General features: G+C 55.9%; 113 protein-coding genes, 3 tRNA genes and 1 pseudogene (1 of these 117 only partly in view). 38 read left to right on the top strand and 79 right to left on the bottom strand.

Going from position 1 to position 113,739, the window contains the following annotated elements; translation table 11 throughout:
- Positions 1-80: 80 nt before the first annotated feature.
- Positions 81-320, top strand: a complete 240-nt coding sequence (locus C3406_RS13690) for a YobH family protein (protein WP_103822359.1) — start codon at positions 81-83, stop codon at positions 318-320.
- A 55-nt stretch (positions 321-375) separates the two neighbouring features.
- Here the strand turns inward: C3406_RS13690 and kdgR are convergent, their stop codons facing one another.
- On the bottom strand, positions 376-1,167 hold the full coding sequence (gene kdgR / locus C3406_RS13685; protein WP_039030796.1) for a DNA-binding transcriptional regulator KdgR: 792 nt from the start codon (positions 1,165-1,167) through the stop codon (positions 376-378).
- A 178-nt stretch (positions 1,168-1,345) separates the two neighbouring features.
- Between kdgR and C3406_RS13680 the strand changes: the two genes are divergently transcribed.
- Positions 1,346-2,719 (top strand): MFS transporter, encoded by a 1,374-nt coding sequence (locus C3406_RS13680; protein ID WP_103822360.1) that lies wholly within the window; start codon positions 1,346-1,348, stop codon positions 2,717-2,719.
- 46 nt (positions 2,720-2,765) lie between these two features.
- On the opposite strand, the gene htpX is transcribed toward C3406_RS13680, so the two are convergent.
- From htpX to C3406_RS13660, 4 genes are all read right to left on the bottom strand, one after another.
- Positions 2,766-3,647, bottom strand: coding sequence for a protease HtpX (htpX, locus tag C3406_RS13675; protein WP_103180037.1), 882 nt, complete (start codon positions 3,645-3,647; stop codon positions 2,766-2,768).
- 195 nt (positions 3,648-3,842) lie between these two features.
- Positions 3,843-5,891 carry a carboxy terminal-processing peptidase gene (prc, locus tag C3406_RS13670; RefSeq protein ID WP_103822361.1) on the bottom strand — a complete coding sequence of 683 codons (2,049 nt, stop codon included), beginning with the start codon at positions 5,889-5,891 and terminating at the stop codon, positions 3,843-3,845.
- A gap of 19 nt (positions 5,892-5,910) precedes the next feature.
- Positions 5,911-6,597 (bottom strand): RNA chaperone ProQ, encoded by a 687-nt coding sequence (gene proQ, locus C3406_RS13665; RefSeq protein WP_103822362.1) that lies wholly within the window; start codon positions 6,595-6,597, stop codon positions 5,911-5,913.
- 97 nt (positions 6,598-6,694) lie between these two features.
- The gene (locus C3406_RS13660; RefSeq protein WP_103822363.1) at positions 6,695-7,192 is read right to left on the bottom strand and encodes a GAF domain-containing protein; all 498 of its coding nucleotides are present in this window, start codon (positions 7,190-7,192) and stop codon (positions 6,695-6,697) included.
- A gap of 131 nt (positions 7,193-7,323) precedes the next feature.
- Between C3406_RS13660 and yebS the strand changes: the two genes are divergently transcribed.
- The 5 genes from yebS (at position 7,324) to C3406_RS13635 (ending at position 13,367) form a co-directional block, all read left to right on the top strand.
- Positions 7,324-8,607, top strand: coding sequence for a membrane integrity lipid transport subunit YebS (gene yebS, locus C3406_RS13655; RefSeq protein ID WP_103822364.1), 1,284 nt, complete (start codon positions 7,324-7,326; stop codon positions 8,605-8,607).
- Positions 8,576-11,209, top strand: a complete 2,634-nt coding sequence (locus C3406_RS13650; protein ID WP_158250554.1) for a PqiB family protein — start codon at positions 8,576-8,578, stop codon at positions 11,207-11,209. The genes yebS and C3406_RS13650 overlap by 32 nt, the downstream gene beginning before the upstream one ends.
- Before the next feature lie 76 nt (positions 11,210-11,285).
- Entirely contained in the window at positions 11,286-12,728 is a 1,443-nt protein-coding gene (gene rsmF / locus C3406_RS13645) for a 16S rRNA (cytosine(1407)-C(5))-methyltransferase RsmF (RefSeq protein ID WP_103822366.1), read from the top strand.
- A gap of 103 nt (positions 12,729-12,831) precedes the next feature.
- Positions 12,832-13,071: a YebV family protein gene (locus C3406_RS13640; RefSeq protein ID WP_103181101.1), complete on the top strand. Its 240-nt coding sequence runs from the start codon at positions 12,832-12,834 to the stop codon at positions 13,069-13,071.
- A gap of 104 nt (positions 13,072-13,175) precedes the next feature.
- Complete coding sequence (locus tag C3406_RS13635; RefSeq protein WP_039030805.1) at positions 13,176-13,367, top strand: YdfD/YebW family protein; 192 nt, start codon at positions 13,176-13,178, stop codon at positions 13,365-13,367.
- On the opposite strand, the gene pphA is transcribed toward C3406_RS13635, so the two are convergent.
- The gene (gene pphA, locus C3406_RS13630; protein ID WP_103822367.1) at positions 13,368-14,012 is read right to left on the bottom strand and encodes a protein-serine/threonine phosphatase; all 645 of its coding nucleotides are present in this window, start codon (positions 14,010-14,012) and stop codon (positions 13,368-13,370) included. It abuts the gene before it with no gap.
- 177 nt (positions 14,013-14,189) lie between these two features.
- Between pphA and C3406_RS13625 the strand changes: the two genes are divergently transcribed.
- Entirely contained in the window at positions 14,190-15,137 is a 948-nt protein-coding gene (locus C3406_RS13625; RefSeq protein WP_233210566.1) for a VirK/YbjX family protein, read from the top strand.
- Between the two features lie 399 nt (positions 15,138-15,536).
- Here C3406_RS13625 and C3406_RS13620 read toward each other — a convergent pair whose 3' ends face one another.
- Genes C3406_RS13620 through yobA form a run of 3 tightly spaced genes read right to left on the bottom strand, consistent with a single transcriptional unit; the run spans position 15,537 to position 17,129 of the window.
- Positions 15,537-15,875: a YebY family protein gene (locus C3406_RS13620; protein ID WP_103822368.1), complete on the bottom strand. Its 339-nt coding sequence runs from the start codon at positions 15,873-15,875 to the stop codon at positions 15,537-15,539.
- A complete protein-coding gene (gene copD / locus C3406_RS13615) occupies positions 15,872-16,762 on the bottom strand; it encodes a copper homeostasis membrane protein CopD (RefSeq protein WP_103822369.1) in 891 nt (296 codons plus the stop codon). Before copD ends, C3406_RS13620 begins: the two co-directional genes overlap by 4 nt.
- A gap of 1 nt (position 16,763) precedes the next feature.
- Positions 16,764-17,129 (bottom strand): CopC domain-containing protein YobA, encoded by a 366-nt coding sequence (gene yobA, locus C3406_RS13610; RefSeq protein ID WP_103822370.1) that lies wholly within the window; start codon positions 17,127-17,129, stop codon positions 16,764-16,766.
- 136 nt (positions 17,130-17,265) lie between these two features.
- Between yobA and C3406_RS13605 the strand changes: the two genes are divergently transcribed.
- The 3 genes from C3406_RS13605 to exoX all read left to right on the top strand — a co-directional run bounded on the left by C3406_RS13605 (position 17,266) and on the right by exoX (position 18,947).
- Entirely contained in the window at positions 17,266-17,496 is a 231-nt protein-coding gene (locus C3406_RS13605; protein WP_103180048.1) for a DNA polymerase III subunit theta, read from the top strand.
- A 107-nt stretch (positions 17,497-17,603) separates the two neighbouring features.
- Entirely contained in the window at positions 17,604-18,260 is a 657-nt protein-coding gene (locus tag C3406_RS13600) for a nitrilase-related carbon-nitrogen hydrolase (RefSeq protein ID WP_103822513.1), read from the top strand.
- Between the two features lie 24 nt (positions 18,261-18,284).
- Complete coding sequence (gene exoX / locus C3406_RS13595; RefSeq protein WP_103822371.1) at positions 18,285-18,947, top strand: exodeoxyribonuclease X; 663 nt, start codon at positions 18,285-18,287, stop codon at positions 18,945-18,947.
- Here exoX and ptrB read toward each other — a convergent pair.
- The 3 genes from ptrB to yebF all read right to left on the bottom strand — a co-directional run bounded on the left by ptrB (position 18,929) and on the right by yebF (position 22,186).
- Positions 18,929-21,010, bottom strand: a complete 2,082-nt coding sequence (ptrB, locus tag C3406_RS13590) for an oligopeptidase B (protein ID WP_103822372.1) — start codon at positions 21,008-21,010, stop codon at positions 18,929-18,931. The two genes, exoX and ptrB, sit on opposite strands and share 19 nt — an antisense overlap.
- Before the next feature lie 90 nt (positions 21,011-21,100).
- On the bottom strand, positions 21,101-21,751 hold the full coding sequence (locus tag C3406_RS13585) for a tellurite resistance TerB family protein (RefSeq protein WP_103822373.1): 651 nt from the start codon (positions 21,749-21,751) through the stop codon (positions 21,101-21,103).
- Positions 21,752-21,838: 87 nt separating this feature from the next.
- Entirely contained in the window at positions 21,839-22,186 is a 348-nt protein-coding gene (gene yebF, locus C3406_RS13580; protein WP_103822374.1) for a protein YebF, read from the bottom strand.
- 148 nt (positions 22,187-22,334) lie between these two features.
- Here yebF and purT point away from each other — a divergent pair, with 148 nt between their 5' ends.
- Positions 22,335-23,513: a formate-dependent phosphoribosylglycinamide formyltransferase gene (purT, locus tag C3406_RS13575; protein ID WP_103822375.1), complete on the top strand. Its 1,179-nt coding sequence runs from the start codon at positions 22,335-22,337 to the stop codon at positions 23,511-23,513.
- Between the two features lie 105 nt (positions 23,514-23,618).
- Here purT and C3406_RS13570 read toward each other — a convergent pair whose 3' ends face one another.
- The 3 genes from C3406_RS13570 to zwf all read right to left on the bottom strand — a co-directional run bounded on the left by C3406_RS13570 (position 23,619) and on the right by zwf (position 27,820).
- Positions 23,619-24,260 (bottom strand): bifunctional 4-hydroxy-2-oxoglutarate aldolase/2-dehydro-3-deoxy-phosphogluconate aldolase, encoded by a 642-nt coding sequence (locus C3406_RS13570; RefSeq protein ID WP_103822376.1) that lies wholly within the window; start codon positions 24,258-24,260, stop codon positions 23,619-23,621.
- A 38-nt stretch (positions 24,261-24,298) separates the two neighbouring features.
- Positions 24,299-26,110, bottom strand: a complete 1,812-nt coding sequence (edd, locus tag C3406_RS13565) for a phosphogluconate dehydratase (RefSeq protein WP_103822377.1) — start codon at positions 26,108-26,110, stop codon at positions 24,299-24,301.
- Between the two features lie 234 nt (positions 26,111-26,344).
- The gene (gene zwf / locus C3406_RS13560; RefSeq protein ID WP_103180055.1) at positions 26,345-27,820 is read right to left on the bottom strand and encodes a glucose-6-phosphate dehydrogenase; all 1,476 of its coding nucleotides are present in this window, start codon (positions 27,818-27,820) and stop codon (positions 26,345-26,347) included.
- A gap of 323 nt (positions 27,821-28,143) precedes the next feature.
- Between zwf and C3406_RS13555 the strand changes: the two genes are divergently transcribed.
- Both C3406_RS13555 and pyk read left to right on the top strand, forming a co-directional pair.
- On the top strand, positions 28,144-29,049 hold the full coding sequence (locus tag C3406_RS13555) for a MurR/RpiR family transcriptional regulator (RefSeq protein ID WP_103822378.1): 906 nt from the start codon (positions 28,144-28,146) through the stop codon (positions 29,047-29,049).
- A gap of 123 nt (positions 29,050-29,172) precedes the next feature.
- Positions 29,173-30,615 carry a pyruvate kinase gene (gene pyk, locus C3406_RS13550; RefSeq protein ID WP_103822379.1) on the top strand — a complete coding sequence of 481 codons (1,443 nt, stop codon included), beginning with the start codon at positions 29,173-29,175 and terminating at the stop codon, positions 30,613-30,615.
- A 111-nt stretch (positions 30,616-30,726) separates the two neighbouring features.
- Here pyk and lpxM read toward each other — a convergent pair whose 3' ends face one another.
- The 3 genes from lpxM to znuA form a co-directional block, all read right to left on the bottom strand.
- The gene (lpxM, locus tag C3406_RS13545) at positions 30,727-31,698 is read right to left on the bottom strand and encodes a lauroyl-Kdo(2)-lipid IV(A) myristoyltransferase (RefSeq protein ID WP_103822380.1); all 972 of its coding nucleotides are present in this window, start codon (positions 31,696-31,698) and stop codon (positions 30,727-30,729) included.
- A 116-nt stretch (positions 31,699-31,814) separates the two neighbouring features.
- Complete coding sequence (gene mepM / locus C3406_RS13540) at positions 31,815-33,137, bottom strand: murein DD-endopeptidase MepM (RefSeq protein WP_103826467.1); 1,323 nt, start codon at positions 33,135-33,137, stop codon at positions 31,815-31,817.
- A 15-nt stretch (positions 33,138-33,152) separates the two neighbouring features.
- Positions 33,153-34,097, bottom strand: coding sequence for a zinc ABC transporter substrate-binding protein ZnuA (gene znuA / locus C3406_RS13535; protein WP_139157123.1), 945 nt, complete (start codon positions 34,095-34,097; stop codon positions 33,153-33,155).
- 77 nt (positions 34,098-34,174) lie between these two features.
- Here znuA and znuC point away from each other — a divergent pair, with 77 nt between their 5' ends.
- Both znuC and znuB read left to right on the top strand, forming a co-directional pair.
- Positions 34,175-34,930 carry a zinc ABC transporter ATP-binding protein ZnuC gene (znuC, locus tag C3406_RS13530; protein ID WP_103822382.1) on the top strand — a complete coding sequence of 252 codons (756 nt, stop codon included), beginning with the start codon at positions 34,175-34,177 and terminating at the stop codon, positions 34,928-34,930.
- Entirely contained in the window at positions 34,927-35,712 is a 786-nt protein-coding gene (znuB, locus tag C3406_RS13525; RefSeq protein ID WP_103822383.1) for a zinc ABC transporter permease subunit ZnuB, read from the top strand. The genes znuC and znuB overlap by 4 nt, the downstream gene beginning before the upstream one ends.
- Positions 35,713-35,802: 90 nt before the next feature.
- Here znuB and ruvB read toward each other — a convergent pair whose 3' ends face one another.
- The 6 genes from ruvB to aspS all read right to left on the bottom strand — a co-directional run bounded on the left by ruvB (position 35,803) and on the right by aspS (position 41,058).
- Positions 35,803-36,813 (bottom strand): Holliday junction branch migration DNA helicase RuvB, encoded by a 1,011-nt coding sequence (gene ruvB / locus C3406_RS13520; protein WP_103180062.1) that lies wholly within the window; start codon positions 36,811-36,813, stop codon positions 35,803-35,805.
- An 8-nt stretch (positions 36,814-36,821) separates the two neighbouring features.
- Complete coding sequence (ruvA, locus tag C3406_RS13515) at positions 36,822-37,433, bottom strand: Holliday junction branch migration protein RuvA (RefSeq protein ID WP_103822384.1); 612 nt, start codon at positions 37,431-37,433, stop codon at positions 36,822-36,824.
- A gap of 83 nt (positions 37,434-37,516) precedes the next feature.
- Entirely contained in the window at positions 37,517-38,038 is a 522-nt protein-coding gene (gene ruvC, locus C3406_RS13510) for a crossover junction endodeoxyribonuclease RuvC (protein ID WP_103180064.1), read from the bottom strand.
- A 34-nt stretch (positions 38,039-38,072) separates the two neighbouring features.
- Positions 38,073-38,813 (bottom strand): YebC/PmpR family DNA-binding transcriptional regulator, encoded by a 741-nt coding sequence (locus C3406_RS13505; RefSeq protein ID WP_103180065.1) that lies wholly within the window; start codon positions 38,811-38,813, stop codon positions 38,073-38,075.
- Positions 38,814-38,840: 27 nt separating this feature from the next.
- Positions 38,841-39,284 carry a dihydroneopterin triphosphate diphosphatase gene (gene nudB, locus C3406_RS13500; RefSeq protein ID WP_103180066.1) on the bottom strand — a complete coding sequence of 148 codons (444 nt, stop codon included), beginning with the start codon at positions 39,282-39,284 and terminating at the stop codon, positions 38,841-38,843.
- 1 nt (position 39,285) lies between these two features.
- Positions 39,286-41,058: an aspartate--tRNA ligase gene (gene aspS / locus C3406_RS13495; RefSeq protein ID WP_103822385.1), complete on the bottom strand. Its 1,773-nt coding sequence runs from the start codon at positions 41,056-41,058 to the stop codon at positions 39,286-39,288.
- Positions 41,059-41,298: 240 nt separating this feature from the next.
- On the opposite strand from aspS, the gene C3406_RS13490 reads away from it, so the two are divergent.
- The 5 genes from C3406_RS13490 to cmoB are packed head-to-tail and all read left to right on the top strand — an operon-like array spanning position 41,299 to position 44,875.
- On the top strand, positions 41,299-41,865 hold the full coding sequence (locus tag C3406_RS13490; protein WP_103822386.1) for a hydrolase: 567 nt from the start codon (positions 41,299-41,301) through the stop codon (positions 41,863-41,865).
- Positions 41,862-42,680 (top strand): DUF72 domain-containing protein, encoded by an 819-nt coding sequence (locus tag C3406_RS13485; RefSeq protein WP_103822387.1) that lies wholly within the window; start codon positions 41,862-41,864, stop codon positions 42,678-42,680. Before C3406_RS13490 ends, C3406_RS13485 begins: the two co-directional genes overlap by 4 nt.
- A 50-nt stretch (positions 42,681-42,730) precedes the next feature.
- Positions 42,731-43,126, top strand: a complete 396-nt coding sequence (locus C3406_RS13480) for an MAPEG family protein (RefSeq protein WP_103180070.1) — start codon at positions 42,731-42,733, stop codon at positions 43,124-43,126.
- A 40-nt stretch (positions 43,127-43,166) separates the two neighbouring features.
- On the top strand, positions 43,167-43,907 hold the full coding sequence (gene cmoA / locus C3406_RS13475; RefSeq protein WP_103822388.1) for a carboxy-S-adenosyl-L-methionine synthase CmoA: 741 nt from the start codon (positions 43,167-43,169) through the stop codon (positions 43,905-43,907).
- Complete coding sequence (gene cmoB / locus C3406_RS13470; RefSeq protein ID WP_103822389.1) at positions 43,904-44,875, top strand: tRNA 5-methoxyuridine(34)/uridine 5-oxyacetic acid(34) synthase CmoB; 972 nt, start codon at positions 43,904-43,906, stop codon at positions 44,873-44,875. Before cmoA ends, cmoB begins: the two co-directional genes overlap by 4 nt.
- A 151-nt stretch (positions 44,876-45,026) precedes the next feature.
- Here cmoB and cutC read toward each other — a convergent pair whose 3' ends face one another.
- Positions 45,027-45,770, bottom strand: a complete 744-nt coding sequence (cutC, locus tag C3406_RS13465; RefSeq protein WP_103822390.1) for a copper homeostasis protein CutC — start codon at positions 45,768-45,770, stop codon at positions 45,027-45,029.
- 84 nt (positions 45,771-45,854) lie between these two features.
- Complete coding sequence (locus C3406_RS13460) at positions 45,855-46,415, bottom strand: VOC family protein (protein WP_103822391.1); 561 nt, start codon at positions 46,413-46,415, stop codon at positions 45,855-45,857.
- Positions 46,416-46,589: 174 nt separating this feature from the next.
- Between C3406_RS13460 and argS the strand changes: the two genes are divergently transcribed.
- Entirely contained in the window at positions 46,590-48,323 is a 1,734-nt protein-coding gene (argS, locus tag C3406_RS13455; RefSeq protein WP_103822392.1) for an arginine--tRNA ligase, read from the top strand.
- Between the two features lie 112 nt (positions 48,324-48,435).
- On the opposite strand, the gene bglB is transcribed toward argS, so the two are convergent.
- The 24 genes and pseudogenes from bglB to flhD form a co-directional block, all read right to left on the bottom strand.
- The gene (bglB, locus tag C3406_RS13450; RefSeq protein WP_103822393.1) at positions 48,436-49,575 is read right to left on the bottom strand and encodes a beta-galactosidase BglB; all 1,140 of its coding nucleotides are present in this window, start codon (positions 49,573-49,575) and stop codon (positions 48,436-48,438) included.
- A 4-nt stretch (positions 49,576-49,579) separates the two neighbouring features.
- Positions 49,580-51,163: an MFS transporter gene (locus tag C3406_RS13445; RefSeq protein ID WP_103822394.1), complete on the bottom strand. Its 1,584-nt coding sequence runs from the start codon at positions 51,161-51,163 to the stop codon at positions 49,580-49,582.
- 259 nt (positions 51,164-51,422) lie between these two features.
- On the bottom strand, positions 51,423-51,935 hold the full coding sequence (locus C3406_RS13440; RefSeq protein ID WP_103822395.1) for a DUF805 domain-containing protein: 513 nt from the start codon (positions 51,933-51,935) through the stop codon (positions 51,423-51,425).
- Between the two features lie 42 nt (positions 51,936-51,977).
- Entirely contained in the window at positions 51,978-52,427 is a 450-nt protein-coding gene (locus C3406_RS13435) for a hypothetical protein (protein ID WP_103822396.1), read from the bottom strand.
- Positions 52,428-52,625: 198 nt separating this feature from the next.
- Positions 52,626-53,018 carry a flagellar protein FlhE gene (gene flhE, locus C3406_RS13430; RefSeq protein ID WP_103822397.1) on the bottom strand — a complete coding sequence of 131 codons (393 nt, stop codon included), beginning with the start codon at positions 53,016-53,018 and terminating at the stop codon, positions 52,626-52,628.
- Positions 53,018-55,096, bottom strand: coding sequence for a flagellar biosynthesis protein FlhA (gene flhA / locus C3406_RS13425; RefSeq protein WP_103822398.1), 2,079 nt, complete (start codon positions 55,094-55,096; stop codon positions 53,018-53,020). Before flhA ends, flhE begins: the two co-directional genes overlap by 1 nt.
- The gene (gene flhB, locus C3406_RS13420; RefSeq protein ID WP_103822515.1) at positions 55,089-56,237 is read right to left on the bottom strand and encodes a flagellar biosynthesis protein FlhB; all 1,149 of its coding nucleotides are present in this window, start codon (positions 56,235-56,237) and stop codon (positions 55,089-55,091) included. The genes flhA and flhB overlap by 8 nt, the downstream gene beginning before the upstream one ends.
- 273 nt (positions 56,238-56,510) lie before the next feature.
- Complete coding sequence (cheZ, locus tag C3406_RS13415; protein ID WP_103822399.1) at positions 56,511-57,155, bottom strand: protein phosphatase CheZ; 645 nt, start codon at positions 57,153-57,155, stop codon at positions 56,511-56,513.
- Between the two features lie 10 nt (positions 57,156-57,165).
- Positions 57,166-57,555: a chemotaxis response regulator CheY gene (gene cheY / locus C3406_RS13410; RefSeq protein ID WP_032611971.1), complete on the bottom strand. Its 390-nt coding sequence runs from the start codon at positions 57,553-57,555 to the stop codon at positions 57,166-57,168.
- Between the two features lie 16 nt (positions 57,556-57,571).
- The gene (locus C3406_RS13405) at positions 57,572-58,621 is read right to left on the bottom strand and encodes a protein-glutamate methylesterase/protein-glutamine glutaminase (protein WP_103822400.1); all 1,050 of its coding nucleotides are present in this window, start codon (positions 58,619-58,621) and stop codon (positions 57,572-57,574) included.
- Positions 58,618-59,484 (bottom strand): protein-glutamate O-methyltransferase CheR, encoded by an 867-nt coding sequence (cheR, locus tag C3406_RS13400; RefSeq protein WP_103822401.1) that lies wholly within the window; start codon positions 59,482-59,484, stop codon positions 58,618-58,620. The genes C3406_RS13405 and cheR overlap by 4 nt, the downstream gene beginning before the upstream one ends.
- Before the next feature lie 19 nt (positions 59,485-59,503).
- Positions 59,504-61,105, bottom strand: coding sequence for a methyl-accepting chemotaxis protein IV (gene tap / locus C3406_RS13395; RefSeq protein ID WP_103822402.1), 1,602 nt, complete (start codon positions 61,103-61,105; stop codon positions 59,504-59,506).
- A 44-nt stretch (positions 61,106-61,149) separates the two neighbouring features.
- Positions 61,150-62,805, bottom strand: a complete 1,656-nt coding sequence (gene tar / locus C3406_RS13390) for a methyl-accepting chemotaxis protein II (RefSeq protein ID WP_103822403.1) — start codon at positions 62,803-62,805, stop codon at positions 61,150-61,152.
- A gap of 83 nt (positions 62,806-62,888) precedes the next feature.
- Positions 62,889-63,851: a Csu type fimbrial protein gene (locus C3406_RS13385; RefSeq protein ID WP_103822404.1), complete on the bottom strand. Its 963-nt coding sequence runs from the start codon at positions 63,849-63,851 to the stop codon at positions 62,889-62,891.
- Entirely contained in the window at positions 63,848-66,229 is a 2,382-nt protein-coding gene (locus tag C3406_RS13380) for a fimbria/pilus outer membrane usher protein (protein ID WP_103822405.1), read from the bottom strand. The genes C3406_RS13385 and C3406_RS13380 overlap by 4 nt, the downstream gene beginning before the upstream one ends.
- A pseudogene (locus C3406_RS13375) lies at positions 66,205-66,959 on the bottom strand (fimbrial biogenesis chaperone). The gene C3406_RS13380 and the pseudogene C3406_RS13375 overlap by 25 nt, the downstream one beginning before the upstream one ends.
- Positions 66,960-66,975: 16 nt before the next feature.
- Positions 66,976-67,479 carry a Csu type fimbrial protein gene (locus C3406_RS13370; protein ID WP_370463897.1) on the bottom strand — a complete coding sequence of 168 codons (504 nt, stop codon included), beginning with the start codon at positions 67,477-67,479 and terminating at the stop codon, positions 66,976-66,978.
- Between the two features lie 56 nt (positions 67,480-67,535).
- A complete protein-coding gene (locus C3406_RS13365) occupies positions 67,536-68,105 on the bottom strand; it encodes a Csu type fimbrial protein (protein WP_103822407.1) in 570 nt (189 codons plus the stop codon).
- A 477-nt stretch (positions 68,106-68,582) separates the two neighbouring features.
- Positions 68,583-69,086: a chemotaxis protein CheW gene (gene cheW / locus C3406_RS13360; protein ID WP_032611989.1), complete on the bottom strand. Its 504-nt coding sequence runs from the start codon at positions 69,084-69,086 to the stop codon at positions 68,583-68,585.
- A gap of 21 nt (positions 69,087-69,107) precedes the next feature.
- Positions 69,108-71,135, bottom strand: a complete 2,028-nt coding sequence (gene cheA / locus C3406_RS13355; protein WP_103822408.1) for a chemotaxis protein CheA — start codon at positions 71,133-71,135, stop codon at positions 69,108-69,110.
- Positions 71,136-71,139: 4 nt separating this feature from the next.
- Positions 71,140-72,069, bottom strand: coding sequence for a flagellar motor protein MotB (gene motB / locus C3406_RS13350; protein WP_103180093.1), 930 nt, complete (start codon positions 72,067-72,069; stop codon positions 71,140-71,142).
- Positions 72,066-72,953: a flagellar motor stator protein MotA gene (gene motA, locus C3406_RS13345; protein WP_103180094.1), complete on the bottom strand. Its 888-nt coding sequence runs from the start codon at positions 72,951-72,953 to the stop codon at positions 72,066-72,068. Before motA ends, motB begins: the two co-directional genes overlap by 4 nt.
- Before the next feature lie 122 nt (positions 72,954-73,075).
- On the bottom strand, positions 73,076-73,654 hold the full coding sequence (gene flhC, locus C3406_RS13340; protein WP_103180095.1) for a flagellar transcriptional regulator FlhC: 579 nt from the start codon (positions 73,652-73,654) through the stop codon (positions 73,076-73,078).
- Between the two features lie 2 nt (positions 73,655-73,656).
- On the bottom strand, positions 73,657-74,007 hold the full coding sequence (gene flhD, locus C3406_RS13335) for a flagellar transcriptional regulator FlhD (protein WP_103180096.1): 351 nt from the start codon (positions 74,005-74,007) through the stop codon (positions 73,657-73,659).
- A gap of 790 nt (positions 74,008-74,797) precedes the next feature.
- Between flhD and uspC the strand changes: the two genes are divergently transcribed.
- Positions 74,798-75,226, top strand: a complete 429-nt coding sequence (uspC, locus tag C3406_RS13330; protein WP_103822409.1) for a universal stress protein UspC — start codon at positions 74,798-74,800, stop codon at positions 75,224-75,226.
- 20 nt (positions 75,227-75,246) lie between these two features.
- Here the strand turns inward: uspC and otsA are convergent, their stop codons facing one another.
- The 6 genes from otsA to C3406_RS13295 form a co-directional block, all read right to left on the bottom strand.
- Positions 75,247-76,671 (bottom strand): alpha,alpha-trehalose-phosphate synthase, encoded by a 1,425-nt coding sequence (gene otsA, locus C3406_RS13325; RefSeq protein WP_103822410.1) that lies wholly within the window; start codon positions 76,669-76,671, stop codon positions 75,247-75,249.
- The gene (otsB, locus tag C3406_RS13320; protein ID WP_103180099.1) at positions 76,646-77,452 is read right to left on the bottom strand and encodes a trehalose-phosphatase; all 807 of its coding nucleotides are present in this window, start codon (positions 77,450-77,452) and stop codon (positions 76,646-76,648) included. The genes otsA and otsB overlap by 26 nt, the downstream gene beginning before the upstream one ends.
- Before the next feature lie 165 nt (positions 77,453-77,617).
- Positions 77,618-78,598 (bottom strand): arabinose ABC transporter permease AraH, encoded by a 981-nt coding sequence (gene araH, locus C3406_RS13315; protein WP_103180100.1) that lies wholly within the window; start codon positions 78,596-78,598, stop codon positions 77,618-77,620.
- A gap of 14 nt (positions 78,599-78,612) precedes the next feature.
- Positions 78,613-80,127 carry an L-arabinose ABC transporter ATP-binding protein AraG gene (araG, locus tag C3406_RS13310; protein WP_103822411.1) on the bottom strand — a complete coding sequence of 505 codons (1,515 nt, stop codon included), beginning with the start codon at positions 80,125-80,127 and terminating at the stop codon, positions 78,613-78,615.
- 68 nt (positions 80,128-80,195) lie between these two features.
- Complete coding sequence (araF, locus tag C3406_RS13305; RefSeq protein WP_103822412.1) at positions 80,196-81,185, bottom strand: arabinose ABC transporter substrate-binding protein AraF; 990 nt, start codon at positions 81,183-81,185, stop codon at positions 80,196-80,198.
- A 315-nt stretch (positions 81,186-81,500) separates the two neighbouring features.
- Complete coding sequence (locus C3406_RS13295) at positions 81,501-82,058, bottom strand: DJ-1 family glyoxalase III (RefSeq protein ID WP_103822413.1); 558 nt, start codon at positions 82,056-82,058, stop codon at positions 81,501-81,503.
- 543 nt (positions 82,059-82,601) lie between these two features.
- Between C3406_RS13295 and C3406_RS13290 the strand changes: the two genes are divergently transcribed.
- A complete protein-coding gene (locus C3406_RS13290) occupies positions 82,602-83,105 on the top strand; it encodes a non-heme ferritin-like protein (RefSeq protein ID WP_103822516.1) in 504 nt (167 codons plus the stop codon).
- Positions 83,106-83,272: 167 nt separating this feature from the next.
- On the opposite strand, the gene C3406_RS13285 is transcribed toward C3406_RS13290, so the two are convergent.
- A complete protein-coding gene (locus C3406_RS13285; protein WP_103822414.1) occupies positions 83,273-83,524 on the bottom strand; it encodes a DUF2766 family protein in 252 nt (83 codons plus the stop codon).
- A 96-nt stretch (positions 83,525-83,620) separates the two neighbouring features.
- Entirely contained in the window at positions 83,621-83,704 is an 84-nt protein-coding gene (gene azuC / locus C3406_RS13280; protein ID WP_098946254.1) for a stress response protein AzuC, read from the bottom strand.
- A gap of 212 nt (positions 83,705-83,916) precedes the next feature.
- Between azuC and C3406_RS13275 the strand changes: the two genes are divergently transcribed.
- Complete coding sequence (locus C3406_RS13275) at positions 83,917-85,338, top strand: MFS transporter (protein ID WP_103822415.1); 1,422 nt, start codon at positions 83,917-83,919, stop codon at positions 85,336-85,338.
- A gap of 41 nt (positions 85,339-85,379) precedes the next feature.
- Here C3406_RS13275 and C3406_RS13270 read toward each other — a convergent pair whose 3' ends face one another.
- Positions 85,380-86,018: an RpiB/LacA/LacB family sugar-phosphate isomerase gene (locus C3406_RS13270; protein WP_103180105.1), complete on the bottom strand. Its 639-nt coding sequence runs from the start codon at positions 86,016-86,018 to the stop codon at positions 85,380-85,382.
- A gap of 292 nt (positions 86,019-86,310) precedes the next feature.
- On the opposite strand from C3406_RS13270, the gene yecR reads away from it, so the two are divergent.
- Positions 86,311-86,652, top strand: coding sequence for a YecR family lipoprotein (gene yecR, locus C3406_RS13265; RefSeq protein ID WP_103180106.1), 342 nt, complete (start codon positions 86,311-86,313; stop codon positions 86,650-86,652).
- A gap of 206 nt (positions 86,653-86,858) precedes the next feature.
- Positions 86,859-87,356 (top strand): non-heme ferritin, encoded by a 498-nt coding sequence (ftnA, locus tag C3406_RS13260; protein ID WP_103822416.1) that lies wholly within the window; start codon positions 86,859-86,861, stop codon positions 87,354-87,356.
- Between the two features lie 33 nt (positions 87,357-87,389).
- On the opposite strand, the gene C3406_RS13255 is transcribed toward ftnA, so the two are convergent.
- A complete protein-coding gene (locus C3406_RS13255) occupies positions 87,390-87,629 on the bottom strand; it encodes a YecH family metal-binding protein (RefSeq protein WP_103822417.1) in 240 nt (79 codons plus the stop codon).
- 67 nt (positions 87,630-87,696) lie between these two features.
- Positions 87,697-88,038 carry a hypothetical protein gene (locus tag C3406_RS13250; RefSeq protein ID WP_103822418.1) on the bottom strand — a complete coding sequence of 114 codons (342 nt, stop codon included), beginning with the start codon at positions 88,036-88,038 and terminating at the stop codon, positions 87,697-87,699.
- Positions 88,039-88,287: 249 nt separating this feature from the next.
- On the opposite strand from C3406_RS13250, the gene tyrP reads away from it, so the two are divergent.
- Entirely contained in the window at positions 88,288-89,499 is a 1,212-nt protein-coding gene (gene tyrP / locus C3406_RS13245; RefSeq protein ID WP_103822419.1) for a tyrosine transporter TyrP, read from the top strand.
- Between the two features lie 82 nt (positions 89,500-89,581).
- On the opposite strand, the gene C3406_RS13240 is transcribed toward tyrP, so the two are convergent.
- Positions 89,582-90,250, bottom strand: a complete 669-nt coding sequence (locus C3406_RS13240) for a YecA/YgfB family protein (RefSeq protein WP_103822420.1) — start codon at positions 90,248-90,250, stop codon at positions 89,582-89,584.
- A gap of 407 nt (positions 90,251-90,657) precedes the next feature.
- Between C3406_RS13240 and C3406_RS13235 the strand changes: the two genes are divergently transcribed.
- The 5 genes from C3406_RS13235 to C3406_RS13215 all read left to right on the top strand — a co-directional run bounded on the left by C3406_RS13235 (position 90,658) and on the right by C3406_RS13215 (position 95,679).
- Positions 90,658-91,779, top strand: a complete 1,122-nt coding sequence (locus tag C3406_RS13235; protein WP_103822421.1) for a branched-chain amino acid ABC transporter substrate-binding protein — start codon at positions 90,658-90,660, stop codon at positions 91,777-91,779.
- Between the two features lie 88 nt (positions 91,780-91,867).
- Positions 91,868-92,782: an ABC transporter permease subunit gene (locus tag C3406_RS13230; protein ID WP_103822422.1), complete on the top strand. Its 915-nt coding sequence runs from the start codon at positions 91,868-91,870 to the stop codon at positions 92,780-92,782.
- A gap of 10 nt (positions 92,783-92,792) precedes the next feature.
- Positions 92,793-94,094, top strand: a complete 1,302-nt coding sequence (gene livM, locus C3406_RS13225) for a high-affinity branched-chain amino acid ABC transporter permease LivM (RefSeq protein ID WP_199182709.1) — start codon at positions 92,793-92,795, stop codon at positions 94,092-94,094.
- The gene (locus C3406_RS13220; RefSeq protein ID WP_103822423.1) at positions 94,091-94,966 is read left to right on the top strand and encodes an ABC transporter ATP-binding protein; all 876 of its coding nucleotides are present in this window, start codon (positions 94,091-94,093) and stop codon (positions 94,964-94,966) included. The genes livM and C3406_RS13220 overlap by 4 nt, the downstream gene beginning before the upstream one ends.
- On the top strand, positions 94,963-95,679 hold the full coding sequence (locus tag C3406_RS13215; protein ID WP_103822424.1) for an ABC transporter ATP-binding protein: 717 nt from the start codon (positions 94,963-94,965) through the stop codon (positions 95,677-95,679). The genes C3406_RS13220 and C3406_RS13215 overlap by 4 nt, the downstream gene beginning before the upstream one ends.
- Positions 95,680-95,717: 38 nt before the next feature.
- Here C3406_RS13215 and C3406_RS13210 read toward each other — a convergent pair whose 3' ends face one another.
- The 4 genes from C3406_RS13210 to C3406_RS13195 all read right to left on the bottom strand — a co-directional run bounded on the left by C3406_RS13210 (position 95,718) and on the right by C3406_RS13195 (position 99,319).
- The gene (locus tag C3406_RS13210) at positions 95,718-97,289 is read right to left on the bottom strand and encodes a phosphoethanolamine transferase family protein (RefSeq protein WP_103822425.1); all 1,572 of its coding nucleotides are present in this window, start codon (positions 97,287-97,289) and stop codon (positions 95,718-95,720) included.
- 272 nt (positions 97,290-97,561) lie between these two features.
- Entirely contained in the window at positions 97,562-97,843 is a 282-nt protein-coding gene (locus C3406_RS13205) for a heavy-metal-associated domain-containing protein (RefSeq protein WP_103822426.1), read from the bottom strand.
- The gene (locus tag C3406_RS13200; RefSeq protein WP_103822427.1) at positions 97,840-98,196 is read right to left on the bottom strand and encodes a mercuric transporter MerT family protein; all 357 of its coding nucleotides are present in this window, start codon (positions 98,194-98,196) and stop codon (positions 97,840-97,842) included. Before C3406_RS13200 ends, C3406_RS13205 begins: the two co-directional genes overlap by 4 nt.
- Positions 98,174-99,319 carry a transglutaminase-like domain-containing protein gene (locus C3406_RS13195; protein ID WP_103822428.1) on the bottom strand — a complete coding sequence of 382 codons (1,146 nt, stop codon included), beginning with the start codon at positions 99,317-99,319 and terminating at the stop codon, positions 98,174-98,176. Before C3406_RS13195 ends, C3406_RS13200 begins: the two co-directional genes overlap by 23 nt.
- A gap of 531 nt (positions 99,320-99,850) precedes the next feature.
- On the opposite strand from C3406_RS13195, the gene C3406_RS13190 reads away from it, so the two are divergent.
- The 4 genes from C3406_RS13190 (at position 99,851) to C3406_RS13175 (ending at position 104,323) form a co-directional block, all read left to right on the top strand.
- Positions 99,851-100,834, top strand: coding sequence for an autoinducer 2 ABC transporter substrate-binding protein (locus tag C3406_RS13190; protein ID WP_103822429.1), 984 nt, complete (start codon positions 99,851-99,853; stop codon positions 100,832-100,834).
- 72 nt (positions 100,835-100,906) lie between these two features.
- Positions 100,907-102,388 (top strand): sugar ABC transporter ATP-binding protein, encoded by a 1,482-nt coding sequence (locus tag C3406_RS13185; protein ID WP_103822430.1) that lies wholly within the window; start codon positions 100,907-100,909, stop codon positions 102,386-102,388.
- The gene (locus tag C3406_RS13180; RefSeq protein WP_103822431.1) at positions 102,381-103,361 is read left to right on the top strand and encodes an ABC transporter permease; all 981 of its coding nucleotides are present in this window, start codon (positions 102,381-102,383) and stop codon (positions 103,359-103,361) included. The genes C3406_RS13185 and C3406_RS13180 overlap by 8 nt, the downstream gene beginning before the upstream one ends.
- Complete coding sequence (locus C3406_RS13175; RefSeq protein ID WP_103822432.1) at positions 103,358-104,323, top strand: ABC transporter permease; 966 nt, start codon at positions 103,358-103,360, stop codon at positions 104,321-104,323. The genes C3406_RS13180 and C3406_RS13175 overlap by 4 nt, the downstream gene beginning before the upstream one ends.
- 6 nt (positions 104,324-104,329) lie before the next feature.
- Here C3406_RS13175 and C3406_RS13170 read toward each other — a convergent pair whose 3' ends face one another.
- The 7 genes from C3406_RS13170 to uvrY form a co-directional block, all read right to left on the bottom strand.
- On the bottom strand, positions 104,330-104,512 hold the full coding sequence (locus C3406_RS13170; protein ID WP_103822433.1) for a hypothetical protein: 183 nt from the start codon (positions 104,510-104,512) through the stop codon (positions 104,330-104,332).
- A 211-nt stretch (positions 104,513-104,723) separates the two neighbouring features.
- Positions 104,724-104,810 (bottom strand) — tRNA-Leu (locus C3406_RS13165).
- A gap of 12 nt (positions 104,811-104,822) precedes the next feature.
- Positions 104,823-104,896: transfer RNA gene (locus tag C3406_RS13160), tRNA-Cys, on the bottom strand.
- A gap of 51 nt (positions 104,897-104,947) precedes the next feature.
- Positions 104,948-105,023, bottom strand: a tRNA-Gly gene (locus C3406_RS13155).
- Between the two features lie 152 nt (positions 105,024-105,175).
- Positions 105,176-105,724, bottom strand: a complete 549-nt coding sequence (pgsA, locus tag C3406_RS13150) for a CDP-diacylglycerol--glycerol-3-phosphate 3-phosphatidyltransferase (protein WP_032612063.1) — start codon at positions 105,722-105,724, stop codon at positions 105,176-105,178.
- 56 nt (positions 105,725-105,780) lie between these two features.
- Positions 105,781-107,613, bottom strand: coding sequence for an excinuclease ABC subunit UvrC (uvrC, locus tag C3406_RS13145; RefSeq protein WP_103822434.1), 1,833 nt, complete (start codon positions 107,611-107,613; stop codon positions 105,781-105,783).
- Complete coding sequence (gene uvrY / locus C3406_RS13140; protein ID WP_103180122.1) at positions 107,610-108,266, bottom strand: UvrY/SirA/GacA family response regulator transcription factor; 657 nt, start codon at positions 108,264-108,266, stop codon at positions 107,610-107,612. The genes uvrC and uvrY overlap by 4 nt, the downstream gene beginning before the upstream one ends.
- 472 nt (positions 108,267-108,738) lie before the next feature.
- On the opposite strand from uvrY, the gene C3406_RS13130 reads away from it, so the two are divergent.
- On the top strand, positions 108,739-108,963 hold the full coding sequence (locus C3406_RS13130) for a DUF2594 family protein (protein WP_103180123.1): 225 nt from the start codon (positions 108,739-108,741) through the stop codon (positions 108,961-108,963).
- 66 nt (positions 108,964-109,029) lie between these two features.
- On the opposite strand, the gene sdiA is transcribed toward C3406_RS13130, so the two are convergent.
- From sdiA to fliZ, 6 genes are all read right to left on the bottom strand, one after another.
- Positions 109,030-109,752, bottom strand: coding sequence for a quorum-sensing transcriptional regulator SdiA (gene sdiA, locus C3406_RS13125; RefSeq protein ID WP_103822435.1), 723 nt, complete (start codon positions 109,750-109,752; stop codon positions 109,030-109,032).
- A gap of 220 nt (positions 109,753-109,972) precedes the next feature.
- Entirely contained in the window at positions 109,973-110,725 is a 753-nt protein-coding gene (gene tcyN / locus C3406_RS13120; RefSeq protein ID WP_103180125.1) for an L-cystine ABC transporter ATP-binding protein TcyN, read from the bottom strand.
- On the bottom strand, positions 110,722-111,390 hold the full coding sequence (gene tcyL / locus C3406_RS13115) for a cystine ABC transporter permease (RefSeq protein WP_103180126.1): 669 nt from the start codon (positions 111,388-111,390) through the stop codon (positions 110,722-110,724). Before tcyL ends, tcyN begins: the two co-directional genes overlap by 4 nt.
- Before the next feature lie 21 nt (positions 111,391-111,411).
- On the bottom strand, positions 111,412-112,398 hold the full coding sequence (gene dcyD / locus C3406_RS13110; RefSeq protein ID WP_103822436.1) for a D-cysteine desulfhydrase: 987 nt from the start codon (positions 112,396-112,398) through the stop codon (positions 111,412-111,414).
- 106 nt (positions 112,399-112,504) lie between these two features.
- A complete protein-coding gene (gene tcyJ, locus C3406_RS13105) occupies positions 112,505-113,305 on the bottom strand; it encodes a cystine ABC transporter substrate-binding protein (protein WP_103822437.1) in 801 nt (266 codons plus the stop codon).
- An 88-nt stretch (positions 113,306-113,393) separates the two neighbouring features.
- Positions 113,394-113,739, bottom strand: the 3' portion of a protein-coding gene (gene fliZ, locus C3406_RS13100) for a flagella biosynthesis regulatory protein FliZ (protein ID WP_103180129.1). Its footprint extends 206 nt past the window's final position; the window shows 346 of its 552 coding nt (coding positions 207-552); its start codon lies off the right edge, out of view — the gene reads right to left on this strand; the stop codon is at positions 113,394-113,396.

Genomic DNA, 113,739 nt, shown 5'->3' with positions numbered 1-113,739 from the left:
GATGCTTTCGGAATCATAGACTTGTTAAAGTAAGTGTATCGATTACGCTAAGCGGCAGTTATTCAAAAAATGAGGTAATGATGCGCTTTTTTATTCGCACATTGATTGTTATAGCACTGGTCTGGACAGGTGTACTGCTCGCGGGTTACGGCGTCTTGATCGGCAGTAAAGAGAATGCAGGCGGGCTCGGGATCCAGTGCAAGTATCTCACCGCCCGCGGCGTCAGCACGGCGCAGTATATTCATTCAGACAGCGGTATTATCGGACTCTCCCGCTGCCCGCTCCTGCGAAAGAGCGAGACAGTGATCGATAACGGCTGATCCAATGCATAAAAAAACGCCGCCATCTGGCCGCGTTTTTTTATGGCGTTTTCAATCAGAACGGATAGTCGTTGTAACCCATCTGTTCAGAAATCTTACGCGCCGCTGTGTGCAGCATTTCAACGTACTCGTGCAGATGCTCTTCAGAGAAACGCAGCGTCGGGAAAGAGATACTCAGGCCGGCAATAACGACACCGAAACGGTCGAATACCGGAACGCCGATGCAGCGCAGGCCCTCTTCCTGCTCCTGGTTATCTTCGCCATAACCCTGCTCACGAACTTTATCCAGCACCTGCAACAGCTCTTCAGTGGTGGTGATGGTACGCTCAGTGCTACGTTTGTACTCCACGTTCTCAAGGATCTGCTTCACTTCATCACGGTCGCGCCATGCCAGCAGAACTTTACCGATAGCGGTACTGTAGAGCGGGTTGCGGCGGCCAATGCGTGAGTACATACGCAGGTTATACATGGAGTCAATTTTATGGATATAGACGATACTGTCTTCATCCAGCGCCCCCAGGTGCACCGTCTCTTTCGTCAGACGGGAGAGTTCGCGCATCTGAATATCCGCGCTACGGATCAGATCGACGTTCTGCAGCGCACGCGCGCCCAGTTCAAATAACTTCAGGGTCAGGGAGTATTTTTCAGACTCGCCTTCCTGTGCAACATAACCCAGTGATTTCATGGTCTGTAAAAAGCGATAAACGGTGCTTTTTGACATCATCACACGCTGGGACAGCTCAGTAATACCGATTTCGCGCTCTTCACCTAGCGCCTGCAGGATGCCGAACACCTTTAACACGGATGAAACAGAATCTGGCTGTTTATCCAAATCCGCGATTGCCATTAATCACCTCAACGCAAGTGTTTTATAAAATTCAGAACCGGTTTTTATTATAAATTCGCTCATGCATTGCTGCAATCAATCCTGCTTTACCTGGTTACAAATCTGCGACATACAGCCGAAATAACAGTGATAATATCGTTACCCTGTTAATAATAACCTCCAATGCTAATTAATTTTCATGACTACACCCCTTAAAGATGGCCTGCCGCTGCCGCAACGCTATGGCGCTATCGCCACCATTATCATCGGTATTTCAATGGCTGTACTGGATGGAGCTATCGCCAACGTCGCCCTGCCAACCATTGCCAGCGACCTGAATGCCTCCCCGGCCAGCTCAATCTGGATCGTTAACGCCTACCAGATAGCCATTGTTATCTCGCTGCTCTCGTTCTCGTTTCTCGGAGATATGTTTGGCTACCGCCGGGTTTATCAGTGCGGACTGGCGGTATTTACGCTGACATCCCTCTTCTGCGCCCTTTCAGATACGCTGCACATGCTGACGCTGGCGCGTATCATGCAGGGGTTCGGCGGGGCGGCGCTGATGAGCGTGAATACTGCGCTGATTCGTCTCATCTACCCACAGCGGCATCTGGGCCGGGGGATGGGGATCAACTCCTTTATTGTTGCTGTGTCGTCTGCGGCGGGCCCGACCATCGCCGCAGCGATCCTCTCGGTCGCGTCCTGGCAGTGGCTATTTTTAATCAACGTTCCACTTGGGATCGTGGCGTTACTGTTCGCCCTGCGCTATTTACCCGCCAACGGACCGAAAAGCAGTATGCCAAAATTCGATCTCCCGAGCGCAGTCATGAACGCCCTCACCTTTGGCCTGCTGATCACCGCCCTGAGCGGCTTCGCTCAGGGACAGTCTCTGACGCTGATTGCGGGCGAGGTCGTGGCGCTGCTGGTGGTAGGCTTCTTCTTCGTGCGTCGCCAGCTGGCACTGCCGGTGCCGTTACTGCCGGTAGATCTGCTGCGTATTCCGCTCTTCTCCCTCTCCATTTGCACCTCCATCTGCTCCTTCTGCGCGCAGATGCTGGCGATGGTCTCTCTGCCCTTCTTCCTGCAGAGCGTGATTGGCCGCTCGGAAGTGGAAACGGGCCTGCTGCTAACCCCCTGGCCGCTGGCAACGATGGTGATGGCGCCGCTGGCGGGCTATCTGATTGAACGGGTGCATGCGGGGTTACTGGGCGCACTGGGGATGGTAATAATGGCGGCGGGTCTCTTTGCCCTCGCCCTGCTGCCTGCGGCACCACACGATCTGGATATTATCTGGCGCATGGTGCTGTGCGGGGCGGGCTTTGGCCTGTTTCAGTCACCGAATAACCATACCATTATTACCTCAGCCCCCCGCCATCGCAGCGGCGGCGCCAGTGGGATGCTGGGCACCGCCCGCCTGCTGGGACAGAGTACCGGCGCGGCGCTGGTGGCGTTGATGTTCAACCTGGCCGGACAAAGCGGCACGCATCTGGCGCTGCTGACCGCCGGCACGCTGGCTATCGTCGCGGCCATCATCAGCGGATTGCGGGTGAGCCAGCCTCGTTCGCAGGCATAAAAAAAGCGCGTCTTCAGACGCGCTTTTTTATTAGCAAACCCAGCCGTTATTTCAGGTATTCACCGTTACGCAGCGCTGCAATACGCTTATCCAGCGGCGGGTGAGACATGAACAGCTCGCTCAGCGATTTTGATTTACCGTTAATGCAGAATGCCATCATGCTTGAGGCTTCCTGCGGTTCATAGCTGGTTTTCAGACGCTGCAGCGCAGCAATCATCTTCTCGCGCCCCACCAGTTTGGCTGAGCCCGCATCCGCGTGGAATTCACGGTGACGGGAGAACCACATGGTGATAATGCTCGCCAGAATACCAAATACCAGTTCCAGCACCATAGAGACCGCGAAGTAGATCAGCGGGTTACCGTTACTCGATTCGCCTTCCTCACGATCGCCCCCCATAAAGCCTGCGGCAATCTGGGCAATAATACGCGAGATAAAGATAACGAAGGTGTTCACTACACCCTGAATCAGGGTCATGGTCACCATATCGCCGTTAGCAATGTGGCTGATCTCGTGGGCGATAACTGCTTCGGCTTCATCACGGCTCATGTTCTGCAACAGGCCGGTACTCACCGCAACCAGAGAGGCGTCGCGACGCGCGCCGGTGGCAAAGGCGTTGATATCCGGCGCGTGATAGATCGCCACCTGCGGCATGGCGATACCCGCCTGACGGGACTGGTTGGCAACGGTGGTCATCAACCACTGCTCCATATCGTTACGCGGTTGCTCAATAACCTCACCGCCAACGGACTTCAGTGCCATCCACTTGGACATCAGCAGTGAGATAAAGGAGCCACCAAAACCAAACAGCAGCGCCATAATTAACAAACCCTGAACGCTGCTCGACTGAATTCCTGTCAGGCTGAGCACCAGCCCGAAGACCACCATGACCGCCAGGTTGGTGAGCAGGAAGAGCGCGATTCGCATCATAATATTCTTTTAACCTCAGTTTAACAAAACGCACTATGCGATTACCCACATCGTATGGGTATTCCGTATATTTTCAAGGATTGCAGCGGCGTAAGTCACCAGAAAGACACAACTTTACACAATAAAAGGAATGCCTGACGGCAGGATGCGGTTAACAAAAAAACAGGCACAATTTCTTGAGCCTGTCAGGGGAGATTATTTAGCCGGAGCGGGATTCCCGGCTGGCTTCTCTTTTTCCAGTTTCGCCAGATCGATAGCGATTTTCACCGTCTCATCAAGATAGGGATCCGGCTCCTGGTAATCCTTCGGCAGGTCGTCCAGCTTTTTGAGGAGTAGCTTGCCTTCACGTTTGAAGCGGTCGTTGATCCGCGCCAGACGTGTTGCATCATCCTCTTCGTTCTCTTTCAGACGCTGCGCGTAATTCAGAGAGACGATATTGCGTTTCGCCTTTAGGGCGTTGAAGCGGGCAATATCTTTGATGATGTACTGGAACTCAGGATCTTTGGCGATGCGATCGTCGTGCTGCTTCAGCAGCGCCGGACCAAACGGAGTCATGTCGCCCGATTTCACGAAGGTGGCAGCGTTCACGCTATCCCACGGCAACGCGTTATCTTCAAATTTCTCACCTGTTTCAGTCTCTTCGGTTCCCGTCGGCATGATGATATCCGGGGTCACCCCTTTACGCTGGGTACTGCCGCCATTCACGCGGTAGAACTTCTGAATGGTGTACTGTACCGAGCCCAGCGCTGGCCATTCCGGACGCAGCATCTGATCGTAAATGCGGTTCAGAGAGCGGTACTGCTGTACCGTGCCCTTACCGAAGGTCGGTTCGCCAACAATCAGCGCGCGGCCATAATCCTGCATGGCGGCAGCAAAGATCTCCGATGCCGAAGCACTGAAGCGATCGACCAGCACCACCAGCGGCCCTTTGTAGTAGACGACGCCATCGGTATCGGCGTCTTCACGCACTTTACCGTTATTGTCGCGAACCTGTACCACCGGACCGGACGGGATAAACAGACCCGAAAGCGAAACCGCCTCGGTCAGGGCGCCGCCGCCGTTGGTACGCAGATCGATAATAACGCTCTTAACGTTCTGTTTTTCCAGCTTCTGCAGTTGCACTTTGACGTCGTCCGTCAGGCCCACATAGAAACCAGGAATATCCAGCACGCCAACCTTATCTTTACCTACGGTTTTCACCGACATTTTCACCGCGCGATCTTCCAGACGGATGCGCTCGCGGGTCAGGGTAACGATACGGGTCTTGGTGCCTTTGCCCGCTGGTAGAATTTCCAGACGGACTTTACTGCCTTTCGGCCCTTTGATCAGGGCAACCACATCATCCAGACGCCAGCCGATGACATCGACCATGCTCTGACCAACCTGACCGACACCCACAATGCGATCGCCTACGCTTATCGCCTTGCTTTTAGCAGCCGGACCGCCGGCAACCATGGAGTTAATGACGGTGTAATCGTCGTCCATCTGCAGCACCGCGCCGATCCCTTCAAGGGAGAGGCTCATCTCGGTGTTAAACTGCTCGGTGTTGCGCGGAGAGAGATAGTTGGTATGCGGATCGATTTCGTGCGCGAAGGCGGTCATCGCCAGCGAGAAAACATCTTCACTGTTGGTCTGCGCCAGGCGACGAATGGCAAATTTGTAGCGGCGGGTCAGCGTTTCGCGGATCTCTTTCTCATCCTTACCGGTGAGTTTGAGGCTCAGCTCGTCGTACTTAACTTTGCTGTCCCACAGCTGATTCAGCTCGGCTTCATCTTTTGGCCACGGCGATTTACTGCGGTCAAGATTAAAGGTGTCGTTACCCGTGAAGTCCATTGGACGTTCAAGCACCTTAAGCGCGTACTGATAGCGCTCAAAACGGCGTTTCTGCGACAGGTTATACAGGTCGTAGAACAGGTCCAGCTTGCCGCTGCGTAACTCATCCCCGATCTGAGTCTGCTTTTTGGCAAATTGTTCGACATCGCTCGCCAGCAGGACGTTATGGCTGTAGTCCAGCAGGTTCAGATAGCGGTCGAAAATTTTTGTCGAAAAAGCCTCGTCGAGATCGAACTGACGATAGTGCGAACGGGTGAAGCGCGACGTGACGCGCTCACTGACCGTCGCGTGCTGAGTCTCTTCCTTCAGAACCGGAATCTGATCGACACGCGTAATCTCGTCCACAGCGAAAGCGTGGCCTGTTATCGCAAACAGGCCAGCCAGCGCGGTGAGCTTAAAAAATGTGTTCATGCCGGGCTTGGCCTCCGTTTTAGAACAACAAGTGTTCTGCGCGTACAATCATTGACAGACCAGAAGTCAGCTGTACACGAACGCCATCTTTGGTGATTTCCTGTACGGTGGCATCCATAGCATTGTTACCCGCTTTTACCTTCAGAGACTGACCGACGCTCAGGGCGTTAATGTCAGAAACCGGAGTGTGGCGCGGCTCTTCACGAGGCGCACGCGGGGCTTTTGCCGCTGGTTGCTCAGCACGAGGCTTACGCTCGGTATTTTCTTTGCGACGTGGTGCCGGACGTGGCTTGCGCTCACGGCGAGGCGCTTCTTCCTGGCCATTGGCCGCGGCAGCTTCGCGTTTTTTCGCCTGCTGTTCAGCACGCTGAGCCTGAACGCGCGCTTTGGCTTCTTCAAGCTGCTTACGCGCATGCTCTACGTGCTGCTCGTCCAGCACGCCGCACGGGTTGCCGTCGAGGTCAACACGCGTTGCGCCCGCTTTGATACCGTAAAGGTAACGCCAGCTCGAAGTATAAAGACGTAAGGCGGAGCGGAGTTGGGTTTTGCTGAGGTTCATCTCACCTTCAACACGCTCTACCAGATCCTGAAAAATACCAATTTTCAGGGGACGAGCTTCGCCCTCGGCACTAAAACATTGAGGAAAACGTTCGGCCAGAAACGCGATAACTTCTTTACTGCTATTCAACTTAGGTTGATTTTCCATGAAATTTCCTGATTACAACGGACGTTGCCGACAAGCCGCAGGCATGAACAGGCGTCATTATAATGACGCCATCCGTAAATGCTACGTTATCCGTTGATTATCCTGCGACGCTCGCAAAGAATTTATGATAATCGGTCGCGGCGAGAACCTGTTCCAGATTCCCTACCAGCTCGCGCAGCCCCTGTTCATCCTCAGGGGTAAAGCGATTAAAGACCGTGCTGTCGATGTCCAGAACACCAATAATCTGATTTTCCACTGTCAGTGGCAGCACGATTTCAGCGTTGCTGGCGCTGTCGCAGGCGATATGCCCGTCGAACGCATGAACGTCCTCCACGCGCTGCACTTGGTTTTGCGCCACCGCCGTACCGCAAACACCGCGCCCAACCGGGATACGGACGCAGGCCAGTTTGCCCTGAAACGGCCCCAGCACCAGCGTGTCGCCTTCCAGCAGATAAAAACCGGCCCAGTTCACATCGGACAGACGCTCAAAAAGTAACGCGCTGGTGTTCGCCAGGGTGGCCAGGAAACTGGTTTCACCTGCCATCAATGCCTGGAAATCGCGGTTTAAATCCGCGTAGAATTCTGTTTTGTTCATTATTCAATCACTTGGTTGTCTTACAAAATTACAGCATAGCCTATTAAAATACGCATTATTTGCGTTCATGCTCAAGATGAATCAATTCATGAGTTAAGATAACTATTAACTATCCCTTTTTAGCGCGACCGATGGCTCTTAAATCACCGAAAATAACGCCGACGAAAAAGATCACTGTGCATGCGGTTGGCGATGCGCTGCCTCGTGCACATTATCAGCGTTGTCCGCAATGCGATACGCTTTTTACGTTGCCAAAGATGAAATCATACCAAAGTGCTTTCTGCCCGCGCTGCAACGCAAAAATCCGCGATGGCCGCGACTGGTCACTGACCCGGCTGGCGGCGATGGCCGTGACCATGATGCTGCTGATGCCCTTCGCCTGGAGCGAGCCCCTGCTTCAGCTGCACCTGCTGGGCGTGCGCATCGACGCGAATCTGTTGCAGGGGATCTGGCAGATGACCCGCCAGGGCGATCCCCTGACGGCCTCCATGGTGCTCTTCTGTACCGTCGGCGCGCCGGTGGTGCTGGTGGCGGCGATAGCCTATCTGTGGTTCGGCAATATTCTGGGGATGAATCTGCGCCCGGTGCTCCTGATGCTGGAGAAGCTCAAGGAGTGGGTGATGCTGGATATCTACCTGGTGGGGATTGTCGTGGCCTCAATCAAAGTGCAGGACTACGCTTATCTGCAGCCGGGCGGCGGCCTGTTCGCCTTTATCGCGCTGGTGATATTGAGTGTTCTGACCCTGATTCACCTCAACGTGGAGCAGCTTTGGGAGCGTTTTTATCCCCAGCGCCCCGCCACCCGCTACGATCCGGCACTGCGGGTCTGCCTGGGTTGTCACTATACCGGCCTGCCCGACGCGCGGGGCCGCTGTCCGCGCTGCCATATTCCCCTGCGCCTGCGGCGGCATAACAGCCTACAGAAATGCTGGGCGGCGCTCATCGCCTCAATGATATTTCTGCTGCCAGCTAACCTGCTGCCGATTTCGGTGATTTATGTCAACGGCGCGCGGCAGGAGGACACCATCATGTCGGGTATCGTCTCGCTGGCCCACAGCAACATCGCCGTGGCGGCGATCGTCTTTATCGCCAGTATTCTGGTGCCCTTTACCAAAGTGGTGGTGATGTTTACTCTGCTCGTGAGCATTCATTTCAAATGTGAGCAGGGGCTGAGAACCCGCATACTGTTGTTGCGTTTCGTGACCTGGATTGGCCGCTGGTCAATGCTGGATCTGTTTGTTATTTCGTTGATGATGTCGCTGATCAATCGCGATCAGCTCCTTGCTTTTACTATGGGACCCGCAGCGTTCTATTTCGGCTCTGCGGTGATTTTGACTATTCTTGCAGTGGAATGGCTGGATAGCCGCTTACTTTGGGATGCACATGAGTCAGGAAACGCCAGCTTCGCCGACTGAAGCGCGAGTTAAAACAAAACGTCGTATTTCGCCATTCTGGTTATTGCCGGTTATCGCACTGATGATCGCCGGTTGGTTAATCTGGACCAGCTACGAGGATCGCGGCAATACCATCACCATTGACTTTCAGAGCGCCGACGGCATCGTTGCAGGCCGAACGCCCGTCCGTTTTCAGGGGGTTGAGGTGGGCACCGTCCAGGATGTTTCCCTGGACAAGAACCTGAATAAAATCGAGGTTCGCGCCAGCATCAAATCTGATATGAAAGATGCCCTGCGCGATGAGACCCAGTTCTGGCTGGTGACGCCCAAAGCCTCGCTGGCGGGCGTCTCCGGACTGGATGCGCTGGTCGGGGGTAACTATATCGGCATGATGCCGGGCAAAGGTGAGCCAAAAGATCACTTTACCGCCCTCGACACGCAGCCGAAATACCGGCTTAACAATGGCGATCTGATGATCCATCTGCATGCGGCGGACCTGGGCTCCTTAAACAGCGGCTCGGTGGTCTATTTCCGTAAGATCCCCGTTGGCCGCGTCTATGACTACGCCATCACCCCCAACAAGCAGGGGGTGGTTATCGATGTGCTGATTGAGCGGCGCTTTACCTCGCTGGTGAAAAAAGGCAGCCGGTTCTGGAATGTCTCCGGCGTGGATGCCGACCTGAGCCTGAGCGGGGCCAAAGTGAAACTCGAGAGCCTGGCGGCGCTGGTGAACGGCGCAATCGCCTTCGATTCCCCGGAAGGCTCTGAGCCCGCTACCCAGGAAGATGATTTCGGCCTGTATAAAGATCTGGCCCACAGCCAGCGCGGCGTGATTGTGAAGCTCACCCTCCCCTCGGCGGATGGCCTGAAGGAGGATTCCACCCCGCTGATGTACCAGGGATTACAGGTCGGGCAGCTCACCAAAATGACGCTCAACCCTGGCGGCCTGGTGACCGGTGAGATGACCGTTGACCCCAGTGTGGTGGATCTGCTGCGCAAAAACACCCGCATAGAATTGCGTACGCCGAAACTCTCCCTCAGCAACCCCAGCGTCAGCAGCTTGCTGACCGGCAGTACGTTTGAGCTCATTCCCGGCGGCGGCGAACCGGTTAACCAGTTTGTCATCGCCCCGGCCGATAAGGCGCTGTTACAAAAGCCGGGTGTTCTGACCGTCAAACTTAGCGCACCGGAAAGCTACGGTATCGATGCTGGCCAGCCGCTGATCCTCCACGGCGTGCAGATTGGACAGGTGCTTGAGCGCAACTTAACCAGCAAAGGCGTCACCTTTGCGGTGGCGATCGATCCGCAGTACCGCGAGCTGGTGCATGGCGACAGTAAATTCGTGGTTAACAGCCGGGTAGACGTGAAAGTCGGGCTCGATGGCGTCGAGTTCCTGGCAGCCAGTGCAAGCGAGTGGATCAGCGGCGGGATCCGTATCCTGCCGGGTGAGAAAGGCGCCATGCGCGACAGCTATCCGCTGTATGCCAACCTCGATAAAGCCCTGGAAAACAGCCTGAGCGATCTGCCGACCACCACCCTGACGCTGGTGGCCGACACCCTGCCGGACGTACAGGCGGGCTCGGTAGTGCTGTATCGTAAATTCGAAGTGGGTGAAGTGATCCTGGTGCGCCCGCGCGCGAATGCCTTTGATATCGAACTGCATATCAAACCGGAATACCGCAAGCTGTTGACCAGCAACAGCGTGTTCTGGGCTGAGGGCGGGGCCAAAGTGCAGCTTAACGGCAGCGGCCTGACGGTGCAGGCTTCCCCGCTCTCCCGCGCCCTGCGTGGGGCCATCAGCTTCGACAACTTGAGCGGGGCCAGCGCCAGCCAGCGTAAAGGCGACAAGCGGATCCTCTACCCGTCTGAGACCGCAGCGCGTGCTGTCGGCAGTCAGATCACCCTGCATGCCTTTGACGCGGGCAAGCTCTCCGAAGGGATGCCGATACGCTATCTGGGGATCGATATCGGGCAGGTCCAGAGCCTGAAGCTGATCACCGCCCGCAATGAAGTGCAGGCTACGGCGGTGCTCTACCCGGAATATGTTGACAACTTCGCCCGCTCCGGGACGCGCTTCTCGGTGATCACCCCGCAGATTTCCGCGGCGGGCGTTGAGCATCTCGATACCATTCTCCAGCCTTATATCAACGTGGAGCCTGGACAGGGCAAATCGCGCCGCGACTTCGAGCTGCAGGAGGCGACCATCACCGATTCACGCTATCTCGATGGCCTAAGCATTGTGGTAGAGGTGCCGGATGCAGCATCCCTTGATATCGGTACGCCGGTGCTGTTCCGGGGAATGGAAGTGGGTACGGTCACCGGCCTGTCGCTGGGGACGCTCTCGGATCGGGTGATGGTGGCCCTGCGTATCAGCGATCGTTACCAGCATCTGGTGCGTAACAACTCCGTCTTCTGGCTGGCCTCCGGCTACTCGCTCGACTTCGGCCTGACCGGCGGGGTGGTGAAAACCGGCACCTTTAATCAGTTTATCCGCGGCGGTATCGCCTTTGCGACGCCGCCGGGCACCCCGCTGGCGCCGAAATCTCAGCCTGGCAAGCACTTCCTGTTGCAGGAGAGCGAACCGAAAGAGTGGCGCACCTGGGGAACGGCCCTGCCACGATAACCCCTACGCTCCGGTGTCAACCCACCGGAGCGTTTGTGGTACACTGCGCGCCTCTTTGACTCCCTGTGGTGCGCTCGTGTCTCAACGTTCCGTCTATCTGCCAGAAGAATTTCTGGCACAAATGCGCCAGGCTCTGCCTGACCCTCTCTCTCTTGATGCGTTTATCGCTGCCTGCCAGCGCCCGCTGCGCCGCAGCCTGCGCGTCAACACCCTGAAAATCAGCGTGGCCGATTTCCTTACGCTTGTCGCCCCCTACGGCTGGCAGCTCACCCCTGTGCCGTGGTGCGAAGAGGGATTCTGGATCGAGCGTGACGACGAAGAGGCGTTGCCGCTGGGCAGTACCGCAGAACATCTGAGCGGGCTCTTTTATATTCAGGAAGCCAGCTCCATGCTGCCGGTTGCTGCGCTGTTTGCCGATGGCAATATGCCCGCCCGGGTGATGGACGTGGCGGCCGCCCCCGGCTCCAAAACCACCCAGATCGCCGCGCGGATGAACAACCAGGGCGCAATCCTCGCCAATGAGTTTTCCGCCAGCCGCGTTAAGGTGCTGCACGCGAACATCAGCCGCTGCGGGATCAGCAACGTGGCGCTCACCCATTTCGATGGCCGCGTGTTTGGCGCCGCCCTGCCGGAAGCCTTTGATGCGATCCTGCTGGACGCCCCTTGCTCCGGCGAAGGGGTGGTGCGAAAAGATCCCGATGCGCTGAAGAACTGGTCCGTTGCCAGCAACCTGGAGATCGCCGCCACCCAGCGCGAGCTTATCGACAGCGCCTTCCACGCCCTGCGTCCGGGCGGCACGCTGGTCTACTCCACCTGCACCCTGAACCGCGACGAAAACGAAGCCGTTTGTCTGTGGTTGAAAGAGCAGTACCCGGATGCTGTTGAATTCCTGCCGCTTAACGACCTGTTCGCCAGTGCCAGGGACTGCGTTACGCCTGAAGGCTTCCTGCACGTCTTCCCGCACATTTACGACTGCGAAGGCTTTTTCGTGGCGCGCCTGCGTAAAAAGGCCGCCGTTGCACCGCTGCCCGCTCCCAAATATAAGGTCGGAAATTTCCCGTTCACGCCCCTTAAAACCCGTGAAGCCCAACAGATTACTGCCGCCGCTAACCAGGCGGGCCTGTTCTGGGACGACAACCTGCGTCTGTGGCAGCGAGATAAAGAGGTGTGGTTATTCCCGACAGAGATTGAGCCGCTGATCGGCAAAGTGCGCTTCTCCCGTCTTGGCCTGCGCCTGGCGGAGACGCACAACAAAGGCTATCGCTGGCAGCATGAAGCGGTGATCGCGCTGGCAGGCCAGCACAACACCTTTGCCTTAACCCAGGCGGAAGCGGAAGAGTGGTATCGCGGACGCGATGTCTGGCCGCAGGAGACCCCGTCCGGGGATGATGCTGTAGTAACCTGGCAGGGTTTCCCGATAGGCATGGCGAAAAAAGTGGGCACACGACTGAAAAACAGCTATCCGCGCGAGCTGGTTCGCGATGGCCGCTTGTTTACCGGTAACGGTGAAGCGCGCTAAAAAAAGCACTTTTTTACTGGCGCTTTTGCTCTTCATTGACCAGGCTGAAAAGTGGGCGACCATACTGGTCGTACCAGAACACAGCGTGATCATGGAGAGCATTATGACGAAAACCAATGTGCGCATTGGCGCATTCGAAATCGATGATGCCGAATTAAGCGGCGATACGCAGGGCGAACGAACGTTAACCATCCCCTGCAAGTCCGATCCCGACCTTTGCATGCAGCTCGATGCATGGGATGCAGACACTAGCGTCCCGGCAATCCTCGATGGCGAACACTCAGTCCTTTACCGTGAGCATTACGATCAAAGTTCCGATGCCTGGATCATGCGCCTTGCCTGATTCAAAGAGAACCCGCCCGCAGGCGGGTTATTTATTCTCATAATCTCCTCTTCCCTGAATCATCCCCTACAATATCAATATGGTAGTAAATGCTGAGGGGCATGATGTACGCACTGGTGTTATTTATCTGTTATCTGGACGCAGGCTGTGAAGATCTGGTGGTGGATGTGTATCGCACCGAACCGCAGTGTGAGGCCTCGATGGACGATCAGCGTATTCGTCACGGCGGCTGTTATCCGGTTGAAGACTTTATCGACGGATTCTGGCGTCCGGCGCAGGAGTATTCCGACCTGTAATCACTGTAGCTGCGCCAGGGTTAACGCGCCGCCAAATACCGCCCCGGTGTCGATATAGTGCAGGTTCTGGCAGTCATAACGCGCTTTGAGCGGCGTGTGCCCGAACCAGAAGTGATCTGCCCCGGCGATCCCCGCCTCGTTGCCGTTCATCAGTTCCCGCAGGCGCTCCCTGTCCCAGAGGATACTCTGCTTGTTGACCGGCTTGTCCCGCACGTAGTGGGACGACGGGTAATTGGCATGAGCAATAACATTCACCCCGTTGGTACAGGCAATTTCGATAATCCACGGCAGGGTTTCACTGCGCCTGAGCAATGCCAACGCCTGCGCCTGCTGTTCACCCTTTAATTGTGCTAACCAATTGCCGCCATTCATCATCCACCGACCAAAATCATTATTCTGCAGCGCGTCCAGCGCCATCTGCTCATGGTTGCCCCGCACGGCATAAAACCACGCTTCATTTAATAACTGCAGGCATTTCACGCTATCCGGTCCGCGATCGATTAAATCGCCGACGCAAATAAGTAAATCCTCATACGGGTTAAAATGCCGCTGCCGAAGATCTGCCATAAGCATTTGATAACAACCGTGAAGATCGCTTACCACCCAGACGTGTCGCCAGTTATGACCATCAAGATTGAGATACATAGCGCCTCCTCATGATCAGTATAGCCCCTGGGATGCTGACAATAAGATGAGCGGTAAAGAGGGGTTCGGAATAACCTCAATCGACATTAAACAAAGCGGAAATAAAGGTTTAGCAACGCTTAAATGATTATCCGATGGCCTTTAAGATAATTGCAGAAATATAAAGAGGTCTTCATCGTGTCAAATACCATCCTGCCTGCTGAGGTGTCTTTAACGCACCGTTCTTCTGTTATCTTCGCACTGGCGAAAGGCGATTTTATGCCCGGCCCGCTGTGGCACAAACGCGACTACCGGCTGAAATTTTTCCTGCGCTCCCTGCTGTTCTGGTCCTCTACCACCCGCATGCTGGAGACCCTCTCCCGTCGCGATGATTTTCCGCTGTTGTTAAAAGCACAAACTACGCTGCCGGTGAAAACCCAGCGTCAGTATCTCACTCGCGGGTTACATGCCGGTGAGCGGGCCAACGCCATCCTGCACCATTACGCCTGGCTTGATGCGCTGCCGGACGCCAGCCTGGCGCGGAGCTTTAGCAGCCCGACTCCGCTTTCGCTGCTGCAGTTCGCCACTAAAGAGGATGCGCACTATACGATCTACGCCAGCAGCGCGATGAAGGCCGAACGCGAGGGCGAAACCACGCTCTGGCTGCGGGCCGGGGATAACACCCTGCTGGCGAGTCTGACCTTCAGCGTCGTTGAGAAAAAGGGCCAAAGTGCGCTGGTGATTGGCGGTCTGCAGGGACCGCGTAAGGACGTAGGGCGGGAGACGATCAAAAATGCCACCCGCGCCTGTTATGGCCTGTTTCCAAAACGTATCCTCCTGGAAGCGATCTTCAATCTGGCGAAGCAGTCGGGTATCAGCGCCATTTATGGTGTGAGCGATGAAGGCCACGTTTTTCGCGCCCTGCGCTATCGCCTGAGTAAAGGTCGTCATCTGCATGCCAGCTATGATGAATTCTGGCAATCGCTGGGCGCTAAGCCGTGCGGCGCATTTCGCTGGGCCCTGCCTGCAGGTATGGAGCGCAAAGCGATCGACAGCATTGCCAGTAAAAAACGCGCGGAATACCGCCGGCGTTTTCAACTGCTTGATGAGATAGAACGCGGCATCAGCGCGCGCTTTTGCCGCTAATATCTGCTTTCATCGGTAACAGTCAAAAATTTAACAAAACCGCTAAAAAGCACTGGACTTCCGCCGGGCGTAGTGTGGTATGGTTTAACGAAGAACAGAGAATGTTGCCCATCTGTTAAAGTCCGCAACGGGAAAAGGCGTTTACTTTCAACAGATAAAAAGAGACCGAATACGATTCCTGTATTCGGTCCAGGGAAATGGCTCTTGGGAGAGAGCCGTGCGCTAAAAGTTGGCATTAATGCAGGCTAAGTCGCCTTGCACTTTAAGAATAGATGACGACGCCAGGTTTTCCAGTCCGCAGCAAAAGTGGCCTGAAAAAAAGCGTGAGTCTGTTCTTAAACATAAAAACCGCAATGCTTCCGAAGAGAAGCCTGCGGTTTTTTTATTGGAAGCGGTAAGCTAGCAGAGCGTATTCGCGCGCTCGATAAACGGCGCCAGGCTCATCTTCTGCCCTGGGTTTGCCGGATCGTCAATCTGAATAACCGAGATGGGCTGGCCGTTGCTTTTACCGCTGTCCACCTGCTGCTGCGCCACGTCGTTCAGGGGATACTGCACCAGGGTGCTGGGGTTAATGGCATAAAGCGCATGGCCCGGACGGCAGGTCAGCATCACCTCTTCACGGTTAAAGGCCCATTTGTCTTTACCCACTTCGAACCGGCTGACGGTGATCACCTGCGGGGCTGCCAGTGCCGCGCCGGAGCAGGCCAGCAATAAGAAAGAAAGTACTGTTTTTTTCATTGTATTCCACCTCGTGAGAAGGGTTCCCAGGTCGCGAACAGGCTGACTGCCGCCAGAACCAGCGCCCCCAGCACAACCTCACTCTGCGTCATCCTGATAAAATAGCGTTGCTCGCGTCCGTCGCCAGAACGAAACCGCGGCACCAGAACATACCGATTCACCAGGGCAATTACCACCATCATTGCCACCAGCGCACATTTCACCAACAGTAATTGCCCCCAGGCCGAGTGCCAGGGCAGTACCCACCCCTGGATCAGCACAATATTTACCATTCCGGTGAGGATCACCCCCGCCACCGCCAGATGTCCGTAGCGCGAGAAGCGCATCATGGTGTGAACGGCGGCTCGCCGCCAGCGTCCATGGGACAGGCGCAGGCAAAACAGCAGCGGCAGCAGGCCCCCCAGCCAGCCCGCGGCACATAAAAGATGCAGGCCATGGTTGCTGCGCTGCGCCAGGCCCGTTATCCCATCCTGCAGCGCCGCATGCCCGGTTCCTGCCAGCAGGAAAAACTGCGCAGCGGTAAAGAACAGCATCAGCGGCATGGTTTTCCCCGGCTGCATCCAGGCGACCCAGAATGTAATCAGGGCCAGGATCATCTGCCATAACCAGATCCGCCCAAACTGGGTCGTGAGCACCGCCTGCCAGATGGATGGGCTAACCACATCTGGCCAGCCGTTACCCATCATGCCGCCCTGTAGCGCCAGCATCATCAGCGCGGCGAGCAGGCTGATGAATGCGACCTTTTTTTGCTGCCCACGAAAGCGACGCGCCATTAGCCGCCGCAGCGCAACGGGCGCCAGCCATGCACCGTACAGGGCATTGCCAAACAGCACCATCAGGGCAGCAAAATGCGCGAAGCGCAGCGTAACGTAGCAGAACGCCAGCATCTTACTTCACGCTGAAACGGTAGCTGCCCTCGGTCTTATGACCATCTACGGAAACCACGTGCCACTTCACCTGATAGGTACCCGACGTCAGCGCAGCGGTCATCGGTACGATCAGCTGGGTCGGATCCTTCTCGTTGCGTTTTACCGCCCCGAGTGCGACGGGCTGCTGTTTATCATTGGTGAGGGTCACGCCGCTAAAACGGGGTTCGATCCCTTCGGAGAAGTTCAAGGTCAACGCCTGAGGCGCCGCGTCTACGGCAGCGTCTGCGGCGGGATATTGATGCTGTAAATGAGCGTGAGCAAAAACAACCGGTGCTGCGAGCGTTGCCAGCAGCAGCGTCAGGGTGCGGGTAACGAGTTTTGTCATCACATATATTCCTTTTTGTTATGCCTGATTACCAGAGGATAACGCTGTATAATGGTCCAGTCGAGGATCATCCTGCCCGGGCTTGTCAACGCGCTGCCGTTTGGGTAACGTTGGCCCGCAAATGAAGGAGACGGTAATGCATATTAATCTCGCCACCCTCCCCCAGGAGGAGATGGACAAAGTGAATGTTGACTTGGCGGCCGCAGGTGTGGCATTCAAAGAGCGCTATAACATGCCGGTGATCGCCGAAGTGGTGGAGCGTGAGCAACCGTCGCACCTGCGTGACTGGTTTCGCGAGCGCCTGATTGCCCATCGACTCAACTCCGTTAATCTCTCTCGCCTGCCGTGGGAACCGAAAGTTAAATAAACTTACCCGCGGTTACAGTTCCTTACACTGTTTATGCCAGGATTAAAGCCCCTGATACATTCATGGGCTTTATGAATCTCTGCGACTCCGTGTATAAGGAAATCACGATGTCCCAATGGAATATTGCCGCCGCACAGTACCGCGCGAGCCATCACTGCGTTGATGAACACATCACGCATCACCTGCGTTTTATCACCGCCGCTGCCCGCCAGCAGTGCAATGTTGTCCTCTTCCCTGAGCTGTCGTTAACCGGCCCGGCCCTGCCCGATGGCCGGCTTCCCGCTCCCCCCGACCACCAGCAGCTGGCTCCGCTTCTGGATGCGGCAAAATCAGCTGACGTCTCGGTGATTGCCGGGATCACGGTGGAAGGGAGAGGCCAGCGCCAGCCCGGACTCGCCTGGTTTTCCCCGAGCCAGCCCAACGCCATTCTTTATCCACATGGCGCAGGCGCCTGTCTGGAGAACAGACATGGCGGCCTGAGCATTGTTGATCCTCACTCCGATCAGCCCAATATTGCGCCTGATGCTGCTCTGTTTACCCGCGGCATGGCGGTGAGTGAAACGGGCTGGTCGGCCACCTTTTCCCAGCTCCAGCGTTTTGCCCACCGCTATGCCATCGCCGTACTGATGGCGAACCGTGACGGCGGGAGCGCGCTCTGGGATGCCCGTGGGCAATTAATCGTCCGCGCCGACCGGGGTGAACTATTATTGACCGGGCGCTTTGTTGAGCAGGGTTGGCAAGGTGAGATCATTCCATTACGCTAGGCCTTTTACGGCCAGGAGAGAGCCATGCTACGTGTCATCGACACCGAAACCTGTGACCTGCAGGGGGGGATTGTGGAAGTGGCATCTGTCGACGTTGTGAACGGGCAGATCGTCAATCCACGCAGCCATCTGGTACGTCCGGATCGCCCCATCAGCCCGCAGGCGATGGCTATCCACCGCATCACCGAGGCGATGGTCGCCGACAAACCCTGGATTGAAGAGGTGATCCCACATTATCACGGTAGCCCTTGGTATGTGGCGCACAACGCCAGCTTCGATCGCCGTGTACTGCCCGAGATGCCCGGGGAGTGGATCTGCACCATGAAGCTGGCGCGGCGCTTATGGCCGGGCATTAAATACAGCAATATGGCGCTCTATAAATCGCGCAAACTGAGCGTCCGGACGCCGGAAGGGCTGCACCACCACCGGGCCCTGTACGACTGCTACATCACCGCCGCGTTGCTAATCGATATCATGAACACCACCGGCTGGACGCCGGACGAGATGGCCGACATCACCGGACGCCCGGCGCTGCTGACCACCTTTACCTTCGGCAAATACCGCGGCAAAGCGGTGGCGGAAGTGGCAGACAAGGATCCGGGCTATCTCCGTTGGCTGTACAATAACCTCGACAGAATGAGCCCGGAGCTGCGTCTGACGCTGAAGCACTATCTGGGCGGATCCTGATCGACCTCTGCCGCCTGGCTGGTTAACGTCTCCTGAGCCAGGCCAACCAGAAATGCATACTCCAGGGCCACCCCTTCGTAGGATTTGAAGCGCCCGGATTTCCCGCCGTGCCCGGCATCCATATCGGTGCAGAGTAGCAGTAAGTTATTGTCGGTCTTCATTTCCCGCAGCTTCGCCACCCACTTCGCGGGCTCCCAGTACTGAACCTGGGAGTCATGTAAACCGGTGGTAACCAGCATGTGAGGATAGGCTTTCTCGCCAACGTTATCGTAGGGGCTGTAGGCTTTCATATAGCGATAGTAGGTCTCATCCTGCGGATTGCCCCACTCTTCATATTCGCCAATGGTCAGCGGGATAGACTCGTCCAGCATGGTGGTCAGGACATCCACAAACGGCACCTGCGCTATCACCCCTTTAAAGAGTCCCGGGCGCTCGTTAATCACGGTGCCCATCAGCATGCCGCCCGCGCTGCCGCCCATGGCAAAGCACTGTTTGCGATCGCCATAGCCCAGCCCCAGCAAACCCTCGCAGACGTCCAGGTAGTCATTAAAGGTGTTTTTCTTTTTCAGGAATTTGCCATCTTCGTACCATTTTTGCCCCAGCTCGCCGCCGCCGCGGATATGGGCGATGGCGAAGACAAACCCGCGGTCGAGCAGGCTCAGGCGGCTGCCGCTGAAATCCGCGTCAATACTGGAGCCATACGAGCCATAGCCGTAGATGAGGATCGGGTTTTTACCTTTGCGAAAATGGTGCTTGTGATAGACCAGCGAGACGGGCACTTCGGTGCCGTCGCGGGCGACAATCCATACGTGCTCGCTGCGATAAAGATCGGCGTTAAACCCTTTCACCTCAGCCTGCTTCAGCACCCGGCGCTGTCCGGTGTCCATGTCCAGTTCAAACAGGGTATCCGGGGTGGTCATGGAAGAGTAGCCGTAACGCAGGCGCGATGTTTCCGGCTCGGGGTTATAACCAATCCAGGTGACATAGGCGGGATCGTCAAAGGCGATACCGATCACTTCGCGGGTTTTACGGTTGATTTGCCGCAAACTGGTGAGCCCGCGCTGGCGCTCTTCAACCACCAGCCAGTCGGTAAAGAGGGTGAAGCCTTCCAGCATCACCTGATCCCGCGGCGGGATCAGCACTTCCCATTTGCGTTCATCACGTACCTTGGTCTTGTAGAGGCCAAAGTTTTTCCCCTCCCGGTTGGAGCGCAAATAGAAGGTGTGCTGGAAGTGATCGAGGCTGTACTCATGATCCTTGCGACGCGGCATAAAGCACAGCGGCTGAGCATCCGGCAGCTCGGCGTCCAGCAGCAGCACTTCGGTAGTGGTGGCGCTGGCGAGAAAGATAATCACATAGTGTTTGGAGGTGGTTTTATGCAGGCTGACGTAAAAGGTCTCGTCTTTCTCCTCATAAACCAGTTCATCACTTCTCGATGAAGTACCGACCGTATGCCGCCAGACCTGATAAGGATGCAGAGTCGTGGCGTGCTTTTTGATGTAGTAGATGGTTTCAGAGTCGTTGGCCCAGATAAAGTCGGGGGAAACGTTATCGAGCATCTCCGGGTACCAGTTCCCGCTCTCCAGATTGCGGAAACGCAAACCATACTGCCGTCGGGAGAGGTAATCTTCGGCCAGCGCCATGATGGCGTTATCCGGCGATACTGCCATGCCGCCCAGGGTATAAAACTCGCTGTGCGCCGCACGCTGGTTGGCATCCAGCAGGGTCTCCCACTCTTCCCACTCGGCGCAAAGTACCGACTGGCGCTGGTAGATGGCATATTCGTTACCGGGCTCATAAACGTGCCGGTAACGATAGCCATTTCGACTCCAGGGGGCCGAGACGTCACGCTGCGGGACGCGCTCAACCATTTCGCTGAGCAGACGATCCTGCAGCGCCTGCTGCGTCGCCATGACCCTTCGGCCATAGTCGTTCTCCTCGTGGAGGTAGTCCAGCACCTCCGGCTTTGAGCGGGTATCGTCGCGCAACCAGTAATAGTTGTCGATACGCGTGTCACCGTGCATGGTGAGAGCGTGCGGTATGCGTTGGGCTTTAGGTGGCATGGCGTTATGATTCTTCTACGTTTAACACCCTATAAGGTTGGCAAAACATGCGCACGATGCAAGCGAAACGGCTCGGCGAGGCGTAAAAAACTAGCCGTGGAGCGCTTGTTTTTGCTGGCGAATATCCTGCTCGATCCCTTCCCGTACGTCTGCCGGGATTTTCAGCGCATCGCCCAGCGCATTAAGATAGCTGCGCTCCATAAAGTGATCGATGTCGATTGCCGCACAGCTCAGGAAGTACAGTTCGAGGGCCTCCTCTTCATTCTGGATCCCCTTGGCCAGACGCGCAGGATCGAGCGGTTCCTCAATGGCACGTGCCACCAGCGCCCTTCCCTGCTCTTCCACACCCGCTTCGCGCAACTGCTGTTCGATGGCAGCCCGCTCTTTATCGTCAATGTGGCCATCACTCTTTGCGGCAAAGACCAGCGCCAGGATCAGCCTTTCGCTGCGCTCGTCCAGCGGCGACGCCTGCTGACCAAACTGCGGCTCGCCCTGATGCGCGCTGCGAATTCTCTCTTTGTACTTGTTCCACAGCACAGTACCGGCAACGGCGCCGCCCCCGGCAAGCAGCGCGCCGGTGCCATATTTGCTCAGTAATTTACGCGAGGATTTATTCGCTACCAGTAATCCGGCCAGGCCGCCAAGCGCCCCCGGCGTCAGCAGTTTGCTCAGGCCTTCGCCAGATGACGACGACCCTTTCTGCCCAAGCAGAGACTGTAATTGATTCAGCCAGTTTGACATGTTTACCCTCACTAAACGGTGGATGAATTTCACAGCGTAAGCGAGGGGATGTCAGGAAATGTCTATGGCGACAAAAGAAGCGAAAATTCACCTCTTCGACGACTGATACTGCGCGCTACCCGCTTTACAGTCGATCTTCACCTGATAATGGATATCGGTGTTTTTACCTCGTACTGTCAGCGGTACCGTCCAGCGATCATTCTCGCCTTTCACCTGCTTAGGGTTGATCCAGGCTACCGGATCGGCCTGTCCCAGAGTTTTTTGATCGTCCGCCCAGCGTACGATGCGGTTTTGCAGATAATCACGCTTCACGCTGGCGGCAATACCTTCGGCATTCTGCCCTTCGCAGGTGGGAAATTTCACGGTTTTCTCCTCTGCGGCCTGGGCGGTCAGGCTGGCGGCCAGCAGTGCTATTGCTACCCCTGTTTTGTTCATCATGCTCTCCTGTTTTGGTTCAACAAAAGCATGGTCGAAAAACGCCGCGATGCAAATAACCCTCCGTCAGCCCAACAGATTTTCGCAACAGAAGACAGACGCAAACGTTTTCGTTTATACTGCGCGCAACTTTTTCAGGGGAATCATTATGACTCGTTTAGGAACTGCGCTGCGTCCGGCAGCAACGCGTGTGATGCTGCTGGGCTCAGGTGAGCTGGGTAAAGAGGTGGCCATTGAGTGCCAGCGTTTAGGTATCGAAGTGATCGCCGTCGATCGCTACGCCGATGCGCCAGCCATGCACGTTGCCCACCGCTCGCACGTGATCAATATGCTCGACGGTGACGCCCTGCGCGCCCTGATCAATGAAGAAAAACCGCACTTCGTGGTGCCGGAAATTGAAGCCATCGCCACCGATATCCTGCTGGCGCTGGAAGCCGAAGGCCAGCGCGTGGTGCCCTGCGCCCGCGCCGCGAAGCTAACCATGAACCGGGAAGGCATTCGTCGTCTGGCGGCGGAAGAGCTCTCCCTGCCCACCTCACGCTATCGTTTCGCCGACAGCAAAGATGATTTTTTGCAGGCCGTGGCTGAAATTGGCTACCCGTGCATCATTAAACCGGTGATGAGCTCCTCCGGTAAAGGACAGAGCTTTGTGCGCAGCGCCGAACAGCTGGACACGGCCTGGGATTACGCCCAGCAGGGTGGCCGCGCAGGCGCCGGGCGAGTGATCGTTGAGGGTGTGGTGCAGTTTGACTTTGAGATCACCCTGCTGACCGTCAGCGCCGTGGATGGGGTCCATTTCTGCGAGCCGATTGGTCATCGCCAGGAGGATGGCGACTACCGTGAATCCTGGCAGCCGCAGCAAATGAGCCCGCTGGCCCGGGCGCGCGCCGAAGAGATCTCCCGTAAAGTGGTGCTGGCGCTGGGCGGCCATGGGCTGTTTGGCGTGGAGCTGTTCGTTTGCGGCGACGAGGTCATCTTCAGCGAGGTCTCCCCTCGCCCACACGACACCGGTATGGTGACCTTAATTTCGCAGGATCTCTCCGAGTTTGCCCTGCACGTTCGCGCCTTCCTCGGCCTGCCGGTTGGCGGTGTGCGCCAGTACGGCCCGGCAGCCTCGGCGGTGATCCTGCCGCAGCTGACCAGCCAGAACGTCACCTTTGATAATGTCGATGCCGTGGTAGGCGCTGGCCTGCAGCTGCGTCTGTTTGGTAAGCCAGAGATTGACGGCTCGCGTCGCTTAGGTGTGGCGCTGGCGACAGGCGACAGCGTGGAAGAGGCCGTTGAGCGGGCGAAAAACGCGGCCGCCAGCGTGCAGGTAGCAGAATAAAAAAAACGGGCCGATTGGCCCGTTTTTGTATGGCATTTGACGTTTATCGTAGGCCGGGTAAGGCGAAGCTGCCACCCGGCAAAAAACGCGCACAATACCTAAATCTTACTGCTGCGCGCCTTCTACCGCTTCGCGCGCCAGCTTAGTGATGCGATCCCAGTCGCCCGCTTCCATGGCATCCGCCGGCACCAGCCAGGAGCCGCCGATGCACAGCACGCTTTTCAGCGCCAGGTAGTCACGGTAGTTCGCCGGAGAGATACCGCCAGTTGGGCAGAAACGGACGTTCGCGAACGGACCTGCGATAGCCTGCAGCGCTTTGGTGCCGCCGTTCGCTTCCGCCGGGAAGAATTTGAACTCTTTCAGACCGTAGTCCATACCCAGCATCAGTTCAGACACGGTGCTGATGCCCGGGATCAGAGGAATGGAGCCTTCGGTTGCGGCTTTCAGCAGAGGCTCGGTCAGGCCCGGGCTGATGGCGAACTGCGCACCGGCTTCGGTAACCTCAGCCAGCTGCTGCGGGTTCAGTACAGTACCCGCACCGATGATCGCTTCCGGCACTTCTTTAGCGATGGCGCGAATAGCATCCATTGCACAGGCAGTACGCAGCGTGACTTCCAGTACGCGTACACCGCCCGCAACCAGCGCTTTCGCCATCGGGACTGCGTGTTCCAGCTTATTAATCACGATAACCGGCACTACCGGGCCAGTTTTCAGGATTGCTTCTGCACTTGTATTCCAGTTTTTCATCAGAGTTTTCTCTCGCCAGATCGATAATTCTTGTCGTCTTAAAACGTAATACAGGTCGCGCCCTGTTCTGCACCCGAGAGGTTCTCGCGTAACGCGCTGAACATTTCGCGTCCCGTTCCCACGCGCGATGCGCTCAGGTCAGGAATATGCGGCTTACGTGCGGCCAGGACCGCCTCATCCACCAGTAAGGTCAACTCGCCTGTCTGACCATTAACGCGGATGATGTCGCCATCGTACACTTTCGCCAGCAGTCCACCGTCGTAGGCTTCCGGGGTGACGTGGATGGCGGAAGGCACTTTACCCGATGCACCGGAGAGGCGTCCATCGGTAACTAATGCAATTTTGAAACAGCGGTCCAATAATACACCAAGTGGCGGCATTAGTTTATGTAATTCTGGCATTCCGTTCGCTTTTGGTCCCTGATGACGGACAACAACGACGCAATCTTTGTCCAGCAGACCGGCTTCAAATGCCGGCAGAACATCATGCTGGCTTTCGAAAACCACTGCCGGGGCTTCAATGATCTGGTTTTCCACCGGCACCGCGGAGGTTTTCATCACCGCACGGCCCAGGTTGCCGGTCAGCACCTTGGTGCCGCCGTGGTGGGAGAAAGGCTTGTCGAAGGTGGCGATCACGCTGTCATCCAGCGAGGCCTGGGCCCCTTCACGCCAGTCCAGCTCGCCCTCGTTCAGCCACGGCTCCAGGGTGTAACGCTGCAGGCCGAAACCGGCCACGGTGTTGACATCTTCATGCAGCAGGCCGCCCTTCAGCAGCTCGCGCATCAGCACCGGTACACCGCCCGCCGCCTGGAAGTGGTTGATATCGGCCGGACCATTCGGGTAAAGACGGGTCAACAGCGGAACCACTTCAGACAGATCGGAGAAATCATCCCAGTTAATCTGGATCCCGGCGGCACGCGCCATCGCCACCATATGCATGGTGTGGTTAGTGGAACCGCCCGTCGCCAGCAGGGCCACGATACCGTTCACTACCACTTTTTCATCCACCATTTTACCGAGCGGCATCCACTCGTTGCCGTTACCGGTCAGGCGGGTCACCTGACGGGCAGCGGCCGCGGTCAGCGCTTCACGCAGCGGGGCATCCGGATGGACAAACGACGAGCCCGGCAGCTGCATCCCCATAAATTCCACCACCATCTGGTTAGTGTTGGCGGTGCCGTAGAAGGTACAGGTACCCGGTGCATGGTAAGAGGCAGCCTCGGATTCCAGCAGCGCCATGCGGTCAACTTTGCCTTCGGCGTAAAGCTGACGAATACGCACCTTCTCTTTATTGGCGAGGCCACTGGCCATTGGGCCTGACGGCACAAACAGCGCAGGCAGATGACCAAACGACAGTGCCGCCATGGTCAGGCCCGGGACAATCTTGTCGCACACGCCGAGGTAGAGCGCGCCGTCAAACATGTTATGCGACAGACCGACCGCCGTGGACATGGCGATCACTTCGCGGCTCAGCAGCGACAGCTCCATGCCATCCTGCCCCTGGGTCACGCCATCGCACATGGCGGGCACCCCGCCCGCCACCTGGCCTACCGCATTGGCCTGGTGCAGCGCCTTGCGGATGATATCCGGGTAGGTCTCATAAGGCTGGTGCGCCGAGAGCATGTCGTTATAGGAGGTGATGATCGCGATATTGTTACGCAGCATACTTTTCAGCGAGGCTTTATCTTCTGGCTTACAGGCGGCAAAACCGTGCGCCAGGTTGCCGCAAGCCAGCTGCGATCGATGGACCGTGTCGGTCTTCGCCTGCTGGATGCGCGCGAGGTAGGCAGAACGGGTCTGTTTCGAACGCTCAATAATGCGCTGTGTTACCCGTAACAAAGTCGAATTCATAGAAGCTCCTGTCATTTATCTGTCCGCGCTCTGGAATTAACAAAGTGTTTAGCAGGCGATAACATCGCTGAAACGCTTGATTGCCGGAGCCCTGGGGCAAAATCGCTGCTGGCAGTGTAATAAAAAAAGCCCCGGGTGGAAATCCACCCGGGGCTTAAATGATTAAATATTGCACGCTGGCCTGAGCCAGATCATGTTACCGGTAAAATACCCCGTAGGGATTAGCGGTCAGCCTTACTCAAACTCGTTCCAGGAACGGCCATCGCGGGTGATCATCGCCACCGAGGCAACCGGTCCCCAGGTGCCCGCCTGATACGGTTTCGGTGCATCCTGATCCGCTGCCCACGCTTCGGTGATGGAGTCGACCCACTTCCACGCCTCTTCCACTTCGTCACGACGGACGAACAGCGCCTGGATACCGCGCATGGTTTCCAGCAGCAGACGTTCGTACGCATCCGCCAGATGGGTCTGGTTGAAGGTTTCGGAGTAGCTCAGATCCAGTTTGGTGGTCTGCAGGTTGTGTTTGTGGTCCAGGCCCGGCACTTTGTTCAGCACCTGAATGTCCACCCCCTCGTCCGGCTGCAGACGGATGGTCAGTTTGTTCTGCGGCAGCTCCTGCCAGGACTCTTTGAACAGGTTCAGCTCTGGATTTTTGAAATAGACAACCACTTCAGAACATTTAGCGGGCAGACGTTTACCGGTACGCAGGTAGAACGGAACCCCCGCCCAGCGCCAGTCATCAATATCCACGCGGATCGCCACAAACGTCTCGGTGTTGCTGGATTTGTTCGCGCCCTCTTCTTCCAGGTAGCCTGGCACTTTTTTGCCCTGCGCAAACCCGGCGGTGTACTGGCCGCGTACCGTCTTCTCACGCACGTTGGAGCGGTCGATACGGCGCAGTGATTTCAATACTTTCACTTTCGCGTCGCGGATGCTGTCCGCGGTGAGATCCGACGGCGGAGACATGGCGATCATGCAGAGCACCTGCAGCAGGTGGTTCTGGATCATGTCGCGCATCTGCCCGGCCTGGTCGAAGTAGCCCCAGCGCCCTTCAATGCCGACCTCTTCTGCCACGGTGATCTCAACGTGATCGATGGTGCGGTTGTCCCAGTTATTCACAAACAGGGAGTTCGCAAAGCGCAGCGCCAGCAGGTTCAGCACCGTCTCTTTACCCAGATAGTGGTCGATACGGTAAACCTGGCACTCTTCAAAGTATTCGCCGACCTGGTCGTTGATTTCGCGGGAGGTAGCAAGGGAGGTGCCCAGCGGTTTTTCCATCACCACGCGCGCAGGTTTGGCGTTAAGGTTCGCTTCACCCAGCCCTTTGCAGATGGCGCCGAAGGTGCTTGGCGGCATGGCAAAGTAGTTAATGGTGACGCGATTTTTTTGATCGAGCATTGCGCTCAGATTGGCAAATGCCGACGTGTCGTTAACGTCGAGGTTGCAGAAATCGAGACGTCCGCTCAGCTTGTCCCACAAACTTTCATCGATTTTCTCTTTCATGAAAGTTTCCAGGGCTTCGCGCACGACTTTGGTATACGCGTCTTTATCCCAGTCCGCACGGCCCACGCCCAGGATGCGGGTCTCCGGGTGGATTTGACCCGCTTTTTCCAGTTGATACAGGGAAGGCAGCAATTTACGGCGTGCAAGATCGCCTTTCGCGCCGAAAATGACCAGGTCACATGCCTGGGCTGTTTGCGTTACCGCCATGTCATTCTCCTCAGTTAGATATCCTGGTGCTTTTGCCAGAATATCGTTGTAATTTTATTACAATGCACTCTACTGCTTTTACGTCATTCCCGAAACCATTTGCGCTTATCCTCCCGTGCGATACGGCGATATTTCGCCCGGAGCGCGCAGCAGCGAAGGTAATGGCGATGAAACTGGTGAAACTTTGCTCAGTCAGGCCGTTGCTAAAATCCGACAGCGATCAAGTAATGAAAAAAAACAACAACATTTTTTCCATGGTTTGTCCTTTTCGGACTATCACAGGCGTATATTCTTGCTAATTCGAATCGCGATTTCACCCATTTATGAAATCGCTTCCACCGATGAGCGCTGTGTTAATAATGAACATGCTGGAAAAAATCCAGTTTCAACTGGAACACCTTAGCAAATCCGAGCGAAAAGTGGCTGAAGTAATTCTCGCCGCGCCCGCTCAGGCCATTCATTCCAGCATTGCCGCCCTGGCACAGGAGTCCGGGGTCAGTGAACCGACCGTCAACCGGTTCTGCCGCAGCATGGAGACGCGTGGATTTCCCGATTTTAAACTGCATCTGGCGCAAAGTCTGGCGAACGGTACGCCCTATGTGAACCGCAATGTCGATGAAGACGACAGCGTGGAAGCCTATACGGGCAAAATTTTCGAGTCGGCCATGGCGACGCTGGATCAGGTTCGCCAGTCGCTGGATATGACCTCGGTTAACCGCGCTGTCGATCTGCTGACCCAGGCGAAGAAAATTGCCTTCTTTGGCCTCGGTTCCTCCGCCGCTGTCGCTCACGATGCGATGAATAAATTTTTTCGCTTTAACGTCCCGGTTATCTATTCCGACGACATCGTGCTGCAACGCATGAGCTGTATGAACTGTAACGAAGATGACGTGGTGGTGCTGATATCGCATACTGGCCGCACCAAAAGTCTGGTCGAACTGGCCCAGCTGGCGCGTGAAAACGATGCCATGGTCATCGCCCTCACCTCCACCGGGACGCCGCTGGCGCGTGAAGCGACGCTGGCGATCACGCTCGACGTGCCGGAAGACACCGATATCTACATGCCGATGGTGTCCCGTCTGGCGCAGCTCACCGTCATTGATGTCCTGGCGACCGGTTTTACCCTGCGCCGCGGGGCGAAATTCAGAGATAACTTGAAGCGTGTCAAAGAAGCGCTCAAGGAATCGCGTTTTGATAAAGAATTGTTCATCAAGGGTGAAATTCCCTGATTTCAATTACAAAGTTGTTACTTTTTTCGGCATTCGGTAAGTTTGCTGTTGCTATTAAAGACGGACAACGTGCCGAATCATCGTTCACGCAACACCAGGTTGTTTTAGACAACGGAGTATTACATGTCCAGAAGGCTTCGCAGAACCAAGATCGTTACCACCTTAGGCCCGGCTACTGACCGCGATAATAACCTTGAGAAAATTATCGTCGCAGGCGCCAACGTAGTGCGTATGAACTTCTCTCACGGTACGCCAGAAGATCATAAATTACGTGCAGACAAGGTCCGTGAGATCGCGGCAAAACTGGGACGTCATGTCGCTATCCTCGGTGATCTGCAGGGTCCAAAAATCCGTGTCTCCACCTTCAAAGAAGGCAAAGTTTTCCTCAATATCGGGGATAAGTTCCTGCTGGATGCCAATCTGAGCAAAGGCGAAGGCGATAAAGAGAAAGTGGGCATCGACTACAAAGGCCTGCCTGCTGACGTGGTACCGGGCGACATCCTGCTGCTCGACGATGGTCGCGTTCAGCTGAAGGTGCTCGACGTTCAGGGCATGAAGGTCTTCACCGAAGTGACCGTTGGCGGCCCGCTCTCCAACAACAAAGGCATCAACAAGCTGGGCGGCGGTCTCTCTGCTGAAGCCCTGACCGAAAAAGACAAAGCCGACATCATCACCGCCGCGGATATCGGCGTGGATTATCTGGCCGTCTCCTTCCCGCGCTGTGGCGAAGATCTGAACTATGCCCGCCGTCTGGCGCGCGAGGCAGGCTGCGATGCCAAAATCGTGGCGAAAGTAGAACGTGCTGAAGCGGTCTGCAGCCAGGATGCGATGGACGATATCATCCTGGCGTCTGATGTGGTGATGGTTGCCCGCGGTGACCTGGGCGTTGAGATTGGCGACCCGGAACTGGTCGGGATCCAGAAAGCGCTGATCCGCCGTGCGCGTCAGCTTAACCGCTCCGTGATCACTGCAACCCAGATGATGGAGTCGATGATCACCAACCCGATGCCGACCCGTGCGGAAGTGATGGACGTGGCGAACGCCGTCCTCGACGGCACCGATGCGGTGATGCTCTCTGCGGAAACCGCTGCCGGTCAGTATCCGGCGGAGACCGTGGCCGCAATGGCGCGCGTCTGCCTGGGTGCAGAGAAGATCCCAAGCATCAACGTCTCCAAACACCGTCTGGACATTCAGTTCGACAACGTGGAAGAGGCGATTGCGATGTCCGCTATGTACGCGGCGAACCACCTGAAGGGCGTGACGGCGATCATCACCATGACCGAATCGGGCCGTACCGCGCTGATGACCTCCCGTATCAGCTCCGGTCTGCCGATCTTCGCCATGTCCCGCCATGAGCGCACACTGAACCTGACCGCGCTCTATCGCGGCGTAACGCCGGTGTTCTTCGACAGCAATAACGACGGTGTGGCCGCGGCAAATGACGCCGTGAACCTGCTGCGCGATAAAGGCTATCTCGTCTCCGGGGATATCGTTATCGTCACCCAGGGCGATGTGATGAGCACCATCGGCTCGACCAACACCACCCGCGTGATGACCGTCGAATAATCCGACGGTTTCGCCCGGTGGCGCTGCGCTTACCCGGCCTACAGGTCCGTAGGCCCGTGCAAGCGCAGCGCCGCCGGGCAATAAAAAAATCCCCCGTTTCCGGGGGATTTTTTATTTCTTCGGATAGAGTTCTTTGCGCTTGTACGGCTCTTTCTCGCCCGGCTTGCGCGTCTTCAGCAGCTTCAGGATCCAGGTGTACTGCTCCGCGTGGGGTCCCACCAGAATCTCCACCTCTTCGTTCATCCGGCGCGCAATAGTGTTGTCGTCCGCCGTCAGCAGGTCATCCATCGGCGGGCGGACTTCAATCGTCAGTCGATGGGTTTTGCCGTCATAAATGGGGAAGAGCGGAATCACCCGTGCCCGGCATACTTTCATCAAGCGGCCAATGGCGGGTAACGTCGCTTTATAGGTTGCAAAGAAATCAACAAACTCGCTGTGTTCCGCACCGTGATCCTGATCCGGGAGATAGTATCCCCAGTAACCCTGACGTACGGACTGAATAAACGGCTTAATCCCGTCGTTACGGGCATGCAGGCGTCCGCCGAAGCGACGACGCACGGTGTTCCAGACATAATCAAAGACCTTATTTCCCTGATTGTGGAACATGGCCGCCATTTTTTGCCCCTGCGAGGCCATCAACATCGCCGGAATATCCACGCCCCAGCCGTGCGGCACCAGGAAGATCACCTTTTCATCGTTGCGACGCATCTCTTCGATGATCTCCAGCCCTTTCCAGTCGACCCGGCTGGTCATTTTTTCCGGCCCGCGTAAAGCCAGCTCAGCCATCATCGCCATCGCCTGCGGCGCGGTCGTGAACATCTCATCAATGATGGCTTCGCGTTCTGCCTCGCTCTTCTCCGGGAGGCAGTAAAAAAGGTTTATCTGGGCGCGACGGCGGGCGCTTTTGCCCAGTTTGCCCGCCAGGCGCCCCACCTTGCCGAGCAGCGGATCGCGCACGGAGGGAGGCAGCATCGCAATACCTGCAAAGGCATAGACACCCAGCCAGGCGCCCCAGAAGCGCGGATGACGAAACGATTTCTCAAATTCAGGAATGTATTCACTATTGTTCTTTTTGGTTTCCATGCTTTTTCCAGGGCGGGTGATGCTTTAAAGAATGATGAGATAGTTTAGCGAGGCCATGTGCAACGCACAAAAGAAAAAGCCGGTGCAGGAGTGCACCGGCTTTTATCGCTGCTGAATTAATTCAGGGTCAGCTGCGGAATAACTTCTTTGACCTGTGCCAGATAATCGCTGCGGTCTTTACCGGTCAGCCCTTCGGTGCGCGGCAGCTTCGCCGTTAACGGGTTGACCGCCTGCTGGTTAATCCACACTTCATAGTGCAGATGCGGGCCGGTAGAACGCCCGGTATTGCCCGACAGCGCAATACGGTCGCCACGTTTCACTTTCTGGCCCGGCTTCACCAGCAGCTTACGCAGGTGCATATAGCGCGTGGTGTAGGTGCGCCCGTGACGTATGGCGACATAATAGCCCGCCGCGCCACTGCGTTTTGCCATGACCACTTCGCCGTCACCGACTGCCAGAACAGGCGTACCCTGCGGCATGGCGAAATCCACCCCACGGTGCGGCGCAACACGGCCAGTGACCGGGTTCAGACGACGCGGGTTAAAGTTCGAAGAGACACGGAACTGTTTCGAGGTCGGGAAGCGTAAAAAGCCTTTCGCCAGACCCGTACCGTTACGATCGTAGAATTTACCGTCTTCGGCGCGGATGGCGTAATAGTCTTTACCATCCGTGCGTAGACGGACGCCCAGCAGCTGGCTCTGTTCGCGCTTGCCGTCCAGCATTTCGCGGGACATCAGCACCGAAAACGAATCGCCTTTTTTCAGCTTACGGAAGTCCATCTGCCACTGCATGGCTTTGATCACCGAGCTGATTTCACCGCTGGTCAGCCCCGCATCACGGGCGCTGGCAACAAAACTACCGCCGCTTAAGGTGCCCTTGATGGCGCTGTTGATCCAGTCACCCTGCTGCATTTCGCTGCTCATCTTGAAACCGTTTTCAGTACGATCGTAAGTGCGGGTTTCACGACGGGAGACTTCCCAGGTCAGGCGCTGCAAGTCACCGTTATCGGTGAGGGTCCAGGAGAGCTGTTGACCGATTTTCAGGTTTCGCAGATCTTTATCAGACGCAGCAAGCTGGCTGATTTCACCCATTTCAATGCCGTACTGGTTCAGAACGCTGCTTAATGTATCGCCCGTTGACACGACATATTCGTGTACGCCCACTTCGGCTTCGGTCTTTTCATCAAGCTCATCCTGCGGAATAGCTTCTTCTTCCTGCGGGGCCTGGTCGATAGGTTCACTGGCTTCCGGCAGCAGGGAGCGAATTTCACTCTTTTCCAGCTCAATGGTTCTGATAACTGGCGCGGAATTTGGGTGGTAAATATAGGGCCGCCAGACGGCGACCGCTAAGGTGAGAACTGTAAGCGACCCCAGCATGACGCGGTGGGGCCGGGGCAGATTGTTAAATGCCAGGGCGACAGAGCGGGCTATCTGTTGCACGTAATCACTTCCTCGTTAATCTCCTTTCAGGCAGCTCGCATACTGGTTCGCCAGTTGGCTGAGGAACTGCGAATAGCTCGCTTTGCTCAACTGGATAGAGGTTCCCAATGGATCAAGGGTGCCCATACGTACGGACGTTCCCCTTGCCACGGCTTCAACGACCGCTGGCCTGAACTGTGGCTCAGCAAAAACGCAGGTCGCTTTTTGCTCAACCAACTGTGTTCTGATTTCATGTAAACGCTGCGCACCAGGTTGAATTTCTGGATTCACGGTGAAGTGGCCAAGCGGCGTAAGACCGTAGTGTTTTTCGTAGTAGCCATAGGCATCATGAAAAACGAAATATCCCTTACCTTTCAATGGTGCGAGCTCGGTACCCACCTGCTTATCGGTTGCGGCAAGTTGTGCCTCAAAATCCTTCAGGTTGGCGTCTAGTTTGGCTCGACTTTGCGGCATAAGTTCCACTAATTTTTCATGGATTGCAACCGCTGACAGCCGCGCTATTTCTGGTGAAAGCCAAAGGTGCATGTTGTAGTCACCGTGATGGTGATGCTCATCACCTTTTTCCTCTGCACCATGGCCATGATCGTGGTCGTGATCGTCATCATCCGCCCCTTTCATGAGAAGCGGTTTCACACCTGCAAGGCCAGAGATGTTAACCTGTTTAGCGTCAGGCAGCTGACTCGCTGACTTTTGCATGAAGGCTTCCATCTCCGGGCCAATCCATACTACTAAGTCCGCGTTTTGTAAACGTTTTACGTCCGAAGGGCGCAGAGAATAGTCATGCTCTGACGCACCATCAGGTAATAAAACCTGGGTTTCTGTGACGCCATCTGCAATAGCTGAAGCGATAAAACCGAGCGGTTTAAGCGAAGCGACAACGGCGGCGTTAACATCTTGTACTGCGGTACCCCAAAGGGCGGCGGATAATCCAGCGAAAAGAAGCGTATTTTTCTGTAACATAATGCGACTAATCATCGTAATGAACATGTGGAATGTGATATTATAACATTCGATGACTTCTGCAAGCATAAATTGATATGACGACTTTGGTTTCTCTCGAAAATATTTCGGTTTCATTTGGTCAGCGCCGCGTCCTCTCTGACGTTTCGCTGGATCTGAAGCCAGGCAAAATTCTGACATTGCTCGGCCCTAACGGCGCGGGTAAATCAACGCTGGTGCGGGTTGTACTCGGTCTGGTAGCACCCGATGCAGGCCTGATCAAGCGTGACCGGCAGCTACGTATTGGCTATGTCCCTCAGAAACTGCATCTGGACGCCACGCTGCCGCTGACGGTCAGCCGTTTCCTGCGTCTGCGTCCCGATACGCGTAAAGAGGATATTCTTCCGGCGCTCAAGCGGGTGCAGGCCGGGCATCTTATCGACGCGCCCCTGCAAAAGCTCTCCGGTGGCGAAACCCAGCGTGTGCTGCTGGCCCGCGCCCTGCTGAATAAGCCGCAGCTGCTGGTGCTCGACGAGCCGACTCAGGGTGTGGATGTCAACGGCCAGGTTGCCCTGTATGACCTCATCGATCAGCTGCGTAAAGAGCTGGACTGCGCCGTCCTGATGGTGTCGCACGACCTGCATCTGGTCATGGCGAAAACGGACGAAGTGCTCTGTCTGAACCATCACATCTGCTGCTCCGGCACGCCGGAAGTGGTCTCCATGCATCCGGAGTTTATCTCGATGTTTGGTCCTCGCGGTGCCGAACAGCTGGGCATTTATCGCCACCATCACAACCACCGCCATGATTTGCAGGGACGCATTGTCCTTCGCCGGGGAAACGGTAACTCATGATTGAACTCTTACTGCCCGGCTGGCTGGCCGGGATGATGCTCGCCTGCGCGGCGGGTCCACTGGGCTCGTTTGTTGTCTGGCGCCGGATGTCCTACTTTGGCGATACGCTGGCGCACGCTTCCCTGCTGGGGGTGGCGTTTGGTTTGCTGCTGGATGTGAATCCTTTCTACGCGGTGATTGTGGTTACGCTGCTGCTGGCCGCCGGCCTGGTCTGGCTGGAGAAGCGCCCGCATCTGGCGGTGGATACGCTGCTTGGGATCATGGCCCACAGCGCCCTGTCGCTGGGTCTGGTGGTAGTCAGCCTGATGTCCAATATTCGCGTGGATCTGATGGCCTATCTGTTTGGCGATCTGCTGGCGGTGACGCCTGATGACTTGATCGCCATTGCCATCGGGGTGGTGATTGTCCTCGCAATCCTGCTGTGGCAGTGGCGTAACCTGCTGGCGATGACCATCAGCCCGGATTTAGCCTTTGTTGATGGCGTGAAGCTGCAGCGCGTGAAACTGCTGCTGATGCTGGTCACTGCCCTGACCATTGGCGTGGCGATGAAGTTTGTCGGGGCGCTGATCATCACCTCACTGCTGATTATCCCAGCCGCCACCGCCCGTCGTTTTGCCCGTACCCCGGAGCAGATGGCCGGTGTGGCCGTGGGGGTGGGGATGATTGCCGTGACCGGCGGGCTGACCTTCTCGGCGTTTTACGACACCCCTGCCGGACCGTCGGTGGTGCTGTGCGCGGCGATGCTGTTTATCTTCAGCATGATGAAGAAACCGGCCAGCTGAGGTTATTAATTGCCCGGTGGCGCTACGCTTACCGGGCCTACAGGGCAGGCTGGATAAGGCGCAACCACCATCCGGCAATTTCCGCCGAGGTTACGGCATCTCCGGCGGCGTTATGCCAAAGTGATCCCAGGCCCGCACCGTCGCCATGCGCCCGCGCGGCGTACGCTGCAAAAAGCCCTGCTGGATCAGATAGGGTTCCAGCACATCTTCAATCGTCTCACGCTCTTCGCCAATGGCCGCCGCCAGGTTATCCAGTCCGACCGGCCCGCCAAAGAATTTATCCAGCACCGCCAGCAGCAGCTTGCGGTCCATATAGTCAAATCCTTCGGCATCGACGTTCAGCATATCCAGCGCCTGGGCGGCGATCTCATGCGAAATAGTGCCGTCGTGCTTCACCTCGGCAAAATCACGCACCCTGCGCAGCAGCCGGTTGGCAATACGTGGCGTCCCGCGGGAACGCTTCGCCACTTCAAAGGCCCCCTCTTCGCTCATATCCAACCCCATAAAGCGCGCGCTGCGGCTGACGATATGCTGGAGATCGGGCACCTGATAAAACTCAAGACGCTGCACAATGCCGAAACGATCGCGCAGCGGTGAGGTTAACGACCCCGCGCGGGTGGTGGCGCCAATCAGCGTGAAAGGCGGCAGATCAATTTTAATCGAACGCGCTGCCGGACCTTCGCCAATCATGATATCCAGCTGGTAATCTTCCATCGCCGGATAGAGCACCTCTTCCACCACCGGTGACAGGCGGTGGATCTCATCGATAAACAGCACGTCGTGGGGTTCAAGGTTGGTCAGCATCGCCGCCAGATCCCCTGCCTTTTCCAGCACCGGGCCGGAGGTGGTGCGCAGGTTCACGCCCATCTCATTGGCGACGATATTTGCGAGGGTCGTTTTCCCGAGCCCCGGCGGGCCGAAAATCAACAGGTGATCGAGGGCATCGCCACGAAGTTTCGCCGCCTGGATAAAGATCTCCATCTGCGAACGCACCTGCGGCTGGCCAATATACTCATCAAGCAGTTTCGGGCGGATCGCCCTGTCCACCAGATCTTCTGTCTGAACACTGCCTGCCGAGACCAGACGGTCTGCTTCAATCATCCTTTACCTCACAATGCGGCGCGCAGCGCTTCACGAATCAGGGTTTCACTGGTGGCGTCCGGTTTAGCAATCTTGCTGACCATCCGGCTCGCTTCCTGAGGTTTATAGCCCAGCGCCACCAGCGCGGCAACCGCTTCCTGTTCTGCATCGTCTGTTGCCGGGCCAGCCGGTGAGGTCAGCACCAGGTCGGCGGCAGGGGTAAACAGATCGCCATGCAGACCTTTAAAGCGATCTTTCATCTCGACAATCAGGCGCTCGGCCGTTTTCTTACCGATGCCAGGGAGCTTAACCAGGGCAGCGGGATCTTCACGCTCTACGGCGTTAACAAACTGCGGAGCCGACATCCCGGAGAGGATCGCCAGCGCCAGTTTTGGCCCCACGCCGTTGGTTTTAATCAGCTCTTTAAACAGGGTGCGTTCCTGCTTGTTGTTAAAGCCATACAGCAGCTGGGCATCTTCACGCACCACAAAGTGGGTAAAGACAATCGCTTCCTTGCCCGCGTCCGGCAATTCATAGAAACAGGTCATTGGCATATGGACTTCGTAGCCCACGCCTCCGGTCTCAAGCAGCACTATCGGGGGTTGTTTTTCTAGAATGATGCCTCTGAGTCTGCCTATCACGTGACGCTCCTGCGTTAAGGGCTAAAAGTTACCGCTGCCATAATAAAAAAAGGCTGGATAAACATCCAGCCTGATTTTTACATTTAGCGCAATCGACCGCGCGCCAGATTGAGCCGCGATTCGCTCATCTGCACCGCATTCTGGCTGATGTGGCAATGGGTAATGGCGATCGCCAGGGCATCGGCAGCATCCGCCTGCGGATTAGCGGGCAGTTTAAGCAGGGTACGCACCATGTGCTGCACCTGGCTTTTTTCCGCACTGCCAATTCCCACCACGGTCTGCTTAACCTGCCGTGCGGCGTATTCAAACACCGGCAGATCCTGATTCACCGCCGCGACAATCGCCACGCCGCGCGCCTGGCCAAGCTTCAGCGCCGAGTCGGCGTTTTTCGCCATAAATACCTGTTCAATGGCGAAATAGTCCGGCTGGAACTGGGTGATGATCTCCGTCACGCCCGCATAGATCAGCTTCAGGCGCGACGGCAGATCGTCCACTTTGGTACGGATACACCCACTGCCCAGGTAGGTCAACTGTCGCCCGACCTGACGGATAACGCCATAACCGGTGATGCGTGAGCCCGGGTCAATACCGAGAATAATTGCCATCACGCCGCTCCGGTTATTGGTTTACGTTGGGCCATTACAGCGTAGCCGCAACCTCGTCGGAGATTTCACCGTTGTGGTAGACTTCCTGCACATCGTCGCAATCTTCGAGCATATCGATCAGACGCAGCAGTTTTGGTGCGGTTTCCGCATCCATGTCCGCTTTGGTGGACGGGATCATGGAGACTTCAGCCGCGTCGGCTTTCAGGCCCGCCGCTTCCAGTGCATCACGCACCGCGCCCATCTCTTCCCATGCGGTATAGACGTCAATCGCGCCGTCGTCATAGGTCACCACATCTTCAGCACCGGCTTCCAGCGCCGCTTCCATGATCACATCTTCGTCGCCTTTCTCGAAGGAGATGACGCCTTTTTTGCTGAACAGGTAGGCAACGGAACCGTCGGTACCCAGGTTGCCACCGGTTTTGCTGAAGGCATGACGCACTTCCGCCACGGTACGGTTACGGTTGTCGGACAGACATTCAACCATGACCGCTGTACCGCCAGGACCGTAACCTTCATAAATGATGGTTTCCATGTTCGCGTCTTCATCGCCGCCTACGCCACGGGCGATAGCACGGTTCAGGGTGTCGCGGGTCATGTTGTTGCTCAGCGCTTTATCGATCGCTGCGCGCAGACGCGGGTTGGAACCGGCATCGCCGCCACCCAGACGGGCTGCGGTGACCAGCTCGCGAATGATTTTGGTAAAGATCTTACCGCGTTTGGCATCCTGTGCCGCTTTGCGGTGTTTGGTGTTGGCCCACTTACTATGACCTGCCATAAAAATATCCTCAAAGAGCGCGCCCTTTCAGGCGGCGTTAATTACAAATTCTTCAATCGCCTGCCGGTTGCTCCACGACTTGGTTAACGCCGCAGCTTCGGTCGCATTAACCCAGCGGTAGGTCAAATGTTCGGTGAACACGATCTCCCGTTCGTGGGGAAGCGCAAGGCAGAACCAGGATTCTGTATTGCGTTCAGTCCCCGGCGCATAGCGATGACGTAAATGACTAAAAATTTCAAACTCCACCGTGCGCTGACAGTCCTTCAGGGTCAGTTGCTCGCGAGCAACGTCAATGGTGACCTCTTCCTTTACTTCGCGCGCGGCGGCCTGCAACGCGGTTTCTCCCTCCTCCAGGCTGCCGGTTACCGACTGCCAGAAAGCGGGATCGTCGCGTCGCTGCAACATGAGCACCCGCTTCGTGTCTTCTGCATAAATGATCACTAACACGGAAACGGGAAGCTTATATGCCATATCAGTTTTTCTCTTCCTTTTTCACCACTTCGATACCCAGCTCGCTCAGGGCGGTTGGGTTAGCAAAGCTTGGCGCTTCGGTCATCAGACACGCCGCGGCGGTGGTTTTCGGGAAGGCGATAACATCACGAATGTTGTCGGTACCGGTCAGCAGCATGGTCAGGCGATCCAGACCAAAGGCCAGGCCCGCGTGCGGCGGAGTACCGTACTTCAGCGCGTCCAGCAGGAAGCCAAACTTCTCGCGCTGCTCTTGTTCGTTAATGCCCAGAATACCAAACACGGTCTGCTGCATTTCACCGCTGTAGATACGCACGGAACCGCCACCCACTTCGTAGCCGTTGATGACCATATCGTAGGCATTCGCCACAGCCTCTTCCGGCGCCGCTTTCAGCTCTGCCGCGCTCATATCTTTCGGCGAGGTGAACGGGTGATGCATAGCGGTCAGGCCGCCTTCGCCGTCGTCTTCAAACATTGGGAAGTCGATAACCCACAGCGGCGCCCATTTAGCTTCGTCGGTCAGGTTCAGATCTTTACCCAACTTCAGACGCAGTGCGCCCATTGAATCGGCAACCACTTTCTTGTTGTCTGCCCCGAAGAAGATCATGTCGCCGTCCTGGGCTTCGGTGCGCGCCAGGATGGATTCGACAATCTCAGCATTCAGGAATTTCGCCACCGGGCTGGTGATGCCTTCGATGCCTTTCGCGCGCTCGGTGACTTTGATGTAAGCCAGGCCTTTCGCGCCATAAATCTTGATGAAGTTACCGTAGTCGTCGATCTGCTTACGGCTCAGGCTCGCACCGCCCGGTACGCGCAGGGCAGCCACGCGGCCTTTCGGATCGTTAGCCGGGCCGGAGAAGACCGCAAACTCAACGCCTTTCACCAGGTCGGCAACATCTACCAGCTCCATTGGGTTACGCAGGTCGGGCTTGTCAGAGCCGTAGCGGCGCTCGGCTTCGGCGAAGGTCATGATCGGGAAGTCGCCCAGATCCACGCCCTTCACGTCCAGCCACAGGCTGCGCACCAGCGCTTCCATCACTTCACGCACCTGCTCGGCAGTCATGAAGGAGGTCTCGACGTCGATCTGGGTAAATTCTGGCTGACGGTCAGCGCGCAGGTCTTCGTCACGGAAGCATTTGACGATCTGATAGTAGCGGTCGAAACCGGACATCATCAGCAGCTGTTTGAACAGCTGAGGAGACTGTGGCAGCGCGTAGAATTTGCCCTTATGGACGCGGGATGGCACGAGGTAGTCGCGCGCGCCTTCCGGGGTCGCTTTGGTCAGCATCGGGGTTTCGATATCGAGGAAACCGTGATCGTCCATAAAGCGGCGCACCAGGCTGGTGATTTTCGCGCGGGTTTTCAGGCGTTCGGCCATTTCCGGGCGACGCAGATCGAGGTAGCGATATTTCAGACGCGCTTCTTCGGTATTGACGTGGTTGAAATCCAGCGGCAGCGATTCTGAACGGTTGATGATGGTCAGATCGGTCGCCAGCACTTCGATTTCGCCGGTCGCCATGTCGCTGTTGATGTTTTTCTCGTCACGCGCACGCACGGTACCGGTCACCTGGATGCAGAACTCGTTACGCAGTTCAGCTGCCAGCTTTAACGCATCGGCGCGGTCTGGATCGAAAAACACCTGCACGATGCCTTCACGGTCGCGCATATCGATAAAGATAAGGCTGCCAAGATCACGACGACGGTTGACCCAACCACACAAGGTCACCTGCTGTCCGACGTGGGACTGACGCAGCTGCCCGCAATATTCTGTACGCATGAGATATCCCTTAACTTAGCCGCAGGCTACTATGTCGCAGCTTTTTGTATGTCAAACTGGATGAAAAAAGGCGGCTATTATACTGGAAATTCCGCCAGACGATAAGAGAGAAGCGCGCCATGCGCGCGTTTGCTGCTCGCATCTTGCATATTCTCACAAAATTTAACAAAAATATCAGACCTGGAACAGGCTGGCTCAGCGTAAGGTATTAGCATGGCTCACTATTTAACAGGAAAAACCATGTTCACACTCGACGCTGCCCGTACCGCCCTTGTGGTGATTGATTTACAGGAAGGGATCCTGCCCTTTGCCGGTGGCCCGCATACCGCTCAGGATGTGGTCAGCCGCAGTGCACGTCTGGCGGAAAAATGCCGCACCAGCGGCTCGCCGGTGGTGATGGTCCGCGTGGGCTGGTCCGCTGATTTCGCCGAGGCGCTGAAGCAGCCGGTAGATGCACAAGCCCCTGCCCATGCTCTGCCGGAAAACTGGTGGGACTACCCGCTGTCACTGGGTAAGCAAGAGAGCGATATCGAAGTGACCAAGCGCCAGTGGGGCGCGTTTTACGGCACCGATCTTGAGTTACAGCTGCGTCGTCGCGGCATCGATACGATCATTCTGTGTGGGATCTCCACCAATATTGGCGTCGAATCCACCGCCCGCAACGCCTGGGAGCTGGGCTTTAACCTGGTGATCGCCGAAGATGCCTGCAGCGCAGCCTCGGCCGAGCAGCACCTCGGCAGTATGACGAATATCTTCCCGCGTATTGGCCGGGTACGCAGCACCGAAGAGATAATCAACGCACTATGATCTATCTGGGGTTACCCCAATGGTCGCACCCGAAATGGGTGCGGCTGGGCATAACGGGTCTTGAAGAGTACGCCCGCCACTTTAATTGTGTGGAGGGTAACACCACGCTCTATGCCCTGCCTAAACCTGAAGTGGTGGCGCGCTGGCGAGAGCAGACCAGCGACGACTTTCGTTTCTGCTTTAAATTCCCGGCCACCATCTCCCATCAGGCTGCGCTGCGTAACTGTGACGATTTAACCGCAGAATTTTTTACCCGCCTGTCGCCGCTGGCCAACCGCATCGGCCAGTACTGGGTGCAGCTCCCCGCCACCTTTGGCCCACGCGATCTGCCCGCGCTATGGCAGTTTCTTGATGCCCTGCCCCGGGAGTTCACTTATGGCGTTGAGGTTCGTCATCCTGAGTTCTTCATGAAAGGCGAGGCGGAGAAAGCGCTTAACCGCGGTCTGCATGAGCGCGGCGTCAATCGCACCATTCTCGACAGCCGCCCGGTTCACGCCGCCGTGCCGCACAACGAGGCCATCATCGATGCCCAGCGTAAAAAACCGAAGGTACCGGTTCATGCGGTGATGACCGCCAGCAATCCAATGGTGCGTTTTATCGGCAGCGACAACATGCCGCAAAACCAGGCGCTGTTTGCTGTCTGGTTACAGACCCTGGCGAAGTGGGAACAGACCGCCACGCCGTATCTTTTTTTGCATACCCCTGATATCGCCCAGGCGCCGCAACTGGTCGATGCTCTCTGGCACGCCTTGCAGGCCGTGGCGCCGTCCATTGGCGACGCTCCCACGATCCCGCAACAATCTTCTCTTTTCTGAGCTCACCCCCTATCATAGAAGTGCCATCTGCCAAAAAACAGGGAGTTTGTATGGTTTGCGCGCTGTATGCGGTACTGGGTGCGTTACTGTTAATCAAGTTTTCGTTCGATATTGCGCGCCTGCGGATGTTGTACCGCGTCTCTTATGGCGACGGAGGTTTCTCTGAGTTGCAAACCGCAATCCGCATTCATGGCAATGCGGTGGAGTATCTCCCGGCGGCACTGATCTTGCTGTTATTTATGGAAATGAATGGCGCGGAGACCTGGATGGTGCACGTCTGCGGCCTGCTGCTGATCCTTGGACGCCTGATGCACTACTATGGTCTCCATCAGCGCCTGTTCCGCTGGCGCCGCTCCGGCATGAGCGCGACCTGGTGTTCGCTTGTGCTAATGGTGCTGGCTAATCTGTGGTATATGCCCTGGGAGTTGGTTTTCTCCCTGCATTAGCGCACAATACGCCCCTTTATTTATCCCGGATTTTTACGTTATGTCAGATCGCGACACGCTTTTTTCTGCGCCTATCGCCAGTCTGGGCGACTGGACCTTTGATGAACGGGTGGCTGAAGTCTTCCCGGATATGATCCAGCGCTCGGTCCCCGGCTACTCTAATATCATCTCCATGATCGGCATGCTGGCGGAACGTTTTGTTCAGCCGGACACGCAGGTCTACGATCTGGGATGTTCGCTGGGCGCAGCCACGCTGTCGGTTCGTCGTAATATTAAGCACGACGGTTGCAAGATTATCGCTGTGGACAACTCACCGGCCATGGTCGAACGCTGCCGCCGCCATATTGACGCCTGGAAAGCCCCGACCCCGGTAGAAGTGGTCGAAGGCGATATTCGCCATATCGAGATTAAAAACGCCTCGATGGTGGTGCTGAATTTTACCCTGCAATTCCTGGTGCCCGAAGACCGTCAGCTGTTGCTGGACAAAATTTATCAGGGGCTGAACCCTGGCGGCGCTCTGGTGCTTTCGGAAAAATTCAGTTTCGAAGATGCCACCGTCGGCGAACTGCTGTTCAACATGCACCACGATTTCAAACGTGCCAACGGCTACAGCGAGCTGGAGATCAGCCAGAAGCGCAGCATGCTGGAAAATGTGATGCTGACCGATTCGGTTGAGACCCACAAAGCCCGACTGCACAAAGCCGGATTCGCGCACAGCGAGCTGTGGTTCCAGTGCTTCAACTTTGGCTCACTGGTGGCGCTGAAAGGCGGTAACGCATGATTGATTTCGGTAACTTTTATCAGCTGATTGCCAAAAACCACCTCTCCCACTGGCTGGAAACCCTGCCCGCGCAGATCGCCGCCTGGCAGCGTGAATCCCTGCACGGCCAGTTTAAGCAGTGGAAAAATGCGGTGGAATTTCTGCCGGAAATGACGCCCTATAAGCTCGACCTGCTGCACAGCGTTACCGCCGAGAGCGAACAACCGCTGAGCGAAGGCCAGATGCTGCGTCTCGAAAACCTGATGCGCAACCTGATGCCGTGGCGCAAAGGGCCGTTTTCTCTCTACGGCATGCAGATCGACACCGAATGGCGTTCAGACTGGAAGTGGGAGCGCGTGCTGCCGCACCTCTCTGATTTAACCGGACGCACCATTCTGGATGTCGGCTGCGGCAGCGGCTATCACATGTGGCGTATGATTGGCGCAGGCGCCCATCTGGCGGTAGGCATCGACCCGACCCAGCTGTTCCTCTGCCAGTTCGAAGCGGTGCGCAAACTGCTGGGCAACGACCAGCGCGCGCACCTGCTGCCGCTGGGGATTGAGCAACTCCCGGCGCTGGCGGCGTTCGACACCGTCTTCTCGATGGGCGTGCTCTACCATCGCCGCTCTCCGCTGGAACACCTCTGGCAGCTGAAAGATCAGCTGGTCAACGGCGGTGAGCTGGTGCTGGAGACGCTGGTGGTGGAAGGGGATGAGAACACCGTGCTGGTGCCAGGGGATCGCTATGCCCAGATGCGTAACGTCTACTTTATTCCGTCGGCGCTGGCGCTGAAAAACTGGCTGGCGAAGTGCGGTTTTGTCGATATCCGCATCGCGGATGTCTGCCCTACCACTACCGACGAACAGCGCCGTACCGAGTGGATGACCACCGAATCTCTGGCCGAGTTCCTCGATCCGAATGACAGCAGCAAAACGATTGAAGGTTATCCAGCCCCGGTCCGCGCGGTGTTGATTGCCACTAAGCCGTGATTTTTGCCGGGTGGCGGCTTCGCCTTACCCGGCCTACAAAAACGGTGCCGTGTCGCCGGAAAATGCATAAAAAAAGACCCCTGTTGAAATTGCAGGGGCCTGGTACAAACAAGCATCATATTGGGCGACATGATGCGCGGTAAAAACTGTTTTAGCGACAATACCTTTCAATTATCGCCTTCATCTCTGCAACCGACTCTCCCTCGACGCCGTAGCGGGAATATTCATCCGCGTCGGCATCCGTCGACATCGACAAGCCGGTGTTGCGATAGCGCATGGGTGACGGCAACCACTTGCCTGCCGAGCTGTGCAACTCTTCCACCCCTGCCTGTAAAAACGTCTCCAGATTGGCGGCACGAACGCCAGCACCCGCCATTATTATTGGAACACCTGATTGCGCTTTTAGTTCCTTAATTAATGAAATACCTTTTTCTGCGGAGGCGTGTTGACCCGAAGTCAACACACGCGCAACCCCCAGTTCCGCGAGGTTTTCAAAGGCTTGCCGTGGATTTACGCACATATCGAAGGCGCGATGAAAAGTTATCGCCATCCCCTCTGCGGCGGCCATAATCTGGCGCATGCGCGGCATATCGATATGGCCGTCCTCATCGAGCAGACCGGTCACCAGCCCCGGAAAACCCAGCTCCTTGACGAGGGCGATATCCTCCAGCATGGCGTTAAATTCGCCGCTGCTGTAGCAAAAGTCCCCGCCGCGGGGGCGAATAATCGGGTGAACCGGAATGCTCACCGCCTGACGCACCGATTTCAGCACCCCATAAGAGGGGGTCAGCCCGCCCTCTTTCGGGGCGGCACAGAGTTCGATGCGATCGGCGCCATGCCCCTGCGCGGTCACGGCGCACTCCATGCTGTAACAACAGATCTCCAGCAATGCCACGAAGCCTCCTTATAGCCTGTTGGGTTTTGCATCATGCCATGCCGCCTTCCCCGCGACACAGCGTCACCTCACAACTCTTTCGCTTTATTGTTCACTGGCGTCAATCTCTTCGATTGTCCAGGGGTGAAACTTCACCGTCACGCTGCCGTCGGTAACCGCCAGGGTCGGGTTTGGCAGGCGCTCGCGCTCCCCTTTTGGCGAGCTGGTTTTCACAAAAATGCCCGGCTGACTTAAGCCCTCATCAGAGAGCAGCGCCAGGGCGCGGGCATTCAGGGTTTCCGGGTCGCCGGGCAGGACAATCTCGATATGCTCCCAGCCTTCGTGGGGGTAGCGTTTTTCACCCGGCCACGGCAGTTCAACCACCGTAAAGCGCCAGTGGGCGACGCAGACGGGTTCATGCAGCTTAAAGAGACAGATAGGACGACCATTGATGATGTTTTCCGAGAGCAGTTCGCCGCACTGCTCAAACCCGCGCCGCCAGCGCTCCGCAGTGGCATTCTGATGGCAGCGCAGGGAGATGTGGTCCGCCGCGAGCGGAGCGATATCCAGACCCAGGCGGGCGGAAAGCGCCGCAAAGGCGTTAGTGAAACGCGGTAAATCGGCTGCAATGTCCTGCAGGTCGTCAATAGATTGCCAGTTCGCCATCATCAGTACTCTTATCGTCATGCAAAAGCGTTAATTTACTCTGTTGCTGGCCTGCGACCAACCGCTGTTTTGAGCCAGTGCTGACGGCAACGGGCAATTGCAGTATACTCCCGGCCTAAATTCGTTAACGGGCGCGGCAACGTGATGCGCGCGTCAAAAATGTAAGGTATCCCGGTGAATATTCAGGCTCTTCTCTCAGAAAAAGTCAGTCAGGCACTGATTGCTGCAGGCGCACCTGCAGACTGTGAACCGCAGGTTCGTCAGTCCGCGAAAGTACAGTTTGGCGACTATCAGGCCAATGGCGTGATGGCCGTAGCGAAAAAACTGGGCATGGCGCCACGACAACTCGCAGAGCAGGTTCTGTCCCATCTGGATCTCAGCGGTATTGCCAGCAAAACCGAAATCGCCGGACCGGGCTTTATCAACATTTTCCTCGATCCTGCCTTCCTGGCGCAGAACGTCGATGCCGCGTTGCAGTCCGATCGTCTGGGTGTGGCGCAGCCGCAGCCTCAGACCATCGTCGTTGACTACTCTGCCCCGAACGTGGCGAAAGAGATGCACGTCGGCCATCTGCGCTCCACCATCATCGGTGATGCCGCGGTGCGCACCCTGGAGTTCCTCGGCCACAACGTGATCCGCGCGAACCACGTCGGCGACTGGGGCACCCAGTTCGGGATGCTGATCGCCTGGCTGGAAAAGCAGCAGCAGGAAAATGCCGGTGAAATGGCCCTGGCAGACCTCGAAGGCTTCTACCGCGATGCGAAAAAGCACTACGACGAAGATGAAGCCTTTGCCGAGCGCGCCCGTAGCTACGTAGTGAAACTGCAGGGCGGCGATGCCTATTTCCTTGAGATGTGGCGCAAGCTGGTGGACATCACCATGTCCCAGAACCAGATCACCTATGACCGCCTGAACGTCACCCTGACCCGTAAGGACGTGATGGGTGAAAGCCTCTATAACCCAATGCTGGCCGGTATCGTGGCCGATCTGAAGGCCAAAGGCCTGGCGGTCGAAAGCGAAGGCGCGACGGTGGTGTTCCTTGATGAGTACAAAAACAAGGAAGGCGAACCGATGGGCGTCATCATCCAGAAAAAGGATGGCGGCTTCCTCTACACCACCACCGATATCGCCTGCGCGAAATACCGCTATGAAACCCTGCATGCTGATCGCGTCCTCTATTACATCGACTCCCGTCAGCACCAGCACCTGATGCAGGCGTGGACCATCGTGCGTAAAGCGGGCTATGTACCGGATTCCGTGCCGCTGGAGCACCACATGTTCGGCATGATGCTGGGTAAAGATGGCAAGCCGTTTAAAACCCGTGCGGGCGGTACCGTGAAGCTGGCGGATCTGCTGGACGAGGCGCTGGAGCGTGCCCGTCGTCTGGTAGCGGAGAAAAACCCGGATATGCCTGCCGATGAGCTGGAAAAACTGGCCAACGCTGTCGGTATCGGTGCGGTGAAATACGCGGATCTCTCCAAGAACCGGACCACCGACTACGTTTTCGACTGGGATAACATGCTGGCGTTCGAAGGTAACACCGCACCGTACATGCAGTATGCCTATACCCGCGTATTGTCCGTGTTCCGTAAGGCTGAGATCGACGAAAGCATGCTGGCAAAGGCTCAGGTGACCATCAGCGAAGATCGCGAAGCGCAGCTGGCGGCGCGCCTGCTGCAGTTTGAAGAGACGCTCTCCGTGGTCGCCCGCGACGGCACCCCGCACGTGATGTGTGCCTACCTGTACGATCTGGCGGGCCTGTTCTCCGGTTTCTACGAGCACTGCCCTATCCTCTCTGCCGAGAGCGAAGCGGTACGCAACAGCCGCCTGAAGCTGGCGCAGCTGACGGCGAAGACCCTGAAGCTGGGTCTGGATACCCTGGGTATCGAAACCGTAGAACGTATGTAACATCGGTGCCCGGTTAATGCCTGATGGCGCTTCGCTTATCAGGCCTACAAAAACCGGTTATCGAAATAACAAAAAACCCGGTGCAAGCCGGGTTTTTTGTTTGTAACAGTGGTCAAAAATACTTGCGCAGATACTCCGTCAGACAGAGGATTGCCATCGCCTGACCATACGGCATTGAGGTCAACGGGATCTGGCGATAGAACGCCAGATCGCTGCCCATGCCGGTACCGAACGAGGTTTGCAGCAGTTCACCTTCCGGGGAGATGTTCTTCACGATCCCGCGAATGGCTCTCTCCGCCACCTCCGCATATTCGGCCCCCACATAGCGCTTGCGTACCGCCTTCAGGATCCCGTAGCTGAACCCGGCGGTGGCCGAGGCCTCCAGATAGGAGTTGGGATCGTCCAGCAACGTATGCCACAGGCCGCTCTCATCCTGACACTTCGCCAGGGCGGCAATCTGCGCGTTCAGCACTTGCACCAGATAGCGGCGCACGGCGTTGTTCTCCGGCAGATCCACCAGCTCAAGGAAATCCGGAATAACGATCGTCAGCCAGCTGTTGCCGCGCGCCCAGCGGGCGTTGGCAAAGTTGTGGTGGCCGTCGTAGTTCCAGCCGTGGAACCAGAGCCCGGTCTCCCGATCCATCAGATTCTGCACGTGCAGCAGGAACTGATAGACCGCCTCCTCCACATATTCGGGTTTATTGAGCAGTTTACCAATCTTCGCCAGCGGCAGGACGGTCATCATCAGGGTGTCGTCCCACATCTGCTGGTGGTTCTCCTCCGCCAGGGTGATGTGCTGCATACCGCCGTGCTCGGTGCGCGGCATCTCGTTCATCGCCCACTCCGCCCAGCTCTCCAGCCATGGCAACCAGGCCGGGTTGCGCGTCTCTTCATAGCGATATGCAAGGGTCAAAAACGGCGACATGGTGTTGACGTTTTTGGTGGTGGCCCCTTCGGCAAAGCGATCGGCAAACCAGCTGTCGATGATATCGCGCATCGCTTCATCCCCGGTCTGGCAGTAATACTGCCAGATACCGTAGAGACCGACCCCGTGAGTCCACTCCCAGCCCGCCCAGCCTTTGGTGTCGATTACCCGCCCGTCGTCCAGCCGCAGTAAAAACTCGCCGGTTTTATCGTGAATGTTCACCAGGTTATGCGTCACGTTTTGGATCAGCGTTTTCAGTTCATCTCTGGCGATAAAACGCTCTGGCTGACGCAGTAACGGGCTATGTTTGACAGGCCAAACCTTCATAATCTTAACCTCTGTTGTATGTCGAATTCAGTGGAGCACGTTCTTTCAGGGACGGTGCAGCGGGTTTATTGCGGTTCAGATAGCCGATGTTGTTGTTTCCCCACAGGCAGTCGTACGGCATACCGGCCAGCATCTCAACCGTGGCGCGGGCCTGCGGCGTGGCAGCCTCCGGCATCGCGCGGCCAGACTCACGCATTTTGACCGTCTCTTCACGCAGCGTACTGTGCGTCTGTAAATTCAGCTTAAAGCGCAATGACACCAGGAAGCCGCAGGTCAGCACCAGGATAGTGCCCACGCTCAGGATCATCAGAATGGTGTGGCTTACCCCTTCCGGCTGCACCTTCTGGCCGCTGACAAAGCCAGACATCTGCATCACAATCCCTACCAGCATGATGGCTCCCGCCTGGGACGCTTTACGGGTCAGCGTCATGATCCCGGCGAAGATCCCCTCGCGGCGCTGGCCGGTGATGACTTCATCTACGTCAGCGATATAGGTGTAGGTGTTCCACGGCACATAGTTGATCCCACCGCGGCCCAGACCCGCCAGAGCAGAGACCAGCAGCAACAGCGCGTAGATATCGCTCATACCGGCGTAATACAAACCGGCATAGGAGAGCGACGCCAGACCGAAAAGCACCACCACCATGCGGTACGACGGCGCCGGTCCAAAACGGATGCAGAGCGGAATCATGGCGATAACGGCCAGGAACTGGAAGATAGCCATGGTGCCCAGCAGATTCGAGGCCATAGAGGCTTCCTGCATCAGCACAAAGACCACGTAGTAGGTAAAGACGGCGTTGAACACATCCTGGGCGATGTAGCCCCCAAGGTACATCCCCAGGTGCTGGCGGAAGATTTTGATCCGCAGGGTAGAGCTCAGCTCAACGAACAGACGGTTCAGGCTCTGGCCGAGTGTCAGTTTTTTCTTCTCCTCTTCGGCGCGCAGCGCAGCTTCGCTCCACTCTTCACGCGGACGCTCCCAGGTGAAGAACCAGACGAAGGTCAGCATCAGGGCGCAGAGCACCGAGAAGACCAGGCTGGCATAGAAGAAGGAGATGGCGTTGTCTTTACCGAAGTGGGTTAACAGAATACCCGGCAGGAACGAGGCCAGAATCGCTGACATCTGGGCCATGGAGATACGCGCGCCGGAGAACTTGGTTTTCTGTTTGAAATCGTCGGTCATCTCCGGCACCAGCGTTTCGTACGGGACCAGGATCATGGTGTAGACGATATCGAAGATCAGATAGGTCAGCAGGTAGTACCAGAAGCCCATATCGCCGACCCACATCAGCGAGTAGCTGAAGACGCAGGGAATGCCGAGCAGAATAAAGAACTTGCGGCGGCCAAAGCGTTTGCCAAGCCAGGTGGTGCCAAAGTTATCGGTCAGGAAGCCCATCAGCGGACTGACGACGGCATCCAGAACCCTTGCCGCCGCAAAGATGAAGGTGGCCTCAATCGGCGTGAGGCCACAGAAGGTAGTGTAGAAATACAATAGCCAGGCAGCTGTCAGCGCTGTGGTCCCTGCCCCGAGAAAATCACCCGATCCGTAAGCAAGATAGTTCGCGAGTCCAATTTTACGTGTTTTCATTACCGTCGACCCTGTAAGTTTTAGATGACTCCCGGTTAACGCGACGCTAACGGGAGTGACTAGACGGTTACAGTAAGAGTATCGCTTACGGGATACCTTTCTGTTTCTGCCACCGCCAGGCGGCAACTGGCAAAAATGCAAAGAGAATTACTACGCGTGTCACTGTTTTATAAAACAGCGTTTCTTTTGCTTCAAAAGGAGGGGTCAGTTTTGCGAGCCAGTCATCAGAATGGCCTGATAACTGGCGAAAAAGCGATCACTAAACGGTCTGTTCAGACGATTGTGTCGGTAAGCAGCAAAGCCAGAGAATAGAGATAGCCGCTAATACATTTAGCGTAATAGTGATGAACGCTGTCACCTGCTCTGCAGAGTGATTATCTACCGGGATAAGCATAACCTGATGAATACCCGTCAGAATGAGCGGCAGGATCAGCAGAATGAAGAGTAGCGCCCCGCCAAACCACCACCCCGATTTTCCTGCATCGTGCATTCGGCGGACACCCAGCGAGACGACTGGTACGAGTAAGATTACCGGGGTAAGCGCCCTGAGCGGAAGCCAGACAAACCAGGCCCACACCAGTATCATTCCCCCGCGACCGGTACGATCGGCAATCAATACTATGAGAAAGAAATAACTCAGTGCGGCAACAAAGAGAATAATCGCTACATTAATGACGATAAATAACCAAAACTCTCTTCTTGTCGCTCGCCCCTTATAGACGAACGCCTTTTTCCAGCCGTCGAAATAACAATCCTTAATACTTTTATGCATACCTTCATCCTTTTAAAACACTATCCCTGAGTGATTAAAGCATTACTTATTTAATTTTCCTGAGATGATTATCGAACAGACCTTTAGCGACTCTGAAACCAGCAATAAAAATAGCGCCACCGCGACGTTCCCCGGATTAATCCATTTCATAATCCAGGGTAAAAAGGTGAGAGACGGCACAACCACCAGCAGGCGCAAGGGGGTCTGCGCAGCGACCAGGTAGCCGACCTTATTCCATGCGGTAAGGAGAAACAGAGCAGAAAACACAATGGACAGGGTTGTTATCATTGACAAAACAAAGAGAATAAGGAGCCAGTAGCTGCCACCCTGTTCTGAATAAAGCGCGCTAAAATTGATAATATCATCAACGAAAGGAATACGCCCCTGGGTACTACTCTTCCAGACATAGGTGGCCAGATATAAAACATCCATAACCCCCCAAAACAGGCATACTTGCCGAAAGCTCAATTTCATACCTGCTCCCTTTTGCATTATTGCGTTCCATCATTGATATGTATATCACATTATCTCAGCGCGTAGAGTATATTCTCCGGTTATTGACTTCCAGAGATATTCTCTTAATGAAAAGAGCGAGGGAAAAATTAACAGGGCAAGAACAGCAGGAAAAATAACGAAGCCTGCTGAACGACACCTCCATTCCGTTCGGACGAACGGAATGGAGTCAGAGGGTTAGCGGTAGTTCACAATCACTTCGTTACGCTGGACCTTCAGGGCCGGGATAAGGCGACCGCCGCCAGGGACTTCCCAGATAAAGCGCAGCGGCTCGACGGCGGGCACGTTGTTGAACGCATGGGTCGTGCCGCTGGCCCCGTCCAGTTCGGTACAGCGCGTCTGGGAACAGAGCCGCACCCGCAGCCCGGCAGGGGTCGGGCCGTTGAGTTCATAGCGCCAGGCCACCAGAGTCATCAGGCCCGATACCGGCTGCTGCGCCGACAGCGGGCGTGACGAAGCCGCCACGCCACGGTGGGTAAGGGTCAGGCCGATACTGCTGGCCTGCCATGCCCCCTCCCCTGCGGCCTGCGCCATCAGCGGCAGGGCCAGTAACCAGAGTAATTTACGCATTATTGGCCTCCGATGGTGGCGGTCATGCGGATATGTCGGTTGTCCGACAGCTCCATATTCGACAGCACGACCAGCTGCGACAGGCTGCGGCGCAGGAAGCGCGAGAGCAGCGGACGCAGGGCATGATTCACCAGCAGCACCGGCGGTGCTCCCAGCATCTCCTGACGCTGCAACGCCTCCTGGGTTTGCGCCAGCAGACGATCCGCCAGCCCCGGCTCCAGCCCGCCGCCGCCCTGCAACGCCTGCAGCAGCAGACGCTCAAGCGGCGTGTCGAGTCCAATGACCTGCACCTCGCCGGTACCCGGGAACCACTGCTGGGTGATGGCGCGGCCTAACGCCACGCGCACCACCGCCGTCAGCTCGTGCGGATCGTTCTGCAGCGGCGCATGCTCGGCCAGGGTTTCCAGAATGGTGCGCATATCGCGGATCGGCACCTTCTCGTCGAGCAGGTTCTGCAGCACCTTGTGCAGCGTGGTCAGGGTCAGGACACCCGGCACCAGATCTTCGGTGAGCTTCGGCATCTCCTGAGTGACACGATCCAGCAGCTGCTGCGCCTCCTGGCGGCCGAACAGCTCTGCGGAGAACTGACCAATCAGGTGGTTAAGGTGAGTTGCCACGACGGTACTGGCTTCCACCACGGTATAGCCCTGGATCTGCGCCTGCTCTTTGAGGGCACTTTCGATCCAGATAGCGGCCAGGCCAAAGGCCGGGTCGATGGTTTGTTCACCCGGCAGCGTACCCGCCGCGGTGCCAGGGTTAATGGCCAGCCAGCGCCCCGGATAGGCGTCTCCGCTGCCGATCTCCACCCCTTTCATCAGAATGCGATAGCGCGCAGGAGGCAGATCCATGTTGTCGCGGATATGCACCACCGGCGGCAGGAAGCCCATGTCCTGGGCGAATTTTTTACGAATACTGCGGATACGTCCCAGCAGTTCGCCATCCTGCTGGAAATCGACCATCGGGATCAGGCGGTAGCCGACTTCCATGCCCAGCGAATCTTCCAGCTGGACGTCGTTCCAGGTGGCTTCCACTGCCTGGGTGTTTTCCGGCATTTTAACGGGTGCAGGTTCAGCCTTCGGTTTAGATTCACGCCCGCGCAGCCACCAGGCCAGCCCCAGCAGCGCGCCGGTAAACAGCAGGAAGACGAAGTTCGGCATGCCCGGCACCAGGCCCAGCAGCCCCAGTACCGCAGCAGAGAGCATCAGCACGTTCGGGTTGTTGAACAGCTGCCCGACCATCTGCTCGCCGACATCCTGATCGGTGGCGACGCGGGTTACGATCACGCCGGCTGCGGTGGAGATCACCAGCGCCGGGATCTGGGCGACCAGGCCGTCACCGATGGTCAGCAACGTATAACTTTCTGCCGCATGGCCCATGTCCATCCCGTGTTGCAGTACCCCAACCAGCAGGCCGCCGACCACGTTGATGACCATGATCAGAATACCGGCGATGGCATCGCCGCGAACGAACTTACTCGCACCGTCCATCGAGCCGTAGAAGTCCGCTTCCTGGGTCACTTCGGCACGGCGTTTTTTTGCTTCATCTTCGCCAATCAGACCGGCATTAAGATCGGCGTCAATCGCCATCTGTTTACCCGGCATCCCGTCCAGGACGAAACGCGCGCCCACTTCTGCGATACGCCCCGCACCTTTGGTGATAACCATGAAGTTGATGATCACGAGGATGATAAACACCACGATCCCGATGGCGAAGTTACCGCCGACCAGGAAGTGGCCAAAGGCCTCAACCACCTTACCTGCCGCCGCGCCGCCGGTATGTCCTTCCATCAGAATGATACGGGTGGAGGCCACGTTCAGCGCCAGACGCAGCAGCGTAGTGAAGAGCAGGATGGTCGGAAACGCGGCGAACTCCAGGGTGCGCTGGGTGAACATCGCCACCAGCAGCACCATAATGGAGAGCGCAATATTGAATGTGAAAAGCAGGTCGAGGATGAATGCCGGCAACGGCAACACCATCATCGACAGGATTAGCAGGATGAGGATCGGCCCGGCAAGGATCTGCCATTGAGTCGATTTCAGGTTGCCGGGGAGGCGCAACATTGCCACCAGATTAGCCATCAGAGTCCTTCTCGTTCATAAAATCCAGCGCGGCAGGCACCGGGAGATTCTCAGGTTTAACAGGCCGTTGACCACCGGCCAGACGCCAGCGCTTCAATTGCCATACCCACGCCAGCACTTCCGCCACAGCGGCATAGAGCTGGCCCGGGATCTGCTGTCCTATTTCCGCATGCCGGTAGAGCGCACGCGCCAGTGGCGGCGCTTCCAGCATCGGGATACGGTTTTCATTACCAATTTCACGGATACGCAGCGCGATAAGCCCCGCCCCTTTTGCCACCACTTTAGGCGCGCTCATTTTGTCTTCGTCATATTGCAGCGCAACGGAGTAGTGGGTTGGGTTGGTGACAATCACATCCGCTCTCGGTACATCTTCCATCATCCGGCGACGTGCGGCGGCACGCTGCATCTGGCGGATACGCCCTTTAACGTGCGGGTCACCTTCCATCTGCTTATGTTCATCCCGGATGTCCTGGCGGGACATGCGCAGTTTTTTAATGTGGCTGTAGATCTGGAAGAAGACGTCAAATCCAACCATCGGGATAATCGAGAGCACCACCAGCAGCGAACAGAGCCCCACCAGATTGAGCGCGTTGCGCATGGCGGTAAATGGCGACTCGCTGATCAGGCGCATCATCTCCGGCCAGTTATGCCAGATAAAAAATCCCGCCACGCTGCCCATCAGCGTCGCTTTCATCAACGCCTTCAGCAGTTCGGCGGCGGTCTGCGCGGAGAACATTCTCGCGATGCCGGGCAAGGGGTTCAGCTTGGAGAATTTAAACTGCAGCGATTTCCCGCTGAACACCAGCCCGCCCAGCATCACCGGCGATACGATAGCCACCAGCACCACGCCGGTGATTAACGGCAGCAGCGCGACCATCGCGCTTTTGATCAGCAGGATAATCTGGCTGAGGATCAGGTTAGGGTCGTTGACCATGCTGTGATCGAAGCGCAACCCGGCCGAGAGCATACCAGCCAGTCTGCGGGCAAGGGACTCCCCGCCTATCCAGATAATGCACACGCCAACCAATAAAATCAGCAGCGAGGTGAGTTCTCGGGATCGGGGTATTTGCCCGTCCTCACGCGCTTTTTCAAGTCGGTGGGGTGTGGGGGCTTCTGTTTTGTCGTCGCTGTCTTCTGCCACGGCAAGCATCTCGCAGGTAGAGGTCTGGACGATATGATGCCAAAGCCGCGCCTGACCAATGCGTTAATTAGGGGCGTGAAAAGGGCTGATTTAGGGCTTTCGGTTGCGACAGGGAAAACGAGGGAAAAAAACGCCACCTTTACAAGTGGCGTTTTTGCCTGGCGGCGCTTCGCTTGCACAGGCCTACCGGGACCGCACAATATGATGATATTGCAGGTTTTGTAGGCCGGGTAAGCGCAGCGCCACCCGGCAATGCCAGCAAAACGCAGGTTATCAGAACCCTAAGCTGTCCAGCAGGTCGTCCACCTGATCCTGGCTTGCCACGACACCGGCTTTGGTGGTGTCGAGCTGGGGGCCATTCAGCAGGCTTTCGTTTTCGCGTTGTGGACGTGCGGAAGGTTCCGGCATGTTCTCCAGCAGCACCATTAACAACTGACGCTCAATCTCCTGGATCACATCCATCATGCGCTTGATCACCTGACCAGTAAGGTCCTGGAAATCCTGCGCCATCATGATGTCCAGCAGCTGGGCGTTAGTGAAGCTGGTATGGTCCGGTACCGCTTTCAGGTAGTGACGAGTATCGGTCACCAGTTCGCGGGCGTCGGAGAGTTCGATCGGATTTTCGAACCAGTCGTCCCAGCGTTTGGTCAGCGCTTTTGCGCCCTTTTCCATCTCGTCCTGATGCGGCTGCGACGCTTCAACACTGTTCAGCGCACGCTCTGCCGCCTGGGCAGTCATCTGTACAACATAATCCAGACGGTCGCGGGCATCGGGAATCGCTTCCGCCGCTTCCGCAATCGCCTGATCCAGGCCCAGCTCACGCAGGCTGTCGCGCAACATACGCGTCAGGCTGCCGATGCGGGCAATTATGTCGCCGGGTGAATGCTCATCCGTGGGTTTAATCGAAGGCTGCATCATCTCCCGTACCTCACATGCCGAGTTTCTCGAAGATCTTACCGAGTTTTTCTTCCAGGGTTGCCGCGGTGAATGGCTTCACCACATATCCGCTTGCGCCAGCCTGTGCCGCAGCAATGATGTTCTCTTTCTTCGCTTCAGCCGTCACCATCAACACAGGCATAGAGGCCATCGCAGCATTCGCACGAATGGTTTTCAGCAGTTCCAGACCATCCATGTTCGGCATGTTCCAGTCAGAAATAACAAAACCAAAGCCGCCGGCATTCAGTTTGTTCAGCGCATCAACGCCGTCTTCTGCTTCTTCTACGTTATTAAAACCCAGCTCTTTCAGCAGGTTGCGCACGATGCGACGCATGGTGGAAAAGTCATCCACAACCAAAAACTTGAGCTCTTTGTCCGCCATAAAACTACACTCCTCGTTAAATACGTATTGCCTGTCCGGCACTGATTTTCGCCAGCATCTGCTGACTAACCTGACTAAGATCGACCACTTCGCTGACGCCACCCATATTGATGGCCTCGCGCGGCATGCCGAACACCACACAACTTGCTTCATTCTGCGCGATGGTCCAGGCGCCAGCCTGGTGCATCGCCAGCATTCCGGCGGCGCCATCGTTGCCCATCCCCGTCAGGATCACCCCAACGGCGTTGCGCCCCGCGTGTTTCGCCACCGAATGAAACAGCACATCCACCGACGGACGGTGCCGGTTAACCGGCGGCCCGTCATGAATTTTGATTTGATAGTTAGCGCCGCTGCGCGCCAGCTCCATATGCTTGTCGCCCGGGGCGATATAGGCATGCCCCGGCAGAACGCGTTCGCCATCTTCCGCCTCTTTCACGCTGATCTGACACAGCTTGTTCAGACGCTCCGCAAACGAGCGGGTAAAGCCTGGCGGCATATGCTGAGTGATCAGAATACCGGGGCTTGAGAGCGGCAATGGCTGGAGTACATGACGAATTGCCTCTGTTCCGCCGGTAGAGGCGCCGATAACCAGCAGCTTTTCCGAGCTCAGCAGCGGACCGGCTTTCAGGGTAGTCGGGGCCGCCAGCGGCTTATGCGTGGCAACCCGCGCCCTGGCCGCGGTACGAATTTTTTCCGCGATCATCTCGCTATACGACAGCATCCCCTCGCGAATGCCGAGCTGCGGTTTGGTGACGAAATCCACCGCCCCCAGCTCCAGCGCCCGCAGGGTGATTTCGGACCCTTTGCCAGTCAGTGAAGAGACCATCACCACCGGCATCGGCCGCAGACGCATTAACTTCTCGAGGAAATCGATGCCGTCCATGCGCGGCATTTCGACATCCAGGGTCAGCACGTCCGGGTTATATTTTTTGATTAAATCCCGGGCGACCAACGGATCGGGCGCCGTCGCCACCATCTCCATGTCGCTGTGGCTGTTGATAATCTCGGTCATGATCTGGCGCATTAACGCCGAATCATCAACTGACAAAACCCTGATTTTACTCATGCTTTATCCTTACTGAGCGCATATACCGTCTGGCCACGCAGGCTAAACTCGCGCACAAGATTGCTGAAGTTCTCCGAGTGCCCGGCAAACAGTAAACCGTCAGGTTTGAGCAACGGAACAAAGCGGCGCAGGATCTCCTGCTGCGTCGTTTTGTCGAAATAGATCATCACGTTACGACAGAAAATGGCGTCAAAAGGCCCCGCCACGTTGTACTGCTTCTCCAGCAGGTTGACCATGGAGAACTCCACCGCATTTGCCAGTTCGCTACGCACCCGCACCAGCCCTTCGTGCGGACCGGTGCCGCGCATGAAGTAGCGCTGAAGCTGCTGGGGTGACAGCGTTTTTAGCTCCTCCTGGCGATAGATCCCACTCTGCGCTTTTTGCAGCACCTCGGTATCTATATCGCTGGCGATCACCTTCCAGCGGCCCGGGGCGGTACCCAGCGTGTCGGCCAGGGTGATGGCGAGCGAGTAAGGCTCTTCCCCGGTCGACGCCGCCGCGCTCCAGACGCGATACTCACCGCTGCGGCGGCAGGCATGCTCCGCCAGCACCGGGAAGTGGTGTGCTTCCCGGAAAAAGGCGGTCAGGTTGGTGGTCAGGGAGTTGATAAACGCCTGCCATTCCGCGCTGTTTGGGTTGGCTTCCAGCATCCCCAGATAGCGACCAAAATCATCCAGTCCGAGCGTGCGCAGGCGACGCACAAGGCGGTTGTAGACCATGTCCCGCTTGTGATCGGCCAGCACTATCCCCGCGCGCTGGTAGATTAACTGACATATCCGACGGAAATGCGCATCGGACAGCGCAAGGCGCTGTGTCATCTGTAACAATAATGACGATTGCCCTGAGGGCAGTGGTGATGTCATAGCGCCTTCTTAATCACATTCAGGTTCCGACTGGTACGGTCTGCGACCGCCCGACTTCTGTTACTGCTTCAACACGTTCATTGACATTAAATACAGCCACCAGCGAGGTAAGGTGATCCGCCTGGCCCGCTAACTGATCGGTGGCTGCCGCCGCTTCTTCTACCAGCGCGGCGTTCTGCTGAGTCACCTGATCCATCTGACTTACCGCCTGCGCTACCTGCTCAATACCGCGGCGCTGTTCATCGGATGCGGAGGCGATTTCGCCCATAATGTCGTTAACCCGGGTGACCGAGCTGACGATCTCGGTCATGGTTTTCGCCGCCGTATCCACCAGCTCCGAACCCTGCTGAACGCGGGACACCGACTCTTCAATCAGCACCTTAATCTCTTTCGCCGCGTTGGCGCTGCGGCTCGCCAGGTTACGCACCTCGCCGGCCACCACCGCAAAGCCACGACCCTGCTCGCCCGCGCGGGCGGCTTCGACCGCGGCGTTCAGCGCCAGGATATTGGTCTGGAACGCGATGCCGTCGATCACGCTGATGATGTCGCCAATTTTCTGCGAACTGGCGGCGATCTCATTCATGGTGTTCGCCACGTGGGACGCCTGTTCGCCCCCCTTCTTCGCCGTCTGCGCCGCGCTCTTCGCCAGACCAGAAGCCTGGCGGGCGTTGTCGGCGTTCTGCCCGACGGTGGCGGTCAACTGCTCCATGCTGGCGGCCGTTTGCGCCAGCGATGCCGCCTGCTGCTCGGTACGCGAAGAGAGATCGTTATTGCCCTCGGCAATTTCGGCGATCCCGGTATGCATGGCGTAGCTGCCCTGACGCACCTCGGATACCGTCTCACGCAGCGAGCCCTGCATCGCCTTCAGGCTGGCGAAAATGGCCGAAATTTCATTTTTGCCGTATACCGCCACCGGCCGCGCCAGATCGCCTTTGGCAATGCTGTCGAAATGGCTGCTGATAATCGCCAGCGGCTGGACAATCATCTTGCGCGACCAGAACAGCGCGGCGCTGGTCAGTACCACCGCCAGCACAATCATGGTGGCGAAAATCACGCCGGACATGTGGTAGCTGTTGCGGCTGTCATTCCCCGCCGCCTGCACAAAGTTGTTGATCTCCTGCTGCCAGGCGTCGGTGCTGGCGTCAAATGCCGCCTGCGATTCCTGCACCGGCGCGGTCAGAAAATCTGACAGCTGGTTGTTCTCAAGCCACGTCGCCTGGTGCTCCAGATCGCCATACCACTGGCTGAACGCACCCTGCATCGCTTTTTTCAGCTCTGCATCCTTCGCGCTAATCGCCGCCTGGCCGCTAAAGGCTTTGAGCAGGCCATCCGCCTGCTTCAGGCTACCGCGCGCGGTCACCATCAGCGCCTTGATGTCATCGGGCGGATAGCTCAGGGCGGTTAAGGTGCCCGCTTTATTCAGCGCCGTGCTGGCCTGCAACAAGACTGCCCGGCTCTGGGTAAGCAGTTCACGCTGCTGATTACTGCCCTGCATCTCCTGTAAATTTTGATAACCATCGCGAAAAGCCCAAAATGACAAGCCATTACTGCCAACCTGCAACACCCCACAGAGAATCAAAATCAAAAACAGGGTGGTCGAGATACGAATACGATTTAACATCCACGCTCCCATTTAGCGGCCAGCAGCCGCGATTTAACGTACAATCAAAATGTTTCCCAGTTCTCATCTTTCCCGGTTGCCACTGCGCGTACATATGCCGGTGCGTTAACCGGCGAGGCCGGTTGCGGGCTGACGCGCGATGAAACCGTGCTTGCAGGTCCAGAGTTAAGACGAAACGCCGAGACGGCCATCTTCAGACGGCTCGCCTGCTCTTCCAGTTGCGCCGCAGCAGCTGCGGACTCCTGAACCAGCGAGGCGTTTTGTTGTGTGACGCGATCCATTTCCGATACCGCCAGGGCCACCTGGTCGATACCACGGCTCTGCTCATCGGAAGCGGAGGCGATTTCCCCCATAATGTCCGTGACGCGGGTAACGGCATTCACGATGTCATTCATGGTTTCGCCCGCGCTCTCCACCAGCACCGAGCCGGTGTCGACGCGTGCGACAGAGTCTTCAATCAGGGCTTTAATCTCTTTGGCCGCGTTGGCGCTGCGGCTGGCGAGGTTACGCACTTCACCGGCGACCACCGCAAAGCCACGCCCCTGCTCACCGGCACGCGCCGCTTCCACCGCGGCGTTCAGCGCCAGGATATTGGTCTGGAAGGCGATACCGTCGATGACGCTGATAATGTCGGCGATCTTCTTCGAGCTTCCGGCGATGTCGTGCATGGTTTTCACCACGCCATCCACCACCTTGCCGCCGCGCTGGGCGGTTTCCGAGGCGCTGTTCGCCAGCTGTGAGGCCTGGCGGGCGTTGTCGGCATTCTGCTTCACGGTGGCGGTGAGCTGCTCCATGCTTGCCGCGGTCTCTTCCAGCGCCGACGCCTGTTGCTCGGTGCGGGAGGAGAGGTCGTTGTTACCCAGCGCGATTTCGCTGGTGCCGGTGTAGATGGCCTCCGAGCCCTGACGCACGTTCGCCACCGTCTCGCTCAGGGAGCGCTGCATGTGGTCAACGCTGATGGCCAGCTGGGTGATTTCGCTGCGCCCGGTGATGGTCAGGGACTGGGTCAGATCGCCGCTGGCAATGTGACGGATATGGTCGATGACACGGTTTAACGGGTTAAGCAGGGTATGGCGAATGCCGTACCAGACCCCCACCAGCACGATCGCCAGGGCGAGCGCCAGGATCCCCATCTGCCATTTGGCGAAGGTGTAATCCTTCACGCTGGCATTAAACGCCGCCTGGTTACGCGCGTCGGATGCGGTAACGTAATCCCGCAGAGCGGTCCCCAGCGCGTTCTGTTTTGACTGGGTTGCCTGGGCGAAATAGGCCTCCATGTTGCCGTTATCAAGGAACTGGATCAGTTCAGTGAGCGCCGCAGCATAGTCCCGGTATGTCTCATTGATGGTCTGGCTCACCAGCTCCATCGACGGCTGTGGAGGAATGGCGCTGTAAGCCTTGAAGTGTTTATCCGCTTCCGCAAGCGTAGTGCGGGCGCTGTTCATCAGTTCCGTTTGTGGCTTAGCGGGATCGGTCACCATACGTGCGGAGGCGCGGCTCAGGTTGATGCGCGTTTGCAACAGATAATCCCAGGTGGAGGTGATTTCACTTTGTTGAACCCGGAATTCGTTCGAAACCGCAAAACTGTCCTGGTTGGCTTTAATGGAAGAGAAAAACAGACTACCGGAGACGAGCTGCAACAGAGCGAAGACAGCCAGCACCAACATCAGCATTGTCACAACGCGCATACGGTTCAACATACAACACCTTCTCATTGTTTTGTTCTCGGTGTTATCGGCACAACTGAGAGGAACTTTACATTTGCGAAAGGGAAAAGCGCGGTTCAGAACGCGACGTCTACCACGAGGGTATCGCTGTAGTTACCGGCGGGGGGCGTGGTCTGGTTAGGGAGGATGCGGGCGGTGTAGTTGTAGGTGCGCAGCAGGCCGTCGGTACTTACCTGAGATGATGATCCGCTCGACCAGCGCTCGGTGCCGCTGACGCCCCAGCGGTTGGCGGTGGCCTCTTTATAGATCTCATAGCTCATGCGGTTGTTGCCGCTGGCCATGCGCCGGACATTGTTCAGGGCGTTGAGGCCGTTATTGATGCCGATGGTATAGGCGCTGCCCTTGGTGCAGGTGACGGCGATGGACTGAGAGATGGTGGGGAAATTCTGTACCAGCGGCGCGCTGTTAAAGTTGATGTTCGGAGTGGTCATGGCGCTGCAGTCATTGGTGACATTCATATTGAGGGTGATGCTGGTCACCGCCGTACCGGTCTGGGGGGTCAGGCAGAGGCCCACAGCCCCCACCTGGCAGACGTTGTAATTAACGCTGAAGTTAAGCGTCACCTGATAGGGCCCGGCGCTGACGTTCTGCCCGGCAACGGTGCGGAAATAGAGCGGAATATTGTACTGCCTGGAACCCAGCAGCCCCAGCAGCGTGCTACCGCTCCAGGTATAGGAGCGGGCGATCTGCACTTCACTGGTGCCGGTGCAGCCCGACGCACCGCACAGTCGGGTAGGAATAACATCGGTGATGGTGGCGTTATCGGTGCGTTTCAGGGTGGCGCGGCTGGCGGCGCTGACGGTGGCGCCGGTGTAGTTGAGGGTGATGGAGTCGTTGGTCAACAGGTTAAGCACCGCATCGCAATTCACCACCAGGGTGCCGGTGGTCTGTACCTCGTTGTTGCCGCTCAGGGCGAAGGAGGTCACGCTGCCAAAGCTGGCGTTGACGGTACTGACGGTACAGGCCCCCCAGCCGGTACCGGAGACCAACAGCAGCAGTAACAGCAGCAGGCGCCTCATGGTGCCAGCCTGCAGGTCAACGGGCCGTAAGTTTGCAGCTTATGGTCCGGATTAGGGGCAAGAGTCAGGGTCACATGGCAATATTTGCCCTCCGGAGTGCGTACCTCCAGCGGGTTAACGTCGTTCAGGTTTTCCAGCCAGGCGATGCCGTCATAGCCCACGGTGGCCGGGGCGCGGGAGGCGCGTCGCACCTGGCTGCCGAGCGGAATATCCTGACCTTCGCCGTCGTGCAGGATCACGCTGGCCACCCGCTCCTCCTCCATCGGGAAGTCCACCAGGTAGCCGCTGTTGCGGCGCAGCGCCACCCGCCGCTCGGTCTCTTTTAGCCGGGTATCGGCGGGCAGGTTCAGGGTGTTGATGCTGTAGCTCGCCGGATAGTAGGCGGAGACGCCGCTCACCAGCAGGTAGCCGTTTTGGTTGGTTTTCCCCACCGGCTGGTTTTCGTAGCTCACCGGCACGTCGGGCTTGCCATCGGTGCTGATGACCACGAAGGCGTCGTTGATCTTATTGGCGGCAAAGAGTTCGCCGTCCATCAGCACCAGCGAGCCCAGCGCCTCGCCCCACCAGGTCATTATGTCGCGCTCGCCGTAGGTGCCGCCCTGCACTTCAATATTGCTGTTACGCCAACCCAGCGAGGCCTGCTGGTAGCTGCGGGAGCGGGACTGGTTCGCCAGGGCCATGTTCCAGCTAAAGCCGCCGTCGGTGGGCATGGCGTGGTTGTAGTTGATGCGCTGAGTGCTGCCCGCGTCCGGGGTGTTTTCCAGGGTGACGGCGGCGCTGTCGCGTTCGCCGAGCGGAATTTGCAGCGACAGGGCGACCGTCCAGTCGCCCCGCTGCTGGTCCCGGCTGGCGGCAAGGTAGATACTGCTGCTGCGCCACAGGTTGCGGCTCCAGGAGAGGTTAAGCAGCTCGGTTTTATCGCTGTCGAAACTCTCCACCCCAATCCAGGCGGCGCCGATATTGCCATAATCGCCTAAATTAAGGCTCAGGGAGTACTGGTCCGTATTGCGGCTAAGGCTGGCGATGGGCTGGTTGAATTCGTCGTATACCGTCGGCTGGTCGTAGAGGGCCAGGTTGCCAAAACCGCGATCCCGACGGCTGTGCTGGGTAGCGATGCTGAATTCGCTGGTGCTGTACTGGTAGCCCCAGTTCACCTGCCCGCCCTCTTCACCGCGCATCCGGCTGCGGGTATACGCGGTATTGACCACGCCGAAACGCCCTATTTTTACCACCGTGCCCGCACCGCCCAGCGCCAGCTCTTCGGCCCCTTCCCCATGTCCTTCGAGGGTCAGCCAGTCGGTCAGCCCGTAGCGGTAAGAGCCGCTCCCCGCCGCCGGGCCGTAATCAAAACTTTCAATACCGTAGTTGCGGCGCAGGCTACCGAGGGTCACCGCTCCGTCGCTCAGCCCTGCCTTCAGCAGTTCGCTGGTGACGTAAAACGGCAGCGTGGTGCTCACCTGGCGACCCAGCGCATCGGTGGTGACCAGGACCGCATCTCCCGCGCCGTTGATATAGGGCAGATTGGTGAGGGTGAACGGTCCCGGCTGCAGGCGGGTGGAGCCGGCGCGATAGCCGTTGACGAACAGATCGACCGAGGTGGGCACCGCCGCCTCGCCGGAAAATTCCGGCAGCGGCCAGGTGACCAGATCCGGGCGGAGCGAAAAGTCCCGGCCATAGCTGATGCCCCCCATACGCACGCTGCTGCTCCAGCTGACGGCATCGCTGATGACATCCCCGGCAGTCCAGGTGGTGGCATTATCCTCATTGGTGACCAGCAGCGTGGTGTCGTAACGCACGTATCCCTCCTGCATGCTGCCGCCGGAGAGGTTTTTGCGCACAAAACCGGTGGAGGATAAAGACCCCCGCTCGTCAAAATAGCGGAACTCATGCCAGAGCGAGGCCTGCCCGCCCGCATGATCGGTCTTGCTGGTATAGAAGTCATAGTTGAGCAGCGCCCCTCTGCCGTAGTGGGGGGTGCTCTGGGTCAGCTCGCCGCCAAAGGGGGTGACCCGGGCGGAGATCCACTCCCGGGGCACGCTCAACAGCAGGCGCTGCCCGGCGCTGTCATACTCGCTGCGCACGCCGGCGAGGGTCGTCAGATTGACCTCCCCCGGCGGGACATTTTCCGGCGGCAGGCCTGCGCGCAGCAGGTCAGCGCTGGAGACCAGATAATCGCCGTTGCGCCGGGTGACGGGCACCACCAGCCCGGTATCGTAGTGGTTGACGATCAGCGCCAGCTGAAAGACCGCTTCGTCGTTCAGGGACTGAGGCGCGGGCGGCGGCGGTAGTGCATCGTCGCCGGTATTGGCCCAGCCTGCCGTGGAGACGCAAAGCAGGATCATCATCGTGGGTTTCAGTTGACGGGAGCCGACTGCCATTCGGTATCCCTGGCATTAATTTGCGCACTCATCTGGCCCGGCTGGGTGATGCCTGAGGGGAGAGGCCAGCTGCGTTCGCTGCCCGGCAAAACATACCCCAGCAGACCGTCCGCCATGCTCCTTTTCTGCCCGCCCTGGGTCAGGGAGACCTGACTGAGCCGAACATGCACATCACCCCGGTTACGTACCTGCAACGCGGGCTGGCCGTTTTCGCGGATAACCCGCCAGCTCAGGTTGCGCGGCTCGGCAAAGGCATGATGTTCCCCCTCTTTAATGGTTTCGATCCCCTGCCCGTAAACAAACAGCGGAATGGAGTAGCGCATCTGCAGCTTAAGGCCGATCTGCGGCGTGGTGGTGTCCTGAGGCGGGGAATTTCGTCGACGATAATGCGGTAGGCCTGTTCAACCCCCAGCGGCACCCCGCCCTGTTTAATCAGGCGAATAAGCTGCTTGCTGCCTTTGGCAATAGTGACAATCGGCGGGCTGGCGACCACCTCCTGCTGGGCGGTGTAGCGCTCAAGGCCGCCCTCCTGGCGCCAGCGCACAATGCGCACCTGCATGGTGGTGGCGCTGTTGCCCTGGTTTTGCACCCACAGCTCGGTCGCGTTGGTATCGGCCGACAGCCAGGGATCGATGGGCCAGAGTAGAATGGATGCCGCGCCCTGGGCGGCGTGCGCCGTTATCCCCAGCGCCACCAGCAGCGCCAGCGGGCCGCTTGCAAATGCCTTCATGGTCGTTCTCCCTGTATCACCAGGACAAGGTCACGGTGAGTTGATCTGAATAGTTCCCGGCCGGGCTAAAGCCCGTCAGAAGCGCCACGCCAAACAGCGGCAGGGCGATGTTATTGCTATTGGTATAGGTTACGGGTATGGCCTGGTTAACGCCGATTTCGCTGTTTGCCCCCAGCGAACTGCTGCTGTAGAGCCGGTAGGCGACCCGCTGGGTGCCACCGGCGCGCTGCATATTGCGCACCGAGGCGTAATTCTGCCCGCCGTCGATACTCATGCTCAGCGCCACCCCCGGCGTGCAGGCGATACTTAGCGAACCATTAGGCACAAAGCTGGTGCTGACCTGGCCGCTCTGCACCCCGCTGTAGCTGCCAAAATTGAGCGCCCCCAGGACCCCGCCGGTGCCGGAGGTCACCGAGCAGCCCGGAGTTATGGTGGCATTCACCTGAAACGACTGGCTGGTCACCGCCCGGGCGCCGGTCGTCGTCAATATCAGGGCGACCAGGCCAAAAACGGCGTGCAGCCTCCCCTCACTCCGCGGCAGGAGTGATACAGTCACGCGCTTCATCAATCGCGCGGCTAGTAAGTGACGCTGACGTTTATGGTGTCGGTGTAGGTGCCGGGTACCACGGTGACGCTGTTGCCGCCGCCGGTGATACGGCCATAGAGCGTGTAGCTATTAACCCCGCCTGCGGTAGAGGCCACCGGGATCGGCGCGTTATTGGCGATCACGTTGTTAAAGCTGCTGTCGCTGAACAGGCTGTATGCCACACCCTGAGCGGTATTTGCGGTGTTGACCAGATAGCGCGCCGGCGTGCCGGGCGTACCCACAACCGTTCCCGGCGCGGTGGAGTTGGTATTGCCGGTAATGGCGACCGTGTAGCTGTCGGTGGTGCACTGGATGGTAAAGGTATTGCCCCCATTGGCCCCGGTGAGCTGGGTGGTGAGCGTCGAGAAGGTTGCCGGATGGGTACCGAAATCCAGCGTACCGAAGTTAATGCCGTTCTGGTTTGGCGAGCCGTTGATCAGGCAACCGTTGGTCAAGGTCAGGGTTGCGCCAATGGTCCCGCTGCTGGTTACCGCCTGTGCCGGAACTGTCGCCATCGCCAGAGCCGATCCCGCCAATAACACCAAAAGTTTTCTGTTCATTTTCCATCCTCCAGAAAATGTCGCCGTCGTTATCCTCTATTTTTGATAACGCTCAAATTGTTAGCACCCATTACTATTGTTAATAGGTGGTTAAAATTAATTTAGATTAAGGCACCGCGAACAACCACTTTAGCCAGACGGCTAAGACAAATGGCGTATTGACACAAATTATCTTTAAATAACAAGCGTATAAATTTTTAAAACACCTGAACATTGAGGCCAGGCGGGATAAAAAATAGGAATAATGTGACACAGATCACAATATATCCTCTTGTTTTAATTGGCAATTTTAATGGCGGTTAAATAACAGTTAAGCCAGAGAAACTATTCCCTGAATTTTGGTTATGAATATATTCACAACTTGAATAAATAACAGGAAGAAAATATGAACTGGTCGGCGCATAGCGGGAGAAATAAATAAGGGGACCAGCATGGTCCCCTTGAAGTGTTGTCCTGGCCGCCGCAGCGGTGATGGCCTCAGGCTACGTGACTTGCCGCCACATCCAGCAGCGCCATCTCATCACTGTTCAGCAGCTTCTCGATATTCACCAGAATCAGCATACGGTCACCGAGCGCCCCCAGACCAGTCAGGTATTCGGTGGACAGCGTAACCGCGAATTCCGGCGCCGGGCGGATCTGCTCGGCGGTCAGGGAGAGGACATCGGAAACCCCATCAACCACAATCCCGACCACGCGCTGGCCCAGATTGAGCACGATCACGACCGTGTTGTCATCATACTCGACGTCGCCCTGGCTGAACTTCACGCGCAGGTCGACGATCGGCACGATAACGCCACGCAGGTTGGTCACGCCTTTGATGAAATCTGGCGTGTTGGCGATGCGGGTCACCTGATCATAGCCACGGATCTCCTGCACCTTCAGAATATCGATACCGTATTCTTCGTCACCTAAGGTGAAAACCAGGAATTCCTGCCCTGATGGCTCGCCGGCCAGCTTAGTTACATTACTCATACCGGTCATTTTTTTACCTTCTTAACTGAATCAGGCGGCTGTGTGCGCCATACGTTGTTCACGATTTAATCCCTGAAGCGCCGAAACATCGACGATCAGCGCCACACTGCCATCGCCGAGGATGGTGGCGGCTGAAATGCCAGGTACTTTGCGGTAGTTGCTCTCGAGGTTCTTCACCACCACCTGATGCTGACCAATCAGCTGATCGACCAGCAGGGCGTAACGGCGGCCTGCGCTTTGCAGAATGACCACAATCCCCTGCGTCGCTTCGGTTTTGGCGCCGTCCACGTCGAACACTTTCCACAGTTCCACCAGCGGCAGGTATTCGCCACGCACTTCCAGCACGCGCTCACCGCCTGCCAGCGGGTGCAGATCTTCTTCACGCGGCTGCAGCGATTCCATCACCGCGTTCAGCGGCAGGATGAACACTTCGTCCGCCACTTTGACCGACATGCCGTCGAGGATCGCCAGCGTCAGCGGCAGCAGAATGCGGATAGTGGTGCCTGAGCCCTGCTTCGACTTAATCTCAACGTGGCCGCCCATCTCCTGGATGTTACGTTTCACCACGTCCATACCCACGCCGCGCCCGGAGACGTCTGTGACCTGCTCCGCGGTAGAGAAGCCTGGGGCGAAGATCAGCATGCCCACCTCTTCGTCGGTCATGTTTTCGCTGACCGCCATCCCCTGCGACATCGCTTTCGCCAGGATACGTTCGCGATTCAGGCCTGCGCCGTCATCGGTCACTTCGATGCAGATGTTCCCGCCCTGGTGTTCCGCAGACAAAATCAGGTTACCGACCGGGGATTTCCCTGCGGCAACACGGTTTTCCGGCAGCTCGATCCCGTGGTCAAGGCTGTTACGCACCAGGTGCGTTAACGGGTCGATAATGCGCTCAATCAGGCTCTTATCCAGCTCGGTGGAGCTGCCCATCAGCGTCAGTTCGATTTGCTTATTGAGCTTGCCCGCCAGGTCGCGCACCAGACGCGGGAAGCGGCTGAAGACATACTCCATCGGCATCATACGGATGGACATCACCGATTCCTGCAGATCGCGGGCGTTACGTTGTAACTGGCCCATGCTGGTGATGAGATCGCCGTGGTTGACCGGGTCCAGCTCGTTGGAGCGCTGGGCCAGCATCGACTGGGTGATCACCAGTTCGCCCACCAGGTTGATCAGCTGATCCACTTTTTCCACAGCGACACGAATACTGGTCGATTCGCTGGAGCGGGCAGCCGGTTTTTCACGCTCGCCGCGGTTTGGCGCAGCGGATTCGCCCGGAACGGCTTTCAGCGCTGGCGCGGCAGGGGCCACGGCCGGTACCGCAGGTACAGCCGCGACTTCAGCCACTTCCGCCGTTTCTGCAGCCGGTGCATCGGTCACGGTCTCAAAGTCGATCTGCTCGGGTTCAATGACAAAACAGAGCACGGCGATGACGTCATCTTTGCTGATGCCGCCGTCGAGGTTAGCTGCCAGCGTGTCCTTGCCCTTCACCACGTTGCTCAGGGTAGCGAGATTGCTCAGCTCTTCTTCCAGAAGATTAACTTCGCTCTCTTTCAGGCCGGACAGCACCACGCGCAGACGGTCGTCAGCGGCAGGCGCGGCCGCCGGGGCGGGCTCAACAACGCTCAGTTTTGCCGGGCTGACGGCAACGGCTGCCGTCTCGCCTTTGGCTTCCAGCGCTAACTGACGCAGCGCGTTGCAGATATATTCAAAGCTGGCAGCGTCCGGCTCTTGCGAGCTTTTGTAGGCATCGAGCTGTTCCTGCATAATGTCTTTCGTTTCCAAAAACAGGTTAATAATATCGGTATTGAGCTGCATCTCACCGCGTCGGGCCTCATCAAGCAGGTTCTCCATCAGATGGGTGGTTTCCTGCAAAATGGTAAAGCCAAACGTACCGGCGCCTCCTTTAATGGAGTGAGCTGCGCGAAATATGGCGTTGAGCTGCTCTGAATCCGGCGCCTCGGGCACCAGATCCAGCAGGTGTTGCTCCATATCCGCCAACAACTCGTCGGCTTCATCAAAAAACGTCTGGTAAAAATCGCTAATATCCATGCTCACGCTATCACCTCGGATTGGCTGGTGGCGATGTTGGAACGGCAGCCGAAGGCGCAGGGCCTGGCTGTTTTAAATCATCCAGTGACTCATTCTGACTTTCGGCGTTTTCGTGCAGGATGGCCTGCTCTGCCTGTTTGTTGAGCACTAAGAGACTAATACGGCGGTTGATGGCGTCGTCCGGGCCGCGGTCGGTCACGCGCATGGTGGCGGCCATGCCGACGACGCGCAGCACTTTGCCATCGTCCAGCCCGCCGATCACCAGCTCACGACGGGATGCGTTTGCACGATCCGCCGAGAGCTCCCAGTTGCTGTACCCTTTTTCGCCACCGGCGTAAGGGAAGTCATCGGTGTGACCGGAAAGACTGATTCGGTTAGGAATCCCGTTCAGCACTGGCGCAATGGCGCGCAGGATATCGCGCATATAGGGCTCCACATCGGCGCTGCCGGTTTTAAACATGGGACGGTTCTGGCTGTCGATAATTTGAATGCGCAGCCCCTCCTGAACGAGATCGATCTTCAGGTGCGGACGCAGGGCGCGCAGCTTCGGATCCGCTTCGATCAGCTGGTCCAGATCGCCGCGCAGTTTTTTCAGGCGGCTTTGCTCCATGCGTCTTTTCAGCTCATCGATGTTCGGCTCGCGCTTCACCTCACCCTGCTTTTGCGTGTAGTCATCTCCACCGCCCGGGATCGGACTGTCGCTGTTGGAGATGCGCGGCCCCCCCGACACCGCCGTCGCCAGCGGGGTACGGAAATACTCTGCGATCTGAATCAGCTCTTTCGGGCTGGAGATAGAGATCAGCCACATCACCAGGAAAAACGCCATCATCGCGGTCATGAAATCGGCGTAGGCGATTTTCCACGAGCCACCATGATGGCCTCCATGCCCTTTATGCTTGCGCTTTTTGACTATGACGATGGGATGGGACTGGTTTTTCATGCGTCCTCAGTGCTCGTCTGCTGGTTTGGGTTCTTCACAGCGCGTACGTGCTCTTCAAGCTCAATAAACGACGGACGCTCGCTGGAGTACAGGGTTTTACGGCCAAATTCTACCGCGATCGGCGGGGCATAACCGTTAAGATTCGAGAGCAGCGTGATTTTGACGCACTGCATCATTTTGGTGGTTTCAGCGCTCTTCTGACGCAATACAGTCGCCAGCGGAGAGATAAATCCGTACGCCAGCAGGATGCCGAGGAAGGTCCCCACCATGGCGTGCGCGATCAAGGCGCCCAGTTCAGCCGCCGGACGATCCGCCGAGGCCAGGGCGTGAACGACCCCCATAACTGCCGCAACGATACCAAACGCAGGCAGGGAGTCCCCCACCATCGCCAGGCTGTTGGCCGGGACTTCAGCTTCGCTTTCATGCGTTTCGATCTCTTCGTCCATCAACGCTTCGATTTCGAAGGTGTTCATGTTGCCGCTGATGATGAGACGCAGATAGTCGACGATGAACTCAAGCATCATTTTATCGGCGATAATGCGCGGGTAGCTGGCAAAGATCTCGCTCTCTTTCGGATTCTCAATATCACGCTCCAGGGAGAACATTCCCTGTTGACGCGACTTGGCCATCAGGCGATAGAGCAGCGCCAGAAGGTCCATATACATACTTTTGGTGTATTTCGAACGACGGAACAGTAACGGCAACGCTTTTAACGTTCCCTTGATCGCCTTGCCGTTGTTGCCAACGATAAACGCCCCCACCCCTGCACCACCGATAATAATCAGTTCGGCCGGTTGATAGAGTGCCCCAAGGTGCCCGCCGGTCATCATGTAACCGCCGAAAACTGTACCGAGAACTACCAGGTAACCTAATACGATAAGCACGACATCATCCTTCCGCTAGTGACTGTAGCCAGGATGCGCAGGTCGGGGTTTATCCTTCTGCGGGGCAAAAAAAAGCAGCGGTAATCTCTTACCGCTGCTGGATCCTTGCCCACACGTTCGGGTTAAACAGCCTGTTCGATCTGTTCATCCAGCAGTTGTGGATTACTATCGGCAGCATCCCGGGAAAGTTTACGTCTTTTTACCGCACGAGACGGTGGTTGGCACAAACTGCAGGCGAAGCTGCCTGCGGGCTGATGTGCATGGGTGATAAAGTTGCCGCTACAGCAGTTGCAGCGGGAGAGTTCCAGCAATCCGCTCTCAACAAAACGCACCAATGTCCATGCGCGGGTCAGGGCCAGCAAAGGGCCTTCTTCAGGCTGCGGGCACTGCTCGAGGTAAAGTTTGTACGCTTTAATGACCGCATCAACGCCGCTGCATAAGCCGGTCTTGAGCAGGTACTGCCAGGCATTACAGAACATGGAAGCATGAATATTCTGCTCCCAGGTCATAAACCAGTCGGTAGAGAATGGCAGCATCCCTTTTGGTGGTGGGCTGCCACGTAATTCTTTGTACAGTTTGATAAGACGACCACGGCTCAGCTGGGTTTCGCTTTCAAGCATTTGCAAACGAGCACCTAGCGTAATCAGTTCCATGGCCAGTTGAATATCACGCGCTTCCTGAACAATGCTCTTCTCACTCATTTTTAAGCCCTTTTCTTACGGGCTACGTCATCAGGCTGGCTGATTTCGTTAAGCAAACGGGTAGAAAGCAGAATGCCGGTGTGAACCTGTTGCAGGTCATCCACGCGGGATTCCTGAGTCAGTTGCGTGACGGTCTGGTGATTATCAAAGCGGAACTGGCAAACCAGTTGGTTTGTTTCGGCCAGTTTCACCATCTGCGGCAACGTTAAACCGCCAAGCGTGGTGGCCATTTCTTCCTGAATGCCCAGACGGAACATTGCGGAGGCTTTATCCTGGCTAATCAAACGTTGTGCAAGCAATAAATATGACAGGTTGATGTCATAAATGTGTTTTAGCAATTCGGATGTGTTCATTTATCCCTTCCCGAATAACACTTTAATTTCTTGTGCGGTCGACCCGCACCCCGTGATGTCGCCGGGAAAACCCCGGTAAAAAAAAGAAAAGGCTAAAACGCATAGTTGAATTAAGTTTTGTATCGATGAATCACGTTAAGAAAAACAAATTTTGTCTCTTACACATTTATCGCTTCTTACAATTAACTAAGACTTTTCCTAATTCGCGGCAACTTTACCCGTCCACTGTAGGACATACAATGCGGCCTCGCCTGAAATTTAAAATAAATGTGATCTACGTCACATAATTTAGGTGAATGCGAACCAAAAACCCATCAGCGTCACTACTAATTTGTCTGTTTTTTAAACAAATAAGGCAAAGATATATTCTGTATCGCCGAATATTCATGCAGAAGTATGAAGAAACCAGGCACGTTACTTGCCTGGGGTTGACAAGTAACAAATTTGCAAAACAGCCTCCCATGTCTAAGATAGAAACAATATGGTAAGGAATTGAAATTAAAGGATTAATACTAGGGTCAAAACGTAAGTATTTTATTACGTTTATGGCTGAATGGGTGTTGCGAAGAGGTAAATCCCCTTGTTTTTGCAGGGAATATATTTGTATGATTTACGTTAAGATAGCGGCTTTACCCCCCTTATGAGGGTTTAGCGCTATTCATTACATAAGAATATTTAATGAATAATTATGATAAGTATCACATGAATGTCACCTTCACCCCTTGCGAAGGCCAAAAAATCGCGCTAAAGCTGAGGAATAGCTAATGTACAGATACGTCCGGAGGGTACCATGAGTTACTCCCATATCCTTGTTTCTGTTTCAGTTTCCCCCGAAAGCCATCAACTGGTCGCCAAAGCGGTCGCTATCGCCCGACCGACTCAGGCACGCATCACTCTGGTCACCCTTTCCGCCGATCCTGAAATGTACAATCAACTGGCCGCACCGATGCTGGAAGATATTCGTGGCGTTCTTCAGGAGGAAACCCAGCAATTTCTGGATGATCTCATTGCGCGTGCAGAATATCCCATTGCACAAACGCTTTGTGCAACGGGAGAATTAAGCGAGAGGATACTTGATATATGTCACAAACAACGTGTTGACCTGGTGATATGCGGAAATCATAACCACAGCTTTTTTTCACGTGCTGCTTGTTCCGCAAAAACAATCGTTAACAACAGTAAAGTGGATGTGCTGTTAATTCCACTCAGGGCAGTGTAATGCCCTGAGTGGAATATTTATCAGGCAAGTTTAGGGAACGTTGCGACCTTTTTTTGCAGATTGCTCTCCACGCTGCGGGGAGTAATCTGCTTCAAATCCTCAGTGAAGCGCGCCTGCCAGCGGTCAATATCATTTTCGCGGATCACTTTCATCATATCGGCATGGCGTGAAATACGCTCCGTGAGGGGCATATTCAGCGCACGGTGCAGAGCATTGGCAACATCGTCCCGATCGTACGGGTTAACGATCAGCGCCGAGGTGAGCTCGTTAGCGGCACCGGCAAACTGCGACAGCACCAGCACGCCCGGGTCGGCCGGATCCTGCGCGGCGACATACTCCTTCGCCACCAGGTTCATCCCGTCACGCAGCGGCGTGACCAGGCCGACATCGGCATAGCGGAACACCTTCATCAGGATTTTGCGCTCAAAATGCTGGTTGAGATAGAACAGCGGCGTCCAGCCCAACTGGCCGTAGCGGCCGTTAATGCGACCGGCTTCGTTCTCAAGCTGATGTCGGATGTCCTGATAGGCCTGCACCTCGCCGCGCGAGGTCGGTGCGATTTGGGTATAGCGGATCTTACCGTGGTGCTCAGGATAATTCTCCAGCAGAGTCTCATAGGCCTGAAAACGCTCCGGCAGCCCTTTGGAGTAATCGAGACGCTCAACAGAGAAGATGTTTTTTACGTGCTTCAGCTCTTCTTTCAGCTGCGCCAGCTTAGGCGGCAGCGGCCCGGAAGCCTGCTCGATAATCTCGTCCGGCTCAATACCAATCGGATAGACCTCAGTGCGGAAGCGCTTGCCCCAGGCGGAGTGCGTGTCATCGTCATGTGCCGTCAGGCGCGTTTTGCTGGCCACGCTGTCGAGGAAGGCCAGGCGGTCATTTTCGGTCTGGAAGCCCAGCAGATCGTAATCGCAGAGCTGTTCAAGCAGCTCGTCGCTCGGCGGCAGCGCGTTGAAGATCTCCGGGGTCGGGAACGGGATATGCAGGAAGAAGCCAATCCGGTTGTTGACGCCGCGCTTGCGCAGCTCGCTGGCAAACGGCAGCAGATGATAATCGTGTATCCATAGCACGTCGTCTTGCTGGACTAACGGCAGCAGCTTATCGGCCAGTAGGCTATTGACCCGCGTGTACCCTTCCCAGGCCTCGCGCTTAAACTTTACCAGGTCGAGGCGATAGTGGAAGGCTGGCCACAGTACGGCATTGGAGAACTGGCTGTAATACTCATCGTAATTCTGTTCACTGAGATTAAACGAGGCCCAGGTGATATTCCCGCGCGTCACCTTTTTTAGCGGTTTGTCCTCATTACCAATCTCTCCACTCCAGCCAAACCAGAGCCCCCCCGTACTTTTTAACGCCCCCAGCACCCCAACTGCCAGGCCACCTGCGCTGGCTTTTTTATCATCCGGGGGAGCGATGCGATTAGAAACTACGATCAAGCGACCCATAAGGTTTTCTCCTGTTAATTTGCGCTATTTCTTGTTCTTGTTGATGGTTAGCGGCTTTTATTACCCATTGCCAGACATCAGGTACCGTAGCCAGCCGCCAGCTGGCTTTGGTCTCACCTGCGCCGACTTTCACTGATACCCCTTTGAGCTGATTCACCACTTCAAAGCCATGCTCATCGGTGAGGTCATCACCAAAGAAAACCGGCGTTCTGCCGAGGAAAGGCGCTTCATGCATAAAGGCTGAGATAGCCTCGCCTTTATGGATCCCTCTCGGTTTGATTTCAACTACACATTTACCTGGCTGGAGTGACAGCTGCGGATTGTCGTGCACGATCTGTTCCGCCAGGGCGAAAATATTCTTCTCATATTCCTGAGCCTGACGGTAGTGGATTGCAAATGCCATCCCTTTGGCTTCAAGTTCGGTGCCAGGCAGATATAAAAGCGCCGTTGTAAGCTGCGCATGCAGCGTCTGGATCAGATCCGGGGGAAGGGAAACGGATTGCGAATGACCATGGATGTCGCGGCGCTCCGCCCCGTGTACACCGGCAAGCGGGAAACGGTAGGGTCTGGCGAGCTGGTCCAGCTCGGCCATTGAACGCCCTGATATCAATGCCAGTGCCCCCTCATTCAGCTGTGCCAGCTGATTCAGTGCCTGTAATACTTCTGCGGGAACAACTACCTCATCGGGGTGTGGCTTGATGGTAGCAAGGGTCCCGTCGAGGTCGAAAAAGTACGCAAAGTTTTCTGATAGTAAAGGCGGTGAAGTTAACGTATCGGCCACCCTGATCCTCCTTACAGTTGGCGAGATGAAAAACGGCAAACATCTCAGTAGCCATGTAAGTATAGACAGTGTGACGGGGCTCGCCATTTGACATCCCCCTTCCCGCTGCGGCTGGGAAGGGGGGCTACACTTAAAAGTTAAGCCGGGAGGGGGTGGAAAAAAGGGTTAAACGGTACGCTTTGCTTTTTGCTTGTAACGGTCGAAAATCACCGCCGCAAGCAGGATCAGGCCACGTACCACATACTGCGAGAACGGGGAGATGTTCAGCAGATTCATGGCGTTCTCAACCGTCCCGAGAATCAGGATCCCGGCCACCACATATGAGATTTTTCCGATGCCGCCCTTCAGCGATACGCCACCTAAAACGCAGGCTGAGATGACGATCAGCTCATAGCCGATAGAGGTCATTGGCTGGCCGCTGGTCATACGTGAAGCCAGAATAATCCCCGCCGCCGCCGACACCAGACCGGAAAGCACGAAGATGATGATCTTGGTCCGTACTACCGGGACACCCGCCAGACGCGCCGCCTCTTCATTACCACCAATCGCCAGAGTATTACGGCCAAAGGTGGTTCTGTTGAGCAGGAAACCAAAAATGATCAGGCAGCCGACGGTCAGCCAGATAGGGGCTGGCAGACCGAGCCAGTTGGCGTAGCCGAGGGTGAAGAAGCGCTCATCTTCAATCCCCACCGCTTTACCGTCAGAGATGATGTAGGCCAGCCCACGCACAATCTGCATGGTGGCGAGCGTGGTGATCAGGGCGTTGATTTTCAGGCGCGCAATCACGAAGCCGTTTACCAGCCCGCTGAGCACCCCGAGCAGCAGCCCGGCCGCCACCCCAATCCACAGGCTTTCGGTCATGTTGATAACGACGGCGGTGGTTACCCCCGCGCAGGCGATAACCGAGGCGACCGACAGGTCGAAGTCGCCGGATGCCAGACAGAACAGCATCCCGCAGGCCACCATGCCCGACATGGAGATGGCGAGACCCAGCCCTTTCATGTTAATGAAGGTGGCGAAGTTAGGCACAAAGATGGCGCAGCCGAGGAACAGTACGGCAAACACGACCAGCATGCCGTATTGATCCCAGATCCGCCCAAAGCTGAAGGCCGATTTCGGCGCTCCGGATGTAGTGACAGAGGACATCTTATTCTCCTTACTCAGGCGACAGCCTGACTGACTTTAGGCATGGCGAGGCTTAACGCCTGCTGTTCATTCGCCTGTTCATGTAGCAATTCACCGGCAATGGCCCCTTCACGCATCACCACGATACGGTCGGCCACGCCCAGTACTTCCGGCAGATCGCTGGAGGCGAAGAGCACCGCCACGCCACGTTTTGCCAGGGCATAAATGACGTTATAGATTTCGTGCTTGGCGCCCACGTCGATACCGCGTGTCGGTTCATCCAGCAGGATCACCTTCATCTCTTCCGACAGCCAGCGGCCCAGAATGGCCTTTTGCTGGTTGCCACCGGAGAGATTCATAATCAGCTGTTCCGCGCCCGGGGTTTTGATGTTGAGCGATCGAATGTGGTGATCGGCGTTGCTGACCTCCCACGTGTCGTTAATCAGGCATCCGGCACGAATGGTTTTCCGGCGGGCCGAGATATTGATGTTGTCCCGCACCGAGTGCACCGGGATGATCCCTTCGGCTTTACGATCTTCCGGGCAGAGCATCATCCCTGCGCGAATGGCATGGGCCGGTTTCTGAATGTCGACAGGCTGGCCGTCGATAAACACCTGGCCGCCCGTAATGCGGGTGCCGCCAAACAGTCCTTTCATCAACTCGCTGCGCCCTGCCCCTACCAGCCCGAACAGGCCAACGATTTCACCGCTGCGCACCGTCAGGCTTACCGGGGTGCGTACGCCGGGGGCTTTTACCTCTTCGAGGCGCAGCAGCTCGCCACCATACTGGCGCGGTTCCCAGTGATAGATATCACCCAGTTCGCGCCCTACCATCGCCTGTACCAGCAGGTCGTGGTTGACCTGCTGCATGTCGCTGAAGGTGCGAACATAGCGACCATCTTTAAACACGGTAATAGCGTCGCTGAGGGCGAAGATCTCCTCCATACGGTGCGATACGTACAGAATGATGCGCCCCTCTTTGCGCAGCTCGCGGATCACCCGGAACAGGTTCTCGATTTCACGCGCCGACAGCGAGCTGGTGGGTTCGTCAAAGGCGATAATTTTGGCATTGCGCGCCAGCGCCTTGGCAATTTCCACCATCTGCCACTGGCCGATGGAGAGATACTTGAGCGGGGTCTGGGGATCAATATCCAGCCCAAGGTGCTTCAGTTGCAGACCGGCCTCATAGTTGAGCAGCGAACGGTTCACAAAACCGCCCTTATGCGGAAGCTGCCCAAGATAGATGTTCTCCGCCACGGTCATCTCCGGCACCAGATGCAGTTCCTGGTAGATGATGGCGACACCGGCATTCAGCGCGGCGGTGGTGTCCGCGAAGGCGACCTCTTTGCCCTGGATGGCGAGGGTGCCTGTCGTGGGGGTGTAGTTACCGCTGAGGATCTTCAACAGCGTGGATTTTCCGGCGCCGTTCTCACCCATCAGGGCATGAACCTGACCCGCATAGCAGTCAAAGCTGATGTCGGTCAGCGCGTTGACACCGGGAAAGGTTTTGCCGATGCCGCGAAAAGAGAGATACGGTTCAGACTGTTGCATAACGTCTCCGAGGATCGAGTAGTGAACGTCTGGCCCCCCGATGCTACGGGGGGCGCAATCACAGTGAATTACTTACCGCCCAGTCCCTTTTTCTCCAGCTCTGCTTTGAAGTTGTCACGGGTGATCAGCACCACGTCGGTAACTTCAGTGAATTTCGCTGGCTCGGCACCTTTGGTGACCCAGTTGTAGAGCATTTCGCTGGATTTATAGCCATGTACGTCCGGGCTTGGCAGCAGAGAGCCGTAGAAGCCGGTGGCCTGCGCTTTAGAGAGCTCGCTCACCGCATCAACGCCGTTGATGCCGATGCCGATAACATCTGCCGCTTTGAAGCCCTGGCCTTCGGTGGCGCGCACGCCGCCCAGTACGGTGTTGTCGTTCATCCCCACTACCAGCCAGTGTTTCACTTCAGGGTGTTGCACCAGCATGGAGTTGGCCGCATCGAAAGCGCCCGGGATGTCGTTGGATTTGGTTGGCACTTTGTAGATCTGTTTTTCCGGGAAGCCGGCCGCTTTCAGGGCTTCCATCGAGCCGGTGGTACGACGGCGTGCGGTATCCAGTTCATCGGCGGTGATCGCCATAACCGCGGTGTCCTTCACGTCCCAGCCGCGTTTTTGCATCTCTTTATAGAGCTCCTGGCCCTGACGCTCGCCGATTTTGGTCGCCGCCATCATCACCAGCGGCACGGTATCCATCGGCTTGCCTTTGGCATTCACGAACTGGTCGTCCACGGCGATAACTTTCATGTCGTAGCCACGCGCTTTCGCCACGATAGCCGAGCCCAGTTTGGGATCCGGAGTACAGATGACAAACCCTTTCGCGCCGCTGGCTGCCAGACTGTCAATAGCGTTCAGCGTTTTTTCACCATCCGGCACAGCAATTTTAATGACTTCAAAACCCAAATCTTTCCCGGCTTTATCGGCAAATTTCCACTCTGTCTGGAACCATGGCTCTTCCGGTTGCTTCACCAGGAAACCGAGCTTCAGGTTCTCCGCCATAGCGGATTGTGACATAACGGCAGCCAGACCGATGGCCGCCAGCGCTTTAGTAAATTTGTGCATGGTTAACTCCAGCTTTAGCGTTTTAATTTGTAGGGGAATAACAACTAAAATGTTTTTAATCGGACTTAAAACAAGGCATTAGCGCCAGGCGTGTATTAAGCGCATTTGCTTGAGATAGTTTTAGCGGGAAATTAATCATCCATAAGAGAGCGCCATCACACCGCAGAATTACAGTAATTGCGTACATAGATTCAGCGGAAAAAGACATAAATATGCAGGTATTTGTCTGACAAATGGAAAGGGGTAAAGCAGATTAGTCCATAAGATTAGCTAAGAAATCCTTGTGATCCGGGCGCGCTGGCGCCCGGCATCGTATTACCAGGGATAATAGATATGCTCGGCGTGATCGCGTACCGGCGCTTCATCACCCAGCAGACGTGCTGAGAGCGTCAGCGCAAAGTCAAAGGCATGGCCCAGCCCCTTGCCGCTGATGAGGTTGCCATCTTCCACCACTGGCGCATCGACATATTCGCCGTCCTGAATTTCCTGCCAGAGCTCTCCCGAGCAGACATAGCGACGCCCTTTTAACAGGCCATTGCCGCCCAGCACGCGCGCCGCAGCCGAACAGATTGGGGCGATAAATTTCCCCGCGTCGTCATGCGCGGCGACAAAACGCACCACATCAGCACTGGCCGCCAGATTCACGCTGCCCTGCGGGCCGCCGGGTAAAACGACCGCGTCGTAGTAACTGTCGATTTTTTCGCTGAGGGTGCTGTCCGCCACCATCGGGATATTATGGTAGCTCACCACCGCGCGCGACTCGGCGCAGGCCAGGGTTTCTACCTCAATGTGGAGACGGCGTAAGATATCGATAGTGATAATCGCTTCCGCCTCTTCAAATCCGGGTGCCAGCAGCACCGCTACTTTTGCCATAATGAACTCCGCTAGTGAAACATAAAACAATGTTTCATTTTCACCGTGTACAGGGCGGAAAACTTCCAGCGGGATCACATATCGCACTATTTTCAGCAAAAATGATCTGGCGCAATTTTCACCAACTGTAAAAATCTATTAAAAACCAGAATTTTCTGTATTCTACCTGGCAGGAATAATTATCATTTTTTTGCTAAGCGCCTATTTCACCGCGACGGAGAAAGACATGAAGTAATTTCATTTTTCGAGCAGTATTAAATTTATACAATTTTATATATTACAATGATTTACTGAAGAAAATCCTCACCCTTTTCTTCTCGAAATTCTTCATTTTTTTTAATTCCTGATGGCGGGTAAGGTTTAGTAAGAATATATTTATAAGGATTTTCTTATAAAGGATTCGCTGTTATTATGAATTCTACCTGATGCCTGAAATGAATTTGGGATCACATACAGGGAAAACAGAATGCTTTTATTCTGTAGTGAACTATCGTTAATGATGATTATTTTTTTGGTTACATAAACGAAGAAAAGGGAATGGATATGGCTGTCTCGGATATGATCACCAGGCTCAACACGCAGATGAACCTTGAGTTTCATGCGTCAAATCTCTCTTTGCACCTCAGCGAGTGGTGTTCAGAACATCAGCTAACCGGTTCCGCGACCTTCCTGCGCCTCCAGGCGCAGAACAACGTCACGCAAATGATGCGCGTTTTCGATTTTTTAAAAGCATCAGGCGCGATGCCGGTTCTGAAACCCGTGGATATGACTGACGAAGAGTGCAATTGCCTGGAAGCGGTTTTCCAGCGCACACTGGAAGAGTATGAGCAGCGCTGTCAGACGCTGAATCAATTAACGGATGAAGCGCGGAAAATGAAAGATATTTCTACGCTCAACTTCCTGCATGATATTGAAAAAGAACAGCAGCAGGATGGGGTATTACTCAAAACCATCCTTGATGAAGTTCGCCAGGCGCGTCGCACCGGCATGGGTCTCGAACAGACCGATCGCCAGTTGCTTAACGTCGTCAGCCGTCAGCACCACTGATTCTGCGCGTTAACTAAATTACCCGGCCTGTGCCGGGTAATTTTTTGCAAAAGCGTCACCAACCTACTGGTGCAGACCTTCACGTAATTCTTGTTCCGGGCGACCCAGGGTCGCCCGTTCACATTATTCTCACAAAACCGTTTGTAAATTCAAAACACCGGTTTATTTTAGTGAGACTCGCCCTGCGGCGTGAACTTCAGCTCGATCAGCGCAATGGCTTTCTGTACGGCGCGCAGCGTAACAGGGTCGGCCGACGCAGGATTGCTGGCGAAATCGATGTTTTTCAGTTGACTGGACATTTTCTCGCGGACTTCTGCGGGCGCAATGATTTCAATCACATCAAGAATTTGTTTGATGACCAGCTGGCATGCAACGACGTCAGAGATCATTTCCTGATCGGCACTCAGGTTTTGAGACATAGGCTTCTCCTGTTTGAAAGGCCGTCATAGTAGCAAAACGTCAGCCCTGATGCGGCGTACAGGCACAAAAAAACCTGCCGGAGCAGGTTTTTCTTATCAGAACATCGCGCCTGGCGGTACGTCCTTAAAGGTCTTGCAGTAGGATTCGAACATGCTTTTCAGGATCTTGCGCAATTTCATCGGTATGCTCCGGCTAAGTGTTATGCAGGTGTTATTGTTGATGCGGCTATAATATGACCTCCATCACAAAAATCAATGGTTTTGTGATATTCATCACGGCAGTTTATTTAAAACAAAACGATGTTCCGTTTAAAAACGAATATAATTCAGAGTATTAACGCACAACGTGTTCCAGTAAATTTTTAAAAAAATTTTTAAGTGGCAGAGAAAAAATGACCGAAAATCACTCCGGCAAAGCGGCCAGCGGGATCTCTCCCGCCGCGCTGCTGGTAGCCGGCGCGTTCTTTATGGAGTTTCTTGACGGCACGGTGATCGCCACGGCGTTACCCGATATGGCGAAAAGCTTTGGCGTGCAGGCGGTCGATCTTAATCTCGGGATCAGCGCCTACCTCATTACCCTGGCGGTGCTTATTCCGGCCAGCGGCTGGATCGCCGATCGCTTTGGCGCGCGTAAGGTGTTCACCCTAGCCCTGGCAATCTTCACTCTCGCCTCGGTGCTGTGCGGTCTCGCCACCAGCGTGGATCAGTTCATCGCCATGCGCATATTGCAGGGAATGGGCGGTGCATTAATGGTGCCGGTAGGCCGCCTTGCCGTATTGCGCACCACGCCTAAGCACCTGTTGATTACCGCCATCGCCACCCTCACCTGGCCCGCGCTGGTGGCACCCATCATCGGCCCGCCGCTGGGAGGCTTTATTACCAGCTATGCCAACTGGCGCTGGATCTTCTTTATTAACGTGCCGTTAGGGCTGATAGCTATCGTGCTGGCGCTGCGCATTATTCCCGATATCTATGAAGAGGCCCGTCGCCCATTCGATACGCCGGGCTTTATCGCCACCTCAGTGGCGATGGTGAGTCTGGTCTATGCCATGGAGATGATGGGGGCGCAGGAGATGAATACAGGCATGACCCTTGCACTGCTGGCAACAGGAATAGTGACCATGATTTATGCCCTGCGCCATTTCCGGCGCGCCGAGTGGCCGATGATCCGCCTCGACGCCTTGCAGGTACCCACCTTTCGGGTGACGATGTACGGCGGGTCGCTGTTTCGCGCCTCCATCAGCGCCGTGCCGTTTTTGCTGCCGCTGCTCTTTCAGGTAGGATTCGGCATGGATGCGTTCCACTCCGGTTTGCTGGTGCTGGCCGTCTTTGTCGGCAACCTGACCATCAAACCGGCAACCACGCCGCTGATTCGCGGACTGGGGTTTAAGAAGCTACTTCTAATCAACGGCGCGCTGAACGTGCTGGCTCTGCTGGCCTGCGCTTTCCTGACCCCACAAACCCCGGTGTGGCTCATTATGCTGATCCTTTATCTGGGCGGCGTGTTCCGTTCCATTCAGTTTACCGCCATCAGTACCCTTGCTTTTGCGGATGTGCCTTCGCCGCAGATGAGCTATGCCAACACCCTATTTTCCACCGCCACCCAGCTGGCAGTGGGGCTGGGGATCACCCTCGGCGCCATCGGGATCCGCATCGGCGAAGTGTGTAGCGAATGGCTGGGGATGGCGTCGCTACCGGGCATCAGCTTCCGGCTGGCGTTTGTAGCCATTGCGCTGGTCTGTCTGCTGGGGATGGTCGATACCCTGCGGCTGGTAAAAGATGCCGGCAGTGCGGTATCCAGAAAACAGGCATAAAAAAAGCCAGCGCAAGCTGGCTTTTTATCAGTGTTAGCAACTTAGCCGATAATACCGCGGACAAAGGCTTCGATCTCTTTATCCTGGCAGTTCTCGAAGAAGCATTGCTGGAAACGCTGACCGGTAACCGCAGTTTTAACCAGCTCCGGATCGATGGCGCGCAGGGTGTCGAGATAGTTCTCTTTCACCACAGCCGCTTTCACCTGGTTCAGGATGCCCGCGTTGCGAACCTGAGGCTCTTTACGCTCTGGCGGATAACCTTCGCCTTTACGGCCAGTGAAGGCTTTTTCAAAGATAAAGCGCACGTTCAGCTCTGCGCCCCAGCCGAAGCCTTTGGCAAATGGCAGGGCGAGTGCGTTACCGTTGTTGATCTGTGCAAACAGGAAGGCGTCAGCAGGATCGATGCAGTAGCCACACACCACGCCCGGGTGGATGTTCAGGGACATCAGCGCACCCTGGCCGGTACCGCAACCGGTCACCACGAAATCAACCGCTTTAGAGTTCAGCAGAATGCTCGCCATGATCCCCAGGTGAATATAGGTCAGGTGGTGATCGTTTTCGTCGCTCATCCCAACGTTATAAACCGGGAAACCTTTCTCTTCAGCAACGGCGTTCAATTCCTTGAGGATGATGGCGTTTTTTTGCGCCTGGCTGTTTTCCATCATCAGTGCAATTTTCATACTTCGTCTCCTGAATGCGATGCGGGGCACCCCGCTGTGAATAGCTTACCTGACTCACCTTACTACTAAGCAAACGCACTTTCAAATTAAGTGAAAAATAGTTTCAAAAAACAAAGATGCGCTCACAATTTTGATGAAGAGGGATGTGAACACCGGTTCGCAAAAGGATGGCTTATGATTGAGGAGCCGGATGGTCGTAGCGAAGAGAAAAGAGAGAACAGGTGGTTATTCCTGGCATTGCGCTTTACGTCTGGCGTTAGTATAGGTTATTTCAACGCATTCAGAGTGTTCTATGAAGAGATTATGCACGGTCGGTCTGGTGCTGTTACTGGCAGGTTGCGGCATCACCCGCAAGGCTGAAGTGAGCAGTGTCGATGTCACCTCGGGGGTCGTCAGGCTTGATTATGGTCAGCCACTATTCCAGACCTCTTATGATGATGCCTATGTAACAAGTGGCACTGCCACCCGCGAATGTCAGGCCATGGGATACAGCACGGCCCAGGCCTACGGTCAGCCGATCGAAACCTGTAGCGTGATCAGCGGCTCGCTGTGTCTGAACAAAACCGTCACTATCCAGTATCAGTGCCACGGTTACGCCCCCGCCCCTGCCGTTACGACCTCGGCTTATTACTAATTTCGTTGCCAGCGCTTCTGCTGGCAATAATATTCTAAACACGAAACAGAACAATTATCATTAATATATTTAAGCTGCACGCAATGCGTTTTATTCCCATTCGTATTATGATCGCTTAAATATTTATTTTACTTTTTGCAAATAAATAAATAACAAATTATAGTGACGCTCACGTTGACCAGTTAATAATAAAACGGAGCCACACCATGCTTAAAAGTGAAATGATCGACAAGCTCAATGAGCAAATGAATCTGGAGCTTTACTCCTCCCTGCTCTATCAACAGATGAGTGCCTGGTGCAGCTATCACAGTTTTGAAGGCGCGGCGGCATTTATGCGTCGTCACGCGCAGGAAGAGATGACGCACATGCAGCGTCTCTTTGATTATCTTACGGATACCGGCAGCCTGCCGCGCATCAACCCGGTGGCATCGCCGTTTGCAGAATATGCCTCATTAGATGAACTGTTCCGCGCTACCTACGAGCATGAACAGCTAATCACGCAAAAAATTAATGAACTGGTACACGCAGCAATGACCAGCCAGGATTATCCCACCTTTAATTTCCTGCAGTGGTATGTGGCAGAACAGCATGAAGAAGAGAAGCTGTTTAAATCGGTTCTCGATAAACTTTCACTGGCCGGAAAATCGGGTGAAGGTTTGTACTTTATTGATAAAGAGCTGTCGACGCTCGATGCCCAAAATTAATATTTATGCGGCGCCATCAGGCGCCGCAAATTTTTAATGGCGGCAGATTTTACTTTCATGAGTTGAAAAACCCGACGCCTGCGGAATGAATTTACCGCGCGCCGCCAGAAATGCCACCAGCTCCGCCGCCGTCATATCCGCAGCTGAACAGGTGTGAAAACGCGCCTCGTCACCAAAACGCGCCGTAATCGCAGCAATCAGACTCTCTTCGCTGTATTGCTCACCGGACTCGATCATCATCGTCAGCACTTCGTGCCCATGAATGGATGCCATAAACCCTCCAGAACAAAAGGCGCAGCCTAACCCTTTCCTCCCCGCAACGTTTTGCGCTGGCGCAGGTTTACATGCAACCCGCACAGCTGGTGCAGCGCCAGTCCTGTTTATTGACCGCCTGATAAAACTGGCGATAGCTGGCCGTCTCCAGCGGAATGCCGTGGTCGAAAAAGAGATCGGTCAACCATTCGACGTTTTCAATAATCCACTCATCTTCCTGCAACCCCTGGGCAAAGGTCTCATCTTCGGGATCGATGATCGAATAGATGGCCCAGGTCCCCATATCCTTTTCCTGCCTCGCCTCCGGTAAGGTTAGCGCCTGGCCCTGCCAGCTGATTATCCAGTGCCCGTGACACAATAAATTGCCTGAACGACTCCATTTCGCACAGAAGGGGTTACTGACCGCCATCGCCGTCTCACTTTTTTTGAATATTTATAAGAAACGTTTACGTTACGCCTGATTATCGAGCGAAAACATTGCTCTTATGAAGTAGGCAAACCTCCTCATTTTTACGGGCATATGACCAGAGCGAGGTTTGAGTTAAATAGCGTAAAGATTACATTACATCAGTTGTAACGCCGGTTTGACGAGCCCGTCCTTTTCCCTTACTCTGCGCCGCAGATTTTGTCGTTGTGCCGTAGGGTTTTAGAGGAAAACGTGAAGAACAGAACGCTGGGTAGTATTTTTATCGTCGCCGGAACGACGATTGGCGCCGGGATGCTGGCGATGCCGCTGGCGGCGGCAGGTGTCGGGTTTGGCGTTACGCTGGTGTTACTGGGCGTGCTGTGGGCACTGATGTGTTACACCGCCCTGTTGCTGCTCGAAGTGTATCAACACGTTCCTGCCGATACCGGGCTGGGATCGCTGGCCGGGCGTTATCTGGGGCGATTCGGCCAGTGGATCACCGGCTTTAGCATGATGTTCCTGATGTATGCCCTGACGGCAGCCTACATCAGCGGCGCGGGTGAGTTGATCGCCTCCAGCATCAATGACGGGTTCAACGCTGATTTCTCCCCCGCCACCGGGGTGCTCTTATTTACCCTGATTGGCGGAGGCGTGGTCTGTGTGGGCACGTCGCTGGTCGATCTGTTCAACCGCCTCCTGTTCTCGGCAAAAATAGTCTTCCTGGTGGTGATGCTGGCCCTGCTGGCCCCGCATATTCATAAGGTCAACTTACTGACGCTGCCGCTGGAGAAAGGGCTGGCTCTGTCGGCTATCCCGGTCATTTTTACCTCGTTTGGTTTCCACGGCAGCGTGCCGAGCATTGTCAGCTATATGAATGGCAACGTGCGCAAGCTGCGCTGGATCTTTATCACCGGTAGCGCTATTCCGCTGGTGGCATACATCTTCTGGCAGCTGGTGACCCTCGGCAGTATCAACTCGTCGAGCTTCATGGGGATGCTGGCAAACCATAGTGGGCTGAACGGGCTGTTGCAGGCCGTACGCGAAGTGGTTGCCTCGCCGCACGTTGAGCTGGCGGTGCATCTGTTTGCCGATCTCGCCCTGGCGACCTCGTTCCTGGGGGTGGCGCTGGGCCTGTTCGACTACCTCGCCGACCTGTTCCAGCGCAGCCGCACGGTCAGCGGACGTATTCAGACCGGGGCAATCACCTTTCTGCCGCCGCTGGCCTTCGCGCTATTCTACCCACGGGGTTTTGTGATGGCGCTGGGTTACGCAGGCGTGGCGCTAGCGGTGCTGGCGCTGCTGCTGCCCTCGCTGCTGGTCTGGCAAAGCCGTAAGCACCATCCTGAAGGGAACTACCGGGTACCAGGCGGTAAGCCTGCGCTCTGTCTGGTCTTTGCCTGCGGGATCGCGATAGTCCTGGTGCAGTTCGGGATTACGGCGGGGTTGCTGCCAGAGGTGGGATAACGTGCAATGATGCCGGGTGGCGCTGCGCTTACCCGGCCTACGGATATTAAGGCCCGCGCAAGCGAAGCGCCGCCGGGCGCTGTTAATGCAGACAGCAGTTCTTGAATTTCTTGCCGCTGCCGCACGGACAGGGATCGTTGCGCCCCACTTTGGTGCCGTTGATCACCGGTTGCTGAGTAACCGGCGCTTGCGGGTTGGCAATCCAGTAGTTATACAGACGCAGCGCTGCCGGACGAATGCCCTCGATGCTCTGCTGGAACGCCTCTTCACTAAAGGAATCCAGGCGCTCAAAGTTCTCTTCGGAACCGTGCAGGGCAATTAAATCCAGATCGGCACGCAGCGACTCCGGCAGGGATGACCAGTCGGTCAGCGCCACGCCGCGCATATAGCCGAAGCACCACTCTTCCACCACGGTATAGGTTTGACCGTCGACATCGTTCATGCCGAACATCGGTTCAAACTGATCCGGGTAGTCGCTCAGGCGTTCGGCGATATCGTTCATGTGCTTGAAGCAGAGATCGATGAAGCGGTTCATCTCACGCTCGTTCTTCCAGCGCGGAATGTTCTTTTCGCCGCCCCACACCGCCACCAGCCAACGATCTGGTTCCACTACCACGGGGCCGGACAGCACCGCGGTCAGCATACCGTCGAGTTCTGAAACATCCATAACGGACTCGTCATCATGACCGTAGGTCATTAAGGTCTCTTCCAGCCACTCCATTTCGGTTTCGTTTAACGGGCCTTCGGTCATGGGTAGATCTCCTGCAGAATAGAATGGCGTGCTGGGTAACACAGAAACGGTTCTCTTCCCTGTTGATCCGCGGTCTTTGCTGGTGCAAAAACGCTTAAATCGTGACCGTTGCACAACTTATGTGCTTTGTTGTTAATGAGATGTGATCCCCGCTGTAATTTCACTTCGTGGTGCCGGGCGGCGTAAAACGGCGCTCTATACTGAAAATTGTCGAAACAAGGCCCTACGCTGCCCGTTCTGGCAACCATTTTGCTTAATGTTGTTCTGTCGAGGAAATGCGTCAGACACCCTCGCCTGTTTCTGCAGTTTGTCGTCCGTTTAGTGCAATGCATTTTTGGATTGGGTACGCCTTCAGGCGTTCGACTACACACGGTTGTGCAAAAATCACTCAGAAAAGGTAGATCATAATGTCGCTGAAATTCATCAGAAGTCCTCTTTCTCTTGTTCTGGCAGGCTGCCTGGTCACGGCGTTTTCCGTCCAGGCTGATATCGTGATTGGTGTGGCGGGTCCCTTTACCGGGCCGAACGCCACGTACGGGGATCAGTACTGGCACGGCGCAACGCAGGCTGCGGAAGATATCAACGCCGCGGGCGGCATTAATGGTGAAAAGATCAAACTGGTGCAGGGCGATGACGCCTGCGAACCGAAGCAGGCTGTGTCGGTGGCTAACCGGCTGGTGGATCAGGATAAAGTCAAAGCCGTGGTCGGCCACTTCTGCTCCTCCTCCACCATGCCAGCCTCAGAGGTCTATAACGACGCCGGCGTGCTGGCCATCACCCCCGGCTCTACTAACCCGCAGATCACCGAGCGCGGCATGAGCGACATGTTCCGCATGTGCGGGCGCGATGATCAGCAGGGCCAGATCGCCAGCGATTTCATTATCGACAAGCTGAAAGCCAAACGGGTGGCGATTATTCACGACAAGGACACCTACGGACAGGGTCTGGCGGATGCTACCAAAGCGGCGCTGGCAAAACGTGGCGTGCAGAACGTGATGTATGAAGGGCTGTCCCGCGGCGAGAAAGACTTTAACGCGCTGGTGACCAAAATCGGCGCCCAGAAGCCAGACGTGGTCTTCTTTGGCGGCTGCCATCCGGAAGCGGGCCCGCTGGTGCGTCAGATGCGTGAGCAGGGCGTGCAGGCGAAATTCTTCTCCGGGGACTGCATCGTCAACGAAGAGATGGTCACCGCTGCCGGGGGTGCGCAGTACACCAACGGCATCTACATGACCTTCGGCAAAGACCCGCGCCTGATCCCGGAAGGCAAAGCGGTGATCGACAAATTCCGCGCCAGTAAATTCGAGCCGGAAGGCTATACCCTCTACGCCTACGCCTCTGTGCAGGCCATTGCTGCGGCATTTAAAGCTGCGGGCGGTGCCGATCCAGCCAAAGCCAGCGAATGGCTGAAAGCCAATTCGGTGGATACCGTAATGGGCAAAAAATCCTGGGACAGCAAAGGCGACCTGAAAGTCTCCGACTACGTGGTGTACGAGTGGGACGACAAGGGCAAATATCAGGAAGTGCAGTAACCGCTCAACGTCGGTATGGCGACATACCGACGCACTATAACCATCGGGCCGCAGCGCAACCTGCGGCCTGTAACACAAGCGCGCGATAATGGAAACTTTCTTTCTGCAGCAGCTAATCAATGGCTTAACGCTGGGGTCGGTCTACGGATTGATCGCCATCGGCTATACCATGGTCTACGGCATTATTGGCATGATTAACTTCGCCCACGGCGAAGTCTATATGATCTCCGCCTATCTCTGCGCCATCGGCCTGGCGCTCCTCTCCTTCTTCGGGCTGGAATCTTTTCCGCTGCTGATCCTCGGCACGCTGGTCTTCACCATCGTGGTAACCGGCGTCTATGGCTGGACCATCGAACGCATCGCCTATAAACCGCTGCGTAACTCTACGCGCCTGGCCCCGCTGATCTCCGCCATCGGCATGTCGTTGATCCTGCAAAATTACGCTCAGCTCAGCCAGGGCCCACGCCAGCAAGGGGTGCCCACCATGCTCGATGGTGTGCTTCGCTTTCACATTGGCGAAGGTTTTGTGCAGATCACCTACACCAAAGTCTTCATTCTGATCGCCTCGTTCACCGGGATGCTGGTGCTGACCTGGATCATCAGCCACACCCGTTTAGGGCGGATGTGTCGCGCCGTGCAGCAGGATCGCAAGATGGCGTCGATTCTCGGCATTAATACCGACCGGATTATCTCCCTGGTGTTTGTGATTGGCGCGGCGATGGCAGGGCTGGCGGGCGTGCTGATCACCATGAACTACGGCACCTTTGATTTTTACGCCGGGTTTATTATCGGGATTAAAGCCTTTACCGCCGCCGTGCTCGGGGGGATCGGCTCCCTGCCCGGCGCCATGTTAGGGGGGTTAATCCTCGGCATCGCCGAGGCGCAGTTCTCCGGCATGGTCAACACCGATTATAAAGATGTCTTCTCCTTTGGGTTGCTGGTGGTGATCCTTATTTTCCGTCCTCAGGGACTGCTTGGCCGCCCCGTCGTGGCCAAAGTGTGAGAGAAACAACATGACGTCACAGATCGTTTCACAGCCCGTTGCTCACGACGGCTTTTCACTCAAACGCTGCCTCCTCGACGCCATTTTTGCGGGCATGGTCGCGCTGATTATTTTCGGTCCGGTGGCGGGTGTGGTGCTGGATGGCTACAGCTTTAACTTCGAAGGGCGGCGCCTGGCGTGGATCATCGCCACGGTAATGACAGGACGTTTCTTACTTAGCACCTTTTTAATGACCGCGCCGGGCAGGCGTCTCTCCGCGCGTTTCGAGAGCGACAGCGCCGGGGTTTACGTCCGCCCGCCGGAGTACAAAAGCCGGATGCGCTGGATCCTGCCGCTGATAATCGCTCTGGCGGTCTGTTTTCCTTTCGTCGCCACCAAATACGTGCTGACGGTGGCAATCCTCGGCCTGATCTACGTTCTGCTCGGCCTCGGGCTAAATATCGTGGTCGGGCTCGCGGGGCTGCTGGATCTTGGCTACGTCGCCTTTTACGCTATCGGTGCCTACGGGCTGGCGCTGGGCTATCAGTATCTGGGGCTCGGCTTCTGGACCATGCTACCCCTGGCGGCACTCATGGCCGCTGCCGCAGGCGCCCTGCTCGGCTTCCCGGTGCTGCGGATGCACGGCGACTATCTGGCGATTGTGACCCTCGGCTTCGGGGAGATCATCCGTCTGGTGCTGAACAACTGGCTGACCTTTACCGGCGGGCCGAACGGCGTCTCCGCCCCGCCCCCCACTTTTTTCGGGCTGGAGTTTGGTCGGCGGGCGAAAGATGGCGGCGTCCCGTTCCACGAGTTTTTTAACCTGACCTTTAACCCCAATCTGAAGTTCATCTTCATCTACGCCGTGCTGCTACTGGTGGTGCTAGTGGTGCTCTACATCAAGCATCGCCTGACGCGAATGCCCATTGGCCGCGCCTGGGAAGCGCTGCGCGAAGACGAAATTGCCTGCCGCTCCATGGGCCTCAACCATGTGCTGGTCAAGCTGTCAGCCTTTACCCTTGGGGCGTCGACCGCGGGGATCGCCGGGGTATTCTTCGCCACCTATCAGGGGTTCGTTAACCCCACCTCGTTCACCTTCTTTGAGTCGGCCCTGATCCTCGCCATCGTGGTGTTGGGCGGAATGGGCTCCACCGTCGGGGTGGTGCTGGCGGCCTTCGTGCTCACCGTGACACCGGAGCTGTTGCGCACCTTTGCGGAGTACCGGGTGCTGCTCTTTGGCGTGTTAATGGTGGTAATGATGATCTGGCGGCCACGCGGCCTTATCCGTATCAACCGCAGCGGCTTCGCGGTGCGAAAAGGAGTGGCGCCATGAACGGGACTATCCTGAGCGTGGAGCATCTGATGATGCATTTTGGCGGCATTAAGGCGCTAAACGACGTCAATCTGGAGGTGCAGCGCGGCTCTATCACCGCCCTGATCGGGCCAAACGGCGCGGGGAAAACTACGGTCTTCAACTGTCTGACCGGGTTTTATAAAGCCTCCGGCGGCAATATTCTGTTCAATACCCGCAGCAAAACCACCAACGTGATCCAGGTCCTCGGGCAGAAATTCCAGCCGGGAGACTGGATCAACCCGGCGCAGTTCGGCCAGCGTCTCTACTACAAGATGTTTGGCGGCACCCATCTGGTCAACCGGGCCGGGCTGGCGCGTACCTTCCAGAATATCCGCCTGTTCCGCGAGATGTCGGTGGTGGAGAACCTGCTGGTGGCCCAGCATATGCAGGTGAACCGCAACCTGCTGGCCGGGGTGCTGAATACCCCCGCCTATCGCCGGGCGGAGAGCGACGCCCTGGATCGGGCCTTCTACTGGCTGGAGGTGGTGGATCTGGTGGACTGCGCCAACCGGCTGGCGGGCGAGATCTCCTACGGCCAGCAGCGGCGACTCGAAATTGCCCGCGCCATGTGTACCGGCCCGGAGATGATCTGTCTTGATGAACCGGCCGCCGGGCTGAACCCGGTGGAGACCCACACGTTGAGTAACATCATCCGCTTCCTGCGCGATCGCCATGACATCACCGTCCTGCTGATCGAGCACGATATGGGCATGGTGATGGAGATTTCCGATCACATCATCGTCCTCGACCACGGAGATGTGATCGCCCAGGGTAAACCCGAACAGATCCAGCACGATGAAAAAGTCATTGCCGCCTATCTGGGCACCGATGAGAGCGAGGTCAGTGTATGAGTGAGGCGATGCTGGAGTTTCGTCAGGTGGATGTCTATTACGGGGTGATCCAGGCGCTAAAGCAGGTTTCGTTGCAGGTGAATCCCGGCGAAACCGTAGCGCTGATCGGCGCTAACGGGGCGGGAAAATCGACCCTGCTGATGTCGATTTTCGGCCAGCCCCGGGTGCGCGACGGGCAAATTCTGTTTTGCGGCGAAGATATTAGCCATAAATCGACCCACTATGTCGCTTCGGGCGGCATCGCCCAGGCCCCGGAAGGACGGCGCATTTTCCCGGATATGACGGTAGAAGAGAACCTGCTGATGGGGACCATCCCCATTGGCAACCAGCATGCGGCCGAGGATCTGCAGAGCATGTTTGACCTCTTTCCGCGCCTGAAAGAGCGGCGAAAACAGCGGGCAATGACCATGTCCGGCGGCGAACAACAGATGCTGGCCATCGCCCGGGCCCTGATGAGTCGGCCAAAACTGCTGTTGCTCGATGAGCCGAGCCTGGGTTTAGCGCCGATAGTGGTGAAGCAGATCTTCCAGACCCTGCGGGAGCTGGCCCGCAACGGGATGACCATTTTTCTGGTGGAGCAGAACGCGCACCATGCGCTGAAGCTCTCCGACCGGGGCTATGTAATGGTCAACGGCCAGATCCGCCTGAGCGGCAGCGGCGAAGAGCTGCTCGGCAATCAGGAGGTCAGAAAGGCTTATCTGGGCGGTGTCTGAGCGGAAGCCCGCCAGTCAGGTCTCCCTGACTGGCGTTATCAATGAAGATCGTCAGGCAGCTGCGCGTAATTCACTTTCTGCTGCTTAAAGTTGGTCACCGTGGGAGAGCCCACATCCTGCTCCGAGACAAAGGCGTATTTCGGGCTTAACTCTTTCGCCTCGATCCCGGTCCAGACGGAGAAGAAATCGAGAAAATCATTGGCAGAGCGGCGGGCTTTAATCAGGCGATGCTCTTTGTCGTCGCTCGACATGATCATAAAGGGCACCTGATAGTTTTGCTGGAAGGCATCACCATGCCCCATATACTGCCCCCCGGTCAGACGGGATTTATAGGTCAGACCGTGATCGGAGAAATAGACCATCGAGAAGCTGTCGCCGCTATTTTGTAGCTGCTGATAAAGCTGTTTTAACAGGTTGTCGGTCTGGGTGATGCTGTAGATGTAGCAGGAGGTCTCTTTCGACTGCACAAATTCACCATATTTTCCCTGGGTGCGCTCGCAGGCCTGGGGATGTGAGCCCATTAAATGCAGGACGATCAGCTGCGTTTGGCTGTGGCGGGTAGAAAGCACCTGCTGCGTCATCTGTAATAAGGTTTCATCCCGGGGATTATTTTCATCTTCATAATAGCCTTTGCGTAAAAACTGCACGTTATTGGCACGCTTCGCAATACTGGCGACAGCGGTATCGTTTTCACCAATTTGTCCCTGATTGGAGAACCACCAGGTCTGGAATCCGGCGCGGTTTGCCAGCGTGACGAAGTTATTTTGGTACTCCGGATTTCCCCCGCTCACCCGGGTCATGGAGAGGCCCAGCGAGGTTTGGGTGGAGGCACTGGAGGAGACATAATCCGTGAACAACGTGCCCTTCACCGTGCTGGCAAAGGGGGTGTTATTCCACTGCCCGCCAAAAGCACCTAAGGCATCCCGACGCGCACTTTCACCGATCACCACCACGTAATTGTGGTAGCGAGGTTTCACCGCCAGCACGGTCCAGTCGTCCTTCAGTTTAGCCAGCTCCAGCATGTGTGCTTTTTCCTGCACCACTTCGTGGTTGTTGATCACCACATCTTTTACGAAGCGGAACACCGGATAGCCCACATCCAGCAGGGTGAAGTTTCCCCAGTGGACCAGGTTTTTCATCGGCGTCATAAAGAAACAGGCGACGCTGAAGGCCAGACAGATCATATCGATACGGCGCCAGGGCTGTTTAGGCGTAATTTTACGCCGGAGCGCCACCCCGCCCAGCGCCAGAATGATCAATGAGACCAGATAGCTGTGCCACGGGAATATTGTCAGGATCTCGACGGACTCACTGAAGTTGGTGGAGTGCAGCGCCAACAGAGTATTAAAGTTCGGTGCGCCATAGGCCTGCTCAAACGGGAAGTAGATGGCCGCCAGCAGGCTACACAGGGCAATAAACCCTTTCTGCACGCGAGGCGCGATCCGCCACAGGACAAAAAGCACACAGCTAAATGCCACTGAATAGAGCAGGCTGAATGAATATCCAAACGAATAATTAATCAGTACGGATTGCAGAAAATAAAAAGCGGCCCACGGATTAAGGGTAACATCGCGCATCCAGAGGGTATATTTACTCGCGGTTATATTCATATTGACCGTAATCCACAATAAGCTGCAGCGACGGAATAACCCATCGTCATAAAAAGCGATATAAGGATAAAAATGGAGCAATTGATAGAGAAACTTATTCTAAGATAGAGCGCGCGGGCAGGAAGGTCAACGTTTTGTAACGTAATATTTATGAAACTGAAGTAATATCATCATAATTTATCAATATTTGTGTGATAGGGCGCCTTTCCTGGTATTTCAGAAAGGCGCCAGTACGACAATAATAATTAAGCCATAATGCGTAATTATTATATTTACGGTTTTTCAATACGGTTCACGGTTGCCGTATATCCCGTTTTCGCCACCGCCTGTAATAATGTCTCCGTCGGGAAACCTTCCGGGACGATGACGTCGGTTTGGCGCGTCTTCAACGACGCTTTCGCTTTCACCACCCCTTCCGTTTCACGCAGGGCCTGGTTAACCGAAATGACGCACAGCGAACAGGTCATGCCCTGCACATCCAGCACCACTTTTTCATTCGCGGCCTGGGCAAACAGCGGAAGCAGCAGACAGGCGCTTATTAACAGTCGTTTCATTCCATCACCTCATAAATCCAGGCTACCACCGTGGGGTAGAACAGCACCAGCAGCAGTACCGGCAGCGAGAGCCAGAACAGTAAACGCATCTGCCCCAGGGTGAAACGCCCGGTACACCACAGCCTTTTTGAAAAATAGAGCCGCCAGAACACCCGCAGCATCAGCCCGAGGGAGAGCGCAATCATCGGCAGGCGCAGAAACTCAAACTGGCTGAGCCCGGCAAACCCCGCCGCTGAGATTCCAAAAAGCAGGTAGAGCAGCGGTCCGACGCAGCAGAGCCCGGCGGTAACGGCAGCCGCGGCTGCCGTCAGCAGGGTAAGGCCTGCCCCCTTAGCGTTGTTCAGTTGAGACATAGTGGTAAGTGAACACCTTTGGATCGTAAAAATTGATCGGATCGCCGTCCACCTCGGCATAGGGGTAGCCAAAGTTATTTACCGCCCCCTGCTCCGTCGCCGGGTACAGCTCGAAATCGCGCCCGTAGTTGAAGCCCACCCAGTTCATCTCCCAGTTGCCAAACAGGTAAGCATTCACCGCCTGCACATCGGGATCCTGATGGGCTTTTTTCTCCGCCAGACGCATTTTGGTGACGTCCGCCGGGTCGCACGGCAGCCAGCCATAACCGGCCAGATAAAACTCCGCCCGGCAGTGCTGCCCGCCGCTGACGTCCGCCACCCCCGCGCTGTCGGCCTTGCCGAAGGCGCTGGCGGAGTAGCGCTCCAGTTTGTTGGCACGGCCCAGGCGGATGCCGAACAGTTCCCGCGCCGGGATGCCGCTGGCGCGCGCCAGGGCAACAAATACCGAGCTGATGTCGGTGCATTTGCCGCTGAGCTTGCCGCTTTGCAGAATGGTCGTCACATCGCCGGTGCCGCAGCCGATCACGTCGTTATCGCGCTCCATATGGCTGCTGACCCATTCGTAGAGCAGGCGCGCTTTCTTCAGTGGATCGGTTTCGCCGCCGGTAATTTTTTGCGCCGTTTCGCGTACCAGGCCATCAACCGGTGTGTGCGTTGTTGGCAGCAGGTATGGCTTCACCGCCAACGGATAAACAATCTGCTCCGGTGCCTGCCAGTTTTTCAGCGCGTCATGTTTCAGCGGCTCCCAGTCCGCCGTTTCGATCTCAAGATCGAGCTGAAGCAGCAGATCGCCTTCACTTTTTGGCCAGGTTGCGAACAGGGTTTTCGCGCCATAGGTGTTGTTGGTGGTGACATAGGCCTGCTGATAGTTGCCGGTAAACGCCATGCCGGTCATCTGCTGAAAGGCAGTATCCACCGGGAGCGGGATCCACAGCTTAACGACGCCGCTGGAGCCCTGCGGCGGCGTCAGTTTATAGGTTTGCGACAAGACAAAGCGGCGGCGCATCACCGGTGCGGCAAGCGGACCGTTGTTTTGCACTACCGTCTTGCTGGCAACGGCCGGGCCCACCAGGCCTGCGGCAGAAAGAAGAACGCTATTTTTAAGAAATTGTCGACGCTGCATGGCTATCTGTCCCTTGAAAATGAGTCTGGCGACGGCAAAACGGGCCGACAGCACAGAGGATCATCACAGCAGACAGGCGCTGGCGCGAAGCGATGGGATTTATTCATCAATAACAGACCTGTTAACTGTGAATGATAGAAATTTTGGAGACGGTATTAGGCGCTTTTCAGCGTCGGTTGTACAGGCTTGAGGTCAAAAAAAGCGGCAGTTTCCCTTAAACGCGCCATACCGTTGCTTCAGCCCGGCGGATGGCGCAGGAAGCCTGATAAGTGACGGAAATCCCAAAACAGAGTATTGGCATAATAGTCCATGCGATAAGCCAGTAGTTCCATAACATTATAAATATGAAAACCCTACTGTTAATTCTTTAATCCAGCGGAGCTAACTCGCTATTTCCCCTGACTTTATCCGGGATAAAGTCTGCGAGGGAAGGATTATTATCACCTAATATTAAAAATGAACACGGGTAGGTCAAACAGCGAAACAACGTTATCACTATCATTTATTTTCACCACCATTCAGAGGTATGAGATGAGTAAAATGTGCTTAACAAAATTACTGTCGGCTGGTTTGCTCGGATTGATGGTATTTTCCACTTCCGCAATGGCGAAAGAAATTGAAGTGGTAAATATTTCAAAAATAGATGGCATGCCCTGGTTTAATCGTATGGGGGAAGGTGTCACCAAAGCCGGCAGTGACCTCGGTATTAAAGCCTCTCAGGTAGGCCCTTCCAGCACCGATGCCCCGCAGCAGGTGAAAATTATTGAGGACTTAATCGCGAAAAAAGTATCGGCGATCGGGATTGTCCCCAACGATGCCGATGTGCTCGAGCCGGTATTTAAAAAGGCGCGGGATGCTGGCATCGTGGTATTAACCAACGAATCCCCGGGGCAACCGAGCGCCAATTGGGACGTTGAAATTATTGATAACGAAAAATTTGCCGCCGATAACGTCGAAGAGATGGCCAAAGCCATGGGCGGTAAAGGAGGCTATGTTATTTATGTCGGCAGCCTGACCGTGCCGCAACATAACCTGTGGGCGGATTTGTTCGTCAAATATCAGAAAGAGCACTACCCGGATATGCATGAAGTCACCAGCCGTATGCCGGTGGCCGAGAATATCGACGATGCCCGCCGGACCACCATCGACCTGATGAAAGCTCACCCCGACCTGAAAGGGATTGTCTCCTTTGGCTCTCAGGGACCAATCGGCGCGGGCCGCGCGGTGAAAGAGAAACGGGCGAAAGGCAAAGTGTTTGTTTACGGCATGATGATCCCCTCTCAGGCCGCTTCCCTGATTAAGAGCGGTGATATCGCCATGGGCATCACCTACGACCCGGCCTCTGCGGGTTACGCCATTACCGCCGTGGCCGACAAGGTTCTGAAGGGAGAAGAGATTACCCAGGGTCTTGAGATCCCTAACCTCGGTAAAGCGGATGTGGATACTGAAAAACGCATCATCAAATTCCACAAAGTCCTGCGCGTGACGAAAGAAAATATCGACAGCCTGTATTAATCCGTTGGTTCTGCACGCCCTGCTGCGATGGTCGCAATAAGGGCGTGCTGTGTGAGCCCCTGAGAGGTAATAATGGAGCCGTTTATTTCACTGGGTCATATCAGCAAAACGTTCTACGGTGTGAAAGCGCTGGATAACATCGACCTGACGCTATTTCCCGGGGAGGTCCATTGTCTGGCCGGGCAGAACGGCTGCGGCAAATCGACGCTGATTAAAATTATTTCTGGCGTCTATAAACCCGATCCCGGCTTTCAGATCGTCATTGACGGCAAGCCCCGCTCCCACCTCTCCCCCATCGACTCGGTGAAAGCCGGGATACAGGTTATTTATCAGGATCTCTCTCTGTTCCCGAACCTCACCGTGGCGGAAAACATCGCTATCCACCAGCATCACCATAACCTGCTGGTGAATAAGGGTGAGATCCATCGCATCGCCGCGCGCACCGTGAAAAGTATTGAGGCGGAGCTGGATCTGGATGCCAATGTGGAGTCTCTGCCCATTGCCCAGCGCCAGATTGTGGCGATCTGCCGGGCGCTGGCCCAGGAAGCCAGGCTGATTATTATGGATGAGCCCACCGCCTCCCTCACCATGCAGGAGGTAAAAGGACTGCTGCGGGTGATTGGCGATTTAAAGAAAAGGAATATTTGCGTCGTGTTTGTCAGCCACCGTCTGGATGAAGTGCTCTCTATTTCCGACCGTATCAGCGTACTCAAAAATGGCGCCCTGGTTGGCACCTGGCCTGCCAGCGACATCAATAATAAAAAACTCGCTTTTCTGATGACCGGTAAAGAGTTTTCGTATGCGCTATTACCGCCGGTAGAAAAACTTGGCGACGTAGCGCTGAGCGTTAAGAACCTCACTAAACATCATCAATACACGAACATCTCATTTCAGGTGCATCAGGGTGAGATCCTCGCCATTACCGGATTACTCGGTGCGGGCAGAACAGAGCTTTGCCTGAGCCTGTTTGGGCTCACGCAGCCTGACTCCGGGGAGATAGTGCTGGCAGGCAAAGCGGTGCGCTTCGCAAGCAACCGGGATGCGATCAATGCCGGGATTGGCTATGTCTCCGAAGACCGGATGAGCACCGGCCTGGTGATGGAACAGTCCATCAACGACAACATTATCTCTACCGTGCTTCGACGGCTTAAAACGCCTTTTAAATTGTTAGACAGAACCAAAGCGGACCGCGTCGTCGCCGATTTAGTCGAGCAACTGAGCATTAAAATTGGCAGCGTCAACCTGCCGGTCAATACCCTCTCCGGGGGCAATGCCCAGCGTGTGGCGATAGCCAAATGGCTGGCGATCAATCCCAGGGTGCTGATCCTCGACTCCCCCACCGTCGGGGTGGACATTGCCAATAAAGCGGGGATCTATCAAATCATCTCCGCCCTGTCGCGCCAGGGGATCGCGGTGCTGATGATCACCGATGAGATCGATGAAGCCTACTTCAATAGCCATCGTATTCTAGTCATGCGCAAGGGTGAGATCGTCGCGGAACTCCTCCCGGAAAAGACCTCGGAAGCCGCGCTGGCGGAGGTGGTTAATGGTTAATAAATTCGGGATCAAAACCCACGAGCTGTTTTTAAGCCTGACCATACTGGTGATTGGCGGCTACCTGTCGTTTGCCAGCAGCGACTTTCTGACGCTCGGCAATATCTACGATCTGATCAATAACTACGCCATGCTCACTATTCTGGCTTGCGGCTTGTTTATTGTGCTGATTTCCGGCGGGATCGATATCTCCTTTCCAGCCATGACCATCATTTCACAGTACGTGATGGTGACGCTGATTCAGGGTACCAGCGGAAACTTTGCCCTCGCGTTTGCGCTGGCCGGGGGGCTGGGATTGCTGCTCGGGTTGATCAACGCCACGCTGGTCAACCGTCTTAACGTGCCCTCCATCATTATCACCATCTCAACCCTGAATATTTTTTACGGCCTGCTGCTCTACCTGACCAAAGGCGTCTGGCTCTACAGCTATCCTGAGTGGTTTGAAGAGGGAGTGATGCTGTTCAAATTCACCGCCGCAGATGGCTACGACTATGGCTTAAGCCTGCCGATCATCACCCTGCTGGCAGTGGTGGCGTTAACCGGCTTCATCATGAATAAAACCAGCGTCGGGCGGATGATTTATGCCATGGGCGGCAACCGGGAGGCGGCCTCCCGCATGGGATTTGGCATCTTTAAAATGCAGCTGTTTGTCTATGGCTACATGGGGCTGATGTCCGGCGTGGCTGGCGTGGTGCAATCCGCGACCGTCTTAACCGTCGCGCCCGACTCTCTGCTGGGCTACGAACTGACGGTACTCGCTGCCGTGGTGTTAGGCGGAACCAGTATCGTCGGCGGGCGCGGCACCTTACTCGGCACCCTGTTAGGGGTGATTTTACTCGCCGTGCTGCAGAACGGTCTTAACCTGTTAGGGATCTCCTCGTACTGGCATACGGTCGTTACCGGGGTGGTGATTGTCACCAGTATCAGCATGACGGCATGGAGTCAGCGTAAAGGTCAGGGAGTCATAGTATGAGCGCCAATAAAACCCAGGATCGCGTCGAGATTTACCTGAGCGTGTTAATCGCGGTGGTGGTGATCGCGTTCAGCTTCCTGATACCCTCGGTGTTCTGGTCAGCCGCTAACTTCCAGTCCATTGCCTCGCAAATGCCGATCCTCGGCGTGCTGGCCCTCGCGATGGCGGTGACGATCCTCACCGGGGGGATCAACCTGTCCATCATCGCCACCATGAACGCCTGCGGTCTGGTGATGGCCTGGGTCGCTACCCATTATCCTCCAACCTTCAGCAGCATGCTGCTGGTGATTGCCGCCGGGTTAGTCATGGCCCTGGCGATCGGTTCGGTGATTGGATTTTTGGTCGCCGTGGTGCGGGTCTCGCCGATTTTAGCCACCCTTGGGATCATGACCCTGTTGAAAGGCATTAATATCCTTATCTCCAAAGGTTCGGCGATTTCTAACTTCCCGGACTATATTCTGGTGATTAACAGCACCAATATCCTCGGCATTCCGCTGCCGCTGCTGGTCTTTCTGGCGGTGGTGGTCGTATTGTGGGTGATCCTCGAAAAATCCGCTTTCGGGCGCACCCTCTACCTGATCGGCTCTAACGAGCAGGCGACCCACTACTCTGGGATAAATACCCGTAAAACGCTTATCTGGGTCTATGTGCTCTCCTCAGTACTGTGCGTGATTGCCGCCCTGCTGATGATGTCGAAACTCAATTCAGCCAAGGCCTCTTACGGTGAATCTTATCTGCTGGTGTCGATTCTGGCGGCTGTGCTGGGCGGGGTAAATCCGGACGGAGGCTTCGGTAAAGTCTTTGGCATGGTGATGGCGCTGATCCTGCTCCAGATGCTGGAGAGCGGCCTCAATATTCTGGGCGTGAGCAGCTACATCACCATGGCCCTGTGGGGCGGCTTGCTGTTAGCGTTTATCTTCCTGAAGGGGGCGCAGATCTCGCGTCTGTTTGGTAAACCCTGATCGCCGCTAATTCTGCTCGCTGCGCCGGTTGGTGTGATCGCCACTGCGCTGTTGGTCCGGATCATCATCCTGCTTACCATGGCGGATGGGATGGCCCTGGCTGTCATAGATGATATCGTCATCGCCCGCAGCCCAGGCGCATGATGCAGCGAAGGTCACTAACGCGGTAATCAAGGTCAGTTTGTTCATTTTGAACCCCTCGCGAAGTTGTCGTTATTAGCGAGTACTACCTTTTTACAGAATAGTTATCCGTAACGCGAAGCTGGTCGTAAAGAAAGGTGATTAATTCCGGTGAATACGAGGAAAGTTTGAGAGGGCGATGAAATTTGAAGCACAAAAAAACCACCTTTCGGTGGTTTCACGACACTGCTTATTGCTTTGATTATTCTTGTCTTTCCCATGGTAGCCGGAGTGGGACTTGAACCCACACAGCGCGAACGCCGAGGGATTTTAAATCCCTTGTGTCTACCGATTCCACCATCCGGCCTCGGGAAGAAAGTGGAGGCGCGTTCCGGAGTCGAACCGGACTAGACGGATTTGCAATCCGCTACATAACCGCTTTGCTAACGCGCCTTAAATCTTTTGTCTTACGACTGACACCCGCTATTGCGCATGTCTTAAATTTGGAGCGGGAAACGAGACTCGAACTCGCGACCCCGACCTTGGCAAGGTCGTGCTCTACCAACTGAGCTATTCCCGCATTCATCAAGTCATTATGCTAATCACTTGATTTTGCTATCGACTAACAGGCCGTGCCGTCGTTCGATGCGTTGCATTCTACTTACCTGACGCTTTGAGTCAACGTTAATTTTCGCAAGGATAGATCGTTTGCTGAAAATTGCGCCGAAACGATCACTGATCAAGCAAATCCCCGCGCGCGGCGTTCAAATATTGCAACATTGACCACAGGGTCAGCACCGCCGCGACCATAAACAGGCCAATACCTGCCCACTCTACCCACTCGTTTGGACGCCACAGCATCCATACCAGCGCCGCCATCTGCGCGGTGGTTTTGACCTTACCGATCCAGGAGACAGCCACGCTGCTGCGTTTACCCAGCTCCGCCATCCACTCGCGCAGGGCAGAGATAATAATTTCACGGGCAATCATGGTCGCCGCAGGCAGTGTGACCCACCAGCTGTGATAGTGCTCAACCACCAGCACCATGGCGATGGCCACCATCACCTTGTCAGCCACCGGGTCGAGAAACGCGCCGAAACGGGTGCTTTGATTCCAGCGACGCGCCAGGTAGCCATCGAACCAGTCAGTGACTGCCGCAACAAAAAAGATAAGTGCACATGCGAAAGGCGCCCAGACAAATGGCAGATAAAACGCCAGTACGAAGAAAGGAATGAGAACGACGCGGAAAAGCGTCAGCAATGTAGGGATATTTAATCGCATAGTGACGGTAACTGTTTGTTGTCAGTAATTATTAGCCCTATGTTGCTACAGAGCCCTCAATGTTTCAACGAGTAGTAGATCTTTTCTGCCAGCCCTTGCGAAATACCTGGCACTTTTGCAATTTCCTCTACGCTGGCGTTGAGTAATCCTTGCAAACCGCCCATATATTTCAGCAACATCTGGCGACGTTTTGGCCCGACCCCTTCGATCGTTTCCAGAGTACTGGTATTTTTTACTTTTGCCCGTTTTTTACGGTGACCGCTAATGGCATGAGCGTGCGACTCATCGCGAATATGCTGGATCACATGGAGCGCAGGTGAGTCCGGCGGCAGGCTAAAGCCCTCCCCTTCCGGCTCAAGGAACAGCGTCTCCAGCCCGGCTTTACGATCGGTGCCTTTCGCCACGCCCAGCAGCAGCGGATGATGCTTATCCCAGCTTACATCCAGTTCGGCAAAAACGGATTTTGCCTGGGCGAGCTGGCCTTTACCACCGTCAATCAGGATAACGTCCGGGATCTTACTCTCTTCAATAGCTTTCCCATAGCGACGGCGCAGCACCTGGTTCATGGCCGCGTAATCGTCACCGGGAGTGATATCCGTAATGTTGTAGCGCCGGTACTCCGCCCGTAGCGGTCCGTTAGCATCAAATACCACGCAGGAGGCCACCGTCTGCTCCCCCATCGTATGACTGATGTCGAAACACTCCATCCGTTTCACTTCCGGCAGCTTAAGCACGGTTGCCAGCGCGATAAGACGCTGATGGACAGTCGACTGCTGCGACAGTTTGGTGGTCAACGCCGTTGCCGCATTGGTGCGCGCCAGCTTGAGGTAGCGGGCACGATCGCCGCGCGGTTTGGTCTGTACGTTAACCCGGCGTCCCGCCAGCTCCGACAGCGAATCTGACAGCAGCGTTTTATCGCTGAGATTAAAATCGAGCAAAATTTCCGACGGCAGGGTTCGCATCTGGCTGCCCTGCAAATAGAACTGGCCGACAAAGGTCTCGACCACTTCACCCAGTTCGGTACCGCCTGGCACTTTAGGGAAATAGCTGCGGCTGCCCAGCACCTTACCCTGGCGGATAAAGAGTACATGGACGCAGGCCATGCCCGCATCGAACGACACGCCAATCACGTCCAGGTCATCGCCGGTATTGGAGACAAACTGTTTTTCCGTGACCCGTCGTACCGCCTGGATCTGATCGCGGATCCGTGCCGCCTCTTCGAAGTTCAGCGCCTGGCTGGCCTTCTCCATGCGGGCAATAAGCTGGTTCAGCACCTGATCGTCTTTACCAGCCAGGAACAGGCGCACATATTCTACCTGTTGTGCGTACTCCTCTTCGCTGACCAGCCCTTCCACACAGGGCCCAAGGCAACGACCAATCTGATACTGCAGACAAGGGCGAGAGCGGTTGCGATAGACACTGTTTTCGCACTGGCGAATCGGGAATATCTTCTGCAGCAGCGCCAGCGTTTCCCGAACGGCGTAGCCGTTAGGGAACGGGCCGAAATACTCACCTTTCGCATGTTTGGCACCGCGATGGGTAGCCAGACGCGGATGGGTATCGCTGCTGAGAAAAATAAACGGGTAGGATTTGTCGTCACGCAGCAGCACGTTATAACGCGGCTGGTAGAGCTTGATGTAGTTATGCTCCAGCAACAGCGCTTCGGTCTCTGTGTGGGTCACAGTGACGTCGATCTGCTGGATCTGAGCGACCAGGGCTTCAGTTTTGCGGGAGGCAAGATTGCTGCGGAAATAGCTGGAAAGACGCTTCTTAAGATCTTTCGCTTTACCGACGTAAATAACCGTCCCGCCTGCGTCATACATCCGGTAGACGCCTGGCTGGCTGGTGACGGTTTTCAGGAAAGCACTGGAATCAAACACTTCACTCACTGACTAATTAGGGTCTCGGCATTGCACAGACCATGACGGATGGCCAGGTGAGTGAGTTCGACATCGCCATGAATGTTCAGCTTACTGAACATACGGTAGCGGTAGCTGTTCACCGTTTTCGGGCTGAGATTAAGCTGCTCAGAGATCTCATTCACCTTCTGGCCTTTGGTAATCATCAGCATAATCTGCAATTCGCGCTCAGACAAACTGGCAAACGGTGATTCGGTCTTTTCTGGTTCAATCTGGCTGAGCGCCATTTGCTGCGCGATATCAGAAGCGATATAGCGCTGCCCGGAATAGACAGAACGGATAGCGTTAACAACTTCCTGAGGGGCTGCGCCCTTGCTCAGGTAGCCCGCGGCGCCCGCCTGCATCACTTTTGCAGGAAGGGGATTTTCAGTGTGAACCGTCAGCATGATTACTTTGGTATCAACCCAGGCGCGCGCGATTTTACGCGTTGCTTCCAGGCCGCCAATACCGGGCATGTTCATGTCCATCAGGACAACATCTGCACTATTCGTCCGGCACCATTTTACGGCATCTTCACCGCAGCAGGCCTCGCCAGCAACTTTTATACCTTTAATATCTTCAAGAATGCGTCGTATCCCTGCGCGCACCAGTTCGTGGTCATCAACAAGAAGGACGTTGATCAAAGGAAATTCTCCAGAATAGGGATAACGCTACAGACAGTTAATTCGGCTCATATTAACGTTTTTTATCGCAAACTGAAAACGTTAAAAAATGCAGGCCTTCGTTATAACTCTCTTTTTTGGAAATTAACTTGTACATCAACTGGAAACGGAAGCCTTGCGCCATGCGGCTCAGGCACCATTTTTCAGGTTGATGTTTTCAAAAATTTACAAATTTTAGGGGCTATTTTTTTATTGTTAAAATACCTCACTCAATTTTGTAACAATAATTAACCTGCTAACTACCTTAGTTAAACAATACCCTCCGCTTAACGTCTTAAAAGTGTAGGGCGAACGGTCGTTCAATTAAATAAACAAAACGGCTGAAAGTACAAAAAACAAGCACTGCGTTTTTTTTTAAGGCTTGTGGTATACTCCGCCGCCTTGAACTTTTGAACTATGCGCTCAAGCGCCGTTTTTATCATGAGGAAAATAAATGAGCACACCTGATTTTGCCACTGCTGAGAATAATCAAGAACTGGCACAGGAAGTCTCCTGTCTGAAATCTCTGTTGACCCTGATGCTGCAGGCGATGGGCCAGGCGGATGCCGGTCGTGTGATCATTAAGATGGAACGCCAGATTGCCCAGATGGAAGACCAGGCTCAGGCTGAGGTATTTTCCAGCACCGTTAAGCAAATCAAACAAGCTTACCGTCAATAAAACAAAAACGGCTGAAAGCAATGCATTCAGCCGTTTACTCGCCTGCCACGCAGAACTGAAGTGTAGTCAGATAATTCCCGTCGCTGCCGCATAGCAGGCTATTTGCGTTTTATTCGGCGCATTGAATTTCTTCTGCATATTCTTCTGGTGGAAGTTCACCGTATTCTCAGAGATAGAGAGAATAATTGCTATTTCTGCCGAGGTTTTGCCTTCCGCTGTCCATTTCAGGATCTCCTTCTCGCGCTTACTGAACTTCATCTCGGGTGGCATCACCATTTCATGCTCCAGGCGTAGCAGCGTGGTCAAGGCCATTTGCACCAGCATTTGCAGACGCAACTCAACCACTTCATTCGCCATCATATTGACCGGCAGGCTGGTGCTGGAGACCGACAGGAACCCCATCGCATGATTAGGCAGCATCAGACACTGAGTGATCCCTTTGCGCAGACCGTGGTCGCGCGCGCCGTCCCATAAGGGCTGCGCATCGGCAAATAAGGCGTCGTTCCAGGGTAAGTGCCCGTGGACGAAATTCTCGGGTTTCAGCACAGGATCGATGGTGAAATAATTTTCCGCCTGATAGTGCGCCATCCACTGTTGCGGATAGGTTGAGTGCACCGAGACTTTCGGTCGGGTAAACGGTACCGGATGACGGACGCAGAGAGCGAAATACTCATAACCCAGGTTCTGAGTTTGACGCTGAAGTTCGGGATATACCTCGCTGGCGGATGTCATCCCCTGAAAACGGAGATAGCACTCCCGTCGCCATGTAAAAAAGTCTAAATCCTTTATACCAAGTGAATGAAGCCCCTGTAAAGATAATCATTATTATGATTTCTTAAATTAACACATAAATCTTATTTATATGTATAAAATATCGACCCTGAGGTAATTATCTACAGATTTTATGCACTTAGGGGGTTTGTGGCGGGATAAAATCGCGGGACCATTCATTTCAGGGATGAATATTTTGCTCCGGAGATTAATTCCGGAGCAATTAAAAGCAAATATGCTACTGCATCAGGAATTTCTCAAGGAATTGCCGGGTACGGGGCTGCTGAGGATCGGCAAACAGCGCTTTCGCCGGCCCCTGCTCCACAATACGCCCCTGATCCATAAAAATCGCCCTGTCTGCCACGTCGCGGGCAAAGCTCATCTCATGGGTGACAATGACCATAGTACGTTTCTCCTGTGCCAGCTGGCGAATGGCATTCAGCACCTCCCCCACCAGCTCCGGATCCAACGCTGAGGTAGGTTCATCAAACAGGATCACGTCAGGTCGCATCGCCAGGGCGCGGGCAATTGCCACACGCTGCTGCTGTCCACCGGAGAGACGGCGCGGGTAACTGCCCTCTTTCCCGGAAAGCCCCACTTTCGCCAGTAACTCCCGGGCGCGGGCTGTGGCCTCCTCTTTGGGTTCGCCTTTGACAATCACCGGCCCTTCAATGATGTTTTCCAGCACCGTGCGGTGAGGAAACAGGTTAAAGCTCTGGAAGACAAAGCCGACATGCTGACGCAGACGACGAATCAGCCCTTTTTGCTGACCCAGCGACTTACCGGTATCAATGGTGATGTCACCCACGCGAATGGTGCCGGCTTCCGGATGCTCCAGCAGGTTGATACTGCGCAGCAGCGTGGTTTTACCGGACCCGCTGGGCCCGATAATCGCCACCACTTCGCCCTCCTGCACTTCCAGGTCGATACCATGCAGCACCGTCTGGCCATGGAATTTCTTCACCAGGTTTTTAACGTCGATAGCACTCATTTCGGATCACGCTCCTGGCGGTTAAGCTGGTTTTCAAAATAGTTTTGCAGCGCGGACAGCACGGTTGCCATGATCCAGTAGATCAGCGAGGCGGCCAGATACATGGTAAAGACCTCCAGCGTGCGCGAGGTGATCAGCTGCGCCTGGCGGAACAGCTCCGGCACCTGAATGGTGGCCGCCAGCGAGGTGTCTTTTACCAGGCTGATAAAGCTGTTGCTGAGCGGCGGCAGCGCCACGCGCGCGGCCTGCGGCAGAATTGCCCGGCGCAAAGTCTGCCACGGCGTCATCCCGATACTGGCTGCGGCTTCCCACTGGCCTTTGTCGATGGAGGAGATAGCTGCACGCAGGGTTTCCGCCGCATAGGCAGCAGTATTAAGCGACAGACCGATCATTGCCGCCGGGATGGGATCCAGCTCAATACCAAACTGCGGCAGGCCGTAGTAAATCATAAACAGCTGGGCAATCAGCGGCGTGCCGCGGAAGATGGAAATATAAAAACGCGCCAGCCAGCGCACGGGCAGCAGAGGCGACATGCGCATCAACGCCAGCACAAAGCCCAGCACCAGACCGAAAAACATCCCGCCAATACTCAGCTGCAGCGTAAATACTGCGCCTTTCAGCAGGAAGGGCAACGAATCAATCACCAGTTGAATACTTTCTTGCATTATGATTTTTCTGCCTGTGATTTAGACATGAGGATGGTAGGCAAAGAGAGCGGGCGCCCCGCCAGTATGAATAAACAGAATCGGGCCTTCATCTTTAAAGCGTTTCTGTTCGATCCCGTCAATAAGCCCGGCCATGGCTTTGCCGGTATAGACCGGATCCAGCAAAATCCCTTCAAGACGCGCCAGCAGTTTCACCGCCTCGGTCCCCTCATCATTAGGGGTGCCGTAGCCCGGCGCGAAATAGTCATCCCACAGCACTATATCTGCATTCGCGCTGACCTCCAGCTGCTGTGCCACCGCCTGTTGCAACGATACTACCTTCGGTTTTTGATCGGCTACGCTGCGTGATACGGTAACGCCAATCAGCTCAACCTCCGGCATCAGCTGCTCCAGTCCTACCGCCAGCCCAGCATGGGTACCTGCACTGCCGGAGGCCACCACCACCGAGGAGAGGCCGACTGTGCCTTCGCACTGCTGGGCAATTTCCAGGGCGCTTTCGACGTAGCCCAACGCACCCAGCGCATTCGAACCGCCAACCGGGATCACATACGGGCGAAAACCCTGGGCTTCAACGCGGGTCGCCAGCTCATTCAGCTGCGCCACGGGATCGGTCAGCGCATCGCACATCTCTATCTGCACGTTGAACAGATCCAGCAGCAAGCGGTTGCCGTTGCTGAGGTAGTTTTCTGCCTTTGTGCCAATCGGGTTTTCCAGCAGGGCGATACAGTGCAGGCCCAGCTTAGCCGCCACGGCCGCGGTCTGGCGAACATGGTTCGACTGGATGGCGCCTGCGGTGATCAGCGTGTCGGCGCCTTCACGCAGCGCATCCGCCGCGAGGAACTCCAGCTTGCGCAGTTTGTTGCCCCCCATTGCTATGGGCGTCACGTCATCACGTTTGATAAGGATGTCGCGCCCCAGGTAATCCGATAAGCGCGGCAAATACTCCAGCGGCGTCGGCGCGCCGATAAATTCCAGCCGCGGAAAACGCGTCAGGTTCTGTAATGACATGAAAACCTCCATAACCCTGTCTAAGTCTGATTTTTTTATTATGCACGTTGATGGCGAGGAAATAAAAAAGGCGCTTATCAAAGCGCCTTTTTTTTCAGTCAACTGCTTACTTTGTGACGTCTGCACCGAACCATTTTTCGGAGAGCGCCTTCAGGCTGCCGTCTTTCTGCATCTCGGCAATGGCACCATCAACAGCTTTGACCAGATCCTCGTTGCCTTTGCGGATCGCAATGCCCGCTTCCTGACGGGAGAAGGCATCACCGGCAACGGCCAGGGTGTTGTTGGTCTTCTTCACCAGATCCAGCGCCGCCAGGCGGTCAACCAGAATGGCATCAATACGGCCTACGCGCAGATCCTGGTATTTGGTCGGGTCGTCGTCATAGGTGCGGATATCAACGCCCTGCACGTTCTGGCGCAGCCACTCTTCGTAGTTAGTCCCCAGACCGACGCCCACTTTTTTATCTTTCAGGTCGGCAGCAGATTTAATGGAGCCTTCGTTACCTTTTTTCACCAGCGCCTGGATACCGGAGACGGTATACGGGGTGGAGAAGTCATACTTTTTCTTACGTTCGTCAGAGATGGTGACCTGGTTAATCACCACATCAATACGTTTTGAGTCCAGCGACGCCAGCATGCCGTCCCATTTGGTCGGCTTCAGCGAGGCTTTCACACCGAGGTGTTTTGCCAGCTCTTCGGCAAACTCCACCTCAAAACCGGTCAGTTTACCGTCGTCACCCTGGAAGCTGAACGGAGGGTAGGTCCCTTCCAGCCCAACCAGCAGCGTGCCGCGCTCTTTAACTTTGTTTAAAAGACCCTCTGCGGCGAAGGTCTTGACGCTCATACCCGCAACCAGCGCAACGGCCATTACACCCATCAGCGCCTGACGACCCAGAAGTGCAAATTTCATACATACCCCGATATGATTGGAATTTTGGTTGTAGTGTAGGGCGTTCAACCGCAAGGTCAAACACGACTGCGCTACATGTTATTCATTTTTAATATATATCAGAAGTTGTTTCACGGTGGACTTTCTGCTTCACCGCCATCGGCATTTGCGACCTGTATTGCGCATATTTGCGCAGCGCGATCCGGTAGTTGTTGGTGCTGGTCGCAGGCAGCCACGGCTCCAGATTTTCATCCAGATAACCGTCGGTCAGAAGCTCACGGGAAATATTCAGCGAGGTCAGATGCTGGCCAAGACGACGCAGACGCACAACGTACTCGCGCACCGTTCCGTGGCTCATCTCTGTCTGTTCAAACAGGAACTGTTTGAAACCAATAATATCGAAAAAGTCGCTCTGCTCTTTGCAGTGCAGATCGCCACAAAAACGACATAACGCC

The sequence above is a fragment of the Leclercia sp. LSNIH8 genome, assembly GCF_002920195.1.
In the GTDB taxonomy this organism is placed as follows: domain Bacteria; phylum Pseudomonadota; class Gammaproteobacteria; order Enterobacterales; family Enterobacteriaceae; genus Enterobacter.
The sequence above is the reverse complement of the archived record's forward strand: the minus strand, read 5'-3'. Positions and strand labels throughout refer to the sequence as shown.

Bases quoted from the DNA above. Each gene is read 5' to 3' on its own strand.
- C3406_RS13690 (WP_103822359.1), top strand. From the start codon at position 81: ATGCGCTTTTTTATTCGCACATTGATTGTTATAGCACTGGTCTGGACA.
- kdgR (WP_039030796.1), bottom strand. From the start codon at position 1,167: ATGGCAATCGCGGATTTGGATAAACAGCCAGATTCTGTTTCATCCGTG.
- C3406_RS13680 (WP_103822360.1), top strand. From the start codon at position 1,346: ATGACTACACCCCTTAAAGATGGCCTGCCGCTGCCGCAACGCTATGGC.
- htpX (WP_103180037.1), bottom strand. From the start codon at position 3,647: ATGATGCGAATCGCGCTCTTCCTGCTCACCAACCTGGCGGTCATGGTG.
- prc (WP_103822361.1), bottom strand. From the start codon at position 5,891: ATGAACACATTTTTTAAGCTCACCGCGCTGGCTGGCCTGTTTGCGATA.
- proQ (WP_103822362.1), bottom strand. From the start codon at position 6,597: ATGGAAAATCAACCTAAGTTGAATAGCAGTAAAGAAGTTATCGCGTTT.
- C3406_RS13660 (WP_103822363.1), bottom strand. From the start codon at position 7,192: ATGAACAAAACAGAATTCTACGCGGATTTAAACCGCGATTTCCAGGCA.
- yebS (WP_103822364.1), top strand. From the start codon at position 7,324: ATGGCTCTTAAATCACCGAAAATAACGCCGACGAAAAAGATCACTGTG.
- C3406_RS13650 (WP_158250554.1), top strand. From the start codon at position 8,576: ATGAGTCAGGAAACGCCAGCTTCGCCGACTGAAGCGCGAGTTAAAACA.
- C3406_RS13640 (WP_103181101.1), top strand. From the start codon at position 12,832: ATGACGAAAACCAATGTGCGCATTGGCGCATTCGAAATCGATGATGCC.
- C3406_RS13635 (WP_039030805.1), top strand. From the start codon at position 13,176: ATGTACGCACTGGTGTTATTTATCTGTTATCTGGACGCAGGCTGTGAA.
- pphA (WP_103822367.1), bottom strand. From the start codon at position 14,012: ATGTATCTCAATCTTGATGGTCATAACTGGCGACACGTCTGGGTGGTA.
- C3406_RS13620 (WP_103822368.1), bottom strand. From the start codon at position 15,875: ATGAAAAAAACAGTACTTTCTTTCTTATTGCTGGCCTGCTCCGGCGCG.
- copD (WP_103822369.1), bottom strand. From the start codon at position 16,762: ATGCTGGCGTTCTGCTACGTTACGCTGCGCTTCGCGCATTTTGCTGCC.
- yobA (WP_103822370.1), bottom strand. From the start codon at position 17,129: ATGACAAAACTCGTTACCCGCACCCTGACGCTGCTGCTGGCAACGCTC.
- C3406_RS13605 (WP_103180048.1), top strand. From the start codon at position 17,266: ATGCATATTAATCTCGCCACCCTCCCCCAGGAGGAGATGGACAAAGTG.
- C3406_RS13600 (WP_103822513.1), top strand. From the start codon at position 17,604: ATGTCCCAATGGAATATTGCCGCCGCACAGTACCGCGCGAGCCATCAC.
- exoX (WP_103822371.1), top strand. From the start codon at position 18,285: ATGCTACGTGTCATCGACACCGAAACCTGTGACCTGCAGGGGGGGATT.
- ptrB (WP_103822372.1), bottom strand. From the start codon at position 21,010: ATGCCACCTAAAGCCCAACGCATACCGCACGCTCTCACCATGCACGGT.
- C3406_RS13585 (WP_103822373.1), bottom strand. From the start codon at position 21,751: ATGTCAAACTGGCTGAATCAATTACAGTCTCTGCTTGGGCAGAAAGGG.
- yebF (WP_103822374.1), bottom strand. From the start codon at position 22,186: ATGAACAAAACAGGGGTAGCAATAGCACTGCTGGCCGCCAGCCTGACC.
- purT (WP_103822375.1), top strand. From the start codon at position 22,335: ATGACTCGTTTAGGAACTGCGCTGCGTCCGGCAGCAACGCGTGTGATG.
- C3406_RS13570 (WP_103822376.1), bottom strand. From the start codon at position 24,260: ATGAAAAACTGGAATACAAGTGCAGAAGCAATCCTGAAAACTGGCCCG.
- edd (WP_103822377.1), bottom strand. From the start codon at position 26,110: ATGAATTCGACTTTGTTACGGGTAACACAGCGCATTATTGAGCGTTCG.
- zwf (WP_103180055.1), bottom strand. From the start codon at position 27,820: ATGGCGGTAACGCAAACAGCCCAGGCATGTGACCTGGTCATTTTCGGC.
- C3406_RS13555 (WP_103822378.1), top strand. From the start codon at position 28,144: ATGAAATCGCTTCCACCGATGAGCGCTGTGTTAATAATGAACATGCTG.
- pyk (WP_103822379.1), top strand. From the start codon at position 29,173: ATGTCCAGAAGGCTTCGCAGAACCAAGATCGTTACCACCTTAGGCCCG.
- lpxM (WP_103822380.1), bottom strand. From the start codon at position 31,698: ATGGAAACCAAAAAGAACAATAGTGAATACATTCCTGAATTTGAGAAA.
- znuA (WP_139157123.1), bottom strand. From the start codon at position 34,097: ATGTTACAGAAAAATACGCTTCTTTTCGCTGGATTATCCGCCGCCCTT.
- znuC (WP_103822382.1), top strand. From the start codon at position 34,175: ATGACGACTTTGGTTTCTCTCGAAAATATTTCGGTTTCATTTGGTCAG.
- znuB (WP_103822383.1), top strand. From the start codon at position 34,927: ATGATTGAACTCTTACTGCCCGGCTGGCTGGCCGGGATGATGCTCGCC.
- ruvB (WP_103180062.1), bottom strand. From the start codon at position 36,813: ATGATTGAAGCAGACCGTCTGGTCTCGGCAGGCAGTGTTCAGACAGAA.
- ruvC (WP_103180064.1), bottom strand. From the start codon at position 38,038: ATGGCAATTATTCTCGGTATTGACCCGGGCTCACGCATCACCGGTTAT.
- C3406_RS13505 (WP_103180065.1), bottom strand. From the start codon at position 38,813: ATGGCAGGTCATAGTAAGTGGGCCAACACCAAACACCGCAAAGCGGCA.
- nudB (WP_103180066.1), bottom strand. From the start codon at position 39,284: ATGGCATATAAGCTTCCCGTTTCCGTGTTAGTGATCATTTATGCAGAA.
- aspS (WP_103822385.1), bottom strand. From the start codon at position 41,058: ATGCGTACAGAATATTGCGGGCAGCTGCGTCAGTCCCACGTCGGACAG.
- C3406_RS13490 (WP_103822386.1), top strand. From the start codon at position 41,299: ATGTTCACACTCGACGCTGCCCGTACCGCCCTTGTGGTGATTGATTTA.
- C3406_RS13485 (WP_103822387.1), top strand. From the start codon at position 41,862: ATGATCTATCTGGGGTTACCCCAATGGTCGCACCCGAAATGGGTGCGG.
- C3406_RS13480 (WP_103180070.1), top strand. From the start codon at position 42,731: ATGGTTTGCGCGCTGTATGCGGTACTGGGTGCGTTACTGTTAATCAAG.
- cmoA (WP_103822388.1), top strand. From the start codon at position 43,167: ATGTCAGATCGCGACACGCTTTTTTCTGCGCCTATCGCCAGTCTGGGC.
- cmoB (WP_103822389.1), top strand. From the start codon at position 43,904: ATGATTGATTTCGGTAACTTTTATCAGCTGATTGCCAAAAACCACCTC.
- C3406_RS13460 (WP_103822391.1), bottom strand. From the start codon at position 46,415: ATGGCGAACTGGCAATCTATTGACGACCTGCAGGACATTGCAGCCGAT.
- bglB (WP_103822393.1), bottom strand. From the start codon at position 49,575: ATGAAGGTTTGGCCTGTCAAACATAGCCCGTTACTGCGTCAGCCAGAG.
- C3406_RS13445 (WP_103822394.1), bottom strand. From the start codon at position 51,163: ATGAAAACACGTAAAATTGGACTCGCGAACTATCTTGCTTACGGATCG.
- C3406_RS13440 (WP_103822395.1), bottom strand. From the start codon at position 51,935: ATGCATAAAAGTATTAAGGATTGTTATTTCGACGGCTGGAAAAAGGCG.
- C3406_RS13435 (WP_103822396.1), bottom strand. From the start codon at position 52,427: ATGCAAAAGGGAGCAGGTATGAAATTGAGCTTTCGGCAAGTATGCCTG.
- flhE (WP_103822397.1), bottom strand. From the start codon at position 53,018: ATGCGTAAATTACTCTGGTTACTGGCCCTGCCGCTGATGGCGCAGGCC.
- flhA (WP_103822398.1), bottom strand. From the start codon at position 55,096: ATGGCTAATCTGGTGGCAATGTTGCGCCTCCCCGGCAACCTGAAATCG.
- cheZ (WP_103822399.1), bottom strand. From the start codon at position 57,155: ATGATGCAGCCTTCGATTAAACCCACGGATGAGCATTCACCCGGCGAC.
- cheY (WP_032611971.1), bottom strand. From the start codon at position 57,555: ATGGCGGACAAAGAGCTCAAGTTTTTGGTTGTGGATGACTTTTCCACC.
- C3406_RS13405 (WP_103822400.1), bottom strand. From the start codon at position 58,621: ATGAGTAAAATCAGGGTTTTGTCAGTTGATGATTCGGCGTTAATGCGC.
- cheR (WP_103822401.1), bottom strand. From the start codon at position 59,484: ATGACATCACCACTGCCCTCAGGGCAATCGTCATTATTGTTACAGATG.
- tap (WP_103822402.1), bottom strand. From the start codon at position 61,105: ATGTTAAATCGTATTCGTATCTCGACCACCCTGTTTTTGATTTTGATT.
- tar (WP_103822403.1), bottom strand. From the start codon at position 62,805: ATGTTGAACCGTATGCGCGTTGTGACAATGCTGATGTTGGTGCTGGCT.
- C3406_RS13385 (WP_103822404.1), bottom strand. From the start codon at position 63,851: ATGAGGCGCCTGCTGCTGTTACTGCTGCTGTTGGTCTCCGGTACCGGC.
- C3406_RS13380 (WP_103822405.1), bottom strand. From the start codon at position 66,229: ATGGCAGTCGGCTCCCGTCAACTGAAACCCACGATGATGATCCTGCTT.
- C3406_RS13365 (WP_103822407.1), bottom strand. From the start codon at position 68,105: ATGAACAGAAAACTTTTGGTGTTATTGGCGGGATCGGCTCTGGCGATG.
- cheW (WP_032611989.1), bottom strand. From the start codon at position 69,086: ATGACCGGTATGAGTAATGTAACTAAGCTGGCCGGCGAGCCATCAGGG.
- motB (WP_103180093.1), bottom strand. From the start codon at position 72,069: ATGAAAAACCAGTCCCATCCCATCGTCATAGTCAAAAAGCGCAAGCAT.
- flhC (WP_103180095.1), bottom strand. From the start codon at position 73,654: ATGAGTGAGAAGAGCATTGTTCAGGAAGCGCGTGATATTCAACTGGCC.
- flhD (WP_103180096.1), bottom strand. From the start codon at position 74,007: ATGAACACATCCGAATTGCTAAAACACATTTATGACATCAACCTGTCA.
- uspC (WP_103822409.1), top strand. From the start codon at position 74,798: ATGAGTTACTCCCATATCCTTGTTTCTGTTTCAGTTTCCCCCGAAAGC.
- otsA (WP_103822410.1), bottom strand. From the start codon at position 76,671: ATGGGTCGCTTGATCGTAGTTTCTAATCGCATCGCTCCCCCGGATGAT.
- araH (WP_103180100.1), bottom strand. From the start codon at position 78,598: ATGTCCTCTGTCACTACATCCGGAGCGCCGAAATCGGCCTTCAGCTTT.
- araG (WP_103822411.1), bottom strand. From the start codon at position 80,127: ATGCAACAGTCTGAACCGTATCTCTCTTTTCGCGGCATCGGCAAAACC.
- araF (WP_103822412.1), bottom strand. From the start codon at position 81,185: ATGCACAAATTTACTAAAGCGCTGGCGGCCATCGGTCTGGCTGCCGTT.
- C3406_RS13295 (WP_103822413.1), bottom strand. From the start codon at position 82,058: ATGGCAAAAGTAGCGGTGCTGCTGGCACCCGGATTTGAAGAGGCGGAA.
- C3406_RS13290 (WP_103822516.1), top strand. From the start codon at position 82,602: ATGGCTGTCTCGGATATGATCACCAGGCTCAACACGCAGATGAACCTT.
- C3406_RS13285 (WP_103822414.1), bottom strand. From the start codon at position 83,524: ATGTCTCAAAACCTGAGTGCCGATCAGGAAATGATCTCTGACGTCGTT.
- azuC (WP_098946254.1), bottom strand. From the start codon at position 83,704: ATGAAATTGCGCAAGATCCTGAAAAGCATGTTCGAATCCTACTGCAAG.
- C3406_RS13275 (WP_103822415.1), top strand. From the start codon at position 83,917: ATGACCGAAAATCACTCCGGCAAAGCGGCCAGCGGGATCTCTCCCGCC.
- C3406_RS13270 (WP_103180105.1), bottom strand. From the start codon at position 86,018: ATGAAAATTGCACTGATGATGGAAAACAGCCAGGCGCAAAAAAACGCC.
- yecR (WP_103180106.1), top strand. From the start codon at position 86,311: ATGAAGAGATTATGCACGGTCGGTCTGGTGCTGTTACTGGCAGGTTGC.
- ftnA (WP_103822416.1), top strand. From the start codon at position 86,859: ATGCTTAAAAGTGAAATGATCGACAAGCTCAATGAGCAAATGAATCTG.
- C3406_RS13255 (WP_103822417.1), bottom strand. From the start codon at position 87,629: ATGGCATCCATTCATGGGCACGAAGTGCTGACGATGATGATCGAGTCC.
- C3406_RS13250 (WP_103822418.1), bottom strand. From the start codon at position 88,038: ATGGCGGTCAGTAACCCCTTCTGTGCGAAATGGAGTCGTTCAGGCAAT.
- C3406_RS13240 (WP_103822420.1), bottom strand. From the start codon at position 90,250: ATGACCGAAGGCCCGTTAAACGAAACCGAAATGGAGTGGCTGGAAGAG.
- C3406_RS13235 (WP_103822421.1), top strand. From the start codon at position 90,658: ATGTCGCTGAAATTCATCAGAAGTCCTCTTTCTCTTGTTCTGGCAGGC.
- C3406_RS13230 (WP_103822422.1), top strand. From the start codon at position 91,868: ATGGAAACTTTCTTTCTGCAGCAGCTAATCAATGGCTTAACGCTGGGG.
- livM (WP_199182709.1), top strand. From the start codon at position 92,793: ATGACGTCACAGATCGTTTCACAGCCCGTTGCTCACGACGGCTTTTCA.
- C3406_RS13220 (WP_103822423.1), top strand. From the start codon at position 94,091: ATGAACGGGACTATCCTGAGCGTGGAGCATCTGATGATGCATTTTGGC.
- C3406_RS13215 (WP_103822424.1), top strand. From the start codon at position 94,963: ATGAGTGAGGCGATGCTGGAGTTTCGTCAGGTGGATGTCTATTACGGG.
- C3406_RS13210 (WP_103822425.1), bottom strand. From the start codon at position 97,289: ATGAATATAACCGCGAGTAAATATACCCTCTGGATGCGCGATGTTACC.
- C3406_RS13205 (WP_103822426.1), bottom strand. From the start codon at position 97,843: ATGAAACGACTGTTAATAAGCGCCTGTCTGCTGCTTCCGCTGTTTGCC.
- C3406_RS13200 (WP_103822427.1), bottom strand. From the start codon at position 98,196: ATGTCTCAACTGAACAACGCTAAGGGGGCAGGCCTTACCCTGCTGACG.
- C3406_RS13195 (WP_103822428.1), bottom strand. From the start codon at position 99,319: ATGCAGCGTCGACAATTTCTTAAAAATAGCGTTCTTCTTTCTGCCGCA.
- C3406_RS13190 (WP_103822429.1), top strand. From the start codon at position 99,851: ATGAGTAAAATGTGCTTAACAAAATTACTGTCGGCTGGTTTGCTCGGA.
- C3406_RS13185 (WP_103822430.1), top strand. From the start codon at position 100,907: ATGGAGCCGTTTATTTCACTGGGTCATATCAGCAAAACGTTCTACGGT.
- C3406_RS13180 (WP_103822431.1), top strand. From the start codon at position 102,381: ATGGTTAATAAATTCGGGATCAAAACCCACGAGCTGTTTTTAAGCCTG.
- C3406_RS13175 (WP_103822432.1), top strand. From the start codon at position 103,358: ATGAGCGCCAATAAAACCCAGGATCGCGTCGAGATTTACCTGAGCGTG.
- C3406_RS13170 (WP_103822433.1), bottom strand. From the start codon at position 104,512: ATGAACAAACTGACCTTGATTACCGCGTTAGTGACCTTCGCTGCATCA.
- pgsA (WP_032612063.1), bottom strand. From the start codon at position 105,724: ATGCGATTAAATATCCCTACATTGCTGACGCTTTTCCGCGTCGTTCTC.
- C3406_RS13130 (WP_103180123.1), top strand. From the start codon at position 108,739: ATGAGCACACCTGATTTTGCCACTGCTGAGAATAATCAAGAACTGGCA.
- tcyN (WP_103180125.1), bottom strand. From the start codon at position 110,725: ATGAGTGCTATCGACGTTAAAAACCTGGTGAAGAAATTCCATGGCCAG.
- tcyL (WP_103180126.1), bottom strand. From the start codon at position 111,390: ATGCAAGAAAGTATTCAACTGGTGATTGATTCGTTGCCCTTCCTGCTG.
- dcyD (WP_103822436.1), bottom strand. From the start codon at position 112,398: ATGTCATTACAGAACCTGACGCGTTTTCCGCGGCTGGAATTTATCGGC.
- tcyJ (WP_103822437.1), bottom strand. From the start codon at position 113,305: ATGAAATTTGCACTTCTGGGTCGTCAGGCGCTGATGGGTGTAATGGCC.